General features: G+C 58.4%; 101 protein-coding genes, 1 tRNA gene and 3 pseudogenes (1 of these 105 only partly in view). 54 read left to right on the top strand and 51 right to left on the bottom strand.

The window, feature by feature from the left end; translation table 11 throughout:
- The 6 genes and pseudogenes from JIO00_RS00755 to JIO00_RS00775 form a co-directional block, all read left to right on the top strand.
- A protein-coding gene (locus JIO00_RS00755; RefSeq protein ID WP_234452920.1) for an Ig-like domain-containing protein crosses the window boundary here: on the top strand, positions 1-4,380 show its 3' portion. The gene continues 2,139 nt to the left of window position 1, outside the view; only the last 4,380 of its 6,519 coding nucleotides appear in the window; its start codon lies off the left edge, out of view; the stop codon is at positions 4,378-4,380.
- Positions 4,274-6,055, top strand: a pseudogene (locus tag JIO00_RS29685) (Ig-like domain-containing protein); the annotation flags it as partial. The gene JIO00_RS00755 and the pseudogene JIO00_RS29685, both read left to right, overlap by 107 nt.
- Positions 6,056-6,096: 41 nt before the next feature.
- The gene (locus JIO00_RS00760; RefSeq protein ID WP_042932453.1) at positions 6,097-7,611 is read left to right on the top strand and encodes a TolC family protein; all 1,515 of its coding nucleotides are present in this window, start codon (positions 6,097-6,099) and stop codon (positions 7,609-7,611) included.
- Positions 7,595-8,200, top strand: coding sequence for an adenylyl-sulfate kinase (gene cysC / locus JIO00_RS00765; RefSeq protein WP_200667403.1), 606 nt, complete (start codon positions 7,595-7,597; stop codon positions 8,198-8,200). Before JIO00_RS00760 ends, cysC begins: the two co-directional genes overlap by 17 nt.
- Entirely contained in the window at positions 8,197-8,982 is a 786-nt protein-coding gene (locus JIO00_RS00770) for an aspartyl/asparaginyl beta-hydroxylase domain-containing protein (protein ID WP_200667405.1), read from the top strand. The genes cysC and JIO00_RS00770 overlap by 4 nt, the downstream gene beginning before the upstream one ends.
- A complete protein-coding gene (locus tag JIO00_RS00775) occupies positions 8,970-9,965 on the top strand; it encodes a sulfotransferase family protein (RefSeq protein WP_200667407.1) in 996 nt (331 codons plus the stop codon). Before JIO00_RS00770 ends, JIO00_RS00775 begins: the two co-directional genes overlap by 13 nt.
- An 86-nt stretch (positions 9,966-10,051) precedes the next feature.
- Here JIO00_RS00775 and JIO00_RS00780 read toward each other — a convergent pair whose 3' ends face one another.
- From JIO00_RS00780 to JIO00_RS00790, 3 genes are all read right to left on the bottom strand, one after another.
- On the bottom strand, positions 10,052-10,435 hold the full coding sequence (locus JIO00_RS00780; protein WP_077747463.1) for a DUF6124 family protein: 384 nt from the start codon (positions 10,433-10,435) through the stop codon (positions 10,052-10,054).
- Between the two features lie 326 nt (positions 10,436-10,761).
- Positions 10,762-11,520 (bottom strand): slipin family protein, encoded by a 759-nt coding sequence (locus tag JIO00_RS00785; RefSeq protein ID WP_010464903.1) that lies wholly within the window; start codon positions 11,518-11,520, stop codon positions 10,762-10,764.
- A gap of 2 nt (positions 11,521-11,522) precedes the next feature.
- Entirely contained in the window at positions 11,523-12,056 is a 534-nt protein-coding gene (locus JIO00_RS00790; protein ID WP_010464902.1) for an NfeD family protein, read from the bottom strand.
- Between the two features lie 199 nt (positions 12,057-12,255).
- Between JIO00_RS00790 and JIO00_RS00795 the strand changes: the two genes are divergently transcribed.
- The 10 genes from JIO00_RS00795 to JIO00_RS00840 all read left to right on the top strand — a co-directional run bounded on the left by JIO00_RS00795 (position 12,256) and on the right by JIO00_RS00840 (position 21,068).
- Positions 12,256-12,717: an aminoacyl-tRNA deacylase gene (locus tag JIO00_RS00795; protein ID WP_010464901.1), complete on the top strand. Its 462-nt coding sequence runs from the start codon at positions 12,256-12,258 to the stop codon at positions 12,715-12,717.
- A gap of 139 nt (positions 12,718-12,856) precedes the next feature.
- Entirely contained in the window at positions 12,857-13,102 is a 246-nt protein-coding gene (locus tag JIO00_RS00800; protein ID WP_010464900.1) for a DUF2789 domain-containing protein, read from the top strand.
- A 96-nt stretch (positions 13,103-13,198) separates the two neighbouring features.
- Positions 13,199-13,393, top strand: a complete 195-nt coding sequence (locus JIO00_RS00805; RefSeq protein WP_010464899.1) for a prevent-host-death family protein — start codon at positions 13,199-13,201, stop codon at positions 13,391-13,393.
- A gap of 135 nt (positions 13,394-13,528) precedes the next feature.
- The gene (locus tag JIO00_RS00810; protein ID WP_200667409.1) at positions 13,529-13,957 is read left to right on the top strand and encodes a MarR family winged helix-turn-helix transcriptional regulator; all 429 of its coding nucleotides are present in this window, start codon (positions 13,529-13,531) and stop codon (positions 13,955-13,957) included.
- Positions 13,954-16,026, top strand: coding sequence for an FUSC family protein (locus tag JIO00_RS00815; RefSeq protein WP_010464895.1), 2,073 nt, complete (start codon positions 13,954-13,956; stop codon positions 16,024-16,026). Before JIO00_RS00810 ends, JIO00_RS00815 begins: the two co-directional genes overlap by 4 nt.
- Positions 16,023-16,232, top strand: a complete 210-nt coding sequence (locus JIO00_RS00820; RefSeq protein ID WP_010464893.1) for a DUF1656 domain-containing protein — start codon at positions 16,023-16,025, stop codon at positions 16,230-16,232. Before JIO00_RS00815 ends, JIO00_RS00820 begins: the two co-directional genes overlap by 4 nt.
- Positions 16,229-17,116: an efflux RND transporter periplasmic adaptor subunit gene (locus tag JIO00_RS00825; RefSeq protein WP_010464891.1), complete on the top strand. Its 888-nt coding sequence runs from the start codon at positions 16,229-16,231 to the stop codon at positions 17,114-17,116. The genes JIO00_RS00820 and JIO00_RS00825 overlap by 4 nt, the downstream gene beginning before the upstream one ends.
- Entirely contained in the window at positions 17,113-18,561 is a 1,449-nt protein-coding gene (locus JIO00_RS00830; RefSeq protein WP_200667411.1) for an efflux transporter outer membrane subunit, read from the top strand. Before JIO00_RS00825 ends, JIO00_RS00830 begins: the two co-directional genes overlap by 4 nt.
- Before the next feature lie 81 nt (positions 18,562-18,642).
- Positions 18,643-19,278, top strand: a complete 636-nt coding sequence (locus JIO00_RS00835; RefSeq protein WP_010464887.1) for a hypothetical protein — start codon at positions 18,643-18,645, stop codon at positions 19,276-19,278.
- Between the two features lie 284 nt (positions 19,279-19,562).
- On the top strand, positions 19,563-21,068 hold the full coding sequence (locus JIO00_RS00840) for a YdgA family protein (RefSeq protein WP_083375309.1): 1,506 nt from the start codon (positions 19,563-19,565) through the stop codon (positions 21,066-21,068).
- A gap of 74 nt (positions 21,069-21,142) precedes the next feature.
- Here JIO00_RS00840 and JIO00_RS00845 read toward each other — a convergent pair whose 3' ends face one another.
- A complete protein-coding gene (locus JIO00_RS00845; RefSeq protein WP_200667413.1) occupies positions 21,143-22,672 on the bottom strand; it encodes an apoptosis inducing factor family protein in 1,530 nt (509 codons plus the stop codon).
- 139 nt (positions 22,673-22,811) lie between these two features.
- On the opposite strand from JIO00_RS00845, the gene JIO00_RS00850 reads away from it, so the two are divergent.
- The 7 genes from JIO00_RS00850 to JIO00_RS00880 all read left to right on the top strand — a co-directional run bounded on the left by JIO00_RS00850 (position 22,812) and on the right by JIO00_RS00880 (position 27,675).
- The gene (locus tag JIO00_RS00850) at positions 22,812-23,372 is read left to right on the top strand and encodes a YbhB/YbcL family Raf kinase inhibitor-like protein (protein WP_010464881.1); all 561 of its coding nucleotides are present in this window, start codon (positions 22,812-22,814) and stop codon (positions 23,370-23,372) included.
- Between the two features lie 89 nt (positions 23,373-23,461).
- Entirely contained in the window at positions 23,462-25,165 is a 1,704-nt protein-coding gene (locus JIO00_RS00855; RefSeq protein ID WP_200667415.1) for a vWA domain-containing protein, read from the top strand.
- A gap of 1 nt (position 25,166) precedes the next feature.
- A complete protein-coding gene (locus JIO00_RS00860; protein ID WP_010464876.1) occupies positions 25,167-25,733 on the top strand; it encodes an RNA polymerase sigma factor in 567 nt (188 codons plus the stop codon).
- Entirely contained in the window at positions 25,730-26,368 is a 639-nt protein-coding gene (locus JIO00_RS00865; protein ID WP_200667417.1) for a hypothetical protein, read from the top strand. The genes JIO00_RS00860 and JIO00_RS00865 overlap by 4 nt, the downstream gene beginning before the upstream one ends.
- A gap of 20 nt (positions 26,369-26,388) precedes the next feature.
- Positions 26,389-26,655: a hypothetical protein gene (locus JIO00_RS00870; RefSeq protein WP_154502514.1), complete on the top strand. Its 267-nt coding sequence runs from the start codon at positions 26,389-26,391 to the stop codon at positions 26,653-26,655.
- On the top strand, positions 26,652-26,894 hold the full coding sequence (locus tag JIO00_RS00875) for a hypothetical protein (RefSeq protein WP_077747473.1): 243 nt from the start codon (positions 26,652-26,654) through the stop codon (positions 26,892-26,894). The genes JIO00_RS00870 and JIO00_RS00875 overlap by 4 nt, the downstream gene beginning before the upstream one ends.
- Positions 26,895-27,318: 424 nt before the next feature.
- Positions 27,319-27,675 carry a hypothetical protein gene (locus JIO00_RS00880; protein WP_200667419.1) on the top strand — a complete coding sequence of 119 codons (357 nt, stop codon included), beginning with the start codon at positions 27,319-27,321 and terminating at the stop codon, positions 27,673-27,675.
- Positions 27,676-28,136: 461 nt separating this feature from the next.
- Here the strand turns inward: JIO00_RS00880 and JIO00_RS00885 are convergent, their stop codons facing one another.
- The 6 genes from JIO00_RS00885 to JIO00_RS00910 all read right to left on the bottom strand — a co-directional run bounded on the left by JIO00_RS00885 (position 28,137) and on the right by JIO00_RS00910 (position 38,057).
- Positions 28,137-29,753, bottom strand: a complete 1,617-nt coding sequence (locus JIO00_RS00885) for a type I restriction-modification system subunit M (RefSeq protein WP_200667421.1) — start codon at positions 29,751-29,753, stop codon at positions 28,137-28,139.
- Between the two features lie 22 nt (positions 29,754-29,775).
- Positions 29,776-30,909, bottom strand: a complete 1,134-nt coding sequence (locus JIO00_RS00890; protein WP_200667423.1) for an AAA family ATPase — start codon at positions 30,907-30,909, stop codon at positions 29,776-29,778.
- Positions 30,906-32,111, bottom strand: coding sequence for a restriction endonuclease subunit S (locus JIO00_RS00895; RefSeq protein WP_200667425.1), 1,206 nt, complete (start codon positions 32,109-32,111; stop codon positions 30,906-30,908). The genes JIO00_RS00890 and JIO00_RS00895 overlap by 4 nt, the downstream gene beginning before the upstream one ends.
- A complete protein-coding gene (locus JIO00_RS00900) occupies positions 32,104-35,097 on the bottom strand; it encodes a type I restriction endonuclease subunit R (protein WP_200667427.1) in 2,994 nt (997 codons plus the stop codon). Before JIO00_RS00900 ends, JIO00_RS00895 begins: the two co-directional genes overlap by 8 nt.
- Positions 35,098-35,913: 816 nt before the next feature.
- A complete protein-coding gene (gene mobA, locus JIO00_RS00905) occupies positions 35,914-36,216 on the bottom strand; it encodes a plasmid mobilization protein MobA (protein ID WP_178903070.1) in 303 nt (100 codons plus the stop codon).
- 678 nt (positions 36,217-36,894) lie between these two features.
- Positions 36,895-38,057, bottom strand: a protein-coding gene (locus JIO00_RS00910; protein WP_200666142.1) for an IS3 family transposase whose coding sequence is annotated in 2 segments (ribosomal slippage) — positions 36,895-37,802 and positions 37,802-38,057 — 1,164 coding nt in all. Because the reading frame shifts where the segments join, the coding sequence is not laid out codon by codon here.
- Between the two features lie 448 nt (positions 38,058-38,505).
- On the opposite strand from JIO00_RS00910, the gene JIO00_RS00915 reads away from it, so the two are divergent.
- Positions 38,506-39,426: a restriction endonuclease gene (locus JIO00_RS00915; RefSeq protein ID WP_200667429.1), complete on the top strand. Its 921-nt coding sequence runs from the start codon at positions 38,506-38,508 to the stop codon at positions 39,424-39,426.
- A gap of 91 nt (positions 39,427-39,517) precedes the next feature.
- Here the strand turns inward: JIO00_RS00915 and JIO00_RS00920 are convergent, their stop codons facing one another.
- The 3 genes from JIO00_RS00920 to JIO00_RS00930 all read right to left on the bottom strand — a co-directional run bounded on the left by JIO00_RS00920 (position 39,518) and on the right by JIO00_RS00930 (position 41,508).
- Positions 39,518-39,892, bottom strand: a complete 375-nt coding sequence (locus JIO00_RS00920; protein ID WP_234452921.1) for a hypothetical protein — start codon at positions 39,890-39,892, stop codon at positions 39,518-39,520.
- A gap of 285 nt (positions 39,893-40,177) precedes the next feature.
- Positions 40,178-41,137: a plasmid replication initiator TrfA gene (gene trfA / locus JIO00_RS00925; RefSeq protein ID WP_200667433.1), complete on the bottom strand. Its 960-nt coding sequence runs from the start codon at positions 41,135-41,137 to the stop codon at positions 40,178-40,180.
- Positions 41,138-41,202: 65 nt separating this feature from the next.
- The gene (locus JIO00_RS00930; protein WP_200667435.1) at positions 41,203-41,508 is read right to left on the bottom strand and encodes a helix-turn-helix transcriptional regulator; all 306 of its coding nucleotides are present in this window, start codon (positions 41,506-41,508) and stop codon (positions 41,203-41,205) included.
- A gap of 109 nt (positions 41,509-41,617) precedes the next feature.
- Here JIO00_RS00930 and JIO00_RS00935 point away from each other — a divergent pair, with 109 nt between their 5' ends.
- Entirely contained in the window at positions 41,618-42,202 is a 585-nt protein-coding gene (locus tag JIO00_RS00935; RefSeq protein WP_200667437.1) for a hypothetical protein, read from the top strand.
- Between the two features lie 101 nt (positions 42,203-42,303).
- Here JIO00_RS00935 and JIO00_RS00940 read toward each other — a convergent pair whose 3' ends face one another.
- From JIO00_RS00940 to JIO00_RS00950, 4 genes are all read right to left on the bottom strand, one after another.
- Positions 42,304-44,448 carry a helix-turn-helix domain-containing protein gene (locus JIO00_RS00940; RefSeq protein WP_200667439.1) on the bottom strand — a complete coding sequence of 715 codons (2,145 nt, stop codon included), beginning with the start codon at positions 44,446-44,448 and terminating at the stop codon, positions 42,304-42,306.
- A 287-nt stretch (positions 44,449-44,735) separates the two neighbouring features.
- Positions 44,736-45,182, bottom strand: coding sequence for a site-specific integrase (locus tag JIO00_RS29690; protein ID WP_234452960.1), 447 nt, complete (start codon positions 45,180-45,182; stop codon positions 44,736-44,738).
- A complete protein-coding gene (locus tag JIO00_RS29695; RefSeq protein ID WP_234452922.1) occupies positions 45,140-45,814 on the bottom strand; it encodes a Shufflon-specific DNA recombinase in 675 nt (224 codons plus the stop codon). The genes JIO00_RS29690 and JIO00_RS29695 overlap by 43 nt, the downstream gene beginning before the upstream one ends.
- A 105-nt stretch (positions 45,815-45,919) precedes the next feature.
- A tRNA-Arg gene (locus tag JIO00_RS00950) sits at positions 45,920-45,996 on the bottom strand.
- A 349-nt stretch (positions 45,997-46,345) separates the two neighbouring features.
- Here JIO00_RS00950 and gabD point away from each other — a divergent pair.
- From gabD to JIO00_RS00965, 3 genes are all read left to right on the top strand, one after another.
- The gene (gene gabD / locus JIO00_RS00955; protein ID WP_010464868.1) at positions 46,346-47,788 is read left to right on the top strand and encodes an NADP-dependent succinate-semialdehyde dehydrogenase; all 1,443 of its coding nucleotides are present in this window, start codon (positions 46,346-46,348) and stop codon (positions 47,786-47,788) included.
- Positions 47,789-47,973: 185 nt separating this feature from the next.
- A complete protein-coding gene (gabT, locus tag JIO00_RS00960; RefSeq protein ID WP_010464866.1) occupies positions 47,974-49,251 on the top strand; it encodes a 4-aminobutyrate--2-oxoglutarate transaminase in 1,278 nt (425 codons plus the stop codon).
- A gap of 135 nt (positions 49,252-49,386) precedes the next feature.
- Entirely contained in the window at positions 49,387-50,601 is a 1,215-nt protein-coding gene (locus JIO00_RS00965) for a response regulator (RefSeq protein ID WP_200667441.1), read from the top strand.
- Positions 50,602-50,671: 70 nt separating this feature from the next.
- Here JIO00_RS00965 and JIO00_RS00970 read toward each other — a convergent pair whose 3' ends face one another.
- Positions 50,672-51,661 (bottom strand): GGDEF domain-containing protein, encoded by a 990-nt coding sequence (locus JIO00_RS00970; protein WP_102595053.1) that lies wholly within the window; start codon positions 51,659-51,661, stop codon positions 50,672-50,674.
- A gap of 255 nt (positions 51,662-51,916) precedes the next feature.
- Positions 51,917-53,101 (bottom strand): delta-9 fatty acid desaturase DesA, encoded by a 1,185-nt coding sequence (gene desA, locus JIO00_RS00975; protein ID WP_169857468.1) that lies wholly within the window; start codon positions 53,099-53,101, stop codon positions 51,917-51,919.
- A 146-nt stretch (positions 53,102-53,247) separates the two neighbouring features.
- Between desA and dibA the strand changes: the two genes are divergently transcribed.
- The 6 genes from dibA to JIO00_RS01005 all read left to right on the top strand — a co-directional run bounded on the left by dibA (position 53,248) and on the right by JIO00_RS01005 (position 59,406).
- Complete coding sequence (gene dibA / locus JIO00_RS00980; protein ID WP_077747477.1) at positions 53,248-55,167, top strand: phosphodiesterase DibA; 1,920 nt, start codon at positions 53,248-53,250, stop codon at positions 55,165-55,167.
- A gap of 204 nt (positions 55,168-55,371) precedes the next feature.
- Complete coding sequence (gene oscA, locus JIO00_RS00985; protein WP_010464855.1) at positions 55,372-55,554, top strand: sulfur starvation response protein OscA; 183 nt, start codon at positions 55,372-55,374, stop codon at positions 55,552-55,554.
- A gap of 75 nt (positions 55,555-55,629) precedes the next feature.
- On the top strand, positions 55,630-56,643 hold the full coding sequence (locus tag JIO00_RS00990) for a sulfate ABC transporter substrate-binding protein (RefSeq protein ID WP_200667443.1): 1,014 nt from the start codon (positions 55,630-55,632) through the stop codon (positions 56,641-56,643).
- A 69-nt stretch (positions 56,644-56,712) separates the two neighbouring features.
- Complete coding sequence (gene cysT / locus JIO00_RS00995; RefSeq protein ID WP_007899634.1) at positions 56,713-57,531, top strand: sulfate ABC transporter permease subunit CysT; 819 nt, start codon at positions 56,713-56,715, stop codon at positions 57,529-57,531.
- Positions 57,532-57,543: 12 nt separating this feature from the next.
- Positions 57,544-58,413, top strand: a complete 870-nt coding sequence (gene cysW / locus JIO00_RS01000; RefSeq protein WP_010464848.1) for a sulfate ABC transporter permease subunit CysW — start codon at positions 57,544-57,546, stop codon at positions 58,411-58,413.
- Between the two features lie 3 nt (positions 58,414-58,416).
- Entirely contained in the window at positions 58,417-59,406 is a 990-nt protein-coding gene (locus tag JIO00_RS01005; RefSeq protein ID WP_010464846.1) for a sulfate/molybdate ABC transporter ATP-binding protein, read from the top strand.
- Positions 59,407-59,498: 92 nt separating this feature from the next.
- Here JIO00_RS01005 and JIO00_RS01010 read toward each other — a convergent pair whose 3' ends face one another.
- Positions 59,499-60,017 (bottom strand): Mpo1 family 2-hydroxy fatty acid dioxygenase, encoded by a 519-nt coding sequence (locus JIO00_RS01010; RefSeq protein ID WP_010464844.1) that lies wholly within the window; start codon positions 60,015-60,017, stop codon positions 59,499-59,501.
- 84 nt (positions 60,018-60,101) lie between these two features.
- Between JIO00_RS01010 and JIO00_RS01015 the strand changes: the two genes are divergently transcribed.
- The 4 genes from JIO00_RS01015 to JIO00_RS01030 all read left to right on the top strand — a co-directional run bounded on the left by JIO00_RS01015 (position 60,102) and on the right by JIO00_RS01030 (position 62,810).
- Positions 60,102-60,788 (top strand): Crp/Fnr family transcriptional regulator, encoded by a 687-nt coding sequence (locus JIO00_RS01015; RefSeq protein ID WP_200667445.1) that lies wholly within the window; start codon positions 60,102-60,104, stop codon positions 60,786-60,788.
- Between the two features lie 70 nt (positions 60,789-60,858).
- Positions 60,859-61,224, top strand: a complete 366-nt coding sequence (locus JIO00_RS01020) for a response regulator (protein WP_200667446.1) — start codon at positions 60,859-60,861, stop codon at positions 61,222-61,224.
- A 112-nt stretch (positions 61,225-61,336) separates the two neighbouring features.
- Entirely contained in the window at positions 61,337-61,585 is a 249-nt protein-coding gene (locus tag JIO00_RS01025) for a helix-turn-helix domain-containing protein (protein WP_200667447.1), read from the top strand.
- Complete coding sequence (locus tag JIO00_RS01030; RefSeq protein ID WP_200667448.1) at positions 61,578-62,810, top strand: type II toxin-antitoxin system HipA family toxin; 1,233 nt, start codon at positions 61,578-61,580, stop codon at positions 62,808-62,810. Before JIO00_RS01025 ends, JIO00_RS01030 begins: the two co-directional genes overlap by 8 nt.
- A 48-nt stretch (positions 62,811-62,858) precedes the next feature.
- Here JIO00_RS01030 and JIO00_RS01035 read toward each other — a convergent pair whose 3' ends face one another.
- The gene (locus tag JIO00_RS01035; protein ID WP_010464838.1) at positions 62,859-63,863 is read right to left on the bottom strand and encodes an AraC family transcriptional regulator; all 1,005 of its coding nucleotides are present in this window, start codon (positions 63,861-63,863) and stop codon (positions 62,859-62,861) included.
- A 100-nt stretch (positions 63,864-63,963) separates the two neighbouring features.
- On the opposite strand from JIO00_RS01035, the gene JIO00_RS01040 reads away from it, so the two are divergent.
- The 7 genes from JIO00_RS01040 (at position 63,964) to JIO00_RS01070 (ending at position 73,855) form a co-directional block, all read left to right on the top strand.
- On the top strand, positions 63,964-65,037 hold the full coding sequence (locus JIO00_RS01040; RefSeq protein WP_200667449.1) for a fatty acid desaturase: 1,074 nt from the start codon (positions 63,964-63,966) through the stop codon (positions 65,035-65,037).
- A 385-nt stretch (positions 65,038-65,422) separates the two neighbouring features.
- Positions 65,423-66,004 carry an alpha/beta hydrolase gene (locus JIO00_RS01045; protein ID WP_010464834.1) on the top strand — a complete coding sequence of 194 codons (582 nt, stop codon included), beginning with the start codon at positions 65,423-65,425 and terminating at the stop codon, positions 66,002-66,004.
- Positions 66,005-66,063: 59 nt separating this feature from the next.
- On the top strand, positions 66,064-66,996 hold the full coding sequence (locus tag JIO00_RS01050; RefSeq protein ID WP_083375298.1) for a sigma 54-interacting transcriptional regulator: 933 nt from the start codon (positions 66,064-66,066) through the stop codon (positions 66,994-66,996).
- A 174-nt stretch (positions 66,997-67,170) separates the two neighbouring features.
- Positions 67,171-67,953, top strand: coding sequence for a MetQ/NlpA family ABC transporter substrate-binding protein (locus JIO00_RS01055; protein WP_010464830.1), 783 nt, complete (start codon positions 67,171-67,173; stop codon positions 67,951-67,953).
- A gap of 684 nt (positions 67,954-68,637) precedes the next feature.
- Positions 68,638-69,741, top strand: a complete 1,104-nt coding sequence (locus JIO00_RS01060) for an efflux RND transporter periplasmic adaptor subunit (RefSeq protein WP_083375297.1) — start codon at positions 68,638-68,640, stop codon at positions 69,739-69,741.
- Positions 69,738-70,805 carry an efflux RND transporter periplasmic adaptor subunit gene (locus JIO00_RS01065; protein WP_200667450.1) on the top strand — a complete coding sequence of 356 codons (1,068 nt, stop codon included), beginning with the start codon at positions 69,738-69,740 and terminating at the stop codon, positions 70,803-70,805. The genes JIO00_RS01060 and JIO00_RS01065 overlap by 4 nt, the downstream gene beginning before the upstream one ends.
- The gene (locus JIO00_RS01070; RefSeq protein ID WP_010464825.1) at positions 70,802-73,855 is read left to right on the top strand and encodes an efflux RND transporter permease subunit; all 3,054 of its coding nucleotides are present in this window, start codon (positions 70,802-70,804) and stop codon (positions 73,853-73,855) included. Before JIO00_RS01065 ends, JIO00_RS01070 begins: the two co-directional genes overlap by 4 nt.
- A 114-nt stretch (positions 73,856-73,969) precedes the next feature.
- Here the strand turns inward: JIO00_RS01070 and JIO00_RS01075 are convergent, their stop codons facing one another.
- From JIO00_RS01075 to JIO00_RS01130, 12 genes are all read right to left on the bottom strand, one after another.
- Complete coding sequence (locus JIO00_RS01075) at positions 73,970-74,599, bottom strand: class I SAM-dependent methyltransferase (protein WP_200667451.1); 630 nt, start codon at positions 74,597-74,599, stop codon at positions 73,970-73,972.
- Positions 74,600-74,956: 357 nt separating this feature from the next.
- On the bottom strand, positions 74,957-75,601 hold the full coding sequence (locus JIO00_RS01080; RefSeq protein ID WP_077747487.1) for a methionine ABC transporter permease: 645 nt from the start codon (positions 75,599-75,601) through the stop codon (positions 74,957-74,959).
- Positions 75,591-76,712, bottom strand: a complete 1,122-nt coding sequence (locus tag JIO00_RS01085) for a methionine ABC transporter ATP-binding protein (protein WP_200667452.1) — start codon at positions 76,710-76,712, stop codon at positions 75,591-75,593. Before JIO00_RS01085 ends, JIO00_RS01080 begins: the two co-directional genes overlap by 11 nt.
- 2 nt (positions 76,713-76,714) lie before the next feature.
- Positions 76,715-77,524 carry a MetQ/NlpA family ABC transporter substrate-binding protein gene (locus JIO00_RS01090; protein ID WP_102595593.1) on the bottom strand — a complete coding sequence of 270 codons (810 nt, stop codon included), beginning with the start codon at positions 77,522-77,524 and terminating at the stop codon, positions 76,715-76,717.
- A 143-nt stretch (positions 77,525-77,667) separates the two neighbouring features.
- Complete coding sequence (locus JIO00_RS01095) at positions 77,668-79,026, bottom strand: LLM class flavin-dependent oxidoreductase (RefSeq protein WP_200667454.1); 1,359 nt, start codon at positions 79,024-79,026, stop codon at positions 77,668-77,670.
- On the bottom strand, positions 79,026-80,219 hold the full coding sequence (locus tag JIO00_RS01100; RefSeq protein WP_200667456.1) for an SfnB family sulfur acquisition oxidoreductase: 1,194 nt from the start codon (positions 80,217-80,219) through the stop codon (positions 79,026-79,028). Before JIO00_RS01100 ends, JIO00_RS01095 begins: the two co-directional genes overlap by 1 nt.
- A 23-nt stretch (positions 80,220-80,242) precedes the next feature.
- The gene (locus JIO00_RS01105; protein ID WP_200667458.1) at positions 80,243-81,484 is read right to left on the bottom strand and encodes an SfnB family sulfur acquisition oxidoreductase; all 1,242 of its coding nucleotides are present in this window, start codon (positions 81,482-81,484) and stop codon (positions 80,243-80,245) included.
- 323 nt (positions 81,485-81,807) lie between these two features.
- Entirely contained in the window at positions 81,808-82,572 is a 765-nt protein-coding gene (locus JIO00_RS01110) for a hypothetical protein (protein ID WP_102593417.1), read from the bottom strand.
- A gap of 491 nt (positions 82,573-83,063) precedes the next feature.
- Complete coding sequence (gene tcyN / locus JIO00_RS01115) at positions 83,064-83,819, bottom strand: L-cystine ABC transporter ATP-binding protein TcyN (protein ID WP_154502563.1); 756 nt, start codon at positions 83,817-83,819, stop codon at positions 83,064-83,066.
- Between the two features lie 4 nt (positions 83,820-83,823).
- Positions 83,824-84,489, bottom strand: coding sequence for a cystine ABC transporter permease (gene tcyL, locus JIO00_RS01120; RefSeq protein WP_010464804.1), 666 nt, complete (start codon positions 84,487-84,489; stop codon positions 83,824-83,826).
- Entirely contained in the window at positions 84,489-85,289 is an 801-nt protein-coding gene (tcyJ, locus tag JIO00_RS01125; RefSeq protein ID WP_010464802.1) for a cystine ABC transporter substrate-binding protein, read from the bottom strand. Before tcyJ ends, tcyL begins: the two co-directional genes overlap by 1 nt.
- Before the next feature lie 248 nt (positions 85,290-85,537).
- A complete protein-coding gene (locus JIO00_RS01130) occupies positions 85,538-86,536 on the bottom strand; it encodes a D-cysteine desulfhydrase (protein WP_200667460.1) in 999 nt (332 codons plus the stop codon).
- Between the two features lie 190 nt (positions 86,537-86,726).
- Here JIO00_RS01130 and epsC point away from each other — a divergent pair, with 190 nt between their 5' ends.
- Together epsC and betT are read left to right on the top strand one after the other, a co-directional pair.
- A complete protein-coding gene (gene epsC, locus JIO00_RS01135; RefSeq protein WP_010464798.1) occupies positions 86,727-87,653 on the top strand; it encodes a serine O-acetyltransferase EpsC in 927 nt (308 codons plus the stop codon).
- A 427-nt stretch (positions 87,654-88,080) separates the two neighbouring features.
- A complete protein-coding gene (gene betT, locus JIO00_RS01140; RefSeq protein WP_169857611.1) occupies positions 88,081-90,036 on the top strand; it encodes a choline transporter BetT in 1,956 nt (651 codons plus the stop codon).
- A gap of 18 nt (positions 90,037-90,054) precedes the next feature.
- Here the strand turns inward: betT and JIO00_RS01145 are convergent, their stop codons facing one another.
- Positions 90,055-90,315, bottom strand: a complete 261-nt coding sequence (locus JIO00_RS01145) for a hypothetical protein (RefSeq protein WP_010464795.1) — start codon at positions 90,313-90,315, stop codon at positions 90,055-90,057.
- Positions 90,316-90,450: 135 nt separating this feature from the next.
- Complete coding sequence (locus JIO00_RS01150) at positions 90,451-91,191, bottom strand: SDR family oxidoreductase (protein ID WP_200667462.1); 741 nt, start codon at positions 91,189-91,191, stop codon at positions 90,451-90,453.
- Between the two features lie 124 nt (positions 91,192-91,315).
- Between JIO00_RS01150 and JIO00_RS01155 the strand changes: the two genes are divergently transcribed.
- Together JIO00_RS01155 and mgrA are read left to right on the top strand one after the other, a co-directional pair.
- Positions 91,316-92,206 carry a LysR family transcriptional regulator gene (locus JIO00_RS01155; protein WP_200667463.1) on the top strand — a complete coding sequence of 297 codons (891 nt, stop codon included), beginning with the start codon at positions 91,316-91,318 and terminating at the stop codon, positions 92,204-92,206.
- Positions 92,207-92,369: 163 nt separating this feature from the next.
- A complete protein-coding gene (gene mgrA / locus JIO00_RS01160; RefSeq protein ID WP_010464790.1) occupies positions 92,370-93,407 on the top strand; it encodes an L-glyceraldehyde 3-phosphate reductase in 1,038 nt (345 codons plus the stop codon).
- A gap of 144 nt (positions 93,408-93,551) precedes the next feature.
- On the opposite strand, the gene tauD is transcribed toward mgrA, so the two are convergent.
- From tauD to JIO00_RS01195, 7 genes are all read right to left on the bottom strand, one after another.
- Positions 93,552-94,394: a taurine dioxygenase gene (tauD, locus tag JIO00_RS01165; RefSeq protein ID WP_010464788.1), complete on the bottom strand. Its 843-nt coding sequence runs from the start codon at positions 94,392-94,394 to the stop codon at positions 93,552-93,554.
- A gap of 139 nt (positions 94,395-94,533) precedes the next feature.
- Positions 94,534-95,367 (bottom strand): taurine ABC transporter permease TauC, encoded by an 834-nt coding sequence (tauC, locus tag JIO00_RS01170; RefSeq protein WP_172792022.1) that lies wholly within the window; start codon positions 95,365-95,367, stop codon positions 94,534-94,536.
- On the bottom strand, positions 95,364-96,158 hold the full coding sequence (gene tauB, locus JIO00_RS01175; RefSeq protein WP_010464784.1) for a taurine ABC transporter ATP-binding subunit: 795 nt from the start codon (positions 96,156-96,158) through the stop codon (positions 95,364-95,366). The genes tauC and tauB overlap by 4 nt, the downstream gene beginning before the upstream one ends.
- 16 nt (positions 96,159-96,174) lie before the next feature.
- The gene (tauA, locus tag JIO00_RS01180) at positions 96,175-97,152 is read right to left on the bottom strand and encodes a taurine ABC transporter substrate-binding protein (protein WP_200667464.1); all 978 of its coding nucleotides are present in this window, start codon (positions 97,150-97,152) and stop codon (positions 96,175-96,177) included.
- 242 nt (positions 97,153-97,394) lie between these two features.
- A complete protein-coding gene (gene gshA, locus JIO00_RS01185) occupies positions 97,395-98,978 on the bottom strand; it encodes a glutamate--cysteine ligase (protein WP_200667465.1) in 1,584 nt (527 codons plus the stop codon).
- 280 nt (positions 98,979-99,258) lie between these two features.
- Entirely contained in the window at positions 99,259-99,642 is a 384-nt protein-coding gene (locus JIO00_RS01190) for a PaaI family thioesterase (protein WP_010464779.1), read from the bottom strand.
- Positions 99,642-101,966: a Tex family protein gene (locus tag JIO00_RS01195; RefSeq protein WP_010464777.1), complete on the bottom strand. Its 2,325-nt coding sequence runs from the start codon at positions 101,964-101,966 to the stop codon at positions 99,642-99,644. The genes JIO00_RS01190 and JIO00_RS01195 overlap by 1 nt, the downstream gene beginning before the upstream one ends.
- A 360-nt stretch (positions 101,967-102,326) precedes the next feature.
- Here JIO00_RS01195 and ompR point away from each other — a divergent pair, with 360 nt between their 5' ends.
- Both ompR and JIO00_RS01205 read left to right on the top strand, forming a co-directional pair.
- Positions 102,327-103,067 carry an osmolarity response regulator transcription factor OmpR gene (gene ompR / locus JIO00_RS01200; RefSeq protein WP_010464774.1) on the top strand — a complete coding sequence of 247 codons (741 nt, stop codon included), beginning with the start codon at positions 102,327-102,329 and terminating at the stop codon, positions 103,065-103,067.
- Between the two features lie 101 nt (positions 103,068-103,168).
- On the top strand, positions 103,169-104,482 hold the full coding sequence (locus JIO00_RS01205) for an ATP-binding protein (RefSeq protein WP_010464772.1): 1,314 nt from the start codon (positions 103,169-103,171) through the stop codon (positions 104,480-104,482).
- A 131-nt stretch (positions 104,483-104,613) separates the two neighbouring features.
- Here the strand turns inward: JIO00_RS01205 and rimK are convergent, their stop codons facing one another.
- From rimK to rimA, 3 genes are read right to left on the bottom strand one after another with little or no spacing between them, the layout of a single operon-like run.
- Positions 104,614-105,519, bottom strand: a complete 906-nt coding sequence (rimK, locus tag JIO00_RS01210) for a 30S ribosomal protein S6--L-glutamate ligase (protein ID WP_007949201.1) — start codon at positions 105,517-105,519, stop codon at positions 104,614-104,616.
- The gene (gene rimB / locus JIO00_RS01215; protein WP_010464766.1) at positions 105,516-105,995 is read right to left on the bottom strand and encodes a retropepsin-like aspartic endopeptidase RimB; all 480 of its coding nucleotides are present in this window, start codon (positions 105,993-105,995) and stop codon (positions 105,516-105,518) included. Before rimB ends, rimK begins: the two co-directional genes overlap by 4 nt.
- 17 nt (positions 105,996-106,012) lie before the next feature.
- Positions 106,013-106,792 carry a S6 modification regulatory phosphodiesterase RimA gene (gene rimA / locus JIO00_RS01220; RefSeq protein WP_102593423.1) on the bottom strand — a complete coding sequence of 260 codons (780 nt, stop codon included), beginning with the start codon at positions 106,790-106,792 and terminating at the stop codon, positions 106,013-106,015.
- A gap of 116 nt (positions 106,793-106,908) precedes the next feature.
- Here rimA and JIO00_RS01225 point away from each other — a divergent pair, with 116 nt between their 5' ends.
- Positions 106,909-107,316 carry an RNA-binding S4 domain-containing protein gene (locus tag JIO00_RS01225; protein WP_010464763.1) on the top strand — a complete coding sequence of 136 codons (408 nt, stop codon included), beginning with the start codon at positions 106,909-106,911 and terminating at the stop codon, positions 107,314-107,316.
- Positions 107,317-107,489: 173 nt separating this feature from the next.
- On the opposite strand, the pseudogene JIO00_RS01230 reads toward JIO00_RS01225, so the two are convergent.
- Positions 107,490-107,708, bottom strand: a pseudogene (locus JIO00_RS01230) (phosphatase PAP2 family protein); the annotation flags it as partial.
- Positions 107,709-107,809: 101 nt separating this feature from the next.
- Here JIO00_RS01230 and hslO point away from each other — a divergent pair.
- On the top strand, positions 107,810-108,712 hold the full coding sequence (hslO, locus tag JIO00_RS01235) for an Hsp33 family molecular chaperone HslO (RefSeq protein WP_083375279.1): 903 nt from the start codon (positions 107,810-107,812) through the stop codon (positions 108,710-108,712).
- A 182-nt stretch (positions 108,713-108,894) separates the two neighbouring features.
- On the top strand, positions 108,895-110,436 hold the full coding sequence (locus JIO00_RS01240) for a phosphoenolpyruvate carboxykinase (protein ID WP_077747502.1): 1,542 nt from the start codon (positions 108,895-108,897) through the stop codon (positions 110,434-110,436).
- A gap of 129 nt (positions 110,437-110,565) precedes the next feature.
- Here the strand turns inward: JIO00_RS01240 and JIO00_RS01245 are convergent, their stop codons facing one another.
- From JIO00_RS01245 to JIO00_RS01260, 5 genes and pseudogenes are all read right to left on the bottom strand, one after another.
- Complete coding sequence (locus JIO00_RS01245) at positions 110,566-110,931, bottom strand: DUF1493 family protein (RefSeq protein WP_077747503.1); 366 nt, start codon at positions 110,929-110,931, stop codon at positions 110,566-110,568.
- 89 nt (positions 110,932-111,020) lie between these two features.
- A pseudogene (locus tag JIO00_RS29700) lies at positions 111,021-111,176 on the bottom strand (YhfG family protein); the annotation flags it as partial.
- A gap of 129 nt (positions 111,177-111,305) precedes the next feature.
- Positions 111,306-111,605, bottom strand: a complete 300-nt coding sequence (locus JIO00_RS01250) for a hypothetical protein (protein WP_010464752.1) — start codon at positions 111,603-111,605, stop codon at positions 111,306-111,308.
- 446 nt (positions 111,606-112,051) lie between these two features.
- Positions 112,052-113,179 (bottom strand): hypothetical protein, encoded by a 1,128-nt coding sequence (locus JIO00_RS01255; RefSeq protein WP_200667466.1) that lies wholly within the window; start codon positions 113,177-113,179, stop codon positions 112,052-112,054.
- 88 nt (positions 113,180-113,267) lie between these two features.
- A complete protein-coding gene (locus JIO00_RS01260; RefSeq protein WP_083375276.1) occupies positions 113,268-113,531 on the bottom strand; it encodes a hypothetical protein in 264 nt (87 codons plus the stop codon).
- Positions 113,532-113,608 lie beyond the last annotated feature (77 nt).

Consider the following 113,608-nt stretch of genomic DNA (forward strand, 5'->3'; position numbering starts at 1 on the left):
GGCATCGTGTTCACCGACACCGCGCTGAAGGTCGGCGAAACGTCGCTGGTGACCTTCACCTTCAGCGAGGCCGTCAGCGGTTTCACCAACGCGGACCTGACGATTGCCAACGGCACCTTGTCGGCCGTGAGCAGCAGCGATGGCGGCATCACCTGGACGGGCACCTTCACGCCAACCGCCAGCATCACTGACGCGACCAACCTGATCACCCTCGATAACACCGGGGTCAGCGATCTGGTCGGCAACGCCGGCAGCGGCACCACCGATTCGAACAATTACGCCATCGATACCGTGCGCCCGACCGCGACCATCGTGGTGGCCGACACGGCACTGAAAATCGGCGAAACGTCGCTGGTGACCATCACCTTCAGCGAAGCCGTCAGCGGTTTCACCAACGCCGACCTGACGATTGCCAACGGCACGTTGAGCGCGGTGAGCAGCAGCGATGGCGGCATCACCTGGACGGCGACCTTCACACCGACTGCCAGCGTCAATGACACAACCAACCTGATCACCCTGAACAACACAGGGGTCAGCGACCTGGCGGGCAACGCCGGCAGCGGCACCACCGATTCCAACAACTACGCCATCGATACATTGCGTCCAACGGCAACCATCGTGGTGGCGGACACCGCATTGAGAATCGGTGAGACCTCGCTGGTGACCATCACCTTCTCCGAGGCGGTGAGCGGTTTCACCAACGCCGACCTGACTATCGCCAACGGCACATTGACGGCCGTGAGCAGCAGCGACGGCGGAATTACCTGGACGGCGACCTTCACGCCGACCGCCAGCATCAACGACACAACCAACCTGATCACCCTGAACAACACCGGGGTCAGCGACCTGGCGGGCAACGCCGGCAGCGGCACTACCGATTCGAACAACTACGCCATCGACACCGTGCGGCCAACGGCAACCATCGTGGTGGCGGACACCGCATTGAGAATCGGTGAGACCTCGCTGGTCACCATCACCTTCTCTGAGGCGGTCAGCGGCTTCACCAACGCCGACCTGACGATTGCCAACGGCACGTTGACGGCCGTGAGCAGCAGCGATGGCGGCATCACCTGGACCGCGACCTTTACCCCGAGCGCCAGCATCAACGACACGACCAACCTGGTCACCCTGAACAACACCGGCATCGCGGATCTGGCGGGCAACGCCGGCAGCGGCACTACCGATTCCAATAACTACGCCATCGACACGGTGCGTCCGACGGCCACGATTGTGCTGGCCGATACCACCCTGACCGCGGGCGAAACCTCGCTGGTGACCATCACCTTCTCCGAGGCCGTCAGTGGTTTCACCAACGCTGACCTGACGATTGCCAATGGCACGTTGACGGCTGTGAGCAGCAGCGACGGTGGCATCACCTGGACCGCGACCTTCACGCCCACCGTCGGCGTGAATGACCTGACCAACGTCATCACCCTGGCCAATACCGGCGTGGCCGACCTTGCCGGTAACACCGGCAGCGGCACCACCAATTCCGGCAATTACACGATCGATACCGTGCTGCCGACGGCGACTATCGTGGTCGCCGACAATGCGCTGAGAATCGGCGAAACCTCGCTGGTGACCATCACCTTCTCCGAAGCAGTGACCGGTTTCAGCAACGCCGACCTGACCATCGCGAACGGCACGCTCAGCGCGGTGAGCAGCGCCGATGGCGGGATCACCTGGACGGCGACTTTCACGCCGACCACCACCATTACCGATGCCACCAACCTGATCACGCTGGACAACAGCGGTGTGCAAAACGGTTCGGGCAATGCCGGCAGCGGCACCACCAACTCCAACAACTACGCCATCGATACCGTGCGCCCGACGGCCACCATCGTGGTAGCGGACACTGCACTGAGCATCGGCGAAACCTCGCTGGTCACCATCACCTTCTCTGAGGCGGTCAGCGGCTTCACCAACGCCGACCTGACGATTGCCAACGGCACGTTGACGGCCGTGAGCAGCAGCGATGGCGGCATCACCTGGACCGCGACCTTTACCCCGAGCGCCAGCATCAACGACACGACCAACCTGGTCACCCTGAACAACACCGGCATCGCGGATCTGGCGGGCAACGCCGGCAGCGGCACCACCGATTCCAACAACTACGCCATCGATACGCTCCGCCCTACCGCGACCATCGTCCTGGCAGACCCGACCCTGAGTGCCGGCGAAACCTCGCTGGTGACCATCACCTTCAGCGAAGCCGTCAGCGGCTTCACCAACGCCGACCTGACGATTGCCAATGGCACGTTGACGGCTGTGAGCAGCAGCGACGGTGGCATCACCTGGACCGCGACCTTCACGCCCACCGTCGGCGTGAATGACCTGACCAACGTCATCACCCTGGCCAATACCGGCGTGGCCGACCTTGCCGGTAACACCGGCAGCGGCACCACCAATTCCGGCAATTACACGATCGATACCGTGCTGCCGACGGCGACTATCGTGGTCGCCGACAACGCCCTGAACATCGGTGAAACCTCCCTGGTGACCATCACCTTCAGCGAAGCCGTGAGCGGTTTCAGCAACGCCGACCTGACGATTGCCAACGGCACGTTGAGCGCGGTGAGCAGCAGCGACGGCGGCATCACCTGGACGGCGACTTTCACGCCGACCACCAGCATCACCGATGCCACCAACCTGATTACCCTGGACAACAGCGGTGTGCAAAATGCCTCGGGCAACGTGGGCAGCGGCACCACCGATTCGAACAACTACGCCATCGACACCGTGCGCCCGACGGCCACCATCGTGGTGGCGGACACCGCATTGAGCATCGGTGAGACCTCGCTGGTCACCATCACCTTCTCTGAGGTGGTCAGCGGTTTCACCAACGCCGACCTGACCCTTGCCAACGGCACGTTGAGCGCGGTGAGCAGCAGTGACGGCGGCATCACCTGGACGGCGACCTTCACCCCGAGTGCCAGCGTCAATGACACGACTAACCTGATCACCCTGGACAACACCGGGATCGCGGATCTGGCGGGCAACGCCGGCAGCGGCACTACCGATTCCAACAATTACGCCATCGATACGCTCCGCCCTACCGCGACCATCGTCCTGGCAGACCCGACCCTGAGTGCCGGCGAAACTTCGCTGGTGACCATCACCTTCTCCGAGGCCGTCAGTGGTTTCACCAACGCTGACCTGACGATTGCCAACGGCACGTTAACCGCCGTGAGCAGCAGCGACGGTGGCATCACCTGGACCGCGACCTTCACGCCCACCGTCGGCGTGAATGACCTGACCAACGTCATCACCTTGGCCAATACCGGCGTGGCTGACCTTGCCGGCAATACCGGCAGCGGCACCACCAACTCGGGCAACTACACCATCGACACCGTGCTGCCGACGGCGACTATCGTGGTCGCCGACAATGCGCTGAGAATCGGCGAAACATCCCTCGTGACCATCACCTTCAGCGAAGCCGTGAGCGGTTTCAGCAACGCTGACCTGACGATTACCAACGGCACGTTGAGCGCGGTGAGCAGCAGCGACGGCGGCATCACCTGGACGGCGACTTTCACGCCGACCACCAGCATCACCGATGCCACCAACCTGATTACCCTGGACAACAGCGGTGTGCAAAATGCCTCGGGCAACGTGGGCAGCGGCACCACCGATTCGAACAACTACGCCATCGACACCGTGCGCCCGACGGCCACCATCGTGGTGGCGGACACCACGCTGGCGCTGGGCCAAACCTCGCTGGTCACCATCACGTTCAGCGAGGCGGTCAGCGGTTTCTCCAATGCCGACCTGACAATCGCCAACGGCACATTGAGTGCGGTGAGCAGCAGCGACGGCGGCATCACCTGGACGGCAACCTTCACGCCGACCGTCAGCGTCAACGATGCGACTAACCTGATCACCCTGGACAACACCGGCATCGTCGACCTGGCCGGTAACGCGGGCAGCGGCACCACCGACTCCAACAACTACGTGATCGACAGCCTGCGCCCGACCGCCACCATCGTCTTGAGTGATACGAGTCTGAAACCGGGCGAAACCGCGCTGGTGACCATCACTTTCTCCGAGGCCGTCAACGGATTCGACAACAGTGATCTGAGCATTGCCAACGGCACGTTGAGCGCCGTCAGCAGCAGCGATGGCGGGATCACCTGGACCGCGACTTTCACCCCGACCCTCGGCGTGACCGATGCGACCAACCTCATCACCCTGAACAACACCGGCATCGCAGACCAGGCCGGTAACGCCGGGTACGGGCACCACCAACTCCGCCAACTACGTGGTGGAAACTCAAGTGCCGACCGCGACCATCGTGATCGCCGACAACGCCCTCAAGGCCGGCGACACTTCAGGCGTGACCATCACCTTCAGCGAAGCGGTGAGTGGTTTCAGCAACGCTGACCTGACCATCGCCAACGGCACGCTGAGCAATGTCTCGTCCAGCGACGGCGGCGTCACCTGGACGGCGACCTTCACGCCAACGGTCGACGTGACGGACAGCAGCAACCTGATCAGCCTCGACAACAGCGGTGTGATCAATGCGTCAGGCAACAGCGGCGTGGGCGTGACCGATTCCAATAATTACGCCGTCGACACGGCGCGGCCGACCGCCACCATCGTGGTCGCGGACAATCGCCTCGGTATCGGCGAGACCACCACGGTGACCATCACCTTCAGCGAAGCGGTGTCCGGTTTCGACTTGTCGGACCTCAGCGTGGCCAACGGTGTGCTGTCCAACCTGGCCAGCAGCGACGGCGGCGTGACTTGGACCGCGACCCTGACGCCGACGGCGAACATCAACGACACCACCAATCTGATCCTGCTCGACACCGACAACGTGGCCGACGCGGCAGGCAATGCCGGTGCCGCGATTGCCATTTCCAACAACTACGCCCTCGATGCAACGCGCCCGACCGCCACCATCGTGGTCGCCAATTCGCATTTGGGCATTGGCCAGACCACGCTCGTGACCTTCACCTTCAGCGAAGCGGTCAACGACTTCGACTTGTCGGATTTGAGCGTGACCAACGGCGAGTTGAGCAACCTGGCCAGCAGTGACGGCGGCAAAACCTGGACCGCGACCTTCACGCCCACCGCGAATATGTCCGACCCGAGCAACTTCATCGCCCTCGACACCAGCAATGTCGCCGACCTGGCAGGCAATACCGGCAGCAGCTTCGCCGTGTCCAACAATTACGCCATCGACGGTGAACGGCCGACCGTCACCGTCGTGGTCGCCAACCCCAACATTGGCGTCGGACAGACGTCGCTGGTGACGATCACGTTCAACGAAGCAGTGAGCGGTTTCGATCTGTCCGACATCAATGTGGCCAACGGCACGTTGTCCGACCTGTCCAGCAGCGACGGCGGCACAACCTGGACCGCGATGCTGACGCCCACCAGCAATGTCAGCAACGGCAGCAACGTGATCAGCCTGAACATCGCGGGCGTCAGTGACGGTTCGGGCAATGCCGGCAGCGGCGCCAGCCAGTCGAATAACTTCGCGATCAACACCGTATCGACCCCAAGTGTGTTGGTGCCGGTCGATCCGGTGATCCCCGTCTCGCAACCCGTAACCGTTGCTGAGCAACCGAACGCGCCGCTGCAACCGATCATTTTCGCCGCGCCAACGGGTGCGCTGGGCTCGCCGCTGACCTTTACCCCGCTGTTCGAAGACCGGGTGATCGGCAACGGCATTCGGCCGCTGGGGGACATTTTCATCAACCGCGGCGCGCTGACCCGCAGCTTCATCGCCCAGGTATTCAGCAGCAGCGACAGTGGCGGCGATGGGTCAGGTCACGGTTTCCTTGGCTTTGGGGGGGGCGATGGCGGGGTATTCAGCACCAGTACGTTGTCGAGTCTGTTCAATCAGGACACCAGCAGTGAACGCGGCGAGCTGAACTCTTTCGGCAGTCATTCCATCAGGGGCGGGGATGTTTCCCAAGGACTGCGCGGCGTGTTTGGCGCGCTGACGCTGAACCAGCAATTGCAACAACTCAAAGACACCGAGCAACGGCAGGTCGACAGCCTGGCCGCAGCGTTGAAGCAGGTCGGCATCAGCGAAATGCAGGCCTGAAAAAACCATAAAATCAGTGCAGCACTCAGGGGCAGTCAAGGATGAATAGAAGTCACTCGTTGTTGTGCGTCAGCCTGCTGGCGCTTGCGATAAGCGGATGTGCCGTCAAAAGTGAACCGATCGAACGCAGCGTCAGCGAACAGCGCGCCAAGAGCGATCTGCAAAATATGTACACCGGCCAGGAGCCGCTCAGTGGTCCGCTGACCTTGCACCAGGCCATGGCCCGAGCGGTGAAGTACAACCTTGAAGGCCGGCTCAAGATCATGGAAGAGGCATTGGCCAAGCGCCAACTCGACCTCGCCAGTTTCGACATGCTGCCGCGCATGGCCCTGGATGCAGGCTACGTCGGGCGTAGCAACGTTGGCGCCTCCAGCAGCCAGAGCGTACTGACCGGCACCCAGTCTTTGGAACCGTCGACCTCCCAGGACCGCGACCGCCGAGTGGCCGACCTGACCATGGTGTGGAACGTCCTCGACTTCGGCGTCAGCTACATCAGTGCCAAGCAACAAGGCGACCAGCGCCTGATTGTTCAGGAACGTCGGCGCAAGGTCATCAACACCATCGTCCAGGACGTGCGCTCGGCCTATTGGCGAGCGGTGGCCGCCGAACGTTTGCTCACGCAGATCGACAGCCTGATGGCGCGGGTCGATACGGCACGCGGCAACAGCCAAAGCATGAGCACCCAACGCATCGGCGATCCGATCCAGGCGCTGGGTTACCAGCGTTCGCTGATCGAGGCGACCCGCCAGTTGCAAGAGCAACGCCGGGCGCTGTCCCTGGCCAAAACCGAACTGGCGACTCTGATCAACCTGCCGATGGGCACCGATCTGAAATTGGCGACCCCGGACGACTACTCGATTCCGCAGTTGAAGGTCGGCATGGCCAGCCTGGAGCATGAAGCCCTGGCCAGCCGTCCGGAGCTGCGCGAACAGGATTACCAGACCCGCATCAGCACTGCCGAAACCCGTAAAGCCATGCTGCGGCTGTTGCCGGGGCTGGAGTTTTCGGCAGGTGGGCATTACGACAGCAACTCGTTTCTGGTCAACGACAAGTGGGCCGACTACGGGGTGAAATTGACCTGGAACCTGTTTAACGTGATTTCCGCACCGGCCGCGATCAACGTGGCCAAGGCCGGCGAAGAGGTCGCCAAGGCACGGCGCCAGGCCATGTCCATCGCGGTGCTGGCCCAGCTCTATGTGGCGAACGCCAACTACCAGGAAGCGCTGAATCAGTTCCAGACCAACCAGGAACTCTCGAGCATCGACGGGGAGATTCTGGGGCAATTGCGCAACCGTCATCAGGCGGCGGGACTTGGTGAACTGGACCTGATCCAGGGTGAACTGAACACGTTGCAGGCGGATTTGCGCCGGGACCTGTCCTATGCCGATCTGCGTAACGCCTACGGCCAGATCTTCGCCAGCGCCGGCCTCGACCCGATGCCGGACGAGGTGCAATCCACCGAAGTCCAATCCATCGCCACCGCCTTAGCCAACCGCGAAGCGGCGTGGGCGTCGGGCAATATCAGTGTGCCGGTGACCCATGCTCCGGTCCAATAACCTGCTGGCGCCGACCGCGAGCATCAATCGCGAACAACGGGAGACCCGCAATGGTCATCACGGCACCGCGATCCTGCTGACCGGTTTGCCGGCGGCGGGTAAATCGACGCTGGCCCAGGCCCTGCACGCTGAGTTGTTCGAGCGCGGCGTGCAGAGCGTGGTGCTCGATGGCGACGGCTTGCGGGTCGGGCTCAATCGTGACCTGGGCTTTTCCGACAGCGATCGTCTGGAGAACATCCGCCGCGCCAGCGAACTCGCGGCGCTGTTGGTGGAGAACGGGCAGATCGTCATCCTCGCGATGATCGCGCCGCTGGTGGAGTTGCGTGAGGTGTTCGCTCGCCGTCTGGGCGAGGATTACCGCGAAGTCTGGTGCTGCGCTTCGTTGGCGGTGTGCGAGCAGCGAGATCCCAAAGGTCATTATGCGCGGGCGCGTCGTGGTGACTTGGCAGGGTTTACCGGGATTTCCGCGCCCTATGAACCGCCGCCGTCCGCCTCCCTGGTGCTCGACACCGGCGTGCAGTCGGTCGAAGCCTGCCTCGACCGCTTGCTGACCTGGCTCGGCGAGTGTGCGGTGCTGCCGAAACGATGAGCAGACCGGTATTTTCCCGCTTGCCGGTGGCGGTGGATTTACCGCTGTTGTTGCAGGCGCTGGCGGCGATTGGCGAGGACGCGTGGCATGCGCATTTCAACAGCGATTACTACGCCGGGGACTGGAGTGGTGTGGCGCTGGTGTCGGCGGCGGATGCCCTGACGGAACTGTCCCCGGGGCGTGGCGAACCGCTGTTGCGTGCGCCGTGGTTGCGGGATCCGCGATGGCAGCAGGGCTTGCGGGATCTGCCGCTGGAAATCGTCAGCGCACGCCTGTTGCGACTTGGGCCGGGCGGACAGATTCATGAGCATCGTGACTACGATCTTGGCGGACCAGCCGCCGATCTGCGTCTGCACATTCCGCTGCTCAGCCCGCCGAAAGTGGACTTCATGCTGGACGGTCAGCGCATGCCGATGACGGCGGGCGAGTGCTGGTTTCTCGACCTGTCGCGACCGCACCGTGTGGACAATCGGGATACTCAGGCGCGGGTTCATTTGGTGCTCGATTGCCGGCCGGGTGACTGGCTGGAGCAGGCGATTGTCGACGGTGTATCGACCACGCCGCAGCCGGGTTCGGGTGACGGCGCCTTGCTGCAATTCCAGCGTCTGGTGGACAGTGATTTGCAGCTTTCGAAGACCTTGCAGGGCTTGCCGGACACCGAGGTGTTTATCACCCGCACCTTGGAGCTGGCGGCGGAGCGAGGCCTGGAATTTTCTCGGGAAGAACTGCGTGCCGCGATGCGCAGCGGTCGCCGCCGATGGAATGAACAATGGAGCGCCTGAATCTCGAAGGCTGGTTGCCGATTCGGATCTGGCAGCCGGCTGGCGAGTGGCAGGTCGATTGGTGCTGGTTCGGGGACACGCCGTTGCATCAGCCGTTTTTTCGCGATGCCGTGGAAGCTGCGCTGAGGTTACCGTTCAATCAGGCGTTTCGTCGGCAGACGCCGTTGGCTGTTCTCGGCGACTGGCAGGCGCAGAGTCCCGGGTTGGCGCCGAGTGCATTCATTTTTCACGCTTCGCGATGCGGCTCGACTCTGATCAGTCAGATGCTCGCGCAACTCACCAACCACATCGTCATCAGCGAACCGCCGCCGCTGGATGCGTTGTTGCGCAGTGGTTTGCCAGTCGTCGAACGGTGTGCCGCGATCAAAGGGTTGTTGTCCGCCTATGGTCAGCGTCGGCTTGGTACGGAGCAGCGGCTGGTGATCAAACTCGATGCCTGGAACATCACCGAATTGCCCCTGCTGCGCGAGTGCTTTCCCGACACGCCCTGGTTGTTTGTGTACCGCGATCCGCTGGAAATCGCTGTTTCCCATATACGCCGCCCGGGCATGCACATGGTGCCGGGAATGATCGGGGCTAGTGGGCTGGATGACGAATGGCCGTTCGACAGTCGTGAGGATTTTATTGCGCGGCGGTTGGGGCGGTTGCTGGCATCGGGGTTGGCGCAATGCCAGGCGTTTGGTGGGTTGGCGGTGAATTACAGCGAGTTGCCGGGCGCAATGGTGGGGCGGTTGGCTGGATTTTTCGGGTTGGATGACGTGCAGAGGGAGCAGGTGTTTGCGGCGGTGGGGCGGCATGCCAAACAGCCTTCAGAGGTGTTTGTGGGGGACGGTGATGACAAGCGGCGTGAGGCTTCGACGTTGTTGCGTGAGCGGGTGGAGCGTTGGGCGCGGGGGCCTTATGAGGCGCTGGTTGCCAAGTCATGCATTGACAGCACTGACGCCATCGCGAGCAGGCTCACTCCTACAGTTGATCTTCAGTGAACACAAATTATGTGTACGACGCAGATCCAATGTAGGAGCGAGCCTGCTCGCGATGGCGGCGGTCAATTCACCGCCAATCGACCCGGCTAAACCTTGGCCTGAGCCTGCTGAATCTGCATCGCCTCCCAATGATCCATCGCCCGCTCTACGAGCAACTGCACGCCATCGGCCATGCGGCTGAGCGCCAAGGCAACCGAACGCCGCGTCCCGTCCACATCGTCCGCCAGATCGGCCGCAATGGCGCTGATGGACAGCAGGTCTTCGGAGGCATTGGCCAGCAGGGCTTCGGTATCGATGTCGGGGGAAACGGTGAAGAGATGGCCTTTGCGGCGTTTGGCTGGTTTTCCGTCAGTCGGGGGGAAGTAGTGGGCGAAGGCGCGGTCTGCGGCTTCCTTGAGTTTTTCGGCTTCGAGGGAATCGTCGGAATCGGTGCCAGGGTTACCTGGCGGATTCGGCGTAATTTTGTGCATATATAAAAATCCTAAACAGTAAGTAGGAGCCGTCACCGTTCGCTTGCACGCGAATGGGGTGGCGGCCGAGCGCAGGTGTGCAAGACCGGGACTGTTTAGGACACCCAGCAGATCCGAGGATCTCCTGCGCGCAGCCGCCATAAAGCAATCAGCCATGGCAATTGCGACCTAAACAGTTTCGTCGGACTTGCACGTCCGTGTCACCGTTTATTCAGTGACAAACCCAGACTAGACCTGGGTTCAGGCCGGAACAAGTTCACCAACACCACTACAACTTGAAGGAAATCTCCGACGGAGTTACCAGACGTTGGTGTTTTCGCGGAAGGTCAGGATTTGGACGACAAATCCGCCATCCCCTTGAGCAATTCGATCGGCAGCGGGAAGACAATCGTCGCTGTCTTGTCACCGGCAATCGAGCTCAGCGTCTGCATGTAGCGCAACTGCATGGCCCCCGGCTGACGCCCCAACATCTCGGCGGCTTGCATGAGTTTTTCCGAGGCCTGCAATTCGCCTTCGGCGTGAATCACCTTGGCCCGGCGTTCCCGCTCGGCTTCGGCCTGTTTGGCGATGGCGCGGACCATCGATTCGTTGAGGTCCACATGCTTGATCTCGACGTTCGCCACCTTGATACCCCAGGCATCGGTCTGGGCGTCGAGCACTTGCTGGATGTCGATGTTCAGCCGCTCCCGTTCGGCCAGCAGTTCATCGAGCTCATGTTTACCCAGCACTGCCCGCAACGTGGTTTGGGCCAGTTGGCTGGTGGCCATGAGGAAGTCTTCGACCTGGATGATGGCTTTCTGCGGGTCGAGCACGCGGAAATACAGCACGGCGTTGACCTTGACCGAGACGTTGTCGCGGGTGATCACGTCTTGTGTCGGCACGTCGAGCACCACGGTGCGCAGGTCGACGCGAACCATTTGCTGGACCACCGGAATCAGCAGGATCAGGCCTGGCCCCTTGACTTGCCAGAAGCGCCCGAGCTGGAACACCACCCCGCGCTCGTATTCGCGCAGGATGCGGAAGGTCGACCCCGCCAGCGCGATCAGCAGTAACAGCAGCGCGGCAAAACCCAGTTGCAGGCCCATGGCTATTCTCCCTTCGACGCCGCGTCAGCCGCGGCCACTTTCAGCAGTAATCCCTTGCGTGCCACCACCCGGACCTTTTGCCCCGGTTGCAGCGGCGTGCTGCTGAGCACTTGCCACTGTTCGCCTTGCAGGTGCACCCAGCCGTTACAGGCGTTGTCGGCGTTCAACGAAATCACCGGCGTTACGCTGCCCACAAGTCCGGCATCGCCACTGACGTTGTGCCGCGGTCGGGTTTTCAGGGCGCGGATCAGCAGGAAGATCAACAAAAGCGCACTGATCAGTCCCAGGCCGATCATCAACGGCACCGGCACCTCGGTGTTGGTCAGAATCACCGCGCCGATGACGAACATCACAATGCCACCGAGCCCGATCACGCCGTAATTGGGCAGCGCCGCCTCGGCGATCAAAAAGGCGATGCCGAGCGTGATCAGCCAGATCCCCATGGGGTTGGGGGCCAGCAAGACAATGGTGTCCGACGCGAAGACCGATCCGCTCAAGGCCAACAGCAGCGCAACTGCACAGCAACGAATGTTCACGCGACCCTCCGGGAGAGTCATTGATGGTTCTTTATACAGTCTAGCTGAGCTGTGGGTTGTACGAATTTTGACCAGTTGTTGACCTTGGCCCGGCGGGCGGATTTCACTCCGGAATGCGCCAGCGGGCCTAGACTTTCAGTACGAAGAAAAGTGTCAACCATCGTCCGCCAAACAGTGTTTGCGGACACCGAGGTGCATCATGCGTATGGCAAGAACCCTGCAGAGCAGCCTGGACAAGGCGCACTGCGAATATGACATCGTGTCCCACCCGCACTCGGCCAGCAGCCTTGAAACCGCGCGACTCGCGGGCATTCCTGCCGAACGGGTGGCCAAGTCAGTTATCCTCGACGACCAACATGGGCATTTCCTGATGGCTGTGCTGCCCGCCAGCCGTCATCTGGACCTGAGCAAAGTTCGCAGCAGCGGCGAATGGCAGATCTCCCGGGAAAGCAACCTGCCGCACCTGTTCGATGATTGCGAACGCGGCGCTGTGCCCGCCCTGGGCGAAGCCTATGGCTTGGACGTGGTCATCGACCCGCTACTGACCCGGCAGAAAGACATCTATCTGGAAGCCGGCAACCACACCAATCTGTTGCGCATGGAAATGCCGCAGTTTCTGAAAATGGTGCCGCACGCCGAGGTGCGTGAATTGAGCCAATGAGTTTTGTGGAGTCAGTGACATCGCCTTCGCGGGCAAGCCTCGCTCCTACAGGATCACGCTGTCACCTGTAGGAGCGAGGCTTGCCCGCGAATGACTGCGCAGCAGTCACCCCATCATTTGCCATAAAAAGGAGCCCGACATGGAATCCCCAACCCACAACCTCCCCTCGCTGTTCAAGCAACTCGGCCTGCCGGACGACGCCGAAAGCATCGATAAATTCATCGCCACTCACTCACCGCTCAAGCCCGAATTGCATCTGGCCGATGCGTTTTTCTGGAACGAGAGCCAGGCTCAGTTATTGCGGGAGGAGATTCTGGATGATGCCGATTGGGCGGAGGTGGTGGATCAGCTGGATGTGCTGATGAGGAAGGGGCGGGGGGTGTAACCATCTGAGCGCAAGACCTTGTCACAGCTTTTCTGAAAGGTGTTACCTGAGCTGAAGTAGCTTTCATGGCGTTGAGTCCAACCATGAGACCGAGTCATGCAGCGTGTTTTGGCAGAAAGAGTCATCAGCATCTCTGAACTCGCGAAAAACGCAGGAACTATAGTGCGTGAGGCGCAAGACAGGCCTGTGGCGGTGATTGAAAAAAATCAGATCAAGGCCTCTCTGGTTTCGGCAGAGCTTTTCGAAACGATGCTGGTGCGTCTGGGCGATTTCAACCAGGGGTCCGGTTGAATGTCGTAAAACGGTCCGTCCGGCTACAGAATTGTTTCAAAACTTGACCAACTTTCCCCTCCAATGCCATATTGATAGTTAGCAAACTAACAGTGTGCATTTCCCCTCGTGCCGAAAAACCTCGACGCTCTCCAGATGAACATCAGCAGCTCCATGGTGGTGGCCGCGCGGCATTGGCGGAAGATCTGCCAGACCACGCTGGTCAACTATGGGATTTCCGAAGCCTGCGCCGTCCCGTTGTTGATGATCGGGCGCCTGGGCGAGGGTGTGCGACAGGTGACGGTGGCGCAGGCGGCTGGGATGGAGAGTCCGTCGCTGGTGCGTCTGCTCGATCAGCTGTGTCACGCCGGTTACGTCTGTCGCACTGAAGACGTCCATGACCGCCGCGCCAAATGCCTGAGCCTCACCGAAACCGGTCGGGAGTTGGTGCAGGCTGTCGAAATCGAGCTGGTGCGTTTGCGCAATGAGGTGCTCGAAGGGATCGACCGCAGTGATCTGGAAGCGACGTTGCGGGTGCTGCTAGCCTTTGAAGCGGCCAACCCGCCATCGGTGGCCAACCCTTGAGCGGATTTTTCACCGGCGTTCCTCCGGCGCGGGACTGGTTCTACGGAGTGCGCACGTTCGCGGCGTCGATGATTGCGCTGTACATCGCCATGCTCATGCAAATGCCGCGTCCGTATTGGGCGATGGCCACGGTGTATATCGTTTCCAGCCCTTTTGTCGGCCCCACCAGTTCCAAGGCGTTGTACCGGGCGGTCGGCACCTTGCTCGGTGCGGCGGCCGCGGTTTTTTTCGTGCCGATGTTTGTCCAGAGCCCGTATGTGCTGGTGGTCGTGATCGCGCTGTGGACGGGGACGTTGCTGTTCCTGTCTTTGCATCTGCGCACGGCCAACAGTTATGCGCTGATGCTTGCCGGTTACACCCTGCCGCTGATCGCTCTGCCGGTTGTGGATAACCCGTTGGCGGTGTGGGATGTCGCGGAAGCGCGAACCGAAGAAATCTTTCTCGGCATCGCGGTGGCGGCCGTGGTCGGTGCCATGTTCTGGCCCCGGCGGCTGGCGCCGGTGTTCAACGATTCGGTGAACAAATGGTTCGCCGATGCCTCGACTTACAGCCTGCGTTTCCTCAGCCGCGACGTGCAACCTGATGAAGTCAGCGCCTTGCGCTCGGCGATGGTGGCGACGTTCAACAGCCTGGAATTGATGATCGGCCAGCTGCCCCACGAAGGCGCGCGGCCGCAGACGGTGCGTAATACCAAGGAACTGCGCGGCCGCATGATTCACCTGCTGCCCGTGATCGATGCCCTCGACGACGCGCTCTATGCCCTCGAACGCAGAACGCCCGAGCTTGTGGATAAGTTCGCGCCGCTGCTGACGGCGACCACCGAATGGCTGAATCACAAGGATGCCGACCTCGGCCGCTGGCAGGCGCTGAAAGATCAACTTGAGGCCTTGCAACCGTCCGCCGAAGCGCTGAATGGCCGCAAGCAACTGCTGTTTTCCAACGCCCTGTATCGCCTCGGCGAGTGGATCGACTTGTGGCAAGACTGCCGCAGCCTGCAATACGCCATTCAATGCGAAAGCCAGGACAGCTGGCGCGCGGTGTATCGGCACTGGCGCCTGGGCCGCCTGTCGCCGTTTCTCGACCGGGGGCTGATGCTTTATTCGGCGGCGTCCACGGTGACCGCGATTATTGTCGCCTCGGTGCTATGGATCCTGCTCGGCTGGACCGATGGCGGCGCTGCGGTGATTCTGGCGGCGGTGGCGTGCAGCTTCTTCGCCTCGATGGACGACCCGGCGCCGCAGATTTTCCGGTTCTTTTTCTGGACCGCGATGTCGGTGTTGTTCGCCAGTCTTTATCTGTTCCTGATCCTGCCCAACCTGCATGATTTTCCGATGCTGGTGCTGGCGTTTTCTGTGCCGTTCATTTGCATCGGCACCCTGACGGTCAAGCCGCAGTTTTACCTGGGCATGCTGCTGACGCTGGTCAACACCTCGTCGTTCATCAGCATTCAGGGCGCTTACGACGCGGATTTCCTCAGCTTCGCCAACTCCAACCTCGCCGGCCCCGTCGGCTTGCTGTTTGCCTTTGTCTGGACGCTGATCGCCCGGCCATTCGGTGCGGAACTGGCGGCCAAGCGCCTGACCCGTTTCAGCTGGCGCGACATCGTCAGCCTGACCGAGCCGGCCACGCTGGCCGAACACCGGCACTTGGGCGTGCAGATGCTCGATCGCCTGATGCAGCATCTGCCGCGCCTGGCCATGACCGGGCAAGACACCGGCATCGCGCTGCGGGAAGTGCGCGTAGCGCTGAACCTGCTCGACTTGCTGGCTTACACGCCGCGAGTGCTCGGCGCCCCGCAAGTGCTGCTGCATCAAGTAGTGGCCGAGGTTGGCGAGTATTTCAAGGCGTGCCTGAAGGCGGGCGAGCGATTGCCGGCACCGAGCCCGCTGCTGATGACCCTCGACCGCACCCGCCGCGCCCTCAACACCGAGTGCGATGACGGCGCGCGTCTGCACCTGTTGCATGCCCTGAGCGGCCTGCGCCTGTCGCTGCTGCCAGGGGTGGAATTCGTCGCCTTGGGCGAACTCGAAGAACCGCTTCCCCATGGCATCGATGGAGCGCCTTTATGATCGGTGATCTGGATATCAGCGGGGTCTTCCTGCCCACGTTGCTGGTGCTGATGGGCATTACGTATCTGTTGTTCCTGTTGGTGCACGGGCTGCTGACACGCCTGCACTTTTACCGTCTGGTCTGGCACCGGGCATTGTTTAACGTGGCTCTCTACGCCTTGCTGCTTGGTGCCGTGGACTCACTCAGTCGATACCTGATGACATGAAAAAACCTTTTTTGACCCTCGGTCGCGTGGTCCTGACCTTGCTGATCGTGACCTTCGCCGTCGTCGTGGTCTGGCGCATGGTGATGTATTACATGTTCGCGCCCTGGACCCGGGACGGGCACATCCGCGCCGACATCGTGCAGATCGCGCCGGACGTTTCCGGGCTGATCCAGCAAGTGCAGGTGCGTGACAACCAATTGGTGAAACGCGGCCAAGTGCTGTTCAGCATCGACCAGGACCGATTCAAACTGGCTTTGCGTCAGGCGAAAGCGGCGGTCGCCGACCGTCAGGAAACCCTGGCCCAGGCGCAACGTGAAGCCAAGCGTAACCGCGGCCTGGGCAATCTGGTGCCGGGCGAGCAACTGGAAGAAAGCCAGTCGCGGGTCGCTCGCGCCGAAGTTGCGCTGATGGAAGCTCAGGTGGCGGTGGACAGCGCCCAGCTCAACCTGGACCGCTCGACCATTCGCAGCCCGGTGGATGGTTATGTCAACGACCGTGCGCCGCGTGCGCAGGAATTCGTCACCGCCGGGCGTCCGGTGTTGTCGGTGGTGGACAGTAATTCGTTCCACATCGACGGTTATTTCGAAGAAACCAAACTCGACGGCATTCACGTCGGCCAGTCGGTCGACATCCGCGTGGTCGGCGACCGCGCGCGTTTGCGTGGCCACGTGGAAAGCATCGTCGCCGGCATCGAGGACCGCGACCGCAGCAGCGGCAGCAACCTGCTGCCCAACGTCAATCCGGCCTTCAGCTGGGTGCGCCTGGCCCAGCGGATTCCGGTGCGGATTGCCTTCGACGACGTACCGGCGGATTTCCGCATGATCGCCGGGCGCACCGCCACGGTATCGATCATGGAAGACCAGCCGCAGGAGCCCGCGAAATGAGCAGGGCCTCGGGTTTGGCTGTCGTCGGATTAGGCGTGTTGCTGTCGGCCTGTCAGGTGGTCGGGCCGGATTATCACCTGCCGGACGACGCGGCCATCCACCGTGAAGACTTGCAGGGTGAATTGGCGGTGAACGGTAAAAATGTCGTTTCGGCCTCGGTGCCCGCCGATTGGTGGCGCCTGTATCAGGATCCGCGCCTGGACCAATTGGTGCAGCAGGCCATGGTCACCAATACCGATTTGCGCGTGGCGGCGGCGAGCCTTTCCCGGGCCCGTGCTCAGGTTGACGAAGCGCAGGCGGCGGGCGGCTGGAGCGGCGGCGTGAAAATGGGCGCCCAGCGTTTGCAGGAGTCCGGCGAAGCCTTCTTGCTGGCGGATAAAGTGCCCGTGGCCAATGTTGGCGACATCGGTATTACTACCTCGTATCAGTTCGACCTGTTTGGCACCTTGCAGCGCGGCATCGAAGCGGCCAAGGCCAATGCCGACGCGACCCAGGCTGCCGCCGATACCGCACGCATCACCTTGGTGGCCGATGTGGTTCGGGCCTACACCCAAGTGTGTGCGGCCAATGAAGAGCAGGAAATCGCCCAGCATTCCCTCGACCTGCAAGCCCAAGGCACGACCCTGATCCAGCGTCTGCGCGACGCCGGGCGCGGCGATGAAACCCAGGTCACGCGCTCGCAAACCCAATTCAAATCCTTGCGCGCCGACATGCCGCGCTATGAAGCGGCGCGCCAGGCGGGTTTGTTCCGTTTGTCGATGCTGTTGGCCAAACCGGTCGATCAGTTGCCGGCCGGGACCGCCACCTGCAACGAACTGCCGAAAATCACTCAATTATTGCCGGTCGGTGACGGCGCCGCTTTGCTCAAGCGCCGGCCCGATGTGCGCCAGGCCGAGCGCCGTCTGGCCGCCGCGACCGCTGGCATCGGCATCGCCACCGGCGAGTTGTACCCGGACATCAGCATCGGCGCGACCGTCGGCACCGTCGGCATCCTGGAAAACCTCGGCAAACCGGCAACCAACCGCTGGGGCTTTGGTCCGTTGCTGACCTGGACTGTGCCGTCCAATGGTTCCCGGGCGCGAATCCGTGAGGCAGAAGCGGCGACCCAAGGCACGCTTGCGCATTTCGACGGCGTGGTGCTCAACGCCATCCGCGAAACCCAGACCAGCCTGGCGCAATACTCCGCGCTGCTGCAACGCCGCGATGCGTTGGCCGATGCCGAACAATCGGCACAACTGGCCGCCGACCAGACCCACCGCTTCTTCCAGGCCGGCCGCGCATCGTTCCTGGCGGACCTGCAAGCCACCCGCACCTACACCGATGTACGGGCGCAATTGGCCTCCGCGAACACGCAAGTTGCCATGAGCCAGATCGATCTGTTCCTCGCGTTGGGCGGTGGCTGGGAAAGCGGACGAACGCAAGCGTCACAACCCGGCAAACCCTGAGGCCGTTGCTATGCTTTGATTTGATGACGTCGCGCGTCGATTTCATCGATCAAGGCTCGCGTTGGTCATGGGGATCTAATAATGAAAAACCCTTATGCTCCCGGCTTCTGGTGCGCTATTGCGGCATTGGTTCTGCTGTCGGCCACCTATTTCTACGGCATCATGCTGGCCCACCAGATCGACAAGGCTCTGGTGTTCCTCGACAGCGCAGCCGCGCTGATTGCCGTGATGGCAATCGTCGTAGTGGCCTGGGCCTCAGTCCAGGGCCAGCGCATCAAGAAAAGACAACTCGAACAAGGCAAGACCCGGGTGCTGATCTGGGACACCAAGGTGGCTTTGCGTCGGGTCGAAACGGTGTTTGACCGCTATTTCTGGGGCAGTTACTGGCAACCGGGGCGCACGTTCCAGGAAGTCATGGGCGAACTCACCGGCACGCCACTGGAAAAAAGCCTCGATACGTTGAAGAAACAATGCCTCGAACTGGACAAGCAAGTCTCCGAAGACGGCAGGCACTGGCTGAACAACGCCCGCGAACTCTCCGATGTCGCCGCCGCCATGGCCCGCGAACGCTATCAGCTGGACTTCTGCGATCCCCGTGCGGACGTGACGGGCGGGGCGGTAATCAATCGCGATTTTGAAGTGCTGGTGTATACGTGGACGGCGCGGCTCAAAAGCTTTGATCACCAGCTGGATGAGATGGAAGTTCAGTATTCTTGAATTGATGTTGTCGGTATTGACGCCTTCGCGGGCAAGCCTCGCTCCTACAAGGATCATGCGATACCTGTAGGAGCGAGGCTTGCCCGCGAACGCGATTTCATGACCGCCGAAACTCTCGGCCCGTGCACGCGGTCCATAGACACTCTTTAACCTTTAAACATTGGGCCACCCGGTGCGCCTGATGCTAATCTCCCTCGCACTTTCAGCGCAGTCGTGACCGCAACCCGTCAAGGGTTCAGGGAAGACGACCACATTTTCAACAACGGACATTGATCGGGTAATTCATGAATAAATCAGCAGGCGTGCTTCTTGGAATCGTCGTTGCCATCGGTGCAATCAGCGCCGGTGGTGCCTGGTACACCGGCACCAAAATCGAAGGCGTGCTGAATACCTCGATCGCTGACGCCAACAAAGAGCTGAAAGCCGCGCTGGTGGGTTCCAACGGCACGGCATCGCTGGAACTGGTCTCGCTGGAGCGCCACGTGTTCAGCAGCACCGCGCACTATCGCCTCAAGGGCGAAGGTGAAATGTTTGGCGAAGCGCCGGTCGAGTTGCTGTTCGTCGACCACATCGAACACGGACCGCTGCCGTTCTCGCGTCTGATGTCGCTGAAATGGCTGCCGGTCATGGCCACCAGTCACTACGAACTGGAAAGAACGCCAACCACCGAGAAATGGTTCGCCGCTGCCAAGGACCAGTCGCCGCTCAAGGGCCTGGTGAATATCGGGTACGACAATTCCACCAACGGCACGCTCGAATTGCTGCCGCTGGACGTGGCGCTGGACGCCACCTCCCACCTGAAGTTTTCCGGTCTGAACCTCGACGTCGCCGCCAGCGCCCAAGCCCAAAAGGTCAAGGCTGACGGCTACATGGACAGCCTGACGCTGACCACGGTGGCTGAAGACCAGACACCCGTGAAGGTCGAGCTGAACGGCCTGACCGTGGCCAGCAACCTGACCAAAAGCACCTACGGTTATTACGTCGGCGACAACACCCTGGAGGTGACCGACAGCAAAACCACCTTCGGCGCCAAACAGTCGGTACTGGGCTTCAAGAAATTTGAAATGAAAAACCACACCGAAGAGTCGGGCACCAGCGCTTCGGGGCGCGCCGATTACAAGGTGGGCGAGGTGTCGTTGAATGGCAAAACGTTCGGTTCTGCGCAGATGGCCATGAGCCTGAAAAACCTCGACATCCCGGCGACCATGTCGCTGATGCAGATCTACCAGACCAAATTGCAGCCCTACGAGAAGGCCGCCGCCGAAGCCGCTGCCGCCGGTGAACCGGCGCCAGAACTGGTGTTGACCCCGGAAGAAGAAGCACAGGTCAAAATCGGTCTGGAAAAACTGCTCGCGGCTGGCCCGCAGGTAGCCCTGGAGAATCTGTCGTTCAAATCCACCAACGGTGAAAGCCGCGCCAACCTGGTGCTCGACCTGACCAAACCGCAGTCCATGGACCTGCCGCCAGACCAGTTGACCCAACAACTGATTGCGCTGCTGGATTTCAATCTGAAAGTGTCCAAGCCAATGCTCGTTGACCTGTTCACTGTGCAATCGCAGATTGACGGTCAGACCGACGCCAAGCTCATCGCCGATCAGGCAACGGCGACTGCTGACATGTTCAGCAGCATGGCGGTCGGTACGCAACTGGCCAAGCTGGAGGGCAACGATGTCGTCACCAAATTGCATTACGCCAACAACCAGGTGGAATTCAATGGCCAGAAAATGACCGTTGAACAATTTGTCGGCTTCGTGATGAGCAAACTCGGCGGCGTTGCACCGATTCAGTAATACCGCTCGCTTCATGGCAACGCCCGGTCTCTGCGAACGCAGGCACCGGGCGTTTTGCTGTCCGCTGTTTAAACCTAATCCACATCCCGAATCAACAGCCACGCCTCATCCACCGGCAGCGGTTGCTTCATCCGTTCAGCGAGCATCGCCATCGCCCGCTCTTTGTCGCAGGCAACAGCCGCCACCACCACGCCGTTCTTGCTGAACAGGCCGATAAAGGGTGGATGGTCAGGGTTGCCTTTGAACTCGACTTCGTCCCAGCTTTCGGCGTGGCCGAGGTAGTCGTAATTTTTGCCGAAGTGCCAGGTCCAGAAATACGGCACGTCGAGGTAGTGCTCGTCGCCGCCCAGCATGTTCGCCGCCGCGATCCGCGCCTGTTGCTGGGCCAGGCGCCAGTGTTCGATGCGCTGGGGCTGGCCGTTGAGCGGGAAGGTCGCGATATCACCCGCCGCCCAGAGCCCGTCGGCCACGCGCATGCCGCCGTCGGCCTGCAGTGAACGGTCTTTTTCCTTGGGCAGGTCGGCAAACGGATCCGTCGCCGGGCTGACGCCTATGCCGACGAGCACCAGATCGGCAGGCAAACGTTGACCGTTTTCCAGTTTCACCGCTTCGACCTTGCCCGCGCCTTCGATTTGCGCGGCTTCGCTGTCGGTATGAAACACCACGCCGTTGGCCACGTGCCGGGCACGAATCGCTTTGCCGACCGCTTCGCCAAACTGCTTGACGAACGGCACTGCGTGGCGCGCCAGCACGGTGACCTCCAGACCGTATTGGCGCAGGGCCGACGCGGACTCCAGGGCAATAAAGCTATCGCCGATGATCACCACCCGTTGGCCGGGTTTTGCAGCGTTCAGAATCCGCGTCGCCTGATCCTTGGAGCGCAGCAGGAAGACTTGCGGCAAGTCGGCGCCTGGCAACGTGAGGGGGTTGGGTGTGCCGCCGGTCGCGAGCAGCGCGGCGTCATAGGTCAGTGACTGACCGTCGGCCAGTCGCAGTGTTTTGTTGGCCGTATCCAGGCTCGCCACTTCACCGTTTATTCGCTCGATGCGCTGCTCGCGGTAAAAGTGTTCATCCCGTAGCGGCGGGACTTCTTCGGGCGGCATTTCCCCGGCAATCACGAATTTGCTCAGCACTGTGCGGTCGTAACCGGCGTCGGCTTCACGGTCGATCAGCACGACACGGCCGCCAAAGCCTTTTTCGCGCAATGCCGCTGCTCCCGCCGTGCCGGCGGCCCCGGCTCCGATGATCACAAACGTACGCTCATCATCGGCTGGCGGGGTGTGGGGATCCGAGAGCGGCTGATCGTCGACCCAGACCTCGTCATCACGCATCTCCAGGGGATAGCGCTTGAGGCTGTCCAGAGACGGCGGATCACACAGCCCGCCATCCTCGATCCGATACGCGGCTTTGTGCCACGGACAGATCAGACGCCCATGGCACAGCGCACCCTCGGCCAGCGGCGCCCCGGCGTGGGGGCATTCACCTTGATAGGCGCGCAATTGATCGCCGACCCGTAGCAAAACTATCTTGGTGTCCGCGATCCGTACTTCCAGGCCTCGGTTTTCGGGCACATCGGCAAAACGGGCGACGCGGTGCAGGGCCATGATCATTCTCCAGGCGGGCGTTTCACTTAAGAGTTTGGCCTTAGTCCCGAGGTTCAGCCAATTCCCACTGCCACCGCACCAACGGTACGGCTATAGTTCGCAGGCCGACGAAGGCCCCATCCGCACAAGGTGCTCCGGAATGACCCGATTGACCTCTCTGAACCCTTGGCTGGCAGCCGTTGCAGTCGCCCTTTGCGTGCAATTTCCGGCGCAGGCCCAAGAGCGTTTCACCGTCAGCATTCCCGGTGTTTCGGATAACCGCCTGTTCACCTCGGCGGCGGCCAGCGACGCCAGCGGCTGCGGCGGCAAGAATCAGTCCCCGGCCCTGAGCTGGAACGCCGGCCCCCAGGGCACCTTGAGCTACGCCATCGTCATGCACGACCCGGACGGCCAGAAAGGCCTTGGGGTCGATCACTGGATTCACTACGGCATCAAAGCCACGACCCGTCAGATCCCGGCCGGAGTGGGCGCCAAATCCGCGCTAGAAGGTATGGGCGGCAGCAACAGCAAAGGCACCACCGGCTACATCGGTCCTTGCCCTCCCGTCGGCGACAGCTCCCACCACTACATTATCCAGCTCTACGCCCTGGACCTCGCTCCGGACGCCTTGCCCGCCGGCCTGACGCGTGCGCAGCTGCTTGAGAAAATCAAAGGCCATGTGCTGAAAAACAGCAGTGTGGTGCGGCGTTATCACCGCTGAGATTAATTTTTCAGCCGGGTTAACCCGAACCTGGACGGGGGCTCGTCTCAGAGGATGAATGGATCAATTTCCTCCTGAGGTCAGCCCCCATGTCCCTCCCTCTGCATTTCCTCCGCCCGGCCGCCCAGGGTTTCACCGTCGGGTTGCTGTTGGCCGTTGCCGGTTGCGGCGCTTCCTCTAAACCTGAGTCCGCCGCTGTGTCGCCACCGGCTCAAGGTGCACTGAAGACTGAGGCGCTGGTGCGCAGCGAGTCTGTTGCCGCGGATGCCTCGATGGCCAAACGCAGCGCCCGTCCAGCCCCCATGGCGAGCTTTGCGCCTGAGGTGGCTGCGCCGGGTTATCGGGATGAGCAGCGCGAGCAATATCAGGCATTGGCGGATAACCCGATTCACAGTGTGGCCGAGGCGCCGGTCTCGACCTTCAGCGCCGATGTCGATACCGGCGCTTACGCCAATGTCCGCCGCTTGCTGAATCAGGGGCGCCTGCCGCCCGAAGGCGCAGTGCGGCTGGAAGAACTGGTCAATTACTTTCCCTACGACTACGCGCTGCCCACGGACGGCTCGCCTTTTGGCGTGACCACTGAACTGGCGCCATCGCCATGGAGTCCGCATACCCGTTTGCTGCGCATTGGTATCAAAGCCTCGGACCGCGCAGTCGCGGAACTGGCCCCGGCCAACCTGGTGTTTTTGGTGGACGTCTCCGGCTCGATGGACCGTCGCGAAGGTTTGCCACTGGTCAAAAGCACCCTGAAATTGCTGGTCGATCAACTGCGCGAGCAGGACCGGGTGTCTTTGGTGGTCTACGCCGGCGATTCGCGTGTGGTTCTAGAGCCGACTTCTGGACGGGAAAAAGCGAAGATTCGTACAGCGATTGATCAATTGACCGCCGGTGGCTCGACGGCGGGTGCCTCGGGCATCGAATTGGCCTACCAGATGGCGCAACAAGCCTTCATTCCCAAAGGCATTAACCGCATCCTGCTGGCCACGGACGGTGACTTCAACGTCGGCATCAGCGACTTCGACAGCCTCAAGCAAATGGCTGTGGATAAACGCAAGACTGGCGTTTCCCTGACCACCTTGGGTTTTGGTGTGGATAACTACAATGAACACCTGATGGAACAACTGGCCGACGCCGGTGATGGCAACTACGCCTACATCGACAACCTGCGCGAGGCGCGCAAAGTGCTGGTGGATCAACTCGGTTCAACCCTCGCGGTGGTGGCGAAAAACGTGAAGCTGCAAGTGGAGTTCAACCCGGCGCAGGTCAGCGAATATCGGCTGCTGGGGTATGAGAACCGGGCGCTGAAGCGTGAGGATTTCAGCAATGACAAAGTCGATGCCGGTGAAATCGGTGCAGGACACACGGTGACGGCGTTGTACGAAATCGTGCCCAAGGGCGAGAAGGGCTGGCTGGAGCCGTTGCGGTATGGCAAGGCTGAGCCGGTGGCTTCCGGTACAACTGGGGAGTTGGCGATGCTGCGTGTGCGATATCAGCTGCCGGGAGGTGGGAAAAGTCGCTTGATCGAACGGCCGATTGCGGGTGATTCGGTCGGCAACGCCAGTGATGACCTGCGCTTCGCGTCGGCTGTGGCGGCGTTTTCCCAGCAGCTCAAGGACGGGCGTTACACCGGTGATTTCAGCCTGAAAGACACCGAAGCCTTGGCGCGCGGTGCACGGGGCGACGACCCATTCGGTCTGCGCGCCGAGTTCGTGCAATTGGTTGAGTTGGCGCAGAGCCTGCGAACCACTACCACCGCCTCCAACACTGAGTCGCATAAAGGAGCTTATAACTGACATGTCCGCGCCTGAACCGAGCGACGAATCGCTACTGGCCCGGTACCGCGCAGGCGACGGGCCAGCGTTCGAGATCTTGTACGCCCGTCATCGCCAAGGCCTCTACCGATTCCTCTTCGGTTTGAGCGGCAGGCCTGAACTGGCCGAAGAGGTTTACCAGGACACCTGGCTGAGCCTGATCCGCAGCACCAGTCAGCCACAAGGCCGGGCGAATTTTCGTACATGGCTCTATCAGATTGCCCGCAACCGATTGATCGATCACTGGCGCAAACATGGCATTCACAACCCTTTGCACGACAGCTACGACGAACAAACCCACGCCGTGATTGATGAGGCGACCGATCCCGAACAACTGCTGAGCCTGAGCCGCGACAGCCAACGCCTCGAAACCGCGTTGCACGACCTGCCCGCCGACCAGCGCGAAGTGTTCCTGCTGCGCGCCCACGGCGATCTCGACCTGCCGCAGATCGCCGCCCTCACCGAAACACCCCTGGAAACCGTCAAGAGTCGCTTGCGCTATGCCCAGCAAAAACTGCGTCGGCTGCTGGCCGAGGAGGTACTGACATGACTGACGCCCGTAAAACACCGGAAGACCAAGTGCTTCAGCATTACCGTGAACACGTGGCTGACGAACCACCGGCTCATCTGGATGCATTCATCCTGGCTGCTGCACACCGTGAAACACCTGCGCACAAACCGAACTTGTGGCAACGCTGGGTCCAGGCTTGCCAAAAACCTCGATGGCAGGTCGCATTCGCCAGCCTCGTTGGCGTCGCCTTCATGTTGGCGCTGGTGCAGCGTACGCCTGAGCAAGTGCCAACTTTGGATTCCAGCCCTGCACCCAAAACCTCGTCTTTTGCGGCCAAGAAAGAAGCTGCAGAAGCGCCGGCATCGGTTGCCCGCTCAATGGCGGCCCCGGCCGGCGCGATGTCCGCGCCTGCGCCCGCACCCGTAGCGCCAATGGCCGAGTTGGCTGCGCCCGCGCAGAGCGAATCGATCAGCGCTGACATGGTGGAAGAAGCAAAAGTGAGCAAACGCCCAGGGGAGGCGCCGGCGAAGTTTATCGACGACCAGTTACGTGAAGTGATTCGCTTGCAAAATGCCGGTCAAACCAAAGCAGCTGATGAGCTGATGGCGACCTTGCACAATCGCTTTCCCAAGGAAAATCTCGCGGCTCGGCTCAAGGAATTGCAGAGAAACTGAGCAGCAGGGCGGTCGTCCATTTGGCAACGAGCCCCGAAAGCGCGCACTATCGGCCTATAGCCGATGCGTTGGAGGATGCCGTGGCAAAAAAAATCGACCGCATCGCCCAAATGCTCAACTGCCCGGAAAAGGGAGAGGTATTGCGGCGCGCTGTGACGGAGAGTCGTAAGGAGTTTCTGCTGGCGAAGCAGGCAGAGGAAGCGCTGGAGGAAGACGTTCTTGACGATGAAGAGGTTGAGGACGAAGAGGATGATGAGTATGACGAGTTTGATTGGACGACGGAATGAAAGACCACATTATGCTCGTTTGTGAATCTGACACCTTGGTTGCTCAGCGCTCGTCCTACACGGAATCACAGCAGATGGCAGTTCGGTTACAAGCTAAGGCTATTGAAGCTAGCTGTAATGATCCGCGTCCAAATATCGCCGCCGAAACAGTGTTTGCGGAGCTTTATGTGCTCATTGATGACATTGAGGCTAAGCAAAGCAGGACGGGACACCGCCCACAAAAAAGCCCCAGTCCTTAAGGCCTGAGGCTTTCTCGTTTCTACTAGTATGGTGCACCAGGCGGGATTCGAACCCACGACCCCTGCCTTCGGAGTCCTAAAAGTCGACGTTTAGAATCAATACGTTAGCTCGGATTAGCTGGGAAATCAATCGGTTGCGTTGGTTGGGGTTAGCTGGATTTCGCTCCTGTTAGCGGGGCGAGTGTGGCAATTTTGTGGCATTTGTTCATTAGTTTTCTCCCCTCACCTTAATCGACTGGCTCCATCCAGATTAGCTGATAGGGTAGGGCAACTGTCGGTTGAAACAGACGGGGGCGATCAACCCGAACCGACAATAGACACACTGCCTAAGATTTTTGTAACCTTCGTATAGGTCTAGCCGCTTTCCTCCTTAGCAGTGGAGCTGTACGGCCAATTCAGCATCCAGAAAATTCAAGGAAAGAGAATGAGCAGTATCGCACCACAAGAGTTGATAATTTCTGGTGTTGTTTTTCATGGCAATACACCTTTTGCTTCGATAGGTGACGTACGCCTCCACCCTGGCGCGAATAAAACCGGCTATATTGATGGTTACATTTTTGATGGCCAGAAGTGGCGCAGCTTGGATTTAGTATCGTTCGGTGCTGCTTCCAGAAACTTCGGAGGGACTGGGGAAATTGGCTCTGTTATGCGAAAAATAGACTCCATAGTCTCTGGTCGAAAAGGTACGCCGGTACATTACGAACTCGCGCCTTCCGGAAAAAAGAGTCGGTATGTGTTCCGCGGCACTTTTCCCTCAAAGTTTCAGGCGTCGTGGTACTGAGAGTGAGTGCAATAGAGATCAATCTATAATGCTCTGACTGCCATTCACTTTTTCCCTGGGCATCCAAAAGCAGCACTTCTGGACAATCGTTTCAATTGTTCAATCCAGCGCGCCAGGCACTCTCCGAAAAATAATTCGTCGGGTGTGTCTAGCCGGGGTTCGCCGATTACCCCAGACTCACAATATCGCCTAAGATTAGCTCTAACTGTCATTTAGTTACGTCGTTTAGCGACAGTCCGCTTTGTCCGGGCTGCATGAAAAAAACCGTAATTAATATGTTAATCGTAGCGGGAATCCAGCTGGTCGCGCTACGCCTCACTCGCGGAAAACAGCCAGTTTTTCGTATAGCTAGAGCGTCCTCTTCTTGTCTCGCGGGCTGAAGTGTGGTGCAAGATATCGTGGGAGCTGGAGCAAAAATATTTCCAGCTCTCCTAGAAGGCTTTGAAAACTGTTCGTTTCCACTAGATAGGCGGCAGCCCCAACTCTTTGAGAAAGCTATTATGAGCCTCAGCCGCTTTTGCGGCACGTTTTTCAATTTCCTTCAGTTCAGCGTTCACAACCTGTAGATCAATTTTTTCCTCCGCTGTAGCGGCGCTGACGTAACGGGAAATATTTAGGTTGAAATCATTTTTTCCGATCTCCTCCATCGACACCCGCCGAGAGTAGCGTGCTTCCTCATTACGATATTGGTAGGTGGTCACTATCTTATCGATATGTTCCGGCAACAGACGGTTTTGGCGTTTACCCTTTTCGAAATTGCCTTCAGAGTTAGCGTTAATGAATAGGACGTCATCGGATTTTTTGCATCTCTTCAAAACAAGTATGCAGACGGGGATGCCGGTGGAGAAAAACAGATTGGCGGGCAGACCGATCACGGTGTCGATATGACCGTCTTTGAGTAGCTTAGTGCGGATACGCTCTTCTGCACCGCCACGGAAAAGTACACCGTGGGGCAGGATGATCGCCATCACACCGCTGTCGCTGAGGAAGTGAAAACCGTGCAATAGAAAGGCGAAATCGGCTGCGGACTTCGGCGCAAGGCCATAATTTTTGAAACGAAAATTTTCGCCCAATGCTTCGGTGGGTTCCCAGCGGTAGCTGAAAGGTGGATTAGCCACCACGGCGTCGAACTGCATCTTTTTCGCTGGGTTCATCTCATTAAGGATTTCCCAGTCGTTGAGCAGTGAATCACCGTGGTGTATCTCGAACTCGGTATCCTTGACGCCATGAAGTAGCATGTTCATGCGCGCTAGGTTATAGGTGGTGATATTTTTTTCTTGCCCATAAATCTTTCCAATAGTTCCACCTTCTTCACGAAGCTGCTTCCTTACATTGAGCAGCAGCGAACCTGAACCACAGGCGAAGTCCAACACCCTACTCAGCTTTTTCTTTTTGCCGTTAGCTGGTTCTTGGCTGTCCAGCGTGACGATTTCGGAAAGAATGGTGGAAATCTGTTGAGGGGTATAAAACTCGCCCGCCTTCTTTCCAGAACCTGCGGCGAATTCGCCGATCAGGTATTCATAAGCATCGCCCAAGATATCGGTGTCGGTGCTGAATTTCGAGATGCCTTCAGCGATCTTCTGAATGATGGTACAAAGCTTGGCGTTCCGGTCTGCCGGTTTTTTGCCAAGCTTCTCGGAATGCAAGTTGATTTCGGAAAACAGCCCCTGAAACGTACTCTCGAATGATTTCTCCTCGATGTACTTGAACCCCTTCCACAGGGTATCCAGCAAGTCATGATGATGCGTACGTGCCATCTCGGCAACGCTGCTCCAAAGGTATTGCGGTTCAATCACATAGTGCACCTTGAGGCGCATCTGTTTTTCAAAGTCTTCGATATCTGCGGCATTTTCTTCGTACCAAATTGCCAGTGGTGAGCGCCTATCTCCTCCTTGGGGTGTGGGATAGTCTTTGCCTAACTCCCTTTTCGCTGCCATTTCGTAGTTGTCCGAGAGGTAGCGTAAAAACAGGAACGACAGCATATAGTCGCGGAAGTCATCCGCATTCATCGCGCCACGTAAATGGTCGGCAATATCCCAAAGGGCTTTACCGAGGTTGTTAAGTTCTTGTTTAGTCATAGTTGAATCAGCTACTCACAATTTAGGGGTGGATTTCTGGCAAGTCAAACGCATAGCGACTCAGAAATCCCTGTAAGATATTTTTAAATAGTTGCTTGTTATCTTCAGTCAACTCTTTTGGGTCGAATAGTGAATAATCGCTGTGGCTTAAGAGATTCAAGGCGCGAGAGAATAAAATTTCATCCTCTATTCCATGAATGCAGCTCGAAAAAGCTTCAAACCCAAAAAAAGAGGATGTTTTTTCTAGAATGCCCCGAAGAACGTTGAAGTGATTAGCATAGAGCCTGCCAGTGTCCGACGCCTTCTTCAACTCGCTGAGCATCGCTACATGATGGAAAAATGGAGTATCGGTAGTTGCTTGTAGGCTATACCCGTTATTATGTGTTCCAAAGATAAAATATGACGTGTGTGCCGTTTTTTTCAGTTCATTACACATCACATTAAAAAACAAACTGTGGTGCGAAGATATAACTGTTTTGACCTTCCCGGCACACCGCCTTAGAAGCTTAGCCAAATCCGATCCAACAGCGATTGCATTATTGTCATCGAGTGATGAGATGGGATCATCAATGTAAAGATATTTTACCCAATTGTAAGCCTCCGCTCCATCTAGCACTAATTCACAGATCGCTAGGTAAATACACCAGATAAATATATTTTCTTCGCCTCGAGATATTTTAATGTTGTTTTGGGTAATTGTTTCTGGTTCGTCAGAGCCAGGCCGAAACTTTGGGTTGACAACCACTTTGCTGAAAGCAATTTTCCAAGTATCGTAATTTATCTTGAAATTAAAAGTGGCATATCTTTCCAGGTATGCGAATATTTTTTCTTCTAACGCAAGCTCCCTAAATCCAGCAAAGAATTTAGAGGCAGAGTTAATGTCTAAAGTCCGTTCAGTATCATTTTCAAGGTCATTATCCCAATTGAAAAGATCTTCAGTGAACGCATTGAAATAAAGTGTGTCCCGACTAATGCCTTTCTTACGCTTGCCTGCGTCCTTAAATTCCATTGATAAGCGAGTTTTGCCAGTGCCGTTATATGCATAAAGTAATACAAAATCGACACCACCGTTAGCAGCGTCTCTCAGGTCATCCCTTAACCGCACTACAGCATTGCGAAGAGTTTTATATTTGTGGATTTTTGGCCTAACACTCATGTATCCGCCTCATCAATGGCCGAGAAAAGCTGCTGCATCAGGCCTTTTTTATGAGTCCTGAGGAATTCGATTTTTTGGGCTTGCTCTATAATAATCTGGTCGATGGAGGTGAGGCAGTCAGCAATTTTTTGCTGTTCCCCACTTTCTATATCCGGATATGAAAATGGTATATTTTTTATTAAAGTCGCACTTAAATTTTCTTGTCCCCCCGGATTACTTATCCTTCTGATCTCATCGTATCGAACAGCAAGGTTCTGGAAGACAAACTCGGTATTCATTCCCTTTTTCAATAAAAGTGCCGCACACGCTTGGTTGGTTGCTGCGTTTATGCCAAGAACTGCTACCTTGCCCCTTGTTTTTCCTTGGCCATACATCGCCATCAATATTGTGTTCTTGGGAAAGATTTTTGCAGGTGAATTACTTAACCCACTTTTAGTGATGTACTCATTCACCTTTTGAATTGTATTGAAATCGATCAGCGTGGTTGAAACCCAGGGAATGTCTCCATTCCAATATTCTGGTATCGCTCTAGATGGTGTTCCCCCAGATGCAATATTGCGACAAATATCTCCGATTGTTGATGTTGTCCACTCTCTTTGATTCCGAAATTCCGGGAAGCGGAGTTTTGGCGCGGTTTCTTCTCCGGAGGGGAGGAGTTGCTGCATTAGGCCTTTTTTATAGGTCTTGAGGGAATCGATTTTTTGGGTTTGAACGATGATCAACTCATCGATTGAGGAAATGCAATCGGCGATTTTTTGTTGTTCGGCCGGCTTCGGAACTGCAACTTTTATTTTCCCGATATTGGATTTTGACAGGCTTGGAACACCACCTGCTTCATTATGGCTTACCCAGTTGATTTGCTGGAAGATTGCATAAATAAATTTTGGCAAGCACTCTTTGAAAGAGTGGGTGTAGAAAAGGGTATCGACAGTCCAAAATTTACCCGCAAGGAAGATTGGATTATCAATTGTGCCTTTTCGACCGATGCAAACACTTTCACCATCATAAAGGTAGTCATTAACTGAAAGCATGTAGCCGCCAGAGCCGTAAACTGGGACGTCACCGCTTGCCAGATGCTTGTAATCTCTTCCATTTCCAATGGTAAACAACTCATTAAAGGTTTTTAGTTCCCACTCCCCGTCATCCCGAAACTTCGGAAAGCGGCGCTCAGGCACCAATCCCTTATTCTCTTGCTTACTCATACGCATTCAATCCCGATATCTCGCGCCCACCCGCAAGCTTTTGCAGATAAGGCACTAGGTCTTCCATCAATGCCAGTTCGGCTTCACGCCTCGCTTTCCAACCCAGCCCTAGTGGGGCAAGTAGGTCAGTGAGCTGTTCGCCGTCGAAGATCATGCGCCCCATAATTGAGTCGACAAAAGCTTGAAGCGTTTCGGTTTGCAGGCCGTGTGTGTTGGCGAGGTTTGCCAAGTCAGCAGCAGCCTTGCGCGTTTTGAATGCCTGATAGCCGTCGTGTATCTCTTTTTCACTCAGCACTTCGCCAGTTTTTAGATTGTTGATGTAGGCGATTATCTCTTCGCGTTCTTCCATCAGGTTCGCGTTTGCGCTAATCAGTTCGATGATCTGGGTGCGGGTCATCTTCTGTTTGCCGGTCTTCTGAGTAGACTTGGCAATCAGCCCCATGATGTAGTCGTAATCGATGAGGCTGGATGCGAACAGCACCAGATCGAACTCCAATTGTTCCACCTCCGGAGAAGTTTCGTCGCCTTTGCCTTGCTTACGTTTGAGTTCTTGCGCGGTATCGAGATACATGGCCTTGAAGCTGCGCAGGCTATCGGTGGGCAGTTTTTCCTCGATGGTCTGTTTACTCTGCTCATCAAGGTCGGTGTATTGCTCTAGTTGGGTCTTGAGCTTTTGCACTTCTTTAAAGTGGTTGATGAATTCCGCTTTAGCAGTGTCGCCCCTGAGGTTGAGTACTTGCGACGGTTCGCAGGGAAGTCCCTTGGCGGCCATAAAGGTTTTCAGCTCGTCCACGGCTGCTTGGTATTGTTCCACTACCTTGGGGGCGGGGTCGACCAGCCAGATTTCCCGCGCTCGGTCTATGGCCGCACCGGAAAAGAGTTTGATGGCGTCGTCTACTTCGCTTTCCTGATAGCGGAAATCGAGGATGTTGCCCCAGGGTTTGCTGTCGTTGAGCACTCGATTGGTGCGTGATAAGGCTTGGATCAGGCCGTGATGTTTAAGATTTTTATCCACGTACAGGGTGTTGAGGTATTTTGAGTCGAAGCCGGTGAGTAGCATGTCCACCACGATGGTGATATCGATCTTGTTTTTACGCGAGTAATCGGCGGTGCTGTATTTCTGATCCTTGATGCGCTGCTGAACATCCTGATAATAGAGGTCGAATTCGTTGATGGTGTGATTGCTGCCGTATTGGCGGTTGTAGTCGTCAATAATGGTTTTTAGCGCGACCTTCTTTTTCTCTGGATCTTGCTTGTTGTCCTCCTTTTCCTGCGCAAGATCTTCCTGTAGCTGCTGTACGTCTTTGTTTCCGTCTGCCGGGGGCGAGAAAACGCAGGTGATGAGGAGCGGCTCGAAGGTTTCATCTTCGGCCTGCTTTTTTGCCTGTATGGCTTTGAATAGCTCGTAGTATTCAATGGCGTTGTTGATGGAGGCCGTGGCAAGTATTGCGTTGAAGCGACGATTGTTGGTGGCGCTGTCGTGTTTCTGCAGTATGGCGTTGATGACGGCTTCGGGCGGCGGTATCTTCCCCTTCTTTGGCTTTTTATCCCCTTCTTTACCGAAGTAGTCGATGTGGAAACTCAGAACGTTTTTGTCATCGATGGCGTGGGTGATAGTGTAGGCGTGCAGCTCTTTTTCGAAGATGTCTTTGGTGGTTTTGAATGAGCCGACAGTGCCATCAAACTGCTGATAGGTGGCGTTTTCGTCAAAGATGGGCGTGCCAGTAAATCCGAACAATTGCGCCTTGGGAAAGAATTCCTTGATTGTCTTATGGTTCTCGCCGAACTGGGAGCGATGGCATTCGTCGAAAATAAAGACGACACGCTTATCGCGCATGGGTTCGAGACGTTCCTTGTAAGTCTGTTTACCAGCCTTTTGCTTTGCCTTGTTGCGCTTGCTGTTTTCGTCCAGTGCGAGGCCCAGCTTCTGGATGGTGGTGACGATCACCTTGTCGGAGTAGTCATCCGACAGCATGCGGCGCACCATGGCTTCGGTGTTGGTATTGTGCTCGACACAGCCTTCCTGGAATCTGTTGAATTCCTCGCGGGTCTGACGGTCGAGGTCTTTACGATCTACAACGAACATGCATTTTTCGATGTCGGGGTTGTCTTTCAGCAGGGTGGAGGCCTTGAACGAGGTAAGGGTTTTACCGCTGCCTGTGGTGTGCCAGATATATCCGTTACCGCGATTCTGGTGGATGCATTCAACGATGGCCTTAACCGCATAGATTTGATACGGGCGCATGATGAGGATTTTTTGCTCGCTTTGCACCAGAACCATATAACGGCTGATCAAGCGGCCGAGGCTGCACTTTTCAAGGAAGTCGTCTGCAAAGTCGTGAAGGTGGGCGATTTTGTTGTTTCTATCGTCGGCATGCTGGTAGATCGGCAAAAAGCGCTCTTCAGCGTTAAAACTGAAGTGCTGGTTGCAGTTGTTGGCAAAGTAGCGGGTGTCGCTTTCGTTGCTGACGATGAACAACTGGATGAAGCAGAGTAGCGAATTGGTGTAGCCGTTACCGGGCTCGTTTTTGTAGTCGACGATTTGCTCCATGGCACGACGCGAGCTGATTTTCTGGGTTTTCAGCTCGATTTGCACCATCGGCAAGCCGTTGATTAGGATGACGACGTCGTAGCGGTGGTGGCTGTTATCGGTATTGATGCGAAGCTGGCTGATAACCTCGAACTCGTTCTTGCACCAGTCCCGGATATTGACCAGCATGTATTCCAGCGGGGTGCCATCCTCACGAGTGAACTTACCCTTCTCACGCAAAGCCTGTGCGGCGGCAAAAACATCCGGGGTTATGATCTCGACGCGCAGACGGTCGAATTCATCGTCTGTGAGATGAACGCGGTTTAAAGCTTCAAACTTCTGCCGAAAGTTATGCTGAAGGGTGGCCTTGTCACGGATGTCGTCGCGGTAGGTATATTTGAGATCGATTAGCTTGGCGATCAAGCTTTGTTCGATCTGATTTTCTTTTAGCGTCATCTTCACCAACTCGGCTCACTCAATATTGATTATTGTGACCCTCCAGCTATCGCAACGGTAGTCATCAGGTCACATTTCGGCGTTATCCTGCTTCGCGTTCGAGGTGCCGGCCGGTATACGCTTGAGCTGACCGCACACGCAGATCTTCAGCAGGCGGACAGGATGGTAAACGGGCCAAAACGTCCGTCTTGGACCCCATGGCCAAATAGTACGCGTCTTCGATTGAAATCCTTACGTTCAGCAGAGACTCTTCCAGATTTGGATTTCACGCTGTAGCGTGAAGAAAAGGTGTCCTCACCCATCGATGTTCGAAGAGCCTGGGGCAACCGATTTTTAACAGAATCGGCCAATACTGCCCTGCTGAGTGGAAGGTCAGGGTTGAGATTCTGGTTCATTTCTTCATGCTCTCATAGCTGAGAGCTTACTCGAAGGATTAGGTATTGCTGACAAGGTTGCTATCCAAGACCTAACGCAACGGCTCAGAACATTTCTTCCGATTCGATGAATTGATTTTTTGGCATGCCATATCAGATGGAAAAACGCAATCATCAATTGGAGGTTTTGACCGCAAACCGCTAGCAATTGCGGTCAACGTGCTGGCAAGCTCCTCCATTCAATCTGTTCTCCGCTCTCCGTCTTATCACGCCCAGTCATCTTGTTGGGAAGATTGTTGGAGCAACAGGAAATCGAGCACCAAGTGCTCAGCTCGACGGCAGGGTTGGAACAGTGCAGTCATGGTCTAGCAGAGCACGAAGTCCTGGCATTGCATGAGATACGGACAGAGCTGTGAGTCACCAAGGCGCCAACGGGTTTACCTCAACACCCGATACGTTTAATGGCCTCGGTTATCTCAACCAAAATATTTGCGTACTCCTTGGAAAGCGCACCGTTGCCCTCGGTGAAAAGATGCTTTTGAAGGCCACCTAGACGCCGCAGCTCATTGATTACGTGGGAGTCAATTTTGCTTCTGGTCTGTCGCTTCAATGCGGCGGCCAGTACGAACTGACCAACACTCATTCCGCTGTCGTGGGCTTTCTCGCGTACCAGTGCTTCCTCTTCCTCAAAACAACGAATTGCCGGCAGCCATCCTGTGCGTCGGCGTTGTTCGCTAAGGCTCATGAGCTTTCCTTTTCCAGTTGTTGGGGTCTCGGGGCTTGCCCTGAGTAGGGACGGTAGGCAAGCAAAGGGAGTGTAACGACTGGTGCGCGCCGGTTGTGAGTCGCCAGGGACTGGCGGTATCACAAACCCTACCTTGTCCTAGTCTTTCCTTTCAGAATTTAGACGAGTTTTGCATTAGCCGGTAATAGTCGGGATAAAGGAGGCGTGGCATTGAGGTGACGCCACAGGTACGAAAAAAAGGCGAATTCAAAACGATTACATAAGCAAAAAATGCATCATCCATCAGTGGCTGAGGATACGACGATTGGATGACGAGAAAGACGGTAGAGCGACAGCTAGGATTTACCGAATTACCCCTAGCCTTGAGTGATTTTCTGATAAAGGGGGGAGTGTATAAGCAGCACGCGTGCCCCCTTGACGTTGATAAGCGTGAGACGATTTTTGGACGGTTGTGGTGATGCGGAAGCACAAAGACTAAAGTGACGAATCTGAGAGAGCTATTTGACACTGCCGTGTAGTTCTCCGGTGATGCTCTCAAGATGCCTTGGAGGTTGTTATGGAACAATCCAGTGACGATGAAAGTAGCTTCGCCGAGATTATGGATCTGAAGCGCTCCAATCGTGAGCGGTTGATTTGTGCTATCCAGAACGCCTCCCCCGAAGAGCTCGAGTGTAGTGGTCAACTAATCCCGGACACGACGTTAAGTTTTTCCTCGGCCCGCGCTGGTGCCAACCCCTCGTTGAATTGGTGAGGCCGAATCCAGTTGTAGCGATGCATCAAAAAATGGCTGATATCGCGCTGTGCTTCCTGCGCAGTTCGATAGCCCACGGTCGGTATCCATTCTGTTTTCAAGCTGCGAAATACGCGCTCCATCGGTGCGTTATCCCAGCAGTTTCCTCGTCGACTCATGCTCTGGCGCATGCGGTATCGCCACAACCGCTGGCGAAAGAGTCGGCTTGCATATTGCGATCCCTGGTCCGAGTGGAATAGCAGATCCGAAGGCCTGCCACGCTGCTCGTAAGCCATATCCAGCGCTTTGATCACCAGCTCAGCGTCTGGCTTTTCCGACAGCGCCCAGCCCACGATCCGACGCGTACAAAGATCCAGGACGACAGCCAGGTAATGCCACTTTCCTTGCGCCCAAATGTAGGTGATATCGCCGCACCAGACTTGATTGGGCGCTGGCACGTCGAACTCGCGGTTCAATGTGTTCGGGATATCCAGTCTTTCTACTGTTGCTCGTTTGTAGGCATGGGAGCCGGGTTGTTTGCTGACTAAATCAAGCTCGCGCATCAAGCTACGCACTTTGAATCGACCGAGTTGCTCACCGTCTTCACGCATCAGCGACAGGATGCTGCGACTGCCCGCAGAGCTGCGACTTTGCGAGAACAGCTCACTGACGCGACTACGCAATCGAAGCCGTTCAACATCCGGCGTGCGGCGCCGCAGGCGCTGGGCGTAGTAACACGAGCGAGTGACGTCAAACACCTTGCACAGCCAATCAACCGGCTCATGTGCCCTCAACTGGTCAATCAGCGCGAACGCTCGTGATCTTCCGACATCAAGAGCGCGGTAGCCTTTTTTAGTATTGATTTCTCTCGCTCAAGCCGAGCAATCCGGGCTTCCAGCTCCTGAATTTTTTGCTGTTCCGGAGTCAGTGCCTTGCTCTGCGGGGTGACGCCTTTATGTTCTTTCTGAATCTGGTCAACCCAGCGGCGCAATGCCGATTCACCAATGCCGAGTGAACGGCTGGCTTCGATGTAGCTGTAGTTTTGTTTGAGCACAAGGTCGGCAGCCTCGCGCTTGAATTCAGGAGTAAAGGAGCGGCGTTGTTTAGTCATCTGACACCTCGATCTGGCGAGCATTCTCGCCTAAATGGGTGTCCGGTTTCATTAGACCACTACAGAGATTTCTGCTCAGCGCATCAAGGAAGTTCTGCTTGACTCTGTCAATCCAAGCCAGCGCCGACAGCGCATTGCCCCGCCAGCGTTCGCTAAGAGCAAATAGCTCTCCATGTATCGAACGACTCTTGCGAGAGTGCCGGCATGCGGGTCGTCGTTTTCATTGCGGAGTTCGCAAGTTTCACAGAGTAGTGCGAGGTCATTATCAATTAGTGATCAGGCTGGCTGCTACTGCCCAGGCTCTGCATGGGCGGTCGTAGGCAGCAGCTGTCTTTTGAATTCACTCCACGATCATCAGGCACAGACCTCAAACATAATTATCCAAACTCCGGATTACATGCGGCTTACCACATTTGCCCACGCTGGCAACCTTGCGAAGGGAATCCTGATGTCCGTTCCTACATACGACAAATTCATTGAGCCGATCTTGCGCTACCTGGCGGCGAATCCGGAAGGCGCGACAGCACGCGACGCGCATGAAGCTGCGGCCCGGGCTTTGAATTTATCTGAACCACAGCTTCAAGAGCTGATTGCGAGTGGGCAAGCGACCTATAAGAACCGCGCTGGATGGGCTCACGACCGTCTCAAGCGCGCAGGGTTATCCTCCAGCGCCAAACGAGGCTACTGGAGACTCACCGAAGCTGGCACTGCTTATTCCACACAGCACCCGTCACCGCTCACGGCGGATCAGGTTGAACAACTCGCCATCGGCTTCATGGACGTGAAGCTTAGGAGCCCCACAGATGCCGTCCCGCTAGATGGGCTAGAGCAGGGTGCAGATACACCGATATCAGCAACTGTGAGCCCAGACGATCGGTTGGAACAGGCTCTGCGTGAGCTACGTGATGCAACAGCAGCAGATCTACTGGATAACCTGCTACAAGTCAGCCCCAACCGCTTCGAAGTTATTGTGCTCGACGTGTTGCACAGCCTTGGCTACGGGGCTAGCCGAAACGATTTGCAGCGTGTTGGTGGTAGCGGAGATGGCGGAATTGACGGGGTAATCTCGCTTGATAAGCTCGGGCTGGAAAAAGTCTATGTCCAAGCAAAACGCTGGCAAGGCACTGTAGGCCGTCCTGAGCTGCAAGCTTTCTATGGAGCACTTGCCGGGCAAAAGGCCAAGCGAGGGGTATTTATTACTACGTCAGGTTTCACTGCTCAAGGAATCGACTTTGTCCGTTCAGTGGAAGGCATGGTGCTGGTGGATGGCATCCGCCTGGTCAACCTGATGATGGACTACGAGGTTGGGGTAACGTCCCGGCTTCTCAAACTGCCGAAACTGGATAGCGATTACTTTGACGAGGAATGAGGATTTTGGACCTTGTCATAGTTTCTTGTCGCCGGGGGGCAGGGCTAGTAAACGAGCACTGGACACTAGCGCTCCGATGATCAAAAAACCATTACCAATCAGATTCCAGCTCGGTGCTTAGGTGGATACCCATCACCTTTGCCTTGCGATATCTCAGCGGCTCCGCATTGATCTCCAGGGCGACAAGTCGACTTGCAGCGATGACTAAGCTGTTGAAGCGGTCATTGTGAACGGCGACATATACGATGAGTTTTTTGCCAGTCGCCTGCATGGAACCGATGCAGCGAGGAACCGACTTGTCGCTTAGGAGTAATGGGTCAACGTATAGGTAGCATTCTAGGGCTGGGTATTTGAATGCTTCAGGGTATCGGACGGAGCCGTAAAGCTTGATCGCAGTGTGCTCTGAATAATGGTGTCCGATTCGCCTGGTATCGGTCGGCGTGGCCATGCTGAACGACCAGGACATATCCCATCCCCATATCCGGGCTTGGAGAATTATTCGCTCAACGGTGGTACGACTCCGGTTAGCCATAGCATCCATCTTCCGCGTTTGAGCCGGCTGCGGACAATCTCTCGACTGCTCGTTAGGGGCCGAACTTCCGTCCGAGATCCGATTAGTACTGATTAGGTTAAGATTAGTTTTTACAGGGGCACATGCTGCGGCCTTTGTGCTATCAGGCTGACAGGCACTATTGACTGTGGATAGCCTACCTTTTGGAACGGGCTACGCTACCCGCTGCAACGGCAAGCGTTACCTGCTAGAACGGTATTCTCTACCCGCTAGGACGGCACGCATCATTTTTGTTTTTTCCACCCTCGAGAGATGTCGGCACTGTGTCAGGCTTTCCTGTCTTTGGACGTGTACCAAATCACCTCGAATGGCGTACTCGAATGATTTACCGTGTTTGTTGTAGGCAGCGCTCAACGCGTCAAACGCGCGACATAACGTTTGGGTGAACTTCCAGATTTCGCGGGCTTCGCTTCCACAGAGCTGGTGCAGTGTTCTTACTTTAAGTCCGTAAGCTTTTGCATGGCTCGAATAAAACCCATGAAGCCATTGGGCGAGTGGCTGGCCATCCAATGCAGACCGAATACTCCAATCGATGTAACTGAAGCCAGACTTGGAGAACAGTGCGTTTAGCCTGGCGTCAAGGATTACGACGTATTCCAAGCTATTCTCGTCCTTATAGAAGTGCTTGATCAGGCTGCCGGTGTAGGAAATATCACCCAGCACTACCTCAACGGTGCACGCTGCCAATCGCAGCAAGCGATCGTGCAGCAGCTTCCTATTCTTACCCGTGTCGGTCTTTTTCATGAGTTTAAGCACGCCGTAAGCCTTGTAGCGGAGCTCCTGGCCTAGCATTTGCTGTCGAGAGAGGTGCAAGACGCTTAGCCATACGGAAAGGTCAATCTGGTCGAGACGCGTTCCTGTATAAGAAATTTGCACGCCCCCGATTGAGTTTATCGCCCCCATTTTTAGATCAGTCCGACTGCCCTTCCTTACTGCTCCGAAAAGCGCCGACCGCAAGAACGCATTCGGTACTCCGCGAAACTCATCCGGCCATGTTCTCAGCGTTGGGTTTTTAATCGCAGGCTTTGGCTTGGGCTGCGCCTTATTAGCCGCTCTTGCTTGAGCTTCAAGTTTGGCGAGCTGTGCAAGGCGCCTACTCCCTGAATTCGTGATGTCATTGGTATGGAGCTCTGGCGACATTAGCGGCTCGTTAATAAACGAAGTGACCACTGCTTAATTTTGAATGGAGGCAGGTGTACGAGTGCTCATTTTCTAGCCTCGACTTGCTCTTTTTTCGCGGGGCGGCCAACTCGATTTCCTAGCGTAGTTTTTAACACTGGCTTGACTGGCGAAGTCGAAGTGCATTCGGGACCATGGCGCATCCACTGGCGAAGATCGCCGAGACGCCAGCGTAGCCGCGATAGTCCCGGAAGGGGATCAAGCCCCGGCAGTTTGCGCTGACGCACGGTTAACACGCTGAATCCTGTTAGCGCCGCGACCTCGGCTACGCCTATCAGCACGTCATCTGAAAGCTTCTGGATTTTTTGAATGGTTTCGTAATCGACGCTCATCGCTACTGTCGCTCGGTTGCTATGGAGTACGTGCAGCTTTCGCCAATCGATGAGCGATCAACTAGGACACCTTTTTGACAGATGCGGCTGTTAGCCAAAGAATGGGTACATGCAGCCATCATCCTTTGAATCCGATATCAATCCTGAAGAAGTCTTTCAGCTCGTTTTCCGTGAGATTGAAAGTCATCAGGGAGCGGACCGGAAAAACTTTGTTATCCGCGTTCCGGTGGATCTGGTGGAGTACCTGTTCTCCGGGATTTTGCACAAGTCGGGTATGTCGAAGGTCGCCTTGGAGCGATTGCTTACGGAGCTCGGCATTTACGGTTTCAAGGATGCAGATGGACGGATTCTGCGGCGTTATCTGAGCGGCCGAACGCGCATGGCTTGGGATACCTATCAACGGCTGTTGTTTTGGGCTTTATCGAAGGAGTGGGTCAGTGATTGGGTTTTTCGCGATTTGCTGTTGAGGACGTATCTGCGGGAGGCGGCTCAGCTCAGTGCGCGCAATATTCTGAACACTCTAAAGCGCCGGGTATCGATCTCGGACTTAACCCGTGAGCAGGTTATCGAGTGTTTCAACGAGGTCTTTCTGCTTAAGCAGAGGGAGCGCGAGGAGATCGCGCTAAACCGAGTTCGAACGGATTCAGAGCTCAGGGAGCTAGCGCGCTCCCTGAGTCTTGAGATTATCGACTGACTGTCAGGCTGGCTTCGCCGTGAGTTCTTCTGCGGTGATGTTGTAGTGCTGCTTCAGCATGGTTACTTCACTGTAGCCCGTCAGGAACTCAATTAGATTGGTCAATGGATAGGCTCCAGCAGCTCGGAAACATTTTTAAGCGCTCTAAGCCATTCACGATCAATGAGCGCCTTCAGTTCTTCCTGCAATTTTTGACGAGACTCATTATCGAACCATTCGCGGTTATGGGTGGCTACGCGAGATTTGTATCCTGGTCCCAATCCCCATTCGTGCATGCAAGCCTGCCAGAAAGCGGGGTCGTCTTTTAATGCGTCTTTGAATACTGTTTGACCCATCAGTTGGGTTTTGCGCAAGAGATCTTCATAGCTTGTGATCAGAACCCGTTCTGCTTGTGTAATAAGTTCTTTTGCCTCTGTGTAGCGGGGGGTTGCAGCCAGCAACCTGCAGTGCCCCGTGAATTGCTCTACGATCTTGCTAAGGGCGACAACGGCAATGCGGCGGGCGCCGTAACCGATGTGGTGAGAATAGCTAAGTTGAGCCCATTCCCCTTCTCGTCGAACAGCGGCTCTTACTGTGGCCGCATAAGCGATCTGTATCTGGGCCAGCAAGCTTTCTTCGACCTGGGCATTTACTGTGGGTACAGAATCATTGGCGTTTATCCAGGTATGTAACGTTTCGCTGGCATCTCGAAGTACTGCTCGAACTCGCTCTTCGCCATGATTTTTCAATACCTCGCGTGCGCCATTCGTGGCGGCCAAAGTCCGCGCTCTGAACGCTCTTCGAGCTTCAGTTAACCTTGAAATTAAAAAATCTTGAGCTTGATTGGCCGTATCCTCATTCGCGTTATAGAAGCCAATGGCCAAGTCGTGCAAGCCGAGGGGTTCGAGAGCCAAAGAAGCCTGCTCCGCTTTCAAGTCATAGCCTTCATCGGCGGATTCCACCGGAGTTCCGGTCGCGTCATCTTTCATCGCCATTGCTTCGCTTGGGCGCGGAAGCACTAGCAGGGCAGCATTAATGTCTAAGTGCCTCACTCCAGCGTCTTTCGCACGTTCGAGCAAGAGCCTGGCCTCGGCAGACGGAGCGTTGTTGAATGGTGAGCAAAGCACGGCGAGAGTATGCGGGTCATCCAAATGAACCTCGATATCCTCTCGCGCAGCCGTCCGGTCAATACCCTTGGTATCGATGATGCGAACTGTCAAATCAGTTGTGTTGAGCAGGCGGTCAGGAACAACTACTTCAATGCGCTTTGGAAGGGTGACTTCTGGATGTCTTCCGTTGTTAATCGCAGAGAACGTGTCCCTTAGCCATACCTTGGGTGACTTTCCAGATGCGCTGTCATACCAAATGTCCCGTCGGTCTCGGCGATGGAGCTCCATGCGGCTCAGAACTTCGACGAGAAACTCGCGAGGTGTCTTGTATATCTCTGCTAGCTCCTTTGCCGGGTCTTTGAGGATGCGTTTTCCATCTGCACCTTTTAGGCGCTGCACGGCCAGGCCAGCCATGTTGCGCAAAGCTCGGGCAACTTCCTTTGAAATGCCTTGCGATTCAGCCGCACCGTCATCGTCCTGATGCGCATTACTTTTCAGAATGTGGTCTACAAGATCGCTTACGTCCTGCCGGATTTCATCATCGCTTCTGGGTTCAATTAGAAGACCATAGTCTGGGCCTGTACGCAGATGGACTTCGCATACGGTGATCCCGCCACCGCCTACCTCAAGAATCGGAGTAGGTGATCCGTCTTCTTTTGGAAACACTAAGCCAGTCATTTGGCAGATTGCTGTGGATTTACCCACGCCGATACTGCCGATAAAGGCTATCTGGTGGTCACGCTTTAGGAGGAGGCCTGCGCAGCGATTTAACTCTTCAATGTATTCAGAAAGACGGCTTTCAAACGCATGAGGTGTGTCGGGACGATTGCGAAGCTCAACGAGCTCTGCAGCGACCAGTTCTGCTTCCCATAAAATCTCCTGCTCGGGATGATCAAGAGGAGGGCGTGGTAGCACAATCCAATTCCTTTGGAGTGCTTGTGCAAGGTCGGTAGCCTCAGGTGTGCCGATTTGCATCAGGATGTCCTGAGCTTCCGCGGCTGTAATAGAGCGCTCACCACTTTCTATACGTGATAAGACTGCGGGGCTCAAAGAGACGCGTTTTGCTAGCTCTCCTTGTTTGAGGCCGGCTCTGTCTCGAACCTGCATGAGATGTCGTCCGACTTCAGCAGATCCTGCGGAGGTTTCTTGCTCGTTCATGGGCATACCTATGAAATGTTGTTAGCCTATTGTGGCAACATTTCACTTTTTATCAATGTAATTGTGAAATATTTCTTAAGGCGTAGATTGCTCTCGGTTGGCTTCATAGGTGTATGGGGGGTCGCTGGCTGTGCAAAATTCTGTCCGTCCTCAATTCGCGGAATCGCCCTTGGGATGCAGATCGTGAGTAGGTTATCGAATGTTTTAAAGTGGTCACGAGCTAGCTTCAACTGCTCGAACGATGAGCAAAGCAGCGAGCGGGCATGCTCCCAAGGCTTGAATGCTTTTCAAGCAAGTTTCGCCGCGAGTTCCTCTGCGGTGATGTTGTAGTAACGCTTCAGCATGTTCACCTCGCGGTGTCCCGTCACGCTGGCCAGCTCAATCAGATTGGGAAGTTTGGTGGCCAGCCGGCAGGTGGCCTCATGGCGTAGGTCGTGGAAGCGCAGATCGAGCAGAAAGTCTTCCTGGGGCGTTACCAGAGCGCGTTCGCAATCTCCTAAGTATTTCGTCCTTGCTCGCTCCAAACCGCGAGTGAAGGCCTTCTTGAGAGCGTCTGCGGTGGTGGGGAAGACTCGGCCGCAAAGTGAGCGTGGCAAGTCCTTGAGCAGCTGAATAGCTCGCGGGGAGAGTGGGACGGTTCTTGGTAGCCCGTTCTTGGTCGCTGGAAGATGAGCGGTTTTGCGATCCAGATTCACATGCTTCCAGCGCAACTCGAATAGCTCGCCACGCCGCATGGCGGTTTCAATTGCCAGTTGCACGATGGACCGTATCCAAGGGTTGTGCGAGGCGTCCGCATAGGTTCCATCGGCACGGCCCGAAGCTCCAAGGCGCTGAGGATGTATTGTTCTTCAATTGGGTCCAGGCGTCGCGAGCGTTCGTCGTTATAGCTAGGGCGGCTGACCATCCGCACCGGATTCTCGGCGAGATGAATTCCCCATTCCCGGCGAGCGACCTCAATCACGCACTGAAACAAAGCCAGCTCACGCTTAACCGTATTGCCCTTGCGAATCTTCAGGCGCTCGTCGCGGTAACGGGCAAAGTCGGAAGAGGTGAGGGTGGCAACGATACGTGTCGCCAATGGATGACGCTTAAGGGCTTCCAGACGTTTGATTTCCGAGTAGGCGCCTTTGTGCTTCGGAGCAATCTCGGAGATATAGCGATCAATGAGTTGATGAAAGGCAGTGCGTTCAGCCTCGACGCGAGAGACAAAAATGCCTCGGTCGATTTCGCTTTCGATCATGCGCGCCCAGGCTTGGGCATCGGCTTTGGTTTCGAAGGTTTTTCTTTGGGCTGGATAGCCCTTGCGGCGGATTTGCGCTTCCCACTGATACTCGCCGCGATTCCTGATTGTTGCCATTTCGACCATTCCCGCCACGTTCAAGTGTGGCAAATTTGTGGCAAAAACGACTTTCAGGACTAGGACAGGTTTCTGTCAGGAGCGCTATCCCCTTGTAATACAAGGGAAAGAAGATGGTGCACCAGGCGGGATTCGAACCCACGACCCCTGCCTTCGGAGGGCAGTACTCTATCCAGCTGAGCTACTGGTGCAAGCGGGCGCCATGATACTCATATGCACTGCGGGCGTCCATGCTGCTGAATCGACTGCGGTTTTCGCAAGCGTAACAACCGTTTGCTACGTTGATCAGAAAAAGTAGGCAAATGCGGCGTTTTCGTTCTTTTTTTCGAACAGACTATTGTCCTTTACCCCCTTTGATCCTAGGATTCGTTTGAGATTTCAAACGCTCTTGTCTGGGTGCTGAACCGCACGAGTTTCGAACAGTGCGCTATTTATGTGCTTCAGCCCGGTGAATGATTTCCCTGACGGCAGCCTACAAGGCGCCTTTCTACAATCATAATTCGCTCCGCGCTGGTCGCGGTGCTGTTAAGGAAAGCCGACATGCAGCTTAAAGATACCCAGTTGTTCCGCCAGCAAGCCTTTATCGATGGCGCTTGGGTTGATGCGGACAATGGTCTGACGATCAAGGTCAACAACCCGGCAACGGGCGAAATTCTGGGCACTGTGCCGAAAATGGGCGCTGCCGAAACCCGCCGTGCGATCGAAGCCGCTGACAAGGCGCTGCCGGCCTGGCGTGCACTGACCGCCAAGGACCGCGCGAACAAGCTGCGTCGCTGGTTCGAACTGATCATCGAAAACCAGGACGACCTGGCTCGACTGATGACCCTGGAACAGGGCAAGCCATTGGCTGAAGCCAAGGGCGAAATCGTTTACGCCGCTTCCTTTATCGAGTGGTTCGCCGAAGAAGCCAAGCGCATCTACGGTGACGTGATTCCGGGCCACCAGCCAGACAAGCGCCTGATCGTGATCAAGCAGCCGATCGGCGTGACCGCAGCCATCACCCCGTGGAACTTCCCGGCCGCGATGATCACCCGTAAAGCCGGCCCGGCCCTGGCCGCCGGTTGCACCATGGTGCTCAAGCCTGCTTCGCAAACTCCATTCTCCGCATTCGCGTTGGCTGAACTGGCCCAGCGTGCCGGCATCCCTGCCGGTGTGTTCAGCGTGGTCACCGGCAGTGCCGGCGACATCGGCAGCGAGCTGACCAGCAACCCGATCGTGCGTAAATTGTCCTTCACTGGCTCGACCGAAATCGGTCGTCAGTTGATGGCTGAATGCGCCAAGGACATCAAGAAAGTGTCCCTGGAATTGGGCGGCAACGCGCCGTTCATCGTGTTCGACGACGCGGACCTGGATAAGGCCGTCGAAGGCGCGATCATTTCCAAGTACCGCAACAACGGCCAGACCTGCGTCTGCGCCAACCGTCTGTACATTCAGGATTCGGTCTACGACGCGTTTGCCGAGAAGCTGAAAGTGGCCGTGGCCAAACTCAAGATCGGCAACGGTCTGGAAGAAGGCACCACCACTGGCCCGCTGATCGACGAAAAAGCCGTGGCCAAGGTTCAAGAGCACATTGCTGACGCAATCAGCAAAGGCGCAACCGTTCTGGCGGGTGGCAAGGTCATGGAAGGCAACTTCTTCGAGCCGACTATCCTGACCAACGTGCCGAAAAACGCTGCCGTGGCCAAGGAAGAAACCTTCGGTCCATTGGCGCCACTGTTCCGCTTTAAAGACGAAGCCGAAGTGATCGCGATGTCCAACGACACCGAGTTCGGCCTGGCCTCGTATTTCTATGCTCGCGACCTGGGTCGTGTGTTCCGTGTGGCCGAAGCCCTGGAATACGGCATGGTCGGCGTCAACACCGGGTTGATCTCCAACGAAGTCGCGCCGTTTGGCGGCATCAAGGCGTCGGGCCTGGGCCGTGAAGGCTCCAAGTACGGCATCGAAGATTACCTGGAAATCAAATACCTCTGCCTGGGCATCTAAGCTCGGCAGACGGGAATGCAACAAGCGGAAAGGGCACGAGAGCGCTGTCCCTTTCTGCGCTTCAAACGGAATTTTCTCTGTGGCCGGGAAAGCTGTGGCAGTCGATCATCGCATGCTGCCGTAGTTGCCTCCCCGCCGCATTTTCCTTGAACCACGCCGCCCGATGAGCGGTGAATGAGGACTTTATGAGCAAGACTAACGCATCCCTGATGAAACGCCGCGAAGCCGCTGTACCGCGCGGTGTTGGCCAGATTCACCCGATCTTCGCCGACCACGCGAAGAACGCCACCGTGACCGACGTTGAAGGTCGCGAGTTCATCGACTTCGCCGGCGGTATCGCCGTGCTGAACACCGGTCACGTGCACCCGAAAATCATCGCCGCGGTGACCGAGCAGCTGAACAAGCTGACCCACACCTGCTTCCAGGTGCTGGCCTACGAACCGTACGTAGAGCTGTGCGAAAAAATCAACGCCAAGGTGCCAGGTGATTTCGCCAAGAAAACCCTGCTGGTCACCACCGGTTCCGAAGCCGTTGAAAACGCCGTGAAGATCGCCCGTGCCGCCACTGGCCGTGCCGGCGTGATCGCGTTCACCGGCGCTTACCACGGTCGCACCATGATGACCCTGGGCCTGACCGGTAAAGTCGTGCCTTACTCGGCCGGCATGGGCCTGATGCCAGGCGGCATCTTCCGCGCGCTGTACCCGAACGAACTGCACGGTGTGAGCGTCGACGACTCGATCGCCAGCATCGAACGCATCTTCAAGAATGACGCCGAGCCGCGTGACATCGCTGCCATCATCATTGAGCCGGTTCAGGGCGAAGGCGGTTTCTACGTCGCGCCTAAAGAGTTCATGAAGCGTCTGCGTGCCCTGTGCGACCAGCACGGCATCCTGCTGATCGCTGATGAAGTGCAAACCGGCGCTGGCCGTACCGGCACGTTCTTCGCCATGGAACAGATGGGCGTTTGCGCCGACCTGACCACTTTCGCCAAATCCATCGCTGGCGGCTTCCCGTTGGCCGGTGTGTGCGGCAAGGCCGAATACATGGACGCCATTGCTCCAGGCGGCCTGGGCGGTACTTACGCCGGTAGCCCGATTGCTTGCGCTGCGGCCCTGGCCGTGATGGAAGTGTTCGAAGAAGAGCACCTGCTGGATCGCTGCAAGGCAGTCGGCGAGCGTCTGGTCACTGGCCTGAAAGCCATCCAGGCCAAATACCCGGTCATCGGCGAAGTCCGTGCCCTGGGCGCGATGATCGCGGTCGAGCTGTTTGTCGACGGTGACAGCCACAAGCCGAACGCTGCCGCGGTGGCATCGGTGGTGGCCAAGGCTCGCGACAAAGGGCTGATCCTGCTGTCCTGCGGCACTTACGGCAACGTTCTGCGCGTCCTGGTTCCGCTGACCGCGCCGGATGAGCAATTGGACAAAGGTCTGGCAATTATCGAAGAGTGCTTCTCGGAACTCTGATCTAAAATGTTCATATGAATGTGTGAGCTGATCGACAAAAAACCCGCTTCGGCGGGTTTTTTTGTCCCCGGGACAAACTGCACCGTCCATGATCAGCATTGACTAAGGTACAAGCATCGCAAAGGGAGCGTGCAGATGACCGCTGTGGTTTTACCGGCTGTACCGCGTGTGTTGGTTGCCGAGGCTGACCCTTGGTCTCGTGACCTGATCAAACAAGTGCTGTTGAGCGTGCGCTGTGACGCACGGCTGGATCTGTGTGCCGATGGTCAGGAAGCGTTGCGGCTGTTGGCGGAAAATCCGTATGACCTGGTGATCGTCGACGGGGAGCTGCCCGGCGTCGACGGTCTGAATGTCTTGCGCAACGTCCGTCAGCGCAAACGCAATCCGCCACTGCCTTTCATCCTGATGAGCAGCCGCAACGACAGCGCCAGTGTGCGCGAAGCCTTGCCCCTGGCGCCTACGGCGTACCTGACCAAGCCCCTGAACATGGAAAGCCTGACCCAGCGTCTGCAGGATCTGCTGCTGAACGCCGGTGAAGAGGTTTTCTGTGAAATGCCGACACTGGCGGCCGGCATGACCTTGTCGGTGTATCTGCAGCGCCGTCGCGAACTGGCGGAGGGTGCGCCATTGATGGCCGATGTGCAGATGGCGGTCAACGCCAGCCTGAACACCCGCGGTCTTGACCTGGTGCGGCTGGAAGAGGAAATCCGCACCGACCCGCACATCACCGCCGTTCTGATCGCGGCGGCTAACAGCGCGGCGCTGCACGTTGGCGATGCGGTCCAGACCTTGTCTCAGGCGCTGCACCGCTTGGGCTCCGCGCAAAGCATGAACCTGATCCTCGGGTTGGCACTCAAGCACAGTGCCCGGCTCAGCGATCCGTTCCTGGCGGACTATGCCGAGCGCTTCTGGGACTTGTCCCTGCACACTGCCGAATACGCCCGCACGCTGGCGCGGTTGCTGGATCTGGATCAAGAACGTTGTTATTGCGCAGGCATTCTGCATTGCCTCGGCGACCTTGCGTTGCTGAGGTGTTTGCAGGAATGGAAGCAGGCCGGTGGCGAGCTGGATGAACGGGAGGAGGTCGGCAATGCCTTGGCCAAGTTCGGCGCAGCCTACGGTTCGTCGCTGCGAACTCGCTGGCGGCTGCCGCTGGAGTTGCGAGAGTTGATTGCTGCGACCTATCAGCTCGGTGGCGGCGTTTATTCTCGTGAAGCGTTGGTGATGAACATGGCCGCGCAACTGGCGCGCCTGACCGAGCATGAGGGCATTGAGGCCTTGGCGAAGTGCCGGACTGCGCGGTTGCTCAAGATCGGCTTGCCGGAGCTGATGCGGCTGCGAAAAAAGTAAACTTCACACAACTCCTGTGGGAGCGAGCCTGCTCGCTCCCACAGGAGTTGTGTTGGATTTTGGATGGGTGTCACCCGGAAATGATGCGGTTTTTCCCCTGGCGCTTGGCTTCATACATGGCGGCATCCGCGCGGGCGAATACGCTGTCGAGGGAATCGTCCTCCGGCGTCAGGCTGGTCAACCCCTGGCTGACGGTGATGCCGAACGTCTGGTCATCATGGCTGAAGCTCAGTTGCTGAATCTGCCATTGCAGGCGCTCGGCGACTTGCATGGCCATGTCGGGTGCACAGCCGGGAAACACCGCTGCGAATTCCTCACCTCCGATCCGCCCGAATACATCTCCCCGGCGTAATGCGGCTCGACCGCTCTCGGCGATTCGTTGCAGTACGTTGTCGCCCGCTTGATGACCGTAAGTGTCGTTGACCCCTTTGAAGTCATCGATGTCCAGCAACAGGAACGCCATCGGTGCGCCTTGCTTGCGCGCCTGAGCAAACTCGCGTTGGGCGCACTCGAAGAAGTGTCGGCGATTGCTGCTTTGCGTCAGCACATCGGTGGTCGCCAGGCGCTGCAACTCGGCTTCCATCCGTTTCTTTTCGGTGATGTCTTCAGCAATGCCGACGATGATCACCGGTTGGCCCGGCTCGGCCTGGCGGTTGATGAAGCATTTGTCGCTGAGCCAGCGCACCTGGCCGTCGGCGGCGATGATGCGGTATTCGCGGTCTTCAACGGCGCCTTTGACCAGCACTTCGGCGAGGCTGCGCTCGGCGTAGTCGAGGTCATCGGGGTAAATGCTGTCGCGCCATTCGTTGTAGTCGGACAGCAAGCTGCCAGCCGATCGGCCAAAAATCCGTTCATACGCCGGACTGACGTAGAGCACCTGACGGGTTTCCCAGTTGAAGGCCCAAAGCACAGCGTTGACGCTCACCAGCAGGGAGCTGAACAGCTGTTCGCGTTCGCTCAGGCGCGCGACTTCGCTCTGGGCGTGCATTAGCGCCATCAGGGTTTGAGCAGTGTCGGGCGATTGAGCGAAGGGTGCGTCTTGCAGGTTTTTTGGGACCATTGGGACAACTCTCAAAGGGCGTGCGCCGCTTGAGGTTCGAAAGCAGCAACAACGAAGCCCGCCGGGGTATGGCGAAGTGTCTTTGAGATAGGGGATTTGGAGATTGGTTCCCGCACTACGTGGCGAGGAGGCTTGCTCCCGCCGGGCGGTATCTGAGGCGCGTTTTTTCAGTTAAAACGCGTCGTCAGATTGTGCGGCGACGTCGTCGCCGCACGGGGGCAAGCCCCCTCGCCACAGGGAAGAGCTTCGGCAGGGTCAGACAGCGGCAGGGCGCAGGGAGTAGGTTTTCAGCTGGTCGGCGAAGTCGCGCAGGGATTGAATCCCGCTGGCTTCCGCTTCGTGTACCCAATCCTTGATGGCAGCCAGCATGTCGTGACCATTTGAGCTGGTCTTGACCCAGATCTGCTGCAAGGCCAGGCGTTTCTCGTAAATTACCTTCAGCGCCTGGCTGTGCTCGAGCATGGTCTGGATGCGCAGGTGGTGCTTATCGTCCAGCAGACTGGTTTCCCGCGAAAGCAGACGCTTGGCCCGGTGGAACTGGTGACGGACCGAGTGATCGACCTTTTCCAGCTCTTGCTTGACCAGCGGCGCGATGACCAATTTGCGGTATTGGGCCATGATCTGGAAGCGGTTGTTGAGGATCGCCATGGCGGTGTCCATGTCCAGGCTGCCTTTGCCTTCGACGCGGTGGGCGATCGGTGCAACCCGCTGGACCTTGGCCAGGCGGAAGAAACTGAAGACCTGGATCCAGGCCCAACCGAGGTCGAACTCCCACTTCTTCACCGACAGTTTTGCCGAGTTAGGGTAGGTGTGATGGTTATTGTGCAGTTCTTCGCCGCCGATCAGGATGCCCCAAGGCACCAGGTTGGTCGCCGCGTCGCGGCATTCGAAGTTGCGGTAGCCGATGGCATGGCCCAGGCCATTGACCACGCCGGCGGCCCACACCGGGATCCACATCATCTGGATCGCCCAGATGGTGATGCCGATGGTGCCAAACAGCAGCAGGTCGATGACGCCCATGATCGCCACACCCAGCAGCGGGAAACGGCTGTAGAGGTTGCGCTCGATCCAGTCTTCAGGGCAGTTCTTGCCGTAGATGCGCAGGGTCTCCGGGTTCTCCGCTTCGGCGCGGTACAGCTCGGCACCTTTGCGCAGAACGGTGGACAGGCCCTTGATGACCGGGCTGTGCGGGTCATCGACGGTTTCGCATTTGGCGTGATGCTTGCGGTGGATAGCGGTCCACTCGCGGGTGTTCTGCGCCGTGGTCAGCCACAGCCAGAAACGGAAGAAATGTTTCAGGCCAGCATTGAGCTCAAGCGAGCGATGGGCTGAATAACGGTGCAGATAGACCGTGACGCCGACGATCGTCACGTGGGTCATCAGCAGGGTGACTGCCACCAGTGACCAAGGCGACAAGCCGAGAAAACCTTCGTACCACATAGGCTATAGGGCCCTCGATAAAGAAAAAAACAGCCGTTGCATTATCACTAAGCCCACAGATAAAACCAGTCACCCTTTCAGATAAGAGTGGCTGGATGTTTCTTTAACCTATAATCCCATCCTTTTCGCAGGGACAAGGACGGCTAATGTCTGCCACCTATCGCGACGCGTCGCGAGCAGCGCTGCTCTATCTATTGATTTCCATCGTCTGGTTGCAGCTCAGCGGCTATTTATTGAACAGTTTCTTCGATGGCTCCGACGAGCTGGTACGTTGGCAACTGATCAACGGTTATGCCTGGATCCTGCTGAGCACCGGCCTGATCTTCGTTGCCAGAGCGCGATTGCTCCGTTGCCTGGGGATCGGCAACACATTGAGTGAGCGTCATGAAGAGCGCGAGCGTTTGCGCCAGGCGGCCGCGGTGTTCGATTGCACACGTGAAGGTGTGCTGGTCACCGATAGCAATGGGCTGATCGTCCACGTTAACCGGGCGTTCATGGAAATCACCGGCTACTCGCAGGCGGAAGTGCTGGGTCAGCGACCGAGCCTGTTCAAGTCGGGCCATCACCCCGCGGATTTTTACCAGACGATGTTCGTGACACTCAAGAGCCTCGGCGAGTGGAGCGGGGAGATCTGGAACCGCCGCAAAAGCGGTGAGATCTACCCGCAATGGCAGACGATCCGCGTCATTCGCGACGATCAGGGCCAGCTCAGCCATTACGTCGCGGTGTTTTCCGACATTAGCGCAATCAAGAATTCCGAACATGAGCTCAAGCATCTGGCTCATCACGATCCGCTGACGGATCTACCTAACCGTTTGCTGTTCACCGACCGTACCGAGCAGGCGCTGACGTCAGCGCAACTGCACAAGCGTGGCTGTGCATTACTGATGATCGACCTGGATCATTTCAAAATGATCAACGACAGCCTTGGGCACACCATCGGTGACGAACTGCTCAAGGCCGTGGCCGAGCGATTGCAGGCCATGCTCGGGCCTGAGCTCACGCTGGCGCGGCTCGGTGGCGATGAGTTCGCGGTGCTCGCCGAAAGCTGTCCGCAGTTGATGCAGGCGGCGGCGCTCGCGCAACGGATCATTGATGCTCTCAAAGAGCCGTTCCAGATCGGCGGGCATCAACTGTTCATCAATACCAGCATCGGTATCAGTCTGTTCCCCGGCGATGCCTTGAGCGCCGAACAATTATTGCGTAACGCTGACTCGGCGCTGTTCAAGGCCAAAAGCGCCGGTCGCGATGGCTACGCCTTGTACACCGAAGAGCTGACCGCCCATGCCCAGAATCGGGTCGAGACGGCTGTTGAATTGCGCCGAGCGCTGGAGCACCAGGAGCTGCGCGTTTATTACCAGCCGGTTCACGACCTCAGGACCCGTCGCCTGGTGGGCGCCGAGGCGCTGGTGCGCTGGGAGCATCCGCAACGGGGGCTGGTGCCGCCGGCAGAATTCATTCCCATCGCCGAACGCACCGGGTTGATCGCGGAGATCGATGCGTGGGTGATGCGCCAGGCTTGTCAGCAAATGTGCTCGTGGCAGCAGGCCGGTGTGGCGTTGTCGTTTATCGCGGTAAACGTCTCGTCTCGACTGTTCGCTCGCCGTGAGCTCTTTCAGCAAGTGGCGAAAGTACTTCACGAAACCGGGCTCGACCCAGCGTTTCTGGAACTGGAAGTCACCGAGAGCGCGGTCATGGAAGACCCGGAAGTGGCCTTGGAGCAGATGCATCGACTGCGCGAGTTGGGTGTGCGGCTGGCCATCGATGATTTCGGCACCGGCTATTCGTCGCTGCTGCGGCTCAAGCGTTTGCCGGTGCAGAAGCTCAAGATCGATCAGGGCTTCGTCGCAGGATTGCCGTGGGATGAGGACGACGTGGCGATCGTGCGGGTGATTATCGCGCTGGCGCAAAGCATGGGGATGCAGGTGCACGCCGAAGGGATCGAGCAGGTCGAGCAGGCGCGTTTCCTGCTCGAACACGATTGCGATCTGGGCCAGGGCTACTGGTTTGGGCGACCGGTTCCGGCCGAGCAGCTCGATTGGGCGCATGCGCCGGAAATTCGCTAAGCGCAAGGTCCCCCTTAATCCGTGACGCAAAGCGTCACCGGATACTTCCCCTCTTCGCGCATAGCGCCGAAGCGATCTGCTTTCTGGTTATATAAACATTCTTAAATAGTCTTTTTAAGAATATCTACGCGTCTCTAGTATTGCTCTCACGCCGCAAGCAGTGCCGCCACTGCCAGGCAATCTCTCAGTTGAAGGAGCAGCACCATGAGCGCATCCCTACGTAGCGTTGAGGGTCAAGACGAAGCCACCATCTTGCGTGAGATCCAGAGCGCACTGCGCGACCTGCGTTTTGGCGCAGTCGAGATCACCGTGCACAACGCCCAGGTGGTCCAGATCGAACGCAAAGAAAAATTCCGTCTGCAAAGCCCGAGCAACAAACCGAGCTGAAAAAAACCGGCAGCCCGCGCTTCCAGCACTCCATAAAAAAAGCCAACACATCCAAGAATTCCAGGAGCTTTCACCATGTCGTCGATTCGTCATTTCGCTTTGGCCGCCCTGGCCAGTGCACTTTTTGCTGGTTCTGCGGTTGCCAAGGATTACGAGTTGCTCAACGTGTCGTATGACCCGACTCGGGAGCTGTATCAGGATTACAACGCCGAGTTCGTCAACTTCTGGAAGAAGGACCACGCTGGCGATAACGTGAAAATCCAGCAGTCCCACGGTGGTTCCGGCAAACAAGGCCGTGCCGTGATCGATGGCCTGCGCGCCGACGTGGTGACCCTGGCCCTGGCCGGTGACATCGACGAAATCGCAAAACTCGGCAAGACCCTGCCGGCCGACTGGCAGAAGCGTCTTCCCGAGGCGAGCACGCCTTACACCTCGACCATCGTGTTCCTGGTACGCAAGGGCAACCCTAAAGGCATCAAGGACTGGGGCGACCTGGTCAAAAACGACGTGTCGGTCATCACTCCTAATCCGAAAACCTCCGGCGGTGCGCGCTGGAACTTCCTCGCGGCCTGGGCCTACGGCCTGAAAGCCAACGGTGGTGACGAAGCCAAGGCCAAGGAATACGTGCAGACCCTGTTCAAGCATGTGCCGGTCCTGGACACGGGCGCTCGCGGTTCGACCATTACCTTCGTCAACAACGGTCAGGGTGATGTGTTGCTGGCCTGGGAAAACGAAGCGTTCCTGGCTTTGAAAGAAGACGGCGGCGCGGACAAGTTCGAAATCGTTGTGCCTTCGCTGTCGATCCTCGCCGAACCGCCGGTGGCTGTGGTCGACAAGAACGCCGAGAAAAAAGGCAACGCCGAGATCGCCGAGGCGTACCTCAAGCACCTGTACAGCCCCGCCGGCCAGGAAATTGCGGCGAAAAACTTCTATCGTCCACGTGACAAGGATGTGGCCGCCAAGTACAGCAAGCAGTTCCCGACCCTGGACCTGGTGACCATCGACAAGGATTTCGGCGGCTGGAAAAGCGCTCAGCCGAAATTTTTCAATGATGGCGGTGTGTTCGACCAGATCTACCAGGCGCAGTAGTTTTAAATAGCCATCAACGAGCCCCGGATTTAAGTTCGGGGCTTTGCGCGTTCTCAACCAAGGACTTTTATGTCGCGTCGTATCTCCCCCGTCATACCCGGCTTCGGGCTGACGCTGGGCTACACCTTGGTGTACCTCAGCCTGATTGTGCTCATTCCACTGGCGGCGATGTTCGTGCATGCCGCTCAACTCACCTGGGATCAGTTCTGGGCGATTATCTCGGCGCCACGGGTGCTGGCGGCGTTGAAGCTGAGCTTCGGCACCGCGCTCTATGCCGCGATCATCAACGGCATCATCGGCACGCTGCTGGCCTGGGTGCTGGTGCGCTATACCTTCCCAGGACGCAAAGTCATCGATGCGATGATCGACTTACCCTTCGCTTTGCCCACCGCCGTGGCCGGTATCGCGCTGACTGCGCTATACGCGCCCAATGGTTGGGTGGGTCAGTTTGCAGCGGACCTGGGTTTCAAGATCGCGTATACCCCCCTCGGCATCACCCTCGCCCTCACTTTTGTGACACTTCCATTCGTAGTACGTACCGTACAGCCAGTATTGGCTGATATCCCGCGAGAAGTGGAAGAAGCGGCGGCGTGCCTGGGTGCAAAACCGCTACAGGTTTTCCGCCATATTCTGGTGCCCGCGCTGCTGCCAGCCTGGCTGACCGGTTTCGCGTTGGCCTTTGCCCGCGGGGTCGGCGAGTACGGTTCGGTGATTTTCATCGCCGGCAATATGCCGATGAAAACCGAGATCCTGCCGCTGCTGATCATGGTCAAACTCGACCAGTACGATTACACCGGCGCCACGTCCATTGGTGTACTGATGCTGGTGGTTTCCTTCGTCCTGTTGCTGCTGATCAACTTGCTGCAGCGGCGCATCGAAACCCCATAAGGAGGCGCAGAAATGTCCCAATCGTCTATTGCTGCTGCTTCCTCGAACGCCGCCCGCCGTGGCAGTGCTTCGTCGCGGCGAATCCTGATCGGCCTTGGCTGGCTGGTGTTCGTCCTGTTCCTGTTGCTGCCGCTGGTGATCGTGGTGTCTCAGGGCCTGAAGCTCGGAATCGGTGCGTTCTTCACCGCGATCTTCGAACCCGACGCGTTGTCGGCCCTGAAACTCACGGTGATCGCCGTGCTGATATCAGTGCCGCTGAACCTGGTGTTCGGTGTCAGCGCTGCATGGTGCGTGAGCAAATACTCGTTCCGTGGCAAAAGTATGCTGGTCACGCTGATCGACCTGCCGTTCTCGGTATCGCCGGTTATCGCCGGTCTGGTCTACGTGCTGATGTTTGGCGCCCAGGGCCTGTTCGGGCCGTGGTTGCAGGATCACGACATCCAGATCGTCTTCGCCTTGCCGGGCATCGTGCTGGCGACGATTTTCGTCACCGTGCCGTTCGTGGCGCGTGAACTGATCCCGCTGATGCAGGAACAAGGCACCCAGGAAGAAGAGGCTGCGCGCTTGCTCGGGGCCAATGGCTGGCAGATGTTCTGGCACGTCACCGTTCCCAATATCAAATGGGGCCTGATCTACGGCGTGGTGTTGTGTACCGCGCGGGCCATGGGTGAATTCGGTGCGGTGTCGGTGGTTTCCGGGCACATTCGCGGGGTGACCAACACCTTGCCGCTGCACGTCGAGATCCTCTACAACGAATACAACCACGTGGCCGCGTTCGCTGTGGCGAGCCTGTTGCTGATCCTGGCGCTCTGCATCCTGCTGCTCAAGCAGTGGAGCGAAAACCGTATTAACCGCCTGCGCGCCAGCGCCGCGGAGGAATAAGTCATGTCGATCGAAGTGCGTAACGTCAGCAAGAATTTCAATGCGTTCAAGGCGCTGGACAACATCAGCCTGGACATCCAAAGCGGCGAACTCGTGGCCCTGCTCGGCCCTTCGGGTTGCGGCAAGACCACGCTGCTGCGGATCATCGCCGGCCTGGAAACCCCGGATCAGGGCAACATCGTGTTCCACGGTGAAGACGTCTCCGGCCACGACGTGCGTGATCGCAATGTCGGTTTCGTGTTCCAGCACTACGCGCTGTTCCGTCACATGACGGTGTTCGACAACGTCGCGTTCGGCCTGCGCATGAAACCGAAAAACCAGCGCCCAAGCGAAAGCCAAATCGCGGTGAAGGTTCATGAACTGCTGAACATGGTGCAACTGGATTGGCTGTCGGATCGCTACCCGGAGCAACTCTCCGGCGGCCAGCGTCAGCGTATCGCGTTGGCCCGTGCCTTGGCGGTGGAGCCGAAAGTCCTGCTGCTCGATGAACCGTTCGGGGCGCTCGACGCCAAGGTCCGCAAGGAGCTGCGTCGCTGGCTCGCACGGCTGCACGAAGACATCAACCTGACCTCGGTGTTCGTGACCCACGACCAAGAAGAGGCCATGGAAGTCGCCGACCGTATCGTGGTGATGAACAAAGGCGTGATCGAACAGATCGGCTCACCGGGCGACGTCTACGAAAACCCGGCCAGCGATTTCGTTTATCACTTCCTCGGTGATTCGAACCGCCTGCATCTGGGCGAAGACAACCATGTGCTGTTCCGCCCGCATGAAGTGTCGCTGTCGCGGCATGAGCTGGAAGACCATCACGCGGCGCAAGTGCGGGATATCCGTCCGCTGGGCGCGACCACTCGGGTGACGTTGAAGGTCGAAGGCCAGAGCGAGTTGATCGAAGCTGAAGTGGTGAAGGATCACGACAGCCTGATCGACCTGGCGAAGGGCGATACGCTGTTCTTCAAGCCCAAGGTCTGGCAGAAACTCGCCAACATCTAAGGCAAAAGCTTCGCGGGCAAGCCTCGCTCCTACAGGGGATCTATGGCGTACATAGATCCCCTTTAGGAGCGAGGCTTGCCCGCGAAAGCAATCTACGCAGCAGCGCGCTTCGGATTGACCCGCACCCCACCCACCCGCGCCTCGATCTGCTCTTTCAAATCCCGCCGCATCCCTAGCAAAAACGCCAGTTCAACCACCACAAACAGTGGCCCGACAATCAACCCCGTCACATCATCGACAAACGCCGGTTTGCGTCCTTCATAGTGATGACCGACAAACTGAATCGCCCAGCCCACCACAAACATCCCGATCCCGCTCGAGAGCCACACCAGCGTACTTTGCTGCGCGAGAACCTGACCCGCCCAGACGCACAGCCCCAGCAGCACCGTCATCAACACCCCGAGCCGTACCTCCAGGCGCAGGTAAAACCATGCCGAGGCCAGTGCCAGCAGCACCGCCGGCGACACCCAGCCTCCAACCCATTGCGGCCGCGACAGCAGCACCGCCACCGCCACCACAATCAGCGGAATCCCGATAAAGTGGCTGGCGATATTGCGCGGGTCACGGTGGTAAGCGGCGTATTGACTGAGATGGTCAACGAGGCTTTTCATTGTTATTCCTCCTGTAGGGTGATTGATCATGCCTCGGGTTCACCTTTCGCTCTGTCAGGCAGGCGACAATCTCCAGGAGTTTTCATGAGCATGCAGGTTTGGCGTTCGCGCCTGGAGTCGGGGCAGTGGTTCAGTCATTTACCGGTTCCCTTACAGGATAGTCTGCTGGCTGCGGCCCGGGTGCGACGGTTGTCGACCGGGCAGCTGTTGTTCAAACGCGGTGACCCGCCGTGCGGGTTGTATGCGGTGATCGAAGGCGCGGTACGCATCGGCGCGGTCAGCGAGCAGGGCAAGGAAGCGCTGCTGAGCCTGGTGGAGTCGCCCCATTGGTTCGGCGAAATCTGCCTGTTCGACGGCCAGCCACGCACCCACGATGCGTTCGGCGTTGGCCAGTGCACCCTGTTGCACCTCCCGCAGGCGGCATTGCTGGCGTTGCTCGACGAACAACCGGTGTATTGGCGGCAGCTGGCATTGCTGATGAGCCACAAACTGCGCCTGACCTTCATCAACCTCGAACAGCTGAGCCTGATGCCCGCCCCGGCACGCCTGGCTCACCGCCTGCTGATGATCGCCGAGGGCTACGGCGAATACGATCCGCCGCGCCGAGTGCTGCAACTGCCGCAGGAGCAACTGGCGTCAATGCTGTCGCTGTCGCGCCAGACCACCAACCAGATCCTCAAGGACTTGCAGGGGCAGGGCATTCTGAATTTGAAGTATGGCGAGATCGAAATCCTCAACGCCGAGGGCTTGCGGGCATTGGCGATTTTCTGAAACTCAGCGTTTTTGATGGGCTTTGCCCGCGAAGGCGCCTAGCCTGTGATGACGACAATCGAGGTGTGCCATGCGTGTGCTGCTAGTAGAAGACGAACCGGAGATCGCCAAACGCTTGGCCAACGGCCTGAACGAGGCGAGTTATTCAGTCGATGTGGCGCTCAACGGTATGGACGGGCGTCGCTTTATCGAGTCCGGCGAATACGATCTGATCATCCTCGACGTGATGCTGCCGGGGCTCAACGGCTGGCAGTTGCTGCAACAGATCCGCAAGCTCGGCGACACGCCGGTGCTGTTGCTGACCACCAAGGACGGCATCGAAGATCGCCTGCGCGGTCTGGAGCTGCATGAAGATGATTACCTGCTCAAGCCGTTTGCCGTGAGCGAACTGGTGACGCGGGTGCGCAAGTTGTTGCGGCGGGATCGGGGGCGCTAGGTTCGCGGCCTCAGGCTAAAAAATGAGCTGGACTTAGGTGCCAAACTGCACTAAATACAATGCAGATCCACAGTTTGTGGAAAATTGCACGATATACGATGCAGGTTGAGCAATGGAAAATCTCGGTGAACTTATCCGCTCTCTACGCAAAGAGCGAAAGCTTTCTCAGGATGCACTGGCAAAACAGTACGGCATGAGCCGTTCCACGATTTCAGGCATCGAGAACAATACAATCTCCGAAATCGGTCTGCGCAAGGTTGAGGCGATCCTCAACGGCTTCGGATACGAGCTCACCGCTGTGCCTCGTCAGTCGAAGCGCCCAACGCTGGACGCTCTGAAAAAGGCTAACTTCCATGGGTGAGCCACAGGGAAAGGACAGGCTGCACATCAGTGTGTCCGCAACGGCCGTCGGCACGCTCGGTCGTGGTCAGTCCCGTGGCGATTCAGTCTTTACCTACGCCGAAAACGCGCAGGAGGAAAATGCAGTCTCGCTGACCATGCCGACTCGTCTTGAGAGTTATACGTGGGAACAAGGTGTACCGCCCATTTTCGAAATGAACCTGCCCGAGGGTGCTCTACGCGATGAATTGGTTCGCCGTTTCAGCAAAGCGGTCCGCGGGTTTGATGATTTCGCGATGCTGGCGATTGTCGGCCCGTATCAGCTTGGACGTGTGGGCATTGCAAACGCGCAAGATTCGAGTGAACGCCCCCCGGAAACCAGCCTCGCGGATCTTCTGGTGCATGACGGCGCGCAGGGCTTGTTCGATGATCTGTTACACACCTATGGCCAGTACTCGGGCGTTTCGGGTGTACAGCCGAAAGTGCTGGTCCGGGACAGTGCAACAACGGTCGACCGGCTGACCCATCGAGGCGCGACGCACCTGGTCAAATCCTTTCGTCCAGAGGAATACCCCGAACTCGCGGCCAACGAATACTTTTGCATGCGGGCTGCGCTGCATTGCGGACTTGAAGTGCCGACATTTGAACTCAGCGAGCAAGGCAAATTTCTGGTCGTTGAACGTTTCGATCTGAATGACAAAGGTTATCTGGGGTTCGAGGATTTTTGTGTCCTCAATGCCTGGCCGTCGAAGGCCAAATACGATGGCTCGTATGAAGGTGCTGCGAAGCAAATCAAAGAATTCGTCTCCCCGCCATTGCTCAACCAGGCGCTTGAATCTTTTTTCAAAATCGTCGCGCTCTCCTCTGGAGTGAAAAATGGCGACGCTCACCTTAAAAACTTCGGAGTGCTGTACGAGCATTGCGCCGCCGATGCGCAGATCAGCCTTGCTCCGGCCTACGACATCGTCACGACATCGGTCTACATCAAGTCCGACAGCATGGCGTTGCTGTTGGGCGGATCAAAGGCTTGGCCCAAGTACAAGATGCTGATGCGGTTTGGTCGTTCGGCCTGCAACCTGACGGAAGGGCGTTGTAATGAACTGCTGCAACAGGTCGCTCATGGGATGGATGTGGCGATGGGTGAGATGGCACTCTACATTCGGGCTAACAGCGGTTTTGCCGAGGTTGGCGAAGCGATGATGGATCAGTGGAGATCAGGTGTTGCGCGAAGTCTGGTCAAAAGCTGAGAGGTTCCGTCGAAGAGGCGGGTCAATCCGACCCGGCTCCCAGATCAGTCACCGCAACCCATCCCGAAACTGCCCCGGTGTCATCCCGGTCCAGCGCTTGAACGCGCGGCTGAAGCTGCTGGTATCGGCGAACCCCAGCATATAACTGACTTCACTCAACGAGCATTGCGGGTCACGCAGGTGCAGCAGCGCAAGGTTTTCGCGGCTTTCATTGAGCAACGCGTCGAATCGACAACCTTCGTCCGCCAGATGCCGTTGCAGGCTGCGCAAGCTCAGGTGCAGGGCCTTGGCGATGTGTTCGGCGCTTGGTTCGCCTTCGGGCAATTGTTCTTCAATGGCATCGCGGACCTTGCGTTCCCACGTCAGCGGCTTGAGTTGCGCCAAAGTACGCTTGAGCACTGCTTCGTTGTGTTCAGCCAGTTCCGGATTGGCATCGTCCAGGTGACTGTCGAAGTCCACGAGGGCAAATTCCAGTCGGTCCTCGTCGGCGGCGAAGTGCACCGGCGAACGAAAGACTTTGTGCCATTGATGCGGGTCGGCCGGTTCCGGGCGGCGCAGATACACCGCCAGCGGGGCATATTCGCGGCCCAGGCGATTGCGGCAGGTGCGCACGTAAATCGCGGCAAACGCGTCGATGGCCTCCAGCGCCGGTGCGGGATTGCCTTGCGGAATTTTCAGACGGAAGCGGTAGCGATCTTCAGCGCGGGTCAGTTCCAGTTCCAGCGCATCGCTGACCACCTGGTGATAACGCACGATGCGCTCGAACACTTCGCGCAGACTGCCGCTGGCCACCAGCGCATAACCGAGCGCATGGAACGTGGTCGGGCTGACAAAGCGCGACACCCGCAAGCCAATCGCCGGGTCGCCGCTGACCTGCACCGCGATTTCCCACAGGCGCGTGGTGCCCGACAACGGGTAACGGGCGTTCGGGTCGTCCATCAACTGCGGGTCGAGCCCCGCCTGCTGGCACAGAGCGGTGCTGTCGAGGCCCAGCGCATCGAGTTGCTTGCGCAGGGCGCGGGTCCAGCTGGCGAGGGAGGTCGGTTCAGTCATGCTGATTGGCGCTTCCGGTCAACAGGTTGGCGTTCACGGCTACCACGGTGTGAGGGTTCACAAGGCAGGATGCGAACATCAATAACCAGAGGATGGAAGCATGGACGGTACTTCTGCAAGTCCCCAGCGACTGAATGCAGCCCAACGATCAGCGCATATTCGCGAAGTGGTGCTGGCCAGAGGGGTCGAACTGCGCAAACGCTACCCGATTCTCAACCATCAGGACGCCTTGGGCGCGGGCATTCTGGCCTTCGCGCTGGCCGGAATGATCGGTTCAGCGGCGCTCTACCTGACCGGGCACCTGGCCTGGTGGGCGTGCCTGTTGCTCAACGCGTTTTTCGCCTCGTTGACTCACGAGCTGGAACACGACCTGATTCATAGCATGTACTTCCGCAAGCAGCGCGTGCCGCACAACCTGATGATGGGCCTGGTGTGGCTGGCGCGCCCGAGCACGATCAATCCATGGATTCGCCGGCATCTGCACCTCAATCACCACAAGGTGTCCGGTACGGAAGCCGACATGGAAGAGCGCGCGATCACCAACGGCGAGCCTTGGGGAATCGCGCGGCTTTTGATGGTCGGCGACAACGTGATGTCGGCGTTCATTCGCATGCTGCGCGCCAGGACCTGGGCGCATAAATTCAGCATCATCAAACGCACGTTGAAGGTCTACGCGCCGCTGGCGCTGGTGCATTGGGGCGCCTGGTACATGTTCCTCGGTTTCCATGGGGCGAATGGCATTGCCTACCTGATGGGGTCACCCATCGAATGGTCGGCGACCACGCTGTCGGTGATGACAGTCATCGACATCGCGGCGGTGGTGATCATCGGCCCGAACGTGTTGCGCACGTTTTGCCTGCATTTTGTCAGCTCCAACATGCATTACTACGGGGACGTGGAGCCGGGGAATGTGATTCAGCAAACCCAGGTGCTGAACCCTTGGTGGATGTGGCCGATGCAAGCGTTCTGCTTCAACTTCGGCAGCAGCCACGGGATTCATCACTTCGTGGTGAAGGAACCGTTTTACATCCGCCAGATGACCGTGCCGGTGGCGCACAAGGTGATGCGCGAGATGGGCGTGCGGTTCAATGATTTCGGGACGTTTGGGCGGGCGAACCGGTTTGTGCGCGAGGAAACAGCAGAGGCGCAGGAGGTGCGTGCCGCTCAGGCGTGATCGATGTTCTCGGAAACTCAACACGGCAAAGGCGCCCGTCATCAATCTGACCCAAAGGGGCGGTACGTTATGACCCAAGCAGGATGACTTGGTAGTTACTGTATCGCTGACCCATTTATGCGTTTCGGATCTAATAAAGTAATTAAATATTCCTTTATTGGATAAGTATTGAAGTTAATCATCGCATCCAGTGATGTTGATTAGCGCTAGCAGATTTTGAGTTTCCGGGGCCGTCTCCTTGGCAGGGTGCGGTCCCTTTTTTTGTCTTTTCAAAACCACCGCATATTCCTAATAGGTCTTAATAAATAGCTTCTTATTCCTTAACGGATATAGCTCTCCTCCCTATACTCGACCGGGAACAGACACGCAGCAGGAGAGCTCCCCCATGCGCAACGAATCAATTCGCTACCTGATTGTGCCGGGCTGGCAAGGATCGCCGGAAGATCATTGGCAAAGTCACTGGCAGAACAGCCTGCCCAATAGCGCTCGGGTGGAGCAGGCCGACTGGCTGACGCCGCGTCGTGAAGACTGGGTTGCCGCGCTGGCAGAAGCGATTGCTGCCGACAGCACGCCGGTGATCTTGATTGCGCACAGTCTGGGTTGCATTACGGTCGCCCATTGGGCGGCCACGGCATCGCTGCATTTTTTGCGACAGGTTCGCGGTGCCTTGCTGGTCGCGCCGGCGGACGTTGAACGTCCGGCATGTGCTCCGGCCTTGCGCAACTTCGCACCGATTCCCACAACCCTTTTGCCCTTCCCGAGCCAGGTCGTCAGCTCCGACAACGACAGCGCCGTGAGTGCGCCGCGAGCCCTGGAGCTGGCTCGCAACTGGGGCGCCGAGGCGGGGATTCTGCCGGGTGCCGGACACATCAACGTGAAGTCCGGTCACCAGCGCTGGGAGCAGGGATTTGCCTATCTCTACCGCCTGCAAAATCGAATGGAACACCACGCCCTGCGACGTGCTTGAACCTTTTTCTTTTTTAGAACGCCAACCCGTCTCCCGGCGGTTCAGGGCGGGAGTCTGCCATGAGTTTCGAAGCCTTCGGTCAGCCACTGCTGACCTTTCCCGACGCAGAAAAAAGTCCCCTGAGTATTCGCGCCAAGGCGCTGGTGTTTGTCGATCCACGTTCCCGGCAGTTGCGCCTGGAGCTGGAACAACTGGCGCCGCGCTCGATCTCGGTGTTGATCCGTGGTGAAACCGGCAGCGGCAAGGAATTGCTTGCGCGGCACATCCATCGTGCCAGTGATCGCGGAGGGTTATTCGTCTCGGTCAACTGCGGCGCCATCAGCCCGACCTATGCTGACGCCGAACTGTTCGGCTATGCCGCCGGCAGTTACAGCGGATCGGCCAGCAGCCGCGCGGGGTGGTTCGGTTCGGCCAATGGCGGCACGCTCTACCTGGACGAGATCGGCGATTTGCCGCTGCCGATCCAGATCAAATTGCTCGCCGCCCTGGAAAACCACGAAGTCACCCGCGTTGGCGCTCAGCAACCGAGCCCGGTGGACGTGCGCCTGGTGGCGGCCACCAGTATCGATCTGGCCCAGGCGGTGGCGGCCGGGAAATTCCATGAGCGGCTTTATCACTACCTCAGCGAAGGTCAACTCGAACTGCCGGCATTGCGTGACAGGGTCGGAGATATTTTGTCGCTGTCAGAATATTTCCTCGGCATCTACAGCCAGCGCCTCGACCTGCCGGTGCCGCTGATCAGTGAGGCCGCGCAGTTGGTGCTGGAGCGGCACAGTTGGCCGGGCAATACCCGGGAGCTGGAGAATGTCATTCACTTTGCGCTGCTGGTCAGTACCGGCGACGAGATTTTGCCGGAGCATTTGAATCTGCCTGAAGTGCCTGTGTCGTTGGTGCAGATTGAGCAGCAGATCGCGCAAGTGAGCAAAAACGGCACGGCTGACGAGCGTTCGGCGCTAAAGGATCTGCTCGAAAGCTTTAGCCGAATGCTGTAACCCGTGTGGGTTAGAGCTGTATGAACAAAATGGAATATGAGAGTGAATAAAAGATATTGTTCGGGAATAAAAAATCCCGGTATTGTCCGCTTCACGCCAGCGATAGCACTTCACTGGCACACGTACTATTTAGCCGTCGTCGCTGACGACCGTGATTTTCGATAAGGACACTGCATGAAAAAGGTTCTGTTGTTCACCGCACTGGCGGCTGCCCTGACCGCGGGCCTGGCCCAGGCTGGCGAGAAACTGGTGGTGGCGGCGACCCCGGTTCCACACGCCGAGATTCTGGAACTGATCAAGCCAACCCTCGCCAAAGAAGGCGTGGACCTGGAAATCAAAGTGTTCACCGACTACGTTCAGCCGAACGTACAGGTCGATCAGAAGCGTCTGGACGCCAACTACTTCCAGACCCTGCCGTACCTGAAAAGCTTCAACGAAGGCAAAGGCACTAATCTGGTAACCGTGATCGGCGTGCACGTCGAACCATTCGGCGGCTACTCGAAGAAAGTCAAAACCCTGGCTGAGCTGAAAGACGGCGCGACCATCGCCATCCCGAACGAAGGCAGCAACAGCGGCCGTGCCCTGATCCTGCTGCAGAAGGCTGGCCTGATCGAGTTGAAAGACCCGAAAAACGCTCTGGCTACGCCGAAAGACATCGCCAAGAACCCGCACAACTTCAAGTTCAAGGAACTGGAATCGGCCATGCTGCCGCGTGTGCTGGATCAGGTCGACCTGGACATGATCAACACCAACTACGCGCTGGAAGCAGGTCTGAACCCGGCTAAAGATGCGCTGGTGATTGAAGGTGCCGATTCGCCTTACGTGAACTTCCTGGTGGCTCGTCCGGACAACAAGGACAGCGTTGCCATCCAGAAACTGGCCAAAGCCCTGACCAGCCCGGAAGTGAAAGCATTCATCGAGAAGAAGTACAGCGGCGCGGTACTGCCGGCGTTCTGATTCGCGAGGTAAACCCCTTCAAGGTTTCGAACGCCGACGGCTAGTAAAGCGTCGGCGTTTTTTTTGCCTGCGAGAAACCTGTGGCGAGGGAGCTTGCTCCGCTGGGTTGCGACCCTAAATCCTGCACATGCGCTTCTTCAGGCACACCGTTTCGACTGATTTTGCGACTGCTGCGCAGTCGAGCGGGACGGTGCGGCGGTCCGACAAGCTCCCTCGCCACAAAAGCGCCCGCGCATTCAGGCTACCCTGGCCTCCAGCGCCCGGCGCAACGCCACCAATAACTTCACGATTTCTTGCGGATCCAACCGCTGTGGCACTTTCATCTCAGCCATTTTTCTCTTCCTTGTGAGGGTTCAGCCAGGGAGTCTGGCCAAAAGCTGTGCGTCCTTGGAGGGGCTTTTTGAAAAAAAGATCCCTCCTACAGCTGCAAGGAAAATAGTCGTCTTCTTTCGCCGCGACAAATCCGCGGGATAGTTTTTTGCGTGATGCGACAAGGTCGACGTGAAGCTGGCCAACACGACCGTCATCCGAACCTCAAGCTGGCTCTCAGTGGGCTCCGCCAGGTGCTACAAGATTTGTGACTTGATGGCTTTATTTGAGGGCGTCAGGTGCACCCATGGAACCCTGTTCTAAGCTCACAGTCGTATCGCCATTGGCACGTCCGTACAACGCAAAGGAGTCTGCATGGCTGGTCCCGGATTGAAAATAGCGGTTGGTCTGAGCCTCCTTGCACTACTGACCGCGTGTGGCGATAAAAAACCGGTCGAGAAGGACCGTCCACGGGTCTTCGTCCAGGAGGTCAAACCCTTGGATTACGCCGCGTCGGTGACGCTCACCGGCGATGTTCAGGCCCGGGTCCAGACTGAGTTGTCGTTCCGCGTGGGCGGCAAGATCATTCAGCGCATGGTCGATGTCGGTGACCGAGTGTCGGCCAAACAAGTGCTGGCCAGACTCGATCCCAAAGACCTGCAGACCAGCGTCAATTCGGCCCAGGCCCAAGTCACCGCCGAGCAGGCCCGGGTCAAACAGACCGCCGCCGCGTTTGTCCGCCAGCAAAAACTCCTGCCCAAGGGCTACACCAGCCAAAGCGAATACGATTCCGCGCAAGCTGCCTTGCGCAGCAGTCAGAGCGCGCTGACCGCTGCTCAGGCGCAGCTTGCCAACGCTCGCGAACAACTCGGCTACACCGCGCTGATTGCCGAGGCGCCAGGCGTGATTACGGCGCGTCAGGCCGAGGTCGGCCAAGTGGTGCAGGCGACGGTGCCGATTTTCAGCCTGGCGCGCGATGGTGAGCGTGACGCGGTGTTCAACGTCTACGAATCGCTGCTGGCCGAGGCGCCGGAGGATAAAACCATCGTGGTCAGCCTGCTCGACAACCCGTCGATCAAAACCACTGGCACCGTGCGGGAGATCACTCCGGCGGTGTCCGCGCAGACCGGCACCGTGCAAGTCAAAGTCACCCTCGACAGCCTGCCCGAGGGCATGCAACTGGGCTCGGTGGTAAGCGCTACGGCCAAGACACCCGGCAAGTCCGCCGTGGAATTGCCGTGGTCGGCCCTGACCAAAAACCTCAGCGATCCGGCGGTATGGCTGGTGGATGGCGAGGGCAAGGCGCAACTGCACAATGTTACGGTCGGTCGTTACTTGACCGGCAAAGTGATCATCAGCGCCGGCCTGCAGAGCGGCGAAAAAGTCGTCATCGCGGGCGGTCAGTTGCTGCACCCCGGCGTGAAAGTTGAAATCGCCGAAAACACCTACAAGGATCTTGCTGTGGAAGCTCAGCCATGAAGCGTCTGTTACTGGTGTGCACGGCGATGATGCTGGCGGCGTGCTCGAAAGAGGAACCGCCGCCGGAGCCGATACGTCCGGTGCTGTCGGTCAAGGTCGAATCGCTGGACGAGGAACATCTCGGCCGCTTTGCCGGCAGCATCCAGGCCCGCTATGAAAGCAATGTCGGGTTCCGCGTGCCGGGGCGCATCGCCAGCCGTAACGTCGATGTCGGTGCCGAAGTGGAAAAGGGCGCGCTGCTCGCCACCCTGGACCCTACCGATCAGCAGAATCAGCTGCGTTCCGCCAAGGGCGATCTGGCCAGCGTCCAGGCGCAATACATCAACGCCCAGGCCAGCGCCCGGCGGCAGCAGGAATTGTTCGATCGCGGCGTCGGCGCCCAGGCGCAACTCGATGTCGCGCAGACCGACCTGAAGACCACCCAGGCCTCTCTCGATCAAGCGAAGGCGGCGGTCGATCAGGCCAAGGATCAGCTCAACTATGTCGAATTGCGCTCGGACCACAAAGCCATCGTCACCGCGTGGAATGCCGAAGCCGGGCAAGTCGTCACCGCCGGCCAGCAAGTGGTGACCCTGGCGCAGCCGGACATCAAGGAAGCGGTGATCGACCTGCCGGACACCCTGGTCGACCAACTCCCGAGCGACGTCGTCTTTCAAGTTGCGGCGCAACTGGACCCGAGTATCAACACGACGGCCACTGTTCGTGAAATCGAGCCCCAGGCCCAGAGTGCGACCCGTACCCGTCGAGCCCGCCTGACCCTGACAGACACACCGCCCGGTTTTCGCCTGGGCACAGCGATCAGCGTCACCCTCAGCTCCGCGATCAAACCCCGCATCGAACTGCCCTTGAGTGCGCTACAGGAGGTCGGTGGGCAATCGCGCATCTGGGTCGTCGATACGCAGACCCAGACCGTTGCCCCACGGGACGTCAACCTTCTCAGCCGCACCGATTCGACCATGGTCCTGGCCAACGGTGTGAAGTCGGGTGAGCGGGTGGTCAGCGCGGGTGTGAACAGCCTGAAACCGGGACAGAAAGTGAAAATCGACGAGGACAGCCCCCAATGAAAGGGAGTTTCAACTTATCCGAATGGGCCCTCAAGCATCAGTCGTTTGTCTGGTATTTGATGTTCGTCGCGCTGCTGATGGGCGTGTTCTCGTACATGAACCTGGGGCGCGAGGAAGACCCGTCGTTCACCATCAAAACCATGGTCATCCAGACCCGCTGGCCGGGCGCGACCCAGGAAGAAACCCTCAAGCAGGTCACGGATCGCATCGAGAAAAAACTCGAAGAGCTCGACTCCCTCGATTACGTCAAAAGCTATACGCGGCCCGGCGAGTCCACGGTGTTCGTCAACCTGCGCGACACCACCAGTGCCAAGGACATCCCGGAAATCTGGTACCAGGTGCGCAAGAAGATCAACGACATTCGCGGTGACTTCCCCCAAGGCCTGCAAGGGCCGGGGTTCAACGACGAATTCGGTGATGTGTTCGGTTCGGTCTACGCCTTTACCGCCGACGGCTTGTCGATGCGCCAGTTGCGCGATTACGTGGAACAGGTTCGCGCTGAAATTCGTGAAGTGCCGGGGCTGGGCAAGGTCGAGATGGTCGGTGAGCAGGACGAAGTCCTCTACCTTAATTTCTCCACCCGTAAACTGGCGGCGCTGGGTATCGATCAACGCCAGGTGGTGCAAAGCCTGCAAACCCAGAACTCGGTGACCCCGGCCGGTGTGATCGAGTCCGGTCCGGAGCGCATCTCGGTGCGCACCTCGGGGCAGTTCGCTTCCGAGAAAGACCTGGCCAACGTCAACCTGCGGCTCAATGACCGCTTCTACCGCCTGGCCGACATCGCCGACATCAGCCGTGGCTACGTTGACCCGGCGACCCCGGAGTTCCGTTTCAACGGTCACCCGGCCATCGGCCTTGCCATCGCCATGAAGAAGGGCGGCAACATCCAGGAGTTCGGCAAGGCGTTGCACCAGCGCATGACTGACCTGACCGCAGACTTGCCGGTGGGCGTTGGTGTGCACACTGTGTCCGATCAGGCCGAAGTGGTGGAAAAAGCCGTCGGAGGCTTCACCAGTGCCTTGTTCGAAGCGGTGGTGATCGTGCTGATCGTCAGCTTCGTCAGCCTCGGTGTGCGCGCCGGGCTGGTGGTGGCGTGCTCGATCCCGCTGGTGCTGGCCATGGTGTTCATCTTCATGGAATACAGCGGCATCACCATGCAGCGGATTTCCCTCGGCGCATTGATCATCGCCCTCGGCTTGCTGGTGGACGACGCAATGATCACGGTCGAAATGATGGTCACACGCCTGGAAATGGGCGAGACCAAGGAGCAGGCGGCGACGTTTGCCTACACATCCACGGCGTTCCCCATGCTCACCGGCACATTGGTGACAGTCGCCGGGTTCGTGCCGATTGGCCTCAACGCCAGCTCGGCGGGCGAGTACACCTTCACCCTGTTTGCCGTTATCGCGGTGGCGATGCTGGTGTCGTGGATTGTCGCTGTGTTGTTTGCCCCGGTGATCGGCGTGCACATTCTCAGCGCCAAGGTGAAACCCCATGACGCCGAGCCCGGGCGCATCGGCCGTGCATTCAATTACGGGATGTTTTGGGCCATGCGCAATCGCTGGTGGGCGATCGGTATCACCATTGCGCTGTTCGTGGCCTCGGTGTTTTCCATGCAGTTTGTGCAGAACCAGTTCTTCCCGTCGTCGGACCGCCCGGAAATCCTCGTCGACCTCAACCTGCCGCAAAACGCCTCGATGGCCGAAACCCGCAAGGCGGTGGACAAGCTCGAAGCGACGCTCAAGGATGACCCGGACATCGTGCGCTGGAGCACTTACATCGGCGAGGGAGCGATCCGTTTCTACCTGCCCCTCGACCAGCAATTACAGAACCCGTACTACGCGCAACTGGTGATCGTCAGCAAAGGCCTGGAATCGCGCAACGCCCTCAGCCAGCGTTTGCGCGAACGGCTGCGCAAGGATTTCGTCGGGATCGGCAGCTACGTCCAGGCGCTGGAAATGGGCCCGCCGGTGGGTCGCCCGATTCAATACCGGGTCAGCGGCAAGGACATCGATCAGGTGCGCAAGCACGCCATCGCCCTGGCCACCGAGCTGGACAAGAACTCGCACATCGGCGAGATCATTTACGACTGGAACGAACCGGGCAAAGTCCTGCGCATCGAGATCGCCCAGGACAAGGCGCGACAACTGGGACTGTCGTCGGAAGACGTGGCCAACCTGATGAACAGCATTGTGGTTGGTTCGCCGGTGACTCAGGTCGATGACGATATCTACCTGATCAACGTCGTGGGGCGCGCGGTGGACGCGGAACGTGGCACGCCGGAAACCCTGCAAAACTTGCAGATCGTGACCCCGAGCGGCACGTCGATTCCGCTGCTGGCGTTCGCCACGGTGCGCTATGAACTCGAGCAACCGCTGGTCTGGCGCCGTGACCGTAAACCGACCATCACCATCAAGGCGGCAGTGCGTGATGAGATTCAGCCGACTGACCTGGTGAAACAGCTCAACCCCGCCATCGATAAATTCGCCGCCGGTTTGCCGGTGGGTTATTCGGTCGCCACGGGCGGCACGGTGGAGGAAAGCGGCAAGGCCCAAGGGCCGATAGCCAAGGTGGTGCCGCTGATGCTGTTTCTGATGGCGACCTTCCTGATGATCCAGCTGCACAGCGTGCAGAAGCTGTTCCTGGTGGCGAGTGTCGCGCCGCTCGGGCTGATCGGCGTGGTGCTGGCGCTGATCCCGACGGGCACGCCAATGGGCTTTGTGGCGATCCTGGGGATTCTGGCGCTGATCGGCATCATCATCCGCAACTCGGTGATCCTGGTGACCCAGATCGATGCCTTGGAGAAAGAGGGCGTTTCACCTTGGGATGCCGTGGCGCAGGCCACGGAGCATCGACGCCGACCGATTCTGTTGACCGCTGCGGCGGCCAGCCTGGGGATGATCCCGATTGCCCGGGAAGTGTTCTGGGGGCCGATGGCTTACGCCATGATTGGCGGGATCATTATTGCGACGTTGCTGACGCTGCTGTTTTTGCCAGCGCTTTATGTCGCCTGGTACAAAATCCGCGAGCCGCAGAAAGAGGTGCAGTAAGGCGAGCGCTACGCGCTTATCGCGAGCAGGCTCGCTCCTACAGGGGGACCGCGTCCGTCTGGACAACTCGGTCAACTGTAGGAGCGAGCCTGCTCGCGATGGCGTCCTGTCAGGCTACACCGGCTTGCGCCACACACTCGCCAACCAAGGCTGCTGCTCCCGCGGCAGCCCGGCCGGCCGGTAGTAATGCTCCAGCTCCACAAACCCCGCCTCAGTCAGTAATTGCTGCCACGCCGCAAGATCGTGGTAAGCCCCATAACGCGGCCCATTCCACCCTTCCTGATTCTCGCCGCGAGGATTGGAACTGAACAACACGCCACCTGGCTTCAACGCCCTGCGCAACTCCTTCAACACCCGAGGCAATTCCTGGCGCGGGATATGAAACAACACCGCATTGGCAAAAATCCCGTCGAAGCGTTCATCCGGCAGGTCCAGCTTCAGAAAGTCCTGCTGCCATACTTCGCATCCACTGTCCTCACGCGCCATCTGCGCAAACTTTTCCGAACCATCGAGCCCGACAGCCGTGTGGCCCATGCGCGTGAACGTCTGCAAATCCCGCCCCGGCCCACAGCCGAAATCGAGAATGTCGAACGGCGCCTCGCCCTGAATATGCCGCAGCAGGGCATCGATGTTCTGGCTGACATCATGATCGCGAGTCCCCTCGCGAAAACCTTCGGCCACCGAGTTGTAATGGTCCAGGGTGGTGGCGGTGATCTTCTGGAGGTCGTCGGGGGTTTGCTTCATGGTCGGCTGCGCAGGCAATGGGGATATGGCCGAATATACGCCATCAGACGTGGGGCTGCTTCGCAGCCATTCGCGGGCAAGCCTCGCTCCTACAGTTGATCGAGTTGTTTCGACAGCCGCGTACTCCTGTAGGCACACTGATTTTCCTGTGGGAAATGTTCCCCCTGTTGCGAGGGAAATTGCCCGTGTCGAGGACACTTTTGTGGCGAGGGAGCTTGCTCCCGCTGGGCTGCGAAGCAGCCCCCAGCCATTCAATGAGGTGTGTCAGATAAACCCGGTCTAAAGATCTTGCGAGTGCTGCGCAATCGAGCGGGAGCAAGCTCCCTCGCCACAAAAGCGCTACAACCTTGACCGTGTTCAGCGCTTGTTGAGCCCCCGAGCCAAGCGATCCCCACCCAGCTGGATAATCGCCACCAACACCACCAGCAACACAATCACCGTCAGCATGATCTGGCTGTCAAACCGCTGATACCCATACCGATACGCAATGTCCCCCAACCCCCCCGCACCAATGGCCCCGGCCATGGCCGACGAGTTGATCATGGTCACCAACGTGATGGTGAAACCACCGACAATCCCCGGCAGCGCCTCGGGCAACAGCACATGCCAGACGATGTGCCAGCGCCGGCAACCCATCGCTTGGGCCGCTTCGATCAAACCGTGATCCACCTCGCGCAAACTGACTTCGGCTATGCGCGCAAAGAACGGCGTGGCCGCAATCGTCAGCGGCACCACCGCGGCCCAGACCCCGTAAGTGGTGCCGACGATCAACCGGGTGAACGGAATCAGCGCCACCATCAGAATCAGAAACGGAATCGAGCGGAACAGGTTCACGAAGGCGCCCAGTGCACGGTTCAGCGCCGGTGCTTCGTAGATGCCGCCTTTGGTGCTGGTGACCAGGATGACCGCCAGCGGAATCCCCGCCAGCAGCGCAATCAGCGACGACACGCCCACCATCAGAAACGTGTCGATGAAGCCTTGCAACAAACGATCAAACCACATAACCGAGCACCTCCACCTGTTGCGCCCAGTGGCCGGCGCGCTGACGCAGTTGCTCGGCGCCCAAGGACGATCCCGTCACCGTCAGCAGCAATTGCCCCAGCGCATGGCCCTGAATGCGTTCCACGCCACCTTGCAGCAACCTCACGCGACCGCCGAGGGCGCTGAACAGCGCTGCCAGATCCGGTTCGTCTGTGGCGCTGCCGGTGAAGCGCAAACGCAACACAACCGCCGCGTCCGAGGACTGAGGTTGTGGACGCAAACCGCTTTGCAGTTCTTCCGGCAGCGCGTGTTGCAGCGGCGCGAGCAAGGTCTTGCTGACTTCATGCTGCGGGTCGCCAAAGACTTTCCAGACCGGCCCTTGCTCGACGACTTTTCCGTGCTCCAGCACCACCACCCGATCACAGATATCGCGGATCACCGCCATCTCGTGGGTGATCAGTACGATGGTCAAACCCAGCCGCTGATTGATCTCGCGCAGCAGGCCGAGGATCGATTGCGTGGTCTCCGGGTCCAGTGCCGATGTGGCTTCGTCACACAGCAGGATCTCCGGGTCATGCACCAACGCGCGGGCGATGCCGACACGCTGTTTCTGTCCGCCGGACAGCTGCGCCGGATAGGCCTTGTGCTTGCCTTGCAGGCCGACCAACTCCAGCAGTCCGCGGACTTTCTGATCGCGTTTTTCCTTGGGCACACCAGCGACTTTCAGTGGCAATTCGACGTTCTGCCAAACGGTCTTGGCCGACATCAGATTGAAGTGCTGGAAGATCATGCCGATCCGTCGGCGCAGCGCGACCAGGCGGTCTTCATCGAACTCGCCGATGTCCACTTGATCGATCAGCACCCGGCCGCTGCTCGGTTGTTCGAGACGGTTGATGGTGCGGATCAGCGACGACTTGCCGGCGCCGCTGCGACCGATGATGCCGAACACTTCACCGCGCTGGATCGCCAGGTCGATGCCGTGCAACGCCGCCACTGGACCCTGCTGGCCGGTGTAGGTTTTGCCCAGGCCGATGAAGCGCACATGAGCGCGGTTCAGGTCCGGGTGCAGTTCGGTCTGTGCGGCTTTATGTGGCTCTGGAATCTCCAGTCGCCGTTGGATCGCGGCCGTCATCCTCAGCTTTCCCAGCCGGCTTGATAGAGCTTGCCGTGGGCTTTATCCAAGGCCGCACGAACAGCCGGCGAGTGCTGGTAGATATCGACAAACTTGATCAGGCGCGGATCGGTTTTGCTCTTGGGCTGGATCACGAACTGGATCACGTATTCCTTGTGATCGAGACCGTCGAACAGCAAGGCCGAACCGGCATCGAAAGTCTTCGACAGACGTATATACGCCGGGTAGCCCTGCACAAGATCGGCATCGTCATAGGCGCGCACCAGCTGTACCGCTTCAACCTGGAGGATTTTGATGTTCTTCGGGTTGGCGATGATGTCTTCTTCGGTGGCCTTGTAGCCGACACCCGGCTTGAGGGTAATCAGGCCGGCCTTGGCCAGCAGTTGCAGGCCGCGACCGCTGTTGATCGGGTCGTTGGCGATGGCGACGCTGGCGCCTTGCGGCAGTTCGTCGAAGCTTTTGTATTGCTTCGAGTAGAGGCCGACGTTGTTGATGATCCCCGGCGCAAACGGCACCAGGTCAAAACCGGCGGCAGCCTTGGCGTTTTCCAGGAACGGGACGTGCTGGAAATAGTTCACGTCGATGTCGCCGGCCGCGAGGCTGACGTTGGGGGCGATCCAGTCGCTGAACTCCACGAGGTCGACTTGCAGGCCTTGTTTTTTGGCTTCCTCGACGGCGGCTTCCAGCGGGATGGCGAAGGCGGCGGTGGTGCCGACTTTCAGCGGCGCGTCGGCGGCGAAGGTGACAGAGCTGAAGAGGCCGAGGGCCAGGGCCAGTGCTTTGACTGGGTGGGAGAGGCAGGTCGTTTTCATGATGGGGTTTCCAGTCAGTGCATAAATTTTGGGTGTTTGGGCGGGCCTCTTCGCGGGCAAGCCTCGCTCCTACAGGTTCAGCGCCGTACCGGACATTTGTGAACGACCAATACCTGTAGGAGCGAGGCTTGCCCGCGAAGCTTTTAGCGCCGAAACGCCGAGCCCGTATGTTGCTCAGGCAAATGCGCTTCGCCGTGAAACAGCTTTTCCCGCAGGCTGCCGTTGTCATAAGCCGTTTTGTACGACCCACGCCGCTGCAGCTCCGGAATCACTAGCTCAATGAAATCCACATAGCTTTCCGGCGTGACAATCCGTGTCAGGTTGAAGCCATCCAGCCCGGTCTCGGCGATCCACGATTCCAGTTCGTCCGCCACTTGCTCAGGCGAACCCACCACCGTGATGTAGCGGCCGCCGAGGGCGTGTTGTTCGAGCAATTTGCGCCGGGTCCAGTCGTTGTTTTGCAGGTTTTTGGTCGCCGACTGGATCGCATTGCTCTTCACGTACTGGATCGGCTCGTCGATCTCGTAGTCGGAGAAGTCGATGCCGGTCGACGCCGAAAAATGCGCGACACCGGCCTCCGCGCTGGCATAACTCAGGTATTCGGCGTGCTTGGCCCAGGCCAGCTCCTCGGTGGCGCCGACAATCACGTTCAAGCCCATGAACACCTTGATGTCGTCGGGATTGCGCCCGGCTTCAACAGCGCTGGCGCGAACCTTATCCACCTGAACCTTGGTCGACGGTTTGTTCTGCCCGCTGATGAACACGCACTCGGCATGACGCCCGGCGAACAGCAAACCGCGATCGGAACTGCCGGCCTGGAACAACACCGGCGTGCGCTGCGGCGATGGCTCGCAGAGGTGATAACCCTCGACCTGATAGAACTCACCCTTGTGTTCGACCTTGTGCACTTTTCCCGGTTGGGCGTAGATCCGCTGTTGCGGGTCATTCAACACCGCGCCGTTTTCCCAGCTGCCTTCCCAGAGTTTGTAGAGCACTTCGAGGTATTCATCGGCCTGGTCGTAACGGCGGTCGTGTTCGACCTGTTCGCTGAGGCCCATGGCTTTGGCGGCGCTGTCGAGGTAACCGGTGACGATGTTCCAGCCGACCCGGCCGCGACTCAGGTGATCGAGCGTCGACAGGCGGCGGGCGAACAGGTACGGCGGTTCGTAAGACAGGTTGGCGGTGAGGCCGAAACCGAGGTTTTTCGTCACCGCCGCCATGGCTGAAACCAGCAGCAGCGGGTCGTTGACTGGCAGCTGGATCGATTCTTTCAGAGGCACGTCCACCGAGTTCTGGTAGACGTCGTACACGCCGACGATATCGGCGATGAACAGACCGTCGAACAAGCCGCGTTCCAGCAACTGCGCCAGTTCGGTCCAGTATTCAATCGTTTTGTACTGGGTGGAGGTGTCCCGTGGATGCGTCCACAAGCCGTGGTTGATGTGCCCGATGCAGTTCATGTTGAACGCGTTGAGCAGGATCTTCTTTTTCGCCTCGGCCATCAGATGGTCCCTCGCAACGGAGGGTTTTCATCGTTGAGGTAGTAGTTGCCGACGGCGTGATACTTCCAGCGCACCGGGTCGTGCAGGGTATGCACCCGCGCGTTGCGCCAGTGGCGATCGAGGCCGTGTTCGATCAGCGTTGCCTGACTGCCGGCCAGTTCAAACAACGTGCTGCCGGCGGCGAGGGAAATGTCGGTGCTGATGGCGCGGGCTTCGGCAACGGCAATCGAGGCCGCAGCGACGGTCTCGGCGTTGGTGTTGGCCTGGGCTTTGTCGAGGAATTCGCCGGCGCGGTCCAGCAAGGCTTCGGCGGCGTGCAGGCGAATGCTCAGGTGGCCGAAACTCTTGAGGGTGAGCGGGTCGTCAGTGGCTTTTTCATGGGTGGCGTCGATCCACGGTCGGGTTTTGGTGCGCACGAAGTGCAGGGCATCTTCATAGGCGGCGCGGGCGATGCCGGTGTCGATGGCGGCGTGAAGAATCTGTGCCAGCGGGCCAACGGTGGTCGGGCGCTCGAACGCACTTTGAAACGGGATGACGTCTTCGGCGGCGACGTAGACGTCTTCGAACACCACCGAACCGCTGCCGGTGGTGCGCTGGCCGAAACCGCTCCAGTCGTCGATGACGGTCAGGCCTTTGCTGTTGTGGGGAACGAACGCCAGTTGCTGCACGCCGTTTTCATCCACCACCGACGTCGGAATGCGTTGCGCATAGATCGCACCGGTCGCGTAGAACTTGCGCCCGTTGATGCGATAACCGTCAGCGTCGCGGGTCAGGCTGGTGACGCGGTCATGGGCGGTTTTGGTGCCCAGTTCCGCCAAGGCATTGCCGAAGCGCTGGCCGGCGAGCACTTCGGCGTACAGGCGTTTTTTCTGCTCTTCGCTGCCGTTCACGCGCAGCACTTCGAGGGCGTAGAAATGGTTCTGCGGGATCTGTCCGAGCGAGCCGTCAGCCTGGGCAATCAGCGCGATGACCTTGGCCAGGGTCACGTTGGAAACCCCGGCGCCGCCGTATTCCTTGGGCACGCTGATGCCCCAAAGACCCGAGCGGGAAAACACTTCCAGCTCCGGGTGCGGCAAACGGCGTTCGCGGTCGCGCAGGGCGCTGTCGCGTTTGAAATCTTCGGCCAGATCGGTAGCGACGATCAGGGCTTGCTCATCGCTGGTTATGACCGCGACGTGGTGAGAATGAGTCATGTGTTTCTCCAGAGATCTGGTCGTTAAATCCAGGAGTGGCGAGCGGGCAGCGTGCCGTTCAGGTGATAGCTGCCGATGGCGTGGTATTTCCAGCGCACCGGGTCGTGCAGCGTGTGCACGCGGGCGTTGCGCCAGTGGCGGTCGAGGTTGAATTCGGCGAGCGTCGCGCGGCTGCCGGCCAGTTCGAAGAGTTTTTCGCTGGCGAGCAGCGAGATCTCGGTGGTCAGCACTTTTGCTTCAGCGACGGCAATCGACGCGCGCGCGGCGGACTCGGCAGTGAGTGGCGCGGCGCTGACCTCATCGAGTACTTGTCCGGCCTTGCGCAGCAGTGCCTCGGCGGCGTGCAGTTCAATTTTCAACTTGCCGATATCGGCGATGACGTAGAGGTCGTCGCTGGCCCGCTCGACCTTGGCGTCGATCCACGGACGGGCACGGGTTTTCACGAACTCGATGGCGTCGTCGATGGCACCGCGAGCGATACCGGCGTCAATGGCCGCTTGAATCAGTTGCGACACGGCACCCTGGATGTTCGGGCTGTCGTTGATCTTCCAGTTGTCTACCACCAGCTCGGCGTCGACCCGCACGTTGTTGAGCAAAATAGTGCCGCTGGCGGTGGTGCGCTGACCGAAGCCTGACCAGTCATCCACAATGCGCAGGCCCGGTGTGCCGCGACGGACGAAGGCCAACACTTGCTTGCCGTCGTCGTTCAGCGCCTTGACCGCCACCCAATGGGCGAACAGTGCGCCGGTGGAGTAAAACTTCTGCCCGCTGATGACAAAACCATCCCCGTCAGCGGTGATTCGTGCTTTGAGTTCCAGGGTGTTTTTGGTGCCGAGCTCCGGCCCGGCATTGCCGATGCGCCAGCCTTCGAGCACGCTTTTGAACAGCTGTTTTTTTTGCGCCTCGGTGGCGCTGCCGAGTACCAGGTGCAGGATGCCGAACTGGTTCTGCGGGATTTGTCCCAGTGCCGGGTCCGCCGCAGAAATGATCGCGAAAACCTCGGCCAGGGTGACGAACGAAACCTGCGGGCCACCGTACTCGCGCGCAATGGAAATGCTGCCCAGGCCGCTGCGGGTGAACTGTTCGATTTGCGACCATGGCAATTTGCGCTGCCGGTCACGTTTGGCCGCTTGCAGGCGGGCGACTTGCGCCAGCTCATGGGCGGCCTTGATGGCTTGTGCGTCGTTGCGCAGGACCTGCGCAGGCAACAACAGGGGGGCGATGTCCAGATCACTCTGAACGATTGCATCTGCCAGACTGGACATCAGTGCCGCTCCTTGGCTGCACGCAATGCCCTGGCGATCTGCACTGGGGTGATTGTGTTCCGGACCATACCTACCTCACATCTCATGGAGTCGCCGCGAGGGTTGCGGCGAACGAAAATCAAGAATGTCCGGTGGTCCGGTGCATATACCCTAAACGCGTATAAAAAATTAATAAACTAACTTTTGGGAATATGCATAGAAGGGTGTTGCTTCCCCTGTAGGAGCGAGGCTTGCCCGCGAAGGCGGAGTGTCGGGCACCTTTGATGTTGGCTGACGCAGCGCCTTCGCGGGCAAGCCTCGCTCCTACAGGGACGGCGGTGTTTTTACTTTTTGCGCGTTTCGGCGGCTTTCAATTGCTCTTTGAACGGCACTTTCAGATAGGGATTGTTGCAACCGATCTTGAGCCAGCGCGGCGGTGCCCAGCCGGAGTTGTTGCCCACGCGATCGAGGATGCAGTAAGTCACCTCCAGCCGAAGGTCTTCGCCGGCTTCGAGAATGATCGCCGGCGGCACCCAGACCTGAACCGGCTGGCCCACCTCGTCGGCCTTGAGCTGCGGCAGGTCCATGCGCACATCACCCCAGCGCAGGGTGATTTCATCGTCGACGGCCATGTTCAGGTAAGGCTCGATGGTCAACGGCACGCCCCGCTTGATCTGGTTCGGATTGACCCCCTGACGGCGAATGGTTTCGGGGATGCCCACTGGCGCCAGGTGCTCGTTTTCGTGGCCGCACAGCGTGAGTGGCTGACCGCCCGGGCAATCGAGCTTGATCTGTACCCGTGTGGCGAGCGACAGCGCCGGCCCCTGCCCGACTTGCATGACGCGGTAGTGAATGCAGGAGGAGCCATTGGCAATGAAGCTTTGCGGCACACGCAGACTGACGACTTCGCCGACATCGTCGGCCATGAGGACGCGGGAGGCGACGTAGCAGTTGTCCCAGAACAGTTCGATCAGGTCGCCTTCGTCCATGCCGGGGTAGGGCGCCACATCGATCAGCAGATGGGCCGCCGAAGTGACATTGATGCCAGTCTTGTGGGATTGCGCCAGGGTAGGGGCCGCAAGTCCGGATTTATTCGAGGTGCTTGTCATGGGTTTCTCCTTGACGCCTTGCAGCGAAGTCCGTTTCTGAAAAAATCAAAAGGCGTGTATTACCGAGCAACAAAGTTGTTCACTATTTGCAAGTTTCAATAATGGTTTTTAACGATGGTTGACGCCTGCTGGGGACTAGATAAGAGTGCGCCTGAATAGGTGTCAATAGAACTGACTAGTTAAGTAGGGTATTCAGTGCTATTCAGAAAAATCCTACGCCTTGAAGTTAATATGCCGCACCGCTCTGTCGAATTTCGCCGCGTATTTATTGATTTTCGGGCGTGGGTGGCGGCGACGGTGTGCTCATTGATGGCACTGGATCTGGCGGATTTTAGGCGCGTTGAATCTGTTGCAGAACATATATATGTACCGCATGCAGTTGTAAAAATTTATCTATTGTTCGAATGAACGAGAAGAGAGAATCGAGCGATGTGGGTGGCGGGATAAGTTGTCACTTCCATCCATGGAAGTTGACAAATAGTGAAGCGATATTAATGGTTGGTGTTATTCAGGAACTTGCTGAGAAACTGCTTCGTCCGTTCTTCTTTCGGGTTGGCAAACAACGCCTTGGCTTCGCCTTGCTCGACGATCACACCCTTGTCGAAAAACACCACACGGTTGGCCACGTCCCGGGCAAAGCCCATTTCGTGGGTAACGATCACCATGGTGCGCTTCTCTTCGGCCAGGCTGCGGATGGTCGCCAGCACTTCACCCACCAGCTCTGGATCAAGCGCTGAGGTGGGTTCATCGAACAGGATCACTTCCGGCTCCATCGCCAGTGCACGGGCAATCGCCACACGCTGCTGCTGACCACCGGAAAGGCGTCGCGGGTAAGCGTCTTCCTTGCCCGCCAGGCCAACCCTGGCCAACAGCTTTTTACCCAGGGCAACGGCGTCGGCGTGCGGGATCTTCTTCACGATGATCGGGCCTTCGATGACGTTTTCCAGGGCGGTGCGATGGGGGAACAGGTTGAAGTTCTGGAACACGAATCCGACGTGCTGACGCAAGCGCCGCACCAGGTTCTGCTGCTGGTTCAACGGGCGGCTGCCATCGATCTCGATGTCACCGACCTTGATCCGGCCGCTGGTGGGTTCTTCCAGAAAATTCAGGCATCGCAGGAAGGTGGTTTTACCCGAGCCACTAGGCCCGATGATCGCGACGACCTCACCTTCCTTCACTTCCAGATCGATGCCGTTGAGCACCACTTGACCCTTGAACTGCTTTGTCAGTTTTTCCACGACAATCATTGGGTCAGGACTCCTGGTCGTGCCGATTGACCCGCTCTTCCAACTTGTTCTGCAGGTGCGAGAGCACCGTGGCCAGAATCCAGTAGATCAGCGCGGCGGCAAGGTACATGGTGAACACTTCGAAGGTGCGTGCTGTGATCAGCTGCGCCTGGCGGAACAGTTCCGGCACCTGGATGGTGGCGGCCAGCGCGGTGTCCTTGACCAGCGAAATGAAGCTGTTGCCCAGCGGCGGTAATGCGGTGCGCATCGCTTGCGGGATGATGGCCCGGCGAAGGGTTTGCGCACGAGTCATGCCGATGCTGGCGGCAGCTTCCCACTGACCGCGCTCGATGGAGCTGATCGCGGAACGCAGGATTTCACAGGCGTAAGCGGCCATATTCAGCGAGAAGCCGATCAGGGCCGCCGGCAGCGGATCGAGTTCCATGCCCAATTGCGGCAAGCCGTAATAGATCACGAACAGTTGCACCAGCAACGGCGTGCCGCGAAAGAACGACACGTAGATGCGGGCGATCCAGCTCACCAGCTTGAAGCGCGACAGGCGCATCAGTGCCAGGCCGAAGCCCAGCATGAGGCCGAAGAACATCCCGCCCAGGCTCAAGATGACCGTGTAGTAGGCCCCCTTGAGCAGGAAAGGCAGGGAGTCCAGTGCGAGTTGAAAAGCTTCTTCCATTATTGAGTGACGTCAGCGCTGAAGTATTTTTCCGAAAGCTTTTTCAGCGTACCGTCGGCACGCAGCTTGTCGATGGCTTTGTTCACCGCAGCCAGCAACTCAGGCTCGCCTTTGCGCAGGGCAATACCGGCTTCCTGACGGGAGAACGCTTCGCCGGCGGCGGTGGTGTCCTTGGCTTTCTTGGCGTATTCCAGCGCGGCCAGACGGTCGATCAGAATGGCGTCGATGCGGCCGACGCGCAGGTCCTGGAACTTGGTCGGATCATCGTCATAGGTCTTGATGATGGCTTTTGGCTGATTGTCTTTGAGCCACTGCTCGTAGTTGGTGCCCAGGCCTACGCCGACTTTCTTGCCGGCCAGATCGGCGGCAGACTTGATGTTCAGCTCCGCGGCCTTCTTGGTCAGCACCAGCGCCTGAATCCCGGAAACGGTGTACGGCTCGGAGAAGTCATACTTCTTCTTGCGCTCTTCGGAGATGGTCACCTGGTTGATCACTGCGTCCAGACGTTTGGATTCCAGCGCCGCGAGGATGCCGTCCCATTTGGTCGGTTGCAGTTTGACCTTCACGCCCAGTTCTTTGGCCAGGGCTTCGGAGAACTCGACTTCGAAACCGGCCAGTTTGCCGTCGGCGTCAACGAAGCTGAACGGTGGGTAAGTGCCTTCCAGACCGACGTTGATCACGCCCGCGTCCTTGATTTTTTGCAGCTGCTCACCGGCAACCGCCTGCCCCAGCAGACCGGCGCTCAGCGCCAGGCCCAGCGAACCGACCAGCAGATTTCGACGTAGTGCGGAAAAATTCATGACAAGCCCCTGTGTTTTCTTATGAAGACGCTTTTAGGAATGTTGGCAAAATCGGGATTTGGACGACTGCAATATCCTGCCCTAAAGCAGCGTATGCGTCTCGCTGCAAATTCGCCTGCGGCGTGACTATATGATGGCGCTTTTAGATAGGAAAATAATAAATATCGTGTTTGTTATTCTTTTATTTCATATGAGATACACGCGATTCCCTGTGGCGAGGGAGCTTGGTCCCTCGCCACAGGAGTACTTCAACTGGTCAGCGAGTCCTTGTAGGCAAACAACGCTGGTGCCCCGCCGGTATGCAGGAAAATGATCGGGCCATCGTTGAACCGTTGACGACCGATGCCATCCAGCAACCCGGCCATGGCTTTACCGGTGTAAACCGGGTCCAGCAGCAACCCTTCCTGACTCGCCACCAGCTTCACCGCCGCCAGCGTCCCGGCATTCGGCTCGCCATACCGCGGGCCAAAATATTCGTCCCACAGTTCGATCTTGAAACTCTCCGGCAGGCTCACGCCCAGCAACTCGGCAGTGCGCTCGGCCAGGCCCTGGACTTTCGGGCGCTGATCTTCATCGCTACGGGACACCGTGACACCAATCACTGGCAAATCCGGCAGTACTTCACTCAGTGCCAGCGCCAGACCACTGTGGGTCCCGGCACTGCCCGAGGCCAGGACCACGGCGGCAAATTGCAGGCCGGTGTCCTTGATCTGTGCGGCCAGTTCCAGCCCGGCGCGCACATAACCCAAAGCGCCCAGCGCATTGGAGCCACCAATTGGCACCAGATACGGTTTCTTGCCGTTATTGCGTAAACGGTCGGCCAAGGCTTGCAGTTGCTCGTCGGCATTGTCGAGGTTTTCCACCAGCTCGACCTTGGCATCGAACAGGTCGAGCAGCAGCCGATTGCCGTTGCCCAGGTAGTTGGCGTCGTCGGTGCCCAATGGATTTTCCAGCAGCGCGACGCAGCCCAGGCCAAGCTTGGCCGCAATGGCGGCAGTCTGGCGCACGTGGTTGGACTGAAGCGCACCCGCGGTGATCAACGTGTCGGCGCCCTGGGCCAAGGCATCGGCCGCCAGGTATTCGAGTTTGCGCAGCTTGTTGCCGCCCATGGCCAGCGGTGTCAGGTCATCGCGTTTGACGTACAGATCACGGCCGAGCCAGGTCGACAGCCGTTCGAGTTTTTCAAGCGCGGTAGGGTGGCCGAGGAGGTCGAGGCGGTTAAAGCGGGCAAGCTGTTGTTTGATCATGGGTCCGTACTGGCCAAGGAAGATGTCAGGACTATAGGCACGGCTATATGCATGGGCAACCGTCAATCGCTTATAGCCAAAAGAACTGAACACAGCACAATTGGTTCTTAATTCGGCCTCCAGACCTTGCCGTAAAGTAATCGCCGACAACGCGGCCAGACACTCCGGCCGCCCGTGAGGAGTTTTTACCGTGAGCGAGCGTTCCAGCCATTGGCAATTGCAGACCATCGTCAGTCAACTGCGTACTGCGCGGGACCAGTGGCGCGCACAAAACGGCCGAGTCAGCGGCGAGCAGGGCGGTCGCGAATTGCCTTCCCGGGCCGCCATGGCGGAGATACTGGAAGCGCTGTGCGGTGCCTTGTTTCCGATGCGTCTGGGACCGGTGGATTTGCGTGAGGAGAGTGAAGACTTCTACGTCGGGCACACGCTGGACGTCGCGTTGAACGCGTTGCTGGCGCAGGCTCGACTCGAACTGCGTTACGCCGCTCGTCACAGCGCCGAAGCTGACACCGAAGTGGAGGCCAAGACTATTGCGATCATTCAGGATTTCGCCCTCGCGTTGCCGGGGCTGCGCAGCTTGCTGGACACCGATGTGCTGGCGGCCTATCACGGTGACCCGGCAGCTCGTAGCGTCGATGAAGTGCTGTTGTGCTATCCCGGGATTCTGGCGGTGATCCACCATCGCCTGGCGCACCATTTGTACCGCTCGGGGTTGCCGCTGCTGGCGCGGATCAGCGCAGAAATCGCCCACTCGGCCACCGGTATCGACATCCATCCTGGGGCGCAGATCGGTCGCAGCTTCTTTATTGATCACGGGACGGGTGTCGTGATCGGCGAGACGGCGATCATTGGTGAACGCGTGCGGATTTATCAAGCCGTGACGTTGGGCGCCAAGCGCTTCCCTTCGGATGAGGACGGCCAGTTGCAAAAGGGCCATCCGCGGCATCCGATCGTTGAGGATGATGTGGTGATCTATGCCGGCGCGACGATTCTGGGGCGGATCACCATTGGCAAGGGCTCGACCATTGGCGGCAACGTCTGGCTGACCCGTAGCGTACCGCCGGGGTGCAACCTGACGCAGGCGAATTTGCAGCATGATGACGGGACGCAGAAGTAAGCTTCGAAATTTCAGCTGATTGCACCGGCCTCATCGCGAGCAGGCTCGCTCCCACAGTGGATAGGTGTTGGACCACAGATTTTTGAACGACACATTTCCCTGTGGGAGCGAGCCTGCTCGCGAATGGATTTCAAGGCGAACGGTAATCATGGCATTTAGCTAATTTCCCGCTGAACGAATCCCCCCAATCCCACGTCATACCCATCCTTGAGCTAGCGTACAGAACGTACCGCCGAGCCCTGCGATTAGTCCTTAGCACCCTATTCATGTTTAACTTGAACGCTCATTCAAGTTAAACCGCCGGTTTGCTGCCCGTTCACAACAGGAGGCTTGCCTTGCCGAGTCCGTTATTGATTGCCCTGTTTCACCCCCTTGAGGTGCACCTTTCATGAGTGCATCGTCCGTCCCTCCAAGCGGCCAGGTCCGCATGAATCCGCCGGTGTTTTATTTCGCGGCGACCTTCATTCTGCTGTTCGGCATCGTCGTCATTGCCATGCCTGAACAGGCCGGCGCCTGGCTGCTGGAAGCGCAAAACTGGGCGGCCAATACGGTCGGCTGGTATTACATGCTCGCGATGACGCTGTATCTGGTCTTCGTGGTGGTCACCGCCTTGTCTGGCTACGGCAAGATCAAGCTCGGTGCCGACCACGACGAGCCCGAATTCAGTTACCTGTCCTGGGCCGGCATGCTGTTCGCCGCCGGGATCAGCATCACGCTGTTCTTCTTTTGCGTGTCCGAACCGCTCACTCACCTGGCCCAACCACCGCAAGGCGAGGCCGGCACGGCGGATGCGGCGCGTCAGGCGATGCAGATTCTGTTTCTGCACTGGGGCCTGCACGGCTGGGGCGTGTTCGCCTTTGTCGGCATGGCGCTGGCCTACTTCGCCTACCGCCACAACCTGCCGCTGGCCTTGCGTTCGGCGCTCTATCCGCTGATTGGCAAGCGCATCAACGGCCCGATCGGTTACGCCGTGGACGGCTTCGGTATCATCGCCACGGTGTTCGGCCTCGGCGCCGACATGGGCTTTGGCGTGTTGCACCTCAACTCGGGCCTGGACTACCTGTTCGGCATCGCTCACACCCAGTGGATTCAGGTCGGCCTGATCACGTTGATGATGGGCGCGGCGATCATCGTTGCGGTGTCTGGCGTCGATAAAGGCGTGCGGGTGATGTCCGACATCAACATGCTGCTGGCCTGTGCGCTGTTGCTGTTCGTGTTGTTCGCCGGTCCTACGCAGCATTTGCTCAACACCCTGATCCAGAACATCGGCGACTACCTCGGCGCGTTGCCGATGAAGAGTTTCGACCTGTACGCCTACGACAAACCCAGCGACTGGCTGGGCGGCTGGACCGTGTTCTATTGGGCCTGGTGGATTGCGTGGTCGCCGTTCGTGGGCCTGTTCATCGCCCGGATCTCCCGTGGCCGTACCATTCGCGAATTCGTCTTCGGCGTGTTGCTGATTCCGCTCGGTTTCACCCTGGCGTGGATGTCGATCTTCGGCAACAGCGCCATCGACCAGGTCCTGAACCACGGCATGACCGCGCTCGGCATGTCGGCCGTCGACAACCCGTCGATGACCCTCTACCTGCTGCTGGAAACCTACCCATGGAGCAAAACCGTCATCGCGGTGACGGTGTTCATCAGCTTCGTGTTCTTCGTCACCTCGGCCGACTCCGGCACCGTGGTGCTGTCGACGCTCTCCGCCAAGGGCGGCAACCCGGATGAAGACGGGCCGAAATGGCTGCGGGTGTTCTGGGGCGCGATGACCGCGCTGGTGACCAGTGCGTTGCTGTTCTCCGGCAGCATCGATGCGCTGAAGTCAGCGGTGGTGCTGACGTCGTTGCCGTTCTCGATGATCTTGCTGCTGATGATGTGGGGGCTGCACAAGGCGTTCTATCTGGAGTCGCAGAAGCAGATCGCGCAGCTGCATTCCCTGGCGCCGGTGTCCGGCTCGCGGCGGGGCGGTTGGCGTCAGCGCTTGACCCAGGCCGTGCATTTCCCGTCCCGCGATGAGGTCTATCGCTTCCTCGACACCACGGTGCGCCCGGCGATCGAAGAAGTGAGCGCCGTGTTCGTCGAGAAAGGATTGAACGTGGTCACTCAGCCCGACCCGGCCAACGACAACGTCAGCCTGGAAATCGGACACGGCGAGGAGCATCCGTTTATCTATCAGGTGCAGATGCGCGGCTACTTCACGCCATCGTTTGCCCGTGGTGGCATGGGTTCCAAGGAACTTAACAACCGCCGTTATTACCGGGCCGAGGTGCATTTGAGCGAGGGTAGCCAGGACTACGATCTGGTGGGTTACACCAAGGAGCAGATCATCAACGACATCCTTGATCAGTACGAACGGCATTTGCAGTTCTTGCACTTGGTGCGTTGAACGTAGTGGCGGTGCTGTTCACGTTTCGGTGGTCAACACCATGAACAGCACCAGCGCCGCCACCGGTACACCGAACACGGCGCTGCCAACGACCAGTTCCGTGCTCAACGGCTGGCCGGCATTGACCATGCCGACCGCGCCGTTGATCAGTGTCAGGGCCAGCCACAGGACCACAAAACTGTAGGCCAGGGTCTCGCGGCTGAAGCCGATTTTCTCGCCGATGAACAGCATCAGCGCCAGCAGGATCAGGCCGAAGGTGATGATGATCGTGGTGTGCATGATGCATTCCGTCCTTTCGATGTGTGCTGCCCTCAAGACCGCCTTCGCGGGCAAGCCTCGCGCCTACAGATTGCGCGCAACCCCTGTAGGCGCGAGGCTTGCCCGCGAAGGCGTCTGGGCTGCCTGCAAACCAGCTTAAACCAATCCACCATTCACCCGCAGAATCTGCCCATTGACCCAAGCCGAATCCGGCCCGACCAGAAACGACACCACACGAGCAATGTCCTCCGGCTGACCGAGACGCTCCAGCGGAGGCATCTTGGCGAAGGTCTGGATCTGCTCTTCGCTCTTGCCGTGCAAAAACAATTCGGTCGCTACCGGCCCGGGGGCGACTGCGTTGACGGTGATGTTGCGCCCGCGCATTTCTTTGGCGAATACCTGGGTCAGGGATTCCACGGCCGCTTTGCTGGCGATGTACACCGCGTAGCCTGGCAGGTTCATGCCAACGGTGCTGCTGGAGAAATTGACGATCCTCCCGCCGTCATTCAAACGGGTGGCCGCTTCGCGCAAGGTGTTGAAGGTGCCGCGCGCGTGGATGTTGAAGGTCTGGTCGAACAGTTCGTCGGAGTGTTGCGCCAGCGCCATCACTTTGAGAATGCCGGCGTTGTTGATCAACACATCGACCTTGGCCAGTTGCGTTTCTGTCTCGTCGAACATCCGGCGTACGTCGTCGGCATTGGCCACATCGGCCTTGATCGCTATGGCTTGATGGCCGGCCTGACGCAACTCCACCACCCGTTTTGAGGCTTCGATGGCGCTGCTGGCGTAGTTGATGGCGACGGCGAACCCTTCGCTGGCCAGTTGTCTGGCGATCACGGCACCGATGCCACGGGAGGCGCCGGTCACGAGGGCAACTTTCGAAGTTTGAGTAGTCATGGTGAACCTTTGAAGGTGTTTGTTGGGGTGAAGCCAGATTCACATGTTTACCGAAGTCGATAAATGCACGAGAGTTGCCTTGACTGTTCAATAATCGCCAACAATCGAGGAGCAGGAGCCGAGCGTGGATCAAGTCAAAGCAATGAAGGTTTTCGTGCGGATCTACGAGCGCAGCAGCTTCACGCTGGCCGCCGAGGACCTGAATCTGCCGCGGGCGACGCTGACCCATACGCTGAATCAGTTTGAAGCGTGGCTCGGTACGCGCTTGTTGGAACGCAGCACCCGCAGGGTGCGTCCGACGCTGGACGGCGAGGCCTACTATCAGCGTTGTGTGCACTTGCTGGCGGAACTGGAAGAAGCCGAACTGGCGTTTCGCGGTTGCGCACCCAAAGGCCGCTTGCGCGTTGACTTGCATGGCACCCTGGCCAGGCATTTTGTGATCCCGGCATTGCCACAATTCATGGAGCGTTACCCGGACATCGAGTTGTCCATCAGCGAAGCCGACCGTTTTGTCGACCTGATCGCTGAAGGCGTCGACTGCGTGCTGCGCGCCGGCACCTTGAGTGATTCGGCGCTGATCGGAAAACGTATCGCCAGCCTGCGCCAGATCACCTGCGCCAGCCCCGCCTACCTGCGTCAATACGGTGAACCGAAAAGCCTTGAAGACCTGAAACACCATCGCGCGGTGAACTACGTCTCGCGCACCACCGCCAAGTTGTTCCCCTTCGAATTCATGGTCGATGGCGAGCTGAAAGAAGTCGCTATCGAAGGCGCGGTTTCAGTGTTCGGCGCGGAAATCTACGCGGCGTCGGCAATTGCCGGGCTCGGCCTGATCCAGTGTCCGCATTACCGAATGGAGGCGCAGATTTCCCAAGGCCTGGTGCAAGAAGTCCTCATCGACACGCCGCCACCGTCAATGCCGGTTTCGGTGCTGTACCCCCAAAACCGACACATGTCGCCACGGGTTCGGGTGTTTGTGGATTGGTTGGGGGAGCTGTTTACGGGCGCTGTTTGACCTTGCTGTTCTTGATCGTTCCCACGCTCCGCGTCGGAACGATCATCTGTGAAACGTTTCAGCTTTTTCTCGAGTCCGAGGTTTATCGGCGTTTGTCTGGGCGTATGCTGGGCAACTTGCGAAGCAGTCGATACCAACTTCAAGACAGACAAGAGAGGATTCGATGACTTACACCGCTGCCGAAAACCGCTACGACTCTATCCCTTACCGCCGCGTAGGCCGCAGCGGTCTGGTGCTGCCGGCGCTGTCCCTGGGGCTGTGGCACAACTTCGGTGACAGCACGCCGATCGACACTCAGCGCTCGCTGCTGCGCACCGCCTTCGACCTGGGCATCAACCACTTCGACCTGGCCAACAACTATGGCCCGCCGTATGGCAGCGCCGAGATCAACTTCGGTCGTTTGCTGCGTGAAGACTTCAAGCAGTACCGCGACGAGCTGATCATTTCAAGCAAGGCCGGCTGGGACATGTGGCCCGGCCCTTATGGCCAGGGCGGCGGTTCGCGTAAATACGTGCTGGCCAGCCTCGACCAGAGCCTGCAACGCCTGGGCCTGGACTACGTGGACATCTTCTATTCCCATCGCTTCGACCCGGACACGCCGCTGGAAGAAACTGCCAGTGCGTTGGCCACCGCCGTACAGCAGGGCAAGGCGCTGTACATTGGCATCTCGTCGTATTCCGGGGTGAAAACCCGTGAGATGGCGGCGCTGCTGAAAGAGTGGAAAGTGCCGTTGCTGATTCACCAACCAGCCTACAACCTGCTTAATCGCTGGGTTGAAAAGGATCTGCTGGACGTCACCGACGAACTCGGCACTGGCGTGATTGCGTTCACGCCGTTGGCGCAGGGCTTGTTGACCGACAAGTACCTCAATGGCATTCCGAAGGATGCGCGGGTCAATCGCCCGGGCGGTGGTTCTTTGCAGGAATCTCATCTGTCCGAAGCCAACATCGCCCACGTGCGCGGGCTCAACGAAATCGCCAAGCGTCGCGGTCAGAGCCTGGCGCAACTGGCGTTGGCATGGACGCTGCGCGATCCGCGCGTGACCTCGGCACTGATCGGTGCGAGCCGACCGGAGCAGATTATCGAGAACGTCGCAGCGTTGAAGAATTTGAGTTTCAGCGCGGAAGAACTGGCGGAAATTGACCGGTTTGCCCAGGAAGGCGGGATCAATCTTTGGGAGAAGCCTTCGACGGCTGAATAAGTGTTCGGCGGCGGGTCTTCCTGAGCCTGTTCGTGCCTCTTCGCGAGCAGGCTCGCTCCCACAGGGGCCGTGCCTGACACAAATCCGCTGTGGGAGCGAGCCTGCTCGCGATGGGGCCAGAACAGGCAGTAAAGAACTCAGGACTCACCGAAAGAAAGGCACATCCCCCAACACCGTCGCCCGCTGCATCACCCGCCGCGCCGGTCGGTAATCATCCACGGCGTAATGCTGTGTCACGCGGTTATCCCAGAACGCCACATCATCTTTTTGCCAACGCCAGCGAATGGTGAATTCCGGCCGCGTCGCATGAGCAAACAACAACTTCAAAATCGCTTCACTCTCGGTGTCCGACAGCTCATTGATCTTCGACGTGAAGCCTTCATTGACGAACAACGCCCGGCGCCCGCTCACCGGGTGTGTGCGGATCACCGGGTGCGACAGCGGTGGATTTTTGCGGCGTGCTTCTTCCCACTGGGCCAACGCTTGCGGCGTGTTGCCATATCGCTCCAGCGGGAACGAGCGGGTGAAATCGTGAGTGGCCGTCAGGCCTTCGAGCAAACTTTTCATCGGCGCGGACAACGCTTCATACGCCGCAATGCCACTGGCCCACAGCGTGTCGCCACCAAATTCAGGCAACAGCTTGGCACTCAGCACCGCGCCCATGGCCGGGGTGGGCAGGAAGGTCACGTCGGTGTGCCAGATTGCGTTGTCGCGCACGTCGGTGACGGCGGTATCGAGGATCAGCACTTCGGGCTGTTCCGGCACATTCGGGTAGATCGGATGGATGTGCAGATCGCCAAAATTCGCAGCGAATCGCGCCTGCTGTTGCGGCGTGATCGGCTGGTCGCGGAAGAACAGCACTTGATGCTTGAGCAGCGCTTGCTCGATGGCGTCGCGCTGTTCCAGATTCAGTGGCTGGCTGACGTCGATGCCGCTGATTTGGGCGCCGAGGGCCGAGCTGAGGGGGACGATGGTCAGGTTGCTCATGGTGATTCTCTTCAATCCGGTGTGCCGAGCTTTTGTAGGAGTGAGCCTGCTCGCGATAGCGGAGAGTCAGGCGACAGGGTGGTGGCTGATACACCGCCATCGCGAGCAGGCTCGCTCCCACATTAAGATCCCAAAAAACTCAGTGGGCCTGGCCGTGCCACGGCACCAGTTTGCGTTGCAGGGCGCGCAGGCCCATTTCCATGGCAAACGCGATCAGGGCAATCACCAGAATCCCCAGCACCACCACATCGGTGACCAGGAATTGCGCGGCCGACTGCACCATAAAACCCAAACCGCTGGTGGCGGCGATCAATTCGGCGGCAACCAGCGTCGACCAACCCACGCCCAGACCAATGCGCACGCCAGTCAAAATATCCGGCAAGGCACTCGGCAGAATCACATGGCGAATCAACTGCGCCCGGGTCGCTCCCAGCGACTGAGCGGCGCGCAACTTGGCCGGGTCAACCGTGCGCACGCCAGTCGCGGTGGCGATGGCGATCGGGGCAAAAATCGCCAGGTAGATCAGCAAGACTTTCGACAACTCACCGATGCCGCACCAGATGACGATCAGCGGCAGATAAGCCAGCGGTGGAATCGGCCGGTAGAACTCGATCAACGGATCGAGCACGCCGCGGGCGATGCGGTTATGGCCGATGGCGATGCCGATGGGCACGGCGGTCAGCACCGCGAAACCAAGGCCCAGACCGATACGGCTGAGACTGGCCCCCAAGTGCTGCCACAACGTTGAATCCATGTAGCCGCTGGTCACCAGCAGCCAGCCCTTTTGCAGCACGGCGGACGGTGGTGGCAGGAACAGCGGTTCGATCATCCCTGTGGCGGTGACGGCCCACCAAATGACAACCAGCGCCACCAGCGTCAGCACGCTGATCCACCGAGTGCTGAGGCTGCGACGTGCCGGGATGTCCGTGGAACCCGGTTTAACCGCGACGGCGCGAATTTGATAGCTGCTCATGCGCGCTCCTGCCGCTGGGCGGTGCTGCGTTGGGAGAACACTTTGGCGAGTACGTGTTCGCGAGTTTCGATGAAGCGCGGGTCGGACTTGATCGAGCGAGCTGACTCACCGGCCGCATACCGCTGACCGAAATCCAGGCTCAGGCGCTCGACGATTTGTCCCGGATCAGGCGCCAGCAGAATCAGGTCCGTGGCGAGGAACACCGCTTCTTCGATGTCGTGGGTAATCAGGAAAACCGGTTTGGCGGTGCGCTGCCAGACTTGCAGCAGCAGCTCCTGCATCTGTTCGCGGGTGAAGGCGTCGAGGGCGCCGAAGGGTTCGTCCATCAGCAAAACGCGCGGGTCGGCGGCCAGCGCACGGGCCAGGCCGACACGTTGCTTCTGGCCACCCGAGAGCTGCCAGATGCGGCGACTTTCGAAGCCGGAAAGGTCCACAAGTGCGAGCATTTCCTGAGCGCGCAGTTCACGTTTTTCCCGCGCAATGCCGGCCAGCTCCAGGCCGAAACCGACGTTGGCCAACACGTCCTGCCAAGGCAGCAGGGCGTCGTCCTGGAACACCACGCCGCGTTCGGCGCTCGGGCCTTTGACCGGCACACCGTCAAGGGTGATGCGCCCGGCGCTGGGTTCGACGAAACCGGCAATCAGGTTCAACAGCGAGGTCTTGCCACTGCCGGACGGGCCGAGAGCTACCAGCAACTGCTGGGGGCCCAGGCTCAGGGAAATATCCGCCAGTACCGGTTCGGCGGCGCCGGGGTACTGTGCGCTGATGCGCTCCAGCTGTAGCAAAGCCATCGCAGTTAACTCCCGATCAGTTGGTGATGTACTTGGCGCTGACGTAAGGGGCGTAGTCCGGCAGCACGGCCTCGACCTTGCCTTGTTCCTTGAGGAAGGCGGCGGTGTCGGTAATGGCCTTGGTGGTCGGTGCGCCGAGGGTGATCACTTGGTCAGCCGCCAGCGGGAAGACGTTGCCTTGCAGCAACAACGGAATGTCGCTGGCCTTGGCGCCCGACAGTTTGACAAGCTTGTCCACGTTGCTTTGATTGGCCAGCCAGGCTTTCGGGTCTTTGCGGTAATCGGCGTAGGCGTCGAGGGTCACTTTGGCGAACGCAGTGACGATTTCCGGGTGCTTCTCGGCGAAGTCCTTACGCACGATCCAGGCATCGAAAGTCGGAGCGCCGAACTTGGCCAGCTCGCCGGAGGTAATCAGCACTTTGCCGTTTTCCTTGGCGACTCCGAGGGCTGGGTCCCACACGTAAGTGGCGTCGATATCACCGCGTTTCCACGCAGCGATGATGGCGGGCGGAGCGAGGTTGAGCACGGTGACCTTCGACGGATCGATGTTCCAGTGCTTGAGCGCCGCCAGCAGGCTGTAGTGGCCGGTGGAAACGAACGGCACGGCGATTTTTTTGCCGATCAGGTCTTGTGGAGTCTTGATCCCGGAGCCGTCGCGGGCGACCAGGGCTTCAGCCGCGCCGATCTGGGTGGCGATGAGGAAGGTTTCTACCGGGACTTTGCGGGTGATGGCCGCCGTCAGGGGGCTGGAACCGAGGTAGCCGATCTGCACGTCGCCGGAAGCGATGGCGGCGATGATGTCGGCGCCGTTGTCGAATTTGCGCCAGTCGATTTTGGCGTTGGTGGCTTTTTCGTAAGCGCCGTCTGCCTGGGCGACCTTCGCCGGGTCAACCGTGGTCTGGTAGGCGACGGTCACGTCAGCCGCCTGGGCAAACAAACTCGCAGCAGCCAGAGACGCGGCCACCAAGAGGCGAAGAGAGAAATTCAGTTTCATTGAGAAGCTCCTTGTCAGGCGACCGAGAGTCGGCGTGAAAGGAGACTAAATGATCTAAGAATCCGAAAATAAATAACTTTTTCGAATGAGCTTATGAGCGGAAAATTCTAAGGGAGACCGCAGTGCGGCCATCGCGGGCAAGCCTCGCTCCTACAGATTCGGGGTCGAGTCACAAATGGGGACCGACACAAAACTGTAGGAGCGAGGCTTGCCCGCGAAAAGGTCTGAAGGACCTTCTGATGTTAGTTGCTGATCGCCAGAATGCTCGCCTGATACGACCCGACAAACACATCGAAATCGCCGACTTCGTTCTGCTCCAGCGCCACCTGCTCAGCCAGCGAGGAGCGTGCGCGTTCTTCAAACTTCGCCTGATCTTCGCTATTCAATGGCTCGCTGCGGAAAAACTCCGCATGCACCTGGCTTTGACGCAGGGAGAACTGGGCAAAGCTCTCCTTGTGTTCAGCCATGGCCGCCAGCACTTGTGCTGAAGGTGTGCGCGACGAATCCTTGACCTTCTCCATCTGCACGTCCAGCGCCTTGCTGTGGGCATCGCCGCCATGGCTTTGATCAAGCAGCGCCGCGAGCGGAGCTATTTTTTCCAACAATTCGCCGGCCCATTCCTTCAGGTCGACCGGTTGACCGTCACGCTGCAGTTGCAGGCCCGGACGACGACCTTCCTTGACCACGCTGAGGAAGTTCGAGGTCGCGTTGCCGCACGAAGTATTGGTCAGCAGCGGGCTGTCGTTCAGCGCGCAATACAGCAGGAACGCGTCGAGGAAGCGCGACTCTGGCAAATCGATGCCCATCGGCAGGAACGGATTGATGTCCAGGCAACGCACTTCGACGTACTGAATGCCGCGGGCCACCAGCGCCTGGATCGGCCGTTCGCCGGTGTAGGTCACGCGCTTCGGGCGGATGTTGGAGTAGTACTCGTTTTCGATCTGCAGGATGTTGGTGTTGAGCTGAACCCACTCACCGTCCTGATGCGTACCGATTTCGACATACGGTGCATACGGCGTGGCGACCGCTTTGCGCAGGCTGTCGGTGTAGCTGGCCAGATCGTTGTAGCACGGCGTCAAGCCGGCTTGGGCGTTGCTCTGGTAACCCAGGTCACTCATGCGCAGGCTGGTGGCGTATGGCAGGTACAAGGTGTCCGGGTCCAGTTGCTCCAACTGGTGCGAACGACCGCGCAGGAAACCGGCGTCCAGCGCAGGGGAGGCGCCGAACAGGTACATCAGCAGCCAGCTGTAGCGGCGGAAGTTGCGGATCAGCGCAATGTAGGCTGACGACTGATAGTCGCGGTCGGTGCCGACAAATCCTTCAGCCTCTTTAAGCAGTGGCCAGAGCTTTTCCGGCAGGGAAAAGTTGTAGTGAATCCCGGCGATGCACTGCATGGTCTTGCCGTAACGCAGGGCCAGGCCCTTGCGGTAGACGTACTTGAGCTGACCGATGTTGGACGTGCCGTAATAGGCGATCGGGATGTCTTCCTCGGCCGGCAACGGGCACGGCATCGATGGACTCCACAGAAACTCGTTGCCGAGCTTGCTGTAGGCAAAACGGTGAATCTTGTCCAGGCTCGCCAGCGTATCGGCTGGGTCTGGCAGGGCCGGGGTAATGAATTCCAGCAGCGACTCGGAATAGTCGGTGGTGATTTGTTCATTGGTCAGCGCGGAACCCAATGCTTCCGGGTGCGGCGTTTGCGCCAGGCGACCTTCGCCGGTCACGCGCAGGCATTCACGTTCGATGCCGTGAAGGCACTGTTCGAGCAGAGAGAGGTTAGCGCGCTCGCCAAGCAGAGCCAGGCGGCGGTTGAGAAGTTCGCTCAAGTTGGATTCCTTCACGCGTCAGTCGCCCCAATATGGGGGTGGGCAAGACGGTCTACAAGGGTGAAGTTGAAACTGGCGTTTTCGCCTGGTTTTTGGACCGTACACGGCTGCTGACAGCAGCCAAGGAATTCCCTGTGGGAGCGAGCCTGCTCGCGAAGAGGGCGTGTCAGTCAACATTGATGTTGTCTGATACATCGCCTTCGCGAGCAGGCTCGCTCCCACAGGAAACTTCGGCGCTGCAGTCACAGCGCCGAAATTAACTCAAATCGATGACTTCTAGCTACAGGACAGCGAACGTGCCTTGTGCTTTTGCGACGAGTTTGTCGCCTTGCATCACGTCGGCTTCGACCACCAGCGTGCGCCGGCCCGGGTGAATCACCCGCGCCGTGCACATCACTTCACCGTCGGAAACGGCGCGAATGTAGTTGATCTTGCACTCGATGGTCGCGCTCTGCTGGTCAAAGCCGTGGGTGCTGGAACAGGCCAGCCCCATGGCAATGTCCACCAGACTGAACAAGGCCCCGCCGTGCAGCTTGCCGCCGCGATTGCGCAGCTCTGGCGCAAGCCCCAGGGCGACTTGCGCCACCCCGGCTTCCAGACTGTGCAAGCGACATCCCAGCAGCTTGAAAAAAGCGCTTTCGGTCAGCCCGGCAGGGATCTCCATCAGCGTTTCTTCAACTGCTTGGCGTTGGCAAACAACGACGCCATGGCGTTGTTGGCCGGGGCCGCCGCCGTGGTTTCCTTACGCGGTGCGTTGTTCTGGGACTGGCGTGGCGCCGACCCCGGACGCGCACCACGAGCGCCGTCGATTTTCTCGCCCGGGGTGTCGCTCATGCGCATCGACAGACCCACGCGTTTACGCGGGATATCGACTTCCATGACCTTCACTTTCACCACGTCTCCGGCCTTTACCGCTTCGCGCGGATCCTTGATGAACTTCTCCGAAAGCGCAGAGATGTGCACCAAACCGTCCTGATGCACGCCGATGTCGACGAACGCGCCGAAGTTGGTCACGTTGGTGACGACGCCTTCGAGGATCATCCCCAGTTGCAGATCCTTGAGGTCTTCGACGCCTTCCTGGAACTCGGCGGTCTTGAACTCCGGACGCGGGTCACGGCCCGGTTTTTCCAGCTCTTGCAGAATGTCGGTGACCGTTGGCAGACCAAAGGTTTCGTCGGTGTACTTCTTCGGGTCGAGACGCTTGAGGAAGCTCGCGTCGCCGATCAACGAGCGAATGTCACGGTCGGTCTCAGCGGCAATGCGCTGCACCAGTGGATAGGCTTCCGGGTGAACCGCCGACGAATCCAGCGGATTGTCGCCGTTCATGACGCGCAGGAAACCGGCCGCCTGTTCGAAGGTTTTCTCGCCCAGACGAGCGACTTTCTTCAACGCCGCACGGGTTTTGAACGCGCCGTGCTCGTCGCGGTGGCTGACGATGTTCTGCGCCAGGGTCGCGTTGAGGCCGGAGATGCGGGCGAGCAGCGCCACGGAGGCGGTGTTGACGTCCACGCCCACGGCGTTCACGCAGTCCTCGACCACGGCATCCAGGCCACGCGCCAGTTTCAGCTGCGACACGTCGTGCTGGTACTGGCCGACGCCGATGGATTTCGGATCGATCTTCACCAGTTCGGCCAGCGGATCCTGCAAGCGGCGGGCAATCGACACGGCGCCACGGATCGACACGTCGAGGTCCGGGAATTCCTTGGAAGCCAGTTCCGACGCCGAGTAAACCGATGCACCGGCCTCGGAGACCATGACCTTGGTCATCTTCATCGCTGGGTATTTTTTGATCAGCTCAGCGGCGAGCTTGTCGGTTTCACGGCTGGCGGTGCCGTTGCCGATGGCGATCAGGTCCACGGCATGCTTGGCGCACAGGGCCGCCAGAATCGCGATGGTCTGATCCCACTTGTTGTGTGGCACGTGCGGGTAGACCGTGGCGTGATCCAGCAGCTTGCCGGTGGAATCGACCACGGCGACCTTGCAACCGGTTCGCAGGCCCGGGTCGAGGCCCAGGGTGGCACGCGGGCCGGCCGGGGCCGACAGCAGCAAGTCGTGCAGGTTGTGGGCGAATACGTTGATCGCTTCGGTTTCCGCGCCATCGCGCAACTCGCCGAGCAAATCGGTTTCGAGGTGGGTGTAGAGCTTGACCTTCCAGGTCCAGCGCACCACTTCGCCCAGCCATTTGTCGGCGGCGCGGTTCTGGTTCTGGATGCCGAATTGCTGGCCGATCATGCCTTCGCACGGGTGCATGGTGCCCGGCAGCTCGTCGCCGACTTTCAGCGCCGAACTCAGGATGCCTTCGTTGCGGCCACGGAAAATCGCCAGCGCGCGGTGCGACGGCATGCTTTTCAGCGGTTCGTCGTGTTCGAAGTAATCGCGGAACTTGGCGCCTTCCTCTTCCTTGCCGGCGATGACGCGGGCACTGAGGGTCGCTTCCTGCTTGAGGTAACTGCGCAGCTTGTCCAGGAGGCCGGCGTCTTCGGCAAAGCGTTCCATCAGGATGTATTTGGCGCCTTCGAGGGCCGCCTTCACATCGGCCACGCCTTTTTCGGCGTCGACGAAGCGTGCGGCTTCGGCGTCTGGCGTCAGGGTCGGGTCGTTGAACAGGCCGTCGGCCAGCTCGCCGAGGCCGGCTTCCAGGGCGATCTGGCCCTTGGTGCGGCGCTTCTGCTTGTACGGCAAGTACAAGTCTTCCAGGCGGGTCTTGGTGTCGGCGAGTTTGATGTCGCGTTCGAGTTGCGGGGTCAGCTTGCCTTGCTCCTGAATGCTGGCAAGGATGCTGATACGCCGTTCGTCGAGTTCTCGCAGGTAGCGCAGACGCTCTTCCAGATGACGCAACTGGATGTCATCGAGGCTGCCGGTCACTTCTTTCCGGTAACGGGCGATGAAGGGAACGGTAGAGCCTTCATCGAGTAGCGCGACGGCCGCTTCGACCTGTTGTGGGCGTACACCGAGTTCCTCGGCGATGCGGCTGTTGATGCTGTCCATAAAACCACCTGACAAATTGTGAAAGCAGGCTCGCAGGCGCAGGGATAAAGGCTCGGCGAGTCTGGTTGAGCGGCCTGGCGTGCGCCGCTACCTGGATCAACAGGTATCCCGTTGACCCGTGAAATCGAACAATGACTGCCGGCGCCATGAAAATAAAAAGCGGCCACCTGTAGCCGTGATCAGACGTTGCCTGACACAAAAGGCCGCGCATTATAACCAGCGTTCTATCATTCAGGGGCATCGCAGGCATTAGCGCGAGGGCCGGATTTCTGGCAGTGAAGGAAAAATCTGCTAACAATGCACACGGTGCGTATAACGGCAGCTACGCCATAATGCGCGCCGAGATCAAAGGAGCATCCAATGAGCAGCACTGCAAACAATGCTGAAGGCGAAAAAATTCTTATTGTTGACGACGATCCAGGGCTGAGCAGCCTGCTGGAACGCTTTTTCGTCAGCAAGGGCTACCGCGCCCGCGCCGTGCCGAACACCGAACAAATGGATCGCCTGCTGGCGCGTGAAGTGTTCAACCTGGTCGTCCTCGACCTGATGCTGCCCGGCGAAGACGGTCTGACCGCCTGCCGCCGGCTGCGCACGGCGAACAATCAGATCCCGATCATCATGCTGACCGCCAAGGGCGATGAGCTGAGCCGCATCAAGGGCCTGGAACTGGGCGCCGACGATTACCTGGCCAAGCCCTTCAACCCGGATGAGCTGATGGCCCGTGTCAAAGCGGTCCTGCGCCGTCAGTCGACGCCTGTGCCGGGCGCACCGGGCAGCGAAGACGAAAGCGTGACCTTCGGTGACTACGAACTGTCCCTGGCCACCCGCGAACTCAAGCGCGGTGACGAAGTGCACATGCTGACCACCGGTGAATTCGCGGTGCTCAAGGCCTTGGTCATGAACGCGCGTCAGCCACTGACTCGCGACAAGCTGATGAACCTGGCCCGTGGCCGTGAATGGGATGCCCTGGAGCGTTCCATCGACGTGCAGATTTCCCGTCTGCGCCGGATGATCGAGCCTGACCCATCCAAACCGCGTTACATCCAGACGGTCTGGGGCGTGGGCTACGTGTTCGTTCCGGATGGCGCCGCCACCAAGTGATCGGCGATTTGTAGGAGCGGGTCTTGCGGACAATCGTCCGCAGACTCGCGATCCGCAATATGCGAGCATCGCTCGCTCCTGCAAGTGTGTAGCGGTTATTCATGAAAACCCCCGTTTGGTTCCCCCAGAGTTTCTTCTCCCGCACCCTGTGGCTGGTGCTGATCGTCGTCTTGTTTTCCAAGGCACTGACCCTGGTTTATCTGTTGATGAACGAAGACGTGCTGGTGGACCGCCAATACAGCCACGGTGTCGCCCTGACGCTGCGCGCTTATTGGGCCGCTGATGAAAAGAACCGAGAGAAAATCGCTGATGCTGCCACCCTGATCAGGGTCGTGGGCGCGGGTGTGCCGGAAGGCGAGCAACATTGGCCTTACAGCGAGATCTATCAGCGGCAGATGCAGGCTGAGTTGGGTGCCGACACCGAAGTTCGATTACGCATGCACTCACCGCCGGCCCTGTGGGTTCGGGCACCTAGCCTGGGCGATGGCTGGCTGAAGGTGCCGCTGTATCCGCATCCGTTGCGCGGCCAGAAAATCTGGAACGTGCTCGGCTGGTTCCTTGCTATCGGCTTGCTGTCCACCGCCTCGGCGTGGATCTTCGTCAGCCAGCTCAATCAACCCTTGAAACGTCTGGTGTATGCCGCACGGCAACTCGGCCAGGGGCGCAGCGTGCGCCTGCCGATCAGTGACACGCCGAGCGAGATGACCGAGGTGTATCGCGCCTTCAACCAGATGGCTGAAGACGTCGAGCAGGCCGGTCGCGAGCGCGAGCTGATGCTGGCCGGGGTGTCACACGACCTGCGTACACCGCTGACCCGTTTGCGCTTGTCCCTGGAATTGATGGGCGACCACAACGACCTCACCGACGCGATGGTGCGTGACATCGAAGACATGGACGCGATCCTCGACCAGTTCCTCGCGTTTATCCGCGATGGTCGTGACGAGTCTGTCGAGGAAGTGGACCTGATTGACCTGGTTCGTGAAGTCGCTGCGCCGTATAACCAGAACGAAGAAAAAGTGCGTCTGCGCCTGGAACCGATCCAGGCGTTTCCCTTGCGTCGGGTGTCGATGAAGCGGCTGCTGAACAATTTGATCGGCAACGCGTTGCACCATGCTGGCAGCGGGGTTGAGGTGGCGGCTTATGTCTCCGGTGATACCAGCGCGCCGTACGTGGTGCTGAGCGTCATGGACCGTGGCGCAGGGATTGATCCGTCGGAACTGGAGGCGATCTTCAACCCGTTCACCCGGGGTGATCGTGCCAGGGGCGGGAAGGGGACAGGACTTGGACTGGCCATCGTGAAGCGGATCGCTTCGATGCATGGCGGGAATGTCGAGTTGCGCAATCGGCCGGGTGGCGGGCTTGAAGCTCGGGTGCGGTTGCCGCTTGGGCTTATGTTGCCGCGGGATGCGGTTTAACAGCTGACTACTCCGATCATTCCCACGCTCTGTGTGGGAATGCAGCCCTGAACGCTCGGCGTCCCGGCAACAGCCGAACGCGGAGCGTCCGTTAGAGCATTCCCACGCAGAGCGTGGGAATGCCCAGTGGGTCAGCCCTTGCCTTTGGTGCGCGTCATATTCGGCCCGCCATTCTTCTCAAGATGCTCGATGATGATCCCCGCCACATTCTTCCCGGTGGTGGTCTCGATCCCTTCCAGCCCTGGCGACGAGTTCACTTCCATCACCAGCGGCCCGTGATTGGAACGCAGGATATCCACGCCCGCCACCGCCAGCCCCATGACCTTGGCCGCCCGCAACGCGGTCATGCGTTCTTCCGGGGTGATCTTGATCAGGCTGGCACTGCCACCGCGATGCAGGTTGGAGCGGAACTCTCCAGGCTTGGCCTGGCGCTTCATCGCCGCGATCACCTTGTCGCCCACTACGAAGCAGCGAATGTCCGCGCCCCCGGCTTCCTTGATGTATTCCTGAACCATGATGTTCTGCTTCAGGCCCATGAAGGCCTCAATCACCGACTCTGCCGCCGTCGCCGTTTCACACAACACCACACCGATGCCTTGTGTACCTTCCAGCACCTTGATCACCAGCGGTGCGCCGTTGACCATGTCGATCAGGTCGGGAATATCATCCGGTGAATGCGCAAACCCGGTGACGGGCAAGCCGATGCCGCGGCGCGAGAGCAATTGCAGTGACCGCAGTTTGTCCCGCGAACGGGCGATGGCCACCGATTCATTGAGCGGGAAAACCCCCATCATTTCGAACTGACGCAACACCGCGCAGCCATAAAACGTCACAGACGCACCGATCCGCGGGATCACCGCGTCGAAACCTTCCAGCGGCTTGCCGCGGTAATGGATCTGCGGTTTGTGGCTGGCAATGTTCATATAGGCGCGCAGGGTGTCGATCACCACCATTTCATGTCCACGCTCGGTACCGGCTTCGACCAGACGACGAGTGGAATACAGACGCGGGTTCCGCGACAGCACAGCGATCTTCATGCAACACCTGTGGAAGAGGTAGATACCGGGAACACCGGCTTGTCTTGTACATATTTGATGCCCGGATTGACCACCAGTTGGCCGTCGATCAGGGCTTTGGAGCCGAGGAGCAGGCGATAACGCATGGACTTGCGGCAGGCGAGGGTGAATTCGACCCGCCATACCCGATCACCCAGGGCCAGTGTGGTGCTGACCACGTAACGCATCTGAGCGTGACCGTTGGAGCTTTTGATGGTTTTGCGCGTCACCAGTGGCGCCTCGCAGCGTCGATGGCGCAACTGCACCACCGTGCCCAGGTGCGCGGTGAAGCGCACCCAGCTTTCACCGTCGCGCTCGAACGGCTCGATGTCGGTGGCATGCAGGCTTGAGGTGCTGGCGCCGGTGTCGATTTTTGCGCGCAGGCCCGCCACTCCCAGATCCGGGAGCGCCACCCACTCGCGCAGACCGATAACGGTCAAATGGTCAAATGTCTTCAATAGGAAAAAACCGGCGATTAACGCGTCCAGGCCTCAGGTGCTACCTGGGCCAACGCTTTGAATGCAGGCTTGGCGAACCAGTAACCCTGCATCAGAAATATTCCACAGTCCGCCAGGAAATCCCGTTCTCCGGCGCTTTCGATGCCTTCGGCGATGACTGTAACGTTCAACTCCGCACACATTGTGACAACCCCTCGGACGATCGCCTGACGAACACGGTCGCGATCGACATCGCGGATCAGTGCCATGTCGAGTTTGATCAGGTCCGGTTGGAAATCAGCCAGCAGATTGAGCCCCGAGTAGCCCGCGCCGAAATCGTCGATGGCGGTCTTGAAGCCGAATTCGCGGTATTCACGCAGAATATTAGTCAAATGGCGATAGTTATCTACGTGCTCGCTTTCCAGGGTTTCGAAAATCAGCCGGTTGATGGGGAAGTTGTGTGTTTTCGCGGCTTCCAGAGTGGTGCGGATGCACAGCTCCGGGCGGTACACGGCGTTGGGCATGAAGTTGATGGACAAGTGTGTCTGCATGTTTAGATTGGCCGCTCCTGCAATGGCGCGGGTCCGGCAGAGCTGGTCGAAGCGGTAGCGATTTTCCTCGGTGACCTGGTCGAGCACCGACAGTGCGCCTTCCCCGGCAATGCCACGCACCAACGCTTCGTGAGCAAAAACTGATTGGTCGCGCAGATCGACGATCGGTTGGTAGGCAAAAGAAAAATCGAAGCCCAGCGGCTCGCTTTGCTGGCAGCCCTGGCAACCGCCCTGAGGCGAGGTCAATGAAGACGGGAATATAGTCACTCGATCACTCCATGCCGGTGAGCCGGCCAAGATCACAGTCTATCTGGGGGGCCGAGTTCTTGCGCCCGACAGAAACGGTAGTACAGTTCCGACTATGGGCTGAAAGAGGAATTCCAGTGGCACAAAAAAACGAAGAGGACGACAAGGTCCGTCTCGATAAGTGGTTGTGGGCCGCGCGTTTTTATAAAACACGTGCCTTGGCCAAGGCGGCAATTGAAAGCGGCAAGGTGCATTGCCGGGGTGAGCGCTGCAAACCGGGCAAGGAGCCGAGGGTGGGCGACGAGTTTCAGATTCGTGTGGGGTTCGAGGAACGCACGGTGGTGGTTCAGGCGCTATCGATTGTGCGCCGTGGCGCGCCAGAGGCTCAGACGTTGTATGCGGAAACCGATGCCAGCATCGCCAAGCGCGAAGCGGCTGCGGCCATGCGCAAGTCCGGCGCGTTGGGCATGAGCACCGATGGCAAGCCAAGCAAGAAACAGCGGCGGGATTTGTTCAAGTTTCGTGGGAGCAGTAACGACGAGTGAGGTAGATGCTTCTGTGTCGTCTGGGCTGAAGTCTTCGCGGGCAAGTCACGCTCCCACAGGTATAGCGCAGAACTTTGTGGGAGTGAGCCTGCTCGCGATCGAGTGCGCAGCACTCGCCGGCAGCACCACAAAATCAGGCCCTAAGCACCACACTCATCCGCGAAACTCCCCACATCGAATGGGCGCAGACTTGCAATCGCCCAGATGCGTAGCCATATCGGGTTGCTGGCCAGCGGCGCATTCAGCAGATGAAACAGCCACTCGTCGAAAATCACACACAGCATCTGACCTGTAGGCCATAACCAAAAGGCCAGCAGCGCCAGAGGCACGAAATTGCACAGAGCCAACCGGCGCAGGTTCCACCTTGCTTGGAACAAACCCGGATTGTTCATAAAATGCCTCCCATGGCTGAACGTCGCGCACCAAAGTGGTGCTGCAAAGGCGCAATTTTCACGGTTGTAACCATTTTGTCATTACTTCAGAACCCAGACCTATGACCGATCTACCGGATACCGACTACACCCAACGCTTCATCTTCGATGACAGCGACACCCGCGGCGAGCTGGTTTCGTTGGAACGGAGTTACGCTGAAGTCCTCGCCAAACACCCGTATCCGGAGCCGGTCGCGCAACTGCTCGGCGAACTGATGGCGGCCGCGTCGCTGCTGGTCGGCACGTTGAAGTTCGATGGCTTACTGATTCTTCAGGCCCGTTCCGACGGTCCGATTCCGCTGCTGATGATCGAGTGCTCCAGTGAGCGTGAAATCCGTGGCCTGGCCCGTTACGAAGCCGACCGGATTGCCCCCGACGCGACCCTCGCCGACCTGATGCCCAATGGCGTGCTGGCACTGACCGTCGACCCCACTCAGGGTCAGCGTTACCAAGGCATTGTCGACCTGGATGGCGAAACCCTGTCGGAGTGCTTCACCAACTACTTCGTCATGTCGCAACAGGTTGGCACCCGGTTCTGGCTGTACGCCGATGGCCGTCGCGCCCGCGGCATGTTGTTGCAGCAACTGCCTGCCGACCGCTTGAAAGACCAGGAAGAACGCGAGGACAGTTGGCAGCACATCACCGCGCTGGGCAACACCCTGACCGCCGACGAATTGCTGAGCCTGGACAACGAAACCGTGCTTCATCGCCTCTACCATGAAGAACAGGTGCGCCTGTTCGATGTGCAGAGATTGCGTTTCCGTTGCAGCTGCTCGCGAGAACGTTCGGCCAATGCTCTGGTCAGTTTGGGCATGGAAGACGCGCAGGCGCTGGTCATCGAGCACGGCGGCAACATCGAGATCGATTGCCAGTTCTGCAACCAGCGCTACCTGTTTGACGCGGCCGATATCACCCAATTGTTCGCCGGTGCGGGTGTCGAGACACCGTCAGATACCCGGCACTAAAACGGTTCAGCGCAGGTAAATTCACTGGATAGCGCCGGAATAACGCCGTTCTGACGGGAGGGCCCTACTATTTTTGGGCGTTTCTGGCATAATCCGGCCCACTTTTTGTCGCGGTAGTAGTGCACGACTTTCTACTACAAAACGTTTGGAGCACACTCGGCCACTGGCCGACGGGGAATCTCATGACGCAAGCCAATAACGCCGTGTACACCGATCTGAGTGTTGATGATCTGGTAAAAGAAGCTCTGAATCGCGGTGAAGGCGAGCTTGCCGACACTGGCGCACTGGTTGTTCGCACCGGTCACCGTACCGGCCGCTCGCCAGTCGACCGTTTCATCGTTGAAGAGCCGTCCACTCAGGCCGCCATTGCCTGGGGCCCGATCAACCGCAAGTTCCCGGCCGACAAGTTCGATGCCCTGTGGGACCGCGTCGAGGCCTTCAACAACGCGCAAGAACATTTCGTTTCCCACGTCCATGTAGGTTCGGCTGAAGAGCACTACTTGGCCGTGAAAATGACCACTCAGACGGCTTGGCAGAACCTGTTCGGTCGTTGCCTGTTCATCAACCCGGCTCAGTACAACCCGGCCGGTCGTGAAGAGTGGCAAGTTCTGAACGTCGCCAACTTCGAGTGCGTTCCAGAGCGTGACGGCACCAACTCCGACGGCTGCGTGATCATCAACTTCGCCCAGAAGAAAGTGCTGCTCGCCGGCATGCGTTACGCCGGTGAAATGAAGAAAGCCATGTTCTCGGTGCAGAACTTCCTGCTGCCGGCCGCCGACGTGCTGCCAATGCACTGCGCTGCCAACATCGGTGAAGCGGGCGACGTGACCCTGTTCTTCGGCCTGTCGGGCACTGGTAAAACCACCCTGTCCGCCGACGAAAGCCGTTACCTGATCGGTGACGACGAACACGGCTGGGGCGAAGGCGTTGTCTTCAACATCGAAGGCGGCTGCTACGCCAAGTGCATCGACTTGTCCGAGAAGAACGAGCCGGTCATCTGGAAAGCCATCAAGCACGGCGCCGTCCTGGAAAACGTCGTCATCGACGATGCCAAGCACGCCGACTACGCCGACGTCAGCCTGACCCAGAACAGCCGCGCCGCTTACCCGCTGGAGCACGTTGCCAAGCGTTCCGAGAAGAACCTCGGTGGCGAGCCAAACGCTGTGATCTTCCTGACCTGCGACCTGACCGGCGTACTGCCGCCAGTCTCGATCCTCAGCGAAGAACAAGCGGCCTACCACTTCCTGTCCGGCTACACCGCGCTGGTGGGCTCGACCGAAATGGGTTCCGGCAGCGGCATCAAGTCGACCTTCTCCACCTGCTTCGGCGCACCGTTCTTCCCGCGTCCGGCCGGCGAATACGCAGAACTGCTGATCAAGCGCATCCGCGGCTTCGGCTCCAAGGTTTACCTGGTCAACACCGGCTGGACCGGCGGCGGCTACGGCGTTGGCAAACGCTTCAACATCCCGACCACTCGTGGCGTGATTGCAGCGATCCAGAGCGGCGCGTTGATCGGTGCAGAAACCGAGCACCTCGACACCATCAACCTGGACGTGCCGTTGGCAGTGCCAGGCGTTGAGACTGGCCTGTTGAACCCACGTAACACCTGGGCTGACAAGGCTGCTTATGATGAAGCGGCCAAGGCGCTGGCTGGGTTGTTTGTTGAGAACTTCAAGAAGTTTGAAGTGAGCGACGCGATCAAGGCTGCGGGTCCTAAGCTGTAAGGCTTGGATTTAGCGAATGAAAAAGCCGCCCTTTGAGGGCGGTTTTTTGTGGGCGTTTGGTTTCACCATCCAACTCACAACTGCCAATATTCCAGCTGTGTTGGCGCTAAACGACCAGAATAATGGCACTTATGTGTTGGGCTCGATGCCTTCCAGTTGCTGCGTATCCCACCGTTGCATTTTGATCGCTTGGTAAAGCATGCCGATGGTCAGCGGGATTTTGTCACCGCGACCCTTTGCCTTTCGCTTGAGATGCACATCAAACCCTTCGGGCTGAAAGTAGCGATAGGCGTCGTAGTCATCGAGGTCGATCCCGAACTGTTGTTCCAGCGATTCCATCAAATGCCGCGCATCAGCGCCATTGCAGCCCAGGTCGAAGTTGATCGAGGTGGTGAGGCTGATGGTTTTGCGTTCGGGCAGGCCGAGCTCTTCGTGCAACAGCTGCATGAGCAGGTGCATGACTTGGTCGTCGGGGAAGTTGGGGGAGAGGTTCATTGCGGGGGTGTCCGGTTGGGCTTGGATGGATCTTATTGATCGGCAGGCTTGTGGGGAAGGGCGGGAGCGGGTTGTGACGGTTTGTCTTGTTGGTATTTGGCGAGCGCTTCTTCTCGCGTAGGCAGTGGTTTGTCGAGGTCTGCCGGTGATGTGTCGAAACCAGCGAGATGCAGACTGGCCAGGTAATTAGAGCGGCACACCTTTTCGTAGTGCGCTTGTTTGTGTTTGAACGTTAATTCAGACATCACGATTGTCTCAGGCGTTGAAGGCTTGATCGAATGCAGCCCGGGACGCTCTGCGTCCCAAGAGCCGAACGCGGAGCGTCCGTGGAGGCATTCCCACGCGGAGCGTGGGAACGATCTTTTCACTCGGCGTCAGGCAGGTGCTTTCCAGCCCATCATGCGTTGTTGGGCGACTTGGAGCAGGTCGCAGCCGTCCTGGGCCAAGAGGTAGAGCGCGTGGGTTATGTGGGGGATATCTTCGACGTCGCCGTGTTTGAAGCAAACGCAGTGCAGGGTTTTGAGGAGGTCGCTGGAGGCTCGGATGCGCTGGAGGGCGGCTTCGAGGATGTCCTGGGGGTTGGCCTCTGTGTCGATGATCAGGGGCGGGGAATCGGTTAGGTTGGTTTGTAGTGGGAGGTAGCGATCGGTTGTGGACGGGTTCCATGTATTCATTTTATGTATTCTCAAATGCATTAGATGAAGCCACTACCATCGTGACCAAGCGATGGAGGCGGACTGTGTTCGGGTTGGTCAACCGTTGGAACCCATAAAGGCCGGCACGCCTAAAGGCGTCCCAAACACAGCCACCATATAGCGTGCAGACACTTGAGTGCCGGCAGCATACAACGGACGCGTTTATGTATTCCATCGGGTGACCAAGCCCGGTCGCTGATTTGTCAGCGACAGTCACGACTATAGATACGAGCCATCAAGCAGCGATAGACGACAAAGAGTCTCCGCTTGTAGGACCTGGCCGAACCTTGGCTAGGCCCTTTCCATAGGAATTTTCCGCGGCGCAATTTCTCGCGTTTTTTCGCCATCAGCCTCATCGCGTCCTCATCAGAAATGCTCGGCGTGAATCATCAAGGTTGACCTGAACCTGCTCCCACACCCATCACTTAACCCATATGCTGATAAGCCGCCACATCCTGCAGGCCAGTGGTCAACCCAGTCGCCGGCGCGTAAATCGTGCCTCTCACCGCCGAGAACTTGACCCCGTTGCTGCCTAGCGAAACGTAGCGCTCGCCCTGGTCCAGTTCGGTGAAGAAGGTGTACGAGCACTTTTCCATCGCTTTGTATTTCGCGGCGGCGCTGGCCATGGCGTTGTGGTGGTTTTGCAGGTCGGTCGGGGTCAGGTTGGTGGTTTTGTTCAGCGGCACACCCCAGCGTTTCAAGCACACTTCGGCAAAGTGGCGGACGATCAGTCCGGGTTCGGCCAGCGCTTTAGGGCCGCTGACACCATCGGCGGCGGCGTTGCCGACCAGCGTGCCGTGGCGGCCGGGCATCGGGTAGATGTGAGTGCGGGTGCCGGTGGCCGTTTGCGGGATGACGCAGCTGAAGCCTTTGGAGCGTTCGTCCCGGGCGTAGAAGCCAACGTATTCTTTTACGTTGGCATTCAGTTTGACTTTTTCTTCCTGAAAGTTACCGATGCCCGGTACCGGATCTATCGCAAAGATGTTCACCGGGATGTTCTTCAGTGCGCTGTCCTTGAACATGGCATTGGCCAGCATATGGCAACTAATGCCGCCGCGGCTCCAGCCTACCAAGTTGACGTTGGTTGGAATAACGCCGTCCTTGCGGAATGTTTTGATGATTTGTTCCTGTAACTTCTGTTGGGTCACGCTGCGGTCGCCGTAGTTGTACTTGCGCCACAACCAGGAACCTTCGACGATCACATCTTCAATAGGGATTCCGGCAGCCTTGAGACGGTTGTATTCAGCCTCGGTCAATTTTTGACGTTCCCAGTCGCATTTGCCTTTGATGATGTTGATGGCGTGTTTGACGTTTTCTTCCCAGCCCTTGCCGAACAGCGTGCCGCTCAGGCCGTAGTCCCCGGATTTGGTGAACAGCTCGTCGGCTTGCAGGTTGCTGGTGCCGGGGCCGTCAATCACGATCCATTCGGCAAATTCGCGGCCGCCGTGATGGGAAGCCAGTGTCGAGACCAATTCGCCGTTCCAGTAAGTCGGGTTCTGGTTGTCGAATTTGGTCGAACCGGTGCCGCAGAAGAAAATAGTTAATGTAGTCATTGTAGTGCTCTTGATGGGTTTAAGAGCTTGCAGACTAGTGTTTGTTATTTGCAAGTTGAAGAAGTTAGTTGTTTCTGTATTTGTGTTTTTAAAGTTCTGTTCGTTGTCTTGCAACTTCAAGAAGTTCGCAGCCGTCCTGCGTTAATAAATAAAGTGCATTCACTATATGAGGAATATCCTTCAAATCCGCCTGTTTGAAGCACAGGCAGTAAAGTGTTTCGAGCAGGTCGCTGGCGGCGCGCAGACGTTGGTGGGCGGCGTCGAGGATTTCGTGAGGGTCGGCCTCGGTGTCGATGACCAACACGGGCGATTCGCTGTAGCGGGTTTTGAGCGGGCGATAGCGGTCTTGCATGAGGTCCGTCCTGTTTTCAGCGGCGACGCAAACTATAGAGGCGTACTTCCTGGCGTCGCAATACAGCGAAAATGGAC

It is taken from the genome of Pseudomonas sp. SW-3 (assembly GCF_016615645.1).
Lineage (GTDB): Bacteria > Pseudomonadota > Gammaproteobacteria > Pseudomonadales > Pseudomonadaceae > Aquipseudomonas > Aquipseudomonas mandelii.

What these genes read in the sequence shown, in the direction of transcription:
- JIO00_RS00760 (WP_042932453.1), top strand. Translation starts at nt 6,097, where the DNA reads ATGAATAGAAGTCACTCGTTGTTGTGCGTCAGCCTGCTGGCGCTTGCG.
- cysC (WP_200667403.1), top strand. Translation starts at nt 7,595, where the DNA reads ATGCTCCGGTCCAATAACCTGCTGGCGCCGACCGCGAGCATCAATCGC.
- JIO00_RS00770 (WP_200667405.1), top strand. Translation starts at nt 8,197, where the DNA reads ATGAGCAGACCGGTATTTTCCCGCTTGCCGGTGGCGGTGGATTTACCG.
- JIO00_RS00775 (WP_200667407.1), top strand. Translation starts at nt 8,970, where the DNA reads ATGGAGCGCCTGAATCTCGAAGGCTGGTTGCCGATTCGGATCTGGCAG.
- JIO00_RS00780 (WP_077747463.1), bottom strand. Translation starts at nt 10,435, where the DNA reads ATGCACAAAATTACGCCGAATCCGCCAGGTAACCCTGGCACCGATTCC.
- JIO00_RS00785 (WP_010464903.1), bottom strand. Translation starts at nt 11,520, where the DNA reads ATGGGCCTGCAACTGGGTTTTGCCGCGCTGCTGTTACTGCTGATCGCG.
- JIO00_RS00795 (WP_010464901.1), top strand. Translation starts at nt 12,256, where the DNA reads ATGCGTATGGCAAGAACCCTGCAGAGCAGCCTGGACAAGGCGCACTGC.
- JIO00_RS00800 (WP_010464900.1), top strand. Translation starts at nt 12,857, where the DNA reads ATGGAATCCCCAACCCACAACCTCCCCTCGCTGTTCAAGCAACTCGGC.
- JIO00_RS00805 (WP_010464899.1), top strand. Translation starts at nt 13,199, where the DNA reads ATGCAGCGTGTTTTGGCAGAAAGAGTCATCAGCATCTCTGAACTCGCG.
- JIO00_RS00810 (WP_200667409.1), top strand. Translation starts at nt 13,529, where the DNA reads ATGAACATCAGCAGCTCCATGGTGGTGGCCGCGCGGCATTGGCGGAAG.
- JIO00_RS00820 (WP_010464893.1), top strand. Translation starts at nt 16,023, where the DNA reads ATGATCGGTGATCTGGATATCAGCGGGGTCTTCCTGCCCACGTTGCTG.
- JIO00_RS00825 (WP_010464891.1), top strand. Translation starts at nt 16,229, where the DNA reads ATGAAAAAACCTTTTTTGACCCTCGGTCGCGTGGTCCTGACCTTGCTG.
- JIO00_RS00830 (WP_200667411.1), top strand. Translation starts at nt 17,113, where the DNA reads ATGAGCAGGGCCTCGGGTTTGGCTGTCGTCGGATTAGGCGTGTTGCTG.
- JIO00_RS00835 (WP_010464887.1), top strand. Translation starts at nt 18,643, where the DNA reads ATGAAAAACCCTTATGCTCCCGGCTTCTGGTGCGCTATTGCGGCATTG.
- JIO00_RS00840 (WP_083375309.1), top strand. Translation starts at nt 19,563, where the DNA reads ATGAATAAATCAGCAGGCGTGCTTCTTGGAATCGTCGTTGCCATCGGT.
- JIO00_RS00845 (WP_200667413.1), bottom strand. Translation starts at nt 22,672, where the DNA reads ATGGCCCTGCACCGCGTCGCCCGTTTTGCCGATGTGCCCGAAAACCGA.
- JIO00_RS00850 (WP_010464881.1), top strand. Translation starts at nt 22,812, where the DNA reads ATGACCCGATTGACCTCTCTGAACCCTTGGCTGGCAGCCGTTGCAGTC.
- JIO00_RS00855 (WP_200667415.1), top strand. Translation starts at nt 23,462, where the DNA reads ATGTCCCTCCCTCTGCATTTCCTCCGCCCGGCCGCCCAGGGTTTCACC.
- JIO00_RS00860 (WP_010464876.1), top strand. Translation starts at nt 25,167, where the DNA reads ATGTCCGCGCCTGAACCGAGCGACGAATCGCTACTGGCCCGGTACCGC.
- JIO00_RS00865 (WP_200667417.1), top strand. Translation starts at nt 25,730, where the DNA reads ATGACTGACGCCCGTAAAACACCGGAAGACCAAGTGCTTCAGCATTAC.
- JIO00_RS00875 (WP_077747473.1), top strand. Translation starts at nt 26,652, where the DNA reads ATGAAAGACCACATTATGCTCGTTTGTGAATCTGACACCTTGGTTGCT.
- JIO00_RS00880 (WP_200667419.1), top strand. Translation starts at nt 27,319, where the DNA reads ATGAGCAGTATCGCACCACAAGAGTTGATAATTTCTGGTGTTGTTTTT.
- JIO00_RS00885 (WP_200667421.1), bottom strand. Translation starts at nt 29,753, where the DNA reads ATGACTAAACAAGAACTTAACAACCTCGGTAAAGCCCTTTGGGATATT.
- JIO00_RS00890 (WP_200667423.1), bottom strand. Translation starts at nt 30,909, where the DNA reads ATGAGTGTTAGGCCAAAAATCCACAAATATAAAACTCTTCGCAATGCT.
- JIO00_RS00895 (WP_200667425.1), bottom strand. Translation starts at nt 32,111, where the DNA reads ATGAGTAAGCAAGAGAATAAGGGATTGGTGCCTGAGCGCCGCTTTCCG.
- JIO00_RS00900 (WP_200667427.1), bottom strand. Translation starts at nt 35,097, where the DNA reads ATGACGCTAAAAGAAAATCAGATCGAACAAAGCTTGATCGCCAAGCTA.
- mobA (WP_178903070.1), bottom strand. Translation starts at nt 36,216, where the DNA reads ATGAGCCTTAGCGAACAACGCCGACGCACAGGATGGCTGCCGGCAATT.
- JIO00_RS00915 (WP_200667429.1), top strand. Translation starts at nt 38,506, where the DNA reads ATGTCCGTTCCTACATACGACAAATTCATTGAGCCGATCTTGCGCTAC.
- JIO00_RS00920 (WP_234452921.1), bottom strand. Translation starts at nt 39,892, where the DNA reads ATGTCCTGGTCGTTCAGCATGGCCACGCCGACCGATACCAGGCGAATC.
- trfA (WP_200667433.1), bottom strand. Translation starts at nt 41,137, where the DNA reads ATGTCGCCAGAGCTCCATACCAATGACATCACGAATTCAGGGAGTAGG.
- JIO00_RS00930 (WP_200667435.1), bottom strand. Translation starts at nt 41,508, where the DNA reads ATGAGCGTCGATTACGAAACCATTCAAAAAATCCAGAAGCTTTCAGAT.
- JIO00_RS00935 (WP_200667437.1), top strand. Translation starts at nt 41,618, where the DNA reads ATGCAGCCATCATCCTTTGAATCCGATATCAATCCTGAAGAAGTCTTT.
- JIO00_RS00940 (WP_200667439.1), bottom strand. Translation starts at nt 44,448, where the DNA reads ATGAACGAGCAAGAAACCTCCGCAGGATCTGCTGAAGTCGGACGACAT.
- JIO00_RS29690 (WP_234452960.1), bottom strand. Translation starts at nt 45,182, where the DNA reads ATGCGGCGTGGCGAGCTATTCGAGTTGCGCTGGAAGCATGTGAATCTG.
- JIO00_RS29695 (WP_234452922.1), bottom strand. Translation starts at nt 45,814, where the DNA reads ATGGTCGAAATGGCAACAATCAGGAATCGCGGCGAGTATCAGTGGGAA.
- gabD (WP_010464868.1), top strand. Translation starts at nt 46,346, where the DNA reads ATGCAGCTTAAAGATACCCAGTTGTTCCGCCAGCAAGCCTTTATCGAT.
- gabT (WP_010464866.1), top strand. Translation starts at nt 47,974, where the DNA reads ATGAGCAAGACTAACGCATCCCTGATGAAACGCCGCGAAGCCGCTGTA.
- JIO00_RS00965 (WP_200667441.1), top strand. Translation starts at nt 49,387, where the DNA reads ATGACCGCTGTGGTTTTACCGGCTGTACCGCGTGTGTTGGTTGCCGAG.
- JIO00_RS00970 (WP_102595053.1), bottom strand. Translation starts at nt 51,661, where the DNA reads ATGGTCCCAAAAAACCTGCAAGACGCACCCTTCGCTCAATCGCCCGAC.
- desA (WP_169857468.1), bottom strand. Translation starts at nt 53,101, where the DNA reads ATGTGGTACGAAGGTTTTCTCGGCTTGTCGCCTTGGTCACTGGTGGCA.
- dibA (WP_077747477.1), top strand. Translation starts at nt 53,248, where the DNA reads ATGTCTGCCACCTATCGCGACGCGTCGCGAGCAGCGCTGCTCTATCTA.
- oscA (WP_010464855.1), top strand. Translation starts at nt 55,372, where the DNA reads ATGAGCGCATCCCTACGTAGCGTTGAGGGTCAAGACGAAGCCACCATC.
- JIO00_RS00990 (WP_200667443.1), top strand. Translation starts at nt 55,630, where the DNA reads ATGTCGTCGATTCGTCATTTCGCTTTGGCCGCCCTGGCCAGTGCACTT.
- cysT (WP_007899634.1), top strand. Translation starts at nt 56,713, where the DNA reads ATGTCGCGTCGTATCTCCCCCGTCATACCCGGCTTCGGGCTGACGCTG.
- cysW (WP_010464848.1), top strand. Translation starts at nt 57,544, where the DNA reads ATGTCCCAATCGTCTATTGCTGCTGCTTCCTCGAACGCCGCCCGCCGT.
- JIO00_RS01005 (WP_010464846.1), top strand. Translation starts at nt 58,417, where the DNA reads ATGTCGATCGAAGTGCGTAACGTCAGCAAGAATTTCAATGCGTTCAAG.
- JIO00_RS01010 (WP_010464844.1), bottom strand. Translation starts at nt 60,017, where the DNA reads ATGAAAAGCCTCGTTGACCATCTCAGTCAATACGCCGCTTACCACCGT.
- JIO00_RS01015 (WP_200667445.1), top strand. Translation starts at nt 60,102, where the DNA reads ATGAGCATGCAGGTTTGGCGTTCGCGCCTGGAGTCGGGGCAGTGGTTC.
- JIO00_RS01020 (WP_200667446.1), top strand. Translation starts at nt 60,859, where the DNA reads ATGCGTGTGCTGCTAGTAGAAGACGAACCGGAGATCGCCAAACGCTTG.
- JIO00_RS01025 (WP_200667447.1), top strand. Translation starts at nt 61,337, where the DNA reads ATGGAAAATCTCGGTGAACTTATCCGCTCTCTACGCAAAGAGCGAAAG.
- JIO00_RS01030 (WP_200667448.1), top strand. Translation starts at nt 61,578, where the DNA reads ATGGGTGAGCCACAGGGAAAGGACAGGCTGCACATCAGTGTGTCCGCA.
- JIO00_RS01035 (WP_010464838.1), bottom strand. Translation starts at nt 63,863, where the DNA reads ATGACTGAACCGACCTCCCTCGCCAGCTGGACCCGCGCCCTGCGCAAG.
- JIO00_RS01040 (WP_200667449.1), top strand. Translation starts at nt 63,964, where the DNA reads ATGGACGGTACTTCTGCAAGTCCCCAGCGACTGAATGCAGCCCAACGA.
- JIO00_RS01045 (WP_010464834.1), top strand. Translation starts at nt 65,423, where the DNA reads ATGCGCAACGAATCAATTCGCTACCTGATTGTGCCGGGCTGGCAAGGA.
- JIO00_RS01050 (WP_083375298.1), top strand. Translation starts at nt 66,064, where the DNA reads ATGAGTTTCGAAGCCTTCGGTCAGCCACTGCTGACCTTTCCCGACGCA.
- JIO00_RS01055 (WP_010464830.1), top strand. Translation starts at nt 67,171, where the DNA reads ATGAAAAAGGTTCTGTTGTTCACCGCACTGGCGGCTGCCCTGACCGCG.
- JIO00_RS01060 (WP_083375297.1), top strand. Translation starts at nt 68,638, where the DNA reads ATGGCTGGTCCCGGATTGAAAATAGCGGTTGGTCTGAGCCTCCTTGCA.
- JIO00_RS01065 (WP_200667450.1), top strand. Translation starts at nt 69,738, where the DNA reads ATGAAGCGTCTGTTACTGGTGTGCACGGCGATGATGCTGGCGGCGTGC.
- JIO00_RS01070 (WP_010464825.1), top strand. Translation starts at nt 70,802, where the DNA reads ATGAAAGGGAGTTTCAACTTATCCGAATGGGCCCTCAAGCATCAGTCG.
- JIO00_RS01075 (WP_200667451.1), bottom strand. Translation starts at nt 74,599, where the DNA reads ATGAAGCAAACCCCCGACGACCTCCAGAAGATCACCGCCACCACCCTG.
- JIO00_RS01080 (WP_077747487.1), bottom strand. Translation starts at nt 75,601, where the DNA reads ATGTGGTTTGATCGTTTGTTGCAAGGCTTCATCGACACGTTTCTGATG.
- JIO00_RS01085 (WP_200667452.1), bottom strand. Translation starts at nt 76,712, where the DNA reads ATGACGGCCGCGATCCAACGGCGACTGGAGATTCCAGAGCCACATAAA.
- JIO00_RS01090 (WP_102595593.1), bottom strand. Translation starts at nt 77,524, where the DNA reads ATGAAAACGACCTGCCTCTCCCACCCAGTCAAAGCACTGGCCCTGGCC.
- JIO00_RS01095 (WP_200667454.1), bottom strand. Translation starts at nt 79,026, where the DNA reads ATGGCCGAGGCGAAAAAGAAGATCCTGCTCAACGCGTTCAACATGAAC.
- JIO00_RS01100 (WP_200667456.1), bottom strand. Translation starts at nt 80,219, where the DNA reads ATGACTCATTCTCACCACGTCGCGGTCATAACCAGCGATGAGCAAGCC.
- JIO00_RS01105 (WP_200667458.1), bottom strand. Translation starts at nt 81,484, where the DNA reads ATGTCCAGTCTGGCAGATGCAATCGTTCAGAGTGATCTGGACATCGCC.
- JIO00_RS01110 (WP_102593417.1), bottom strand. Translation starts at nt 82,572, where the DNA reads ATGACAAGCACCTCGAATAAATCCGGACTTGCGGCCCCTACCCTGGCG.
- tcyN (WP_154502563.1), bottom strand. Translation starts at nt 83,819, where the DNA reads ATGATTGTCGTGGAAAAACTGACAAAGCAGTTCAAGGGTCAAGTGGTG.
- tcyL (WP_010464804.1), bottom strand. Translation starts at nt 84,489, where the DNA reads ATGGAAGAAGCTTTTCAACTCGCACTGGACTCCCTGCCTTTCCTGCTC.
- tcyJ (WP_010464802.1), bottom strand. Translation starts at nt 85,289, where the DNA reads ATGAATTTTTCCGCACTACGTCGAAATCTGCTGGTCGGTTCGCTGGGC.
- JIO00_RS01130 (WP_200667460.1), bottom strand. Translation starts at nt 86,536, where the DNA reads ATGATCAAACAACAGCTTGCCCGCTTTAACCGCCTCGACCTCCTCGGC.
- betT (WP_169857611.1), top strand. Translation starts at nt 88,081, where the DNA reads ATGAATCCGCCGGTGTTTTATTTCGCGGCGACCTTCATTCTGCTGTTC.
- JIO00_RS01145 (WP_010464795.1), bottom strand. Translation starts at nt 90,315, where the DNA reads ATGCACACCACGATCATCATCACCTTCGGCCTGATCCTGCTGGCGCTG.
- JIO00_RS01150 (WP_200667462.1), bottom strand. Translation starts at nt 91,191, where the DNA reads ATGACTACTCAAACTTCGAAAGTTGCCCTCGTGACCGGCGCCTCCCGT.
- mgrA (WP_010464790.1), top strand. Translation starts at nt 92,370, where the DNA reads ATGACTTACACCGCTGCCGAAAACCGCTACGACTCTATCCCTTACCGC.
- tauD (WP_010464788.1), bottom strand. Translation starts at nt 94,394, where the DNA reads ATGAGCAACCTGACCATCGTCCCCCTCAGCTCGGCCCTCGGCGCCCAA.
- tauC (WP_172792022.1), bottom strand. Translation starts at nt 95,367, where the DNA reads ATGAGCAGCTATCAAATTCGCGCCGTCGCGGTTAAACCGGGTTCCACG.
- tauB (WP_010464784.1), bottom strand. Translation starts at nt 96,158, where the DNA reads ATGGCTTTGCTACAGCTGGAGCGCATCAGCGCACAGTACCCCGGCGCC.
- tauA (WP_200667464.1), bottom strand. Translation starts at nt 97,152, where the DNA reads ATGAAACTGAATTTCTCTCTTCGCCTCTTGGTGGCCGCGTCTCTGGCT.
- JIO00_RS01190 (WP_010464779.1), bottom strand. Translation starts at nt 99,642, where the DNA reads ATGGAGATCCCTGCCGGGCTGACCGAAAGCGCTTTTTTCAAGCTGCTG.
- JIO00_RS01195 (WP_010464777.1), bottom strand. Translation starts at nt 101,966, where the DNA reads ATGGACAGCATCAACAGCCGCATCGCCGAGGAACTCGGTGTACGCCCA.
- ompR (WP_010464774.1), top strand. Translation starts at nt 102,327, where the DNA reads ATGAGCAGCACTGCAAACAATGCTGAAGGCGAAAAAATTCTTATTGTT.
- JIO00_RS01205 (WP_010464772.1), top strand. Translation starts at nt 103,169, where the DNA reads ATGAAAACCCCCGTTTGGTTCCCCCAGAGTTTCTTCTCCCGCACCCTG.
- rimK (WP_007949201.1), bottom strand. Translation starts at nt 105,519, where the DNA reads ATGAAGATCGCTGTGCTGTCGCGGAACCCGCGTCTGTATTCCACTCGT.
- hslO (WP_083375279.1), top strand. Translation starts at nt 107,810, where the DNA reads ATGACCGATCTACCGGATACCGACTACACCCAACGCTTCATCTTCGAT.
- JIO00_RS01240 (WP_077747502.1), top strand. Translation starts at nt 108,895, where the DNA reads ATGACGCAAGCCAATAACGCCGTGTACACCGATCTGAGTGTTGATGAT.
- JIO00_RS01245 (WP_077747503.1), bottom strand. Translation starts at nt 110,931, where the DNA reads ATGAACCTCTCCCCCAACTTCCCCGACGACCAAGTCATGCACCTGCTC.
- JIO00_RS01250 (WP_010464752.1), bottom strand. Translation starts at nt 111,605, where the DNA reads ATGAATACATGGAACCCGTCCACAACCGATCGCTACCTCCCACTACAA.
- JIO00_RS01255 (WP_200667466.1), bottom strand. Translation starts at nt 113,179, where the DNA reads ATGACTACATTAACTATTTTCTTCTGCGGCACCGGTTCGACCAAATTC.
- JIO00_RS01260 (WP_083375276.1), bottom strand. Translation starts at nt 113,531, where the DNA reads ATGCAAGACCGCTATCGCCCGCTCAAAACCCGCTACAGCGAATCGCCC.